Here is a 115,343-nt window from a genome sequence, read left to right on the forward strand (position 1 = left end):
GTTGATAGGTCAGAGGTGGAAGCGTGGTAACATGTGGAGCTGACTGATACTAATCGTTCGAGGACTTAACCAATTTTTAAAAGCGAACTCGTTTTACACACTTCTTCTGAAATTATCTAGTTTTGAGGGAATGAATTTTTTTCAAAAACCTCTTGAAAAATATCGAAAAAGACAATATAATAGATTTTGTCTTTGAGAAATTAGTCTGGCAATAATGGCGAGAAGGTCACACCCGTTCCCATACCGAACACGGAAGTTAAGCTTCTCAGCGCCGATGGTAGTTGGGACTTTGTCCCTGTGAGAGTAGGACGTTGCCAGGCTTATATATGGAGGATTAGCTCAGCTGGGAGAGCATCTGCCTTACAAGCAGAGGGTCGGCGGTTCGATCCCGTCATCCTCCACCATATATGCCGGTTTAGCTCAATTGGTAGAGCAACTGACTTGTAATCAGTAGGTTGGGGGTTCAAGTCCTCTAGCCGGCACCATGCTTTACTTCGTTGGTTCATATCAGCGGCAGCGTAAAAATAGTTATCATATAAGTGCCAATTATATGAGCCATTAGCTCAGTTGGTAGAGCATCTGACTTTTAATCAGAGGGTCGAAGGTTCGAGTCCTTCATGGCTCACCATTTTAAATGAATATGCGGGTGTGGCGGAATTGGCAGACGCACCAGACTTAGGATCTGGCGCCGCAAGGCGTGGGGGTTCGACTCCCTTCACCCGCACCATTTAGTTTAATATGCGGAAGTAGTTCAGTGGTAGAACACCACCTTGCCAAGGTGGGGGTCGCGGGTTCGAATCCCGTCTTCCGCTCCAAAGTTGCCGGGGTGGCGGAACTGGCAGACGCACAGGACTTAAAATCCTGCGGTAGGTGACTACCGTACCGGTTCGATTCCGGTCCTCGGCACCATTTTGCAAGCTTAATGTTATTACAATATTGCGCCCGTAGCTCAATTGGATAGAGTGTCTGACTACGGATCAGAAGGTTATGGGTTCGACTCCTTTCGGGCGCGCCATATATTACGGGAAGTAGCTCAGCTTGGTAGAGCACTTGGTTTGGGACCAAGGGGTCGCAGGTTCGAATCCTGTCTTCCCGACCATTCTTCTAATATAACAAAATGGGGCCTTAGCTCAGCTGGGAGAGCGCCTGCTTTGCACGCAGGAGGTCAGCGGTTCGATCCCGCTAGGCTCCACCATAACTTAATTCTATATTTGGCGGTGTAGCTCAGCTGGCTAGAGCGTACGGTTCATACCCGTAAGGTCGGGGGTTCGATCCCCTCCGCCGCTACCAAATAAATTAGTTATAGAACTTCAAATTGGACCTTTAGCTCAGCTGGTTAGAGCAGACGGCTCATAACCGTCCGGTCGTAGGTTCGAGTCCTACAAGGTCCACCAGTAATTTTATATAATATGGAGGAATACCCAAGTCCGGCTGAAGGGATCGGTCTTGAAAACCGACAGGCGGGTTAAACCGCGCGGGGGTTCGAATCCCTCTTCCTCCGCCATATTATTAATTCTTCAGCACAAGATTCATTTATATTGTCGCGGGGTGGAGCAGTCTGGTAGCTCGTCGGGCTCATAACCCGAAGGTCGCAGGTTCAAATCCTGTCCCCGCAATTTGGTCTGGTAGTTCAGTTGGTTAGAATGCCTGCCTGTCACGCAGGAGGTCGCGGGTTCGAGTCCCGTCCAGACCGCCATTTTTATTAAAACCTAATGGTTTTTATAGGAAGGCTTATTAGTGTGGCTCAGTAGCTCAGTCGGTAGAGCAAAGGACTGAAAATCCTTGTGTCGGCGGTTCGATTCCGTCCTGAGCCACCATTTATTTTTAGATGGTATCTATTATGATGGCGATTGTGGCGAAGTGGTTAACGCACCTGATTGTGGTTCAGGCATTCGTGGGTTCGATTCCCATCAGTCGCCCCATAGTTTAATTTATTATTTGCGGGTGTAGTTTAGTGGTAAAACCTCAGCCTTCCAAGCTGATGTTGTGAGTTCGATTCTCATCACCCGCTCCAATTTATGGGCCTATAGCTCAGCTGGTTAGAGCGCACGCCTGATAAGCGTGAGGTCGATGGTTCGAGTCCATTTAGGCCCACCAGAACTTTTTGCGACAGCAAAATAGGTAGAATTTTTTGCAACAGCAAAATATATTTCTATTGTTCCGCAGTAGCTCAGTGGTAGAGCTATCGGCTGTTAACCGATCGGTCGTAGGTTCGAGTCCTACCTGCGGAGCCATTTTTTATGGGGAAGTACTCAAGAGGCTGAAGAGGCGCCCCTGCTAAGGGTGTAGGTCGGGTAACCGGCGCGAGGGTTCAAATCCCTCCTTCTCCGCCATAAATTAAGGCCCCTTGGTCAAGTGGTTAAGACACCTCCCTTTCACGGAGGTAACACGGGTTCGAATCCCGTAGGGGTCATACAAAAAGGCTGATGATATTTTATCATCAGTTTTTTTGTGCTTATTTTTGTCAGTGAAAATGACAATACACCGATCGATATGTATAATTCCATAAGTTCAAAGTCTATAATGAACGTAAAATAGCAGCGGACGGAAATCAACCAATCATCAAAGCGCTCCAGTAATCCAATACCATCTTCTAAATCAAATTGAGTCTTCTCCTTTGACCGGGTAGAGTTGTGACGCCTTTTGATATGCTCAGTGGGTTTTTCCAGTTATCGTAGAGTGACCATGCCTTCTAAATCTCCCATTAAACAACAACCTTCATCCTAAAAAATCTCCCGAAAAATTTGTTGTTATATAAGAAAAACAAACATTCCAATACTCTATAATGTCCTTAGCTTGTCAAAGACATAAGAGCTCTTTTGTGAAAGTGAAATGATATATTGAAATAACATTCTTTTCGGCGTATTTTTGGCAAGAATATTGATAACGCTTACATCAAGTGAATATTTAGCACTTTTACATGTTAAAGTTTCTTATAATTTAAATAATATTTTTTACCCAAAATCGCAAAAAAACTTTATATATTTTTGTGTTTTTATGTAGGATTTATTGTTAAATTTTGTCGAAAGGTGCAGTTAAACCTCGCAATATGACAAACGATAAGTTTTATTGTCAGAAAAGATAAAAAAGTTTTACAAGAGATATTTCTAGTTTGCATTTATAATTAACCCTTGAAATACATTTTCACAAGGATGAGGTTAATAATGGCAGTGAACACTTTATATCCAACAGACTATCAGTTGCATTTATTTCATGAGGGGAACCTTTTTCAAAGTCACCAGCTGTTTGGAGCACACGTTTTTAAAGAAGCCGACAAAGTCTACACGCGATTTTGCGTATGGGCTCCAAACGCGAACAAAGTAAGGCTGGTTGGAAATTTCAATAACTGGAATGGAGAAGGTTACGATTTACATAGGGTAAACAATGAAGGTGTATGGATTATTGTCATTAATCAAGACCTAAATGGATGCCTCTATAAATATGAAATAATTACAGCACAAAACGAAAGACTTTTAAAATCAGATCCATATGCATTCTATTCTGAACTGCGGCCAAATACAGCATCCATCGTATATTCATTGAGAAACTACGATTGGCAGGATAATCATTGGATGCACCGAAAGCAAAAAAGAAACTTCTTATCTGAACCACAGATCATCTATGAGGTGCATTTTGGTTCATGGAAAAAGCATGAAAATGGTGATTTTTTAACATATAAGGAAATGGCTGAAGAACTCATACCTTATGTGCTTGAACATGGATTTACACATATTGAATTATTACCGCTTATCGAGCACCCCTTTGACGGATCTTGGGGATATCAGGGTACTGGATACTTTTCGGCAACGTCTCGCTACGGCACACCAAAGGACTTTATGTACTTTGTAGACCAGTGTCATCAGAATGGAATTGGCGTCATTCTTGATTGGGTTCCTGGTCATTTTTGTAAGGACTCTCATGGTTTATATCGTTTTGATGGTTCGCATATTTATTCCTACGAAACAGAGACTGACAGGGAAAATCAAGTATGGGGAACAGCAAACTTTGATCTCGGAAAAGGCGAAGTGCAAAGTTTCCTCATCTCAAATGCATTTTATTGGATTGATTATTTCCATATCGATGGCTTTAGAATGGATGCTGTTGCAAATATCATCTATTGGCCAAATTCAGCCGAGAATCAAGAAAATCCATTTGGCATTGATTTTCTAAAAAAATTAAATATACAAGTTCATGAATATGATCCAACCTTTGTCATGATTGGAGAGGATTCAACCGATTTCCCTAATGTTACTGCTCCTGTCCATTATGGTGGATTAGGGTTCGATTATAAATGGAACATGGGCTGGATGAATGACATTTTAAAATATATGGAAACTCCGCCATTTGCACGTGCAAGTGTTCATACGAAAGTAACTTTCTCACTCCTTTATGCCTTTTCAGAGAACTTTATGCTCCCGTTATCACATGATGAAGTGGTACATGGAAAAAAGTCGCTTTTAGACAAAATGCCAGGAGATTACTGGGAGAAATTCGCCCAACTACGTTTACTTCTAGGGTATATGTTTGCACATCCTGGTAAGAATCTATTATTTATGGGATTCGAGCTTGGTCAGTTTGCAGAATGGAAAGACAAGGAACAGTTAGATTGGAATCTATTAGAATTTGAAATGCACCAAAAAGTAAATCAATATGTTAAACAATTAACAAAGCTTTATAAACGTTCTAAGGCTATGTATGAACTTGACCACATGCATGATGGATTTGAATGGATTGACTGTGATAATTATAGCCAATCAGTCTTTTCATTCATTCGGAAAGGTAAAACAGAAAATGATTATTTAATAATCATTTGTAATTTTACAGGCGTGCATTATCCAGAATTTAAAATAGGCGTACCTGCTCAAGAAGAGTTTCGTGAAATATTTAATAGTGACGATACAGACTTTGGCGGCGCCGGTTTTATTAATAAGAAAACATTTATGGCTTTAGAGGAGCCATTTCATGGAAGACCATATTCCGTTAATGTGACGATACCGCCTTTTGGCTTTCAGATCATTCGACCGGTGAAAAAACGAAAGGAGAGAAAAGGTAATGGGAAAGAAAAAGTGCGTGGCAATGCTATTGGCAGGAGGGAAAGGAAGCAGACTTAATTCACTTACAAAGGATTTGGCAAAGCCTGCTGTTCCATTTGGAGGTAAGTACAGAATCATTGATTTTCCTTTAAGCAATTGTACGAATTCAGGTATAGATACAGTGGGAGTATTAACTCAGTATCAACCATTGCTATTAAATTCTTATATAGGTATTGGCAGTGCATGGGACCTTGACCGAAAAGATGGAGGGGTAACCGTTTTACCTCCGTATGCTGAAACTTCAGAGGTAAAGTGGTATACCGGTACCGCAAGTGCTATTTATCAAAACCTTAATTATTTGAAGCAATACCAGCCTGAATATGTACTTATTCTTTCTGGTGACCATATTTACAAAATGAATTATGAGAGTATGCTTGAATATCATATTGAGAAAAGAGCAGACGTAACCATTTCCTTAATTGAGGTTCCTTGGGCGGAAGCAAGCCGTTTTGGAATTATGAACACTAACGAGGAATTAAGAATAACAGAGTTTGAGGAAAAGCCAGCAGAACCGAAGAATAATTTAGCTTCGATGGGCATTTATATTTTCAGCTGGAATATACTGAAAGAATATCTAGAGATGGACGCTAGAAATACGAAATCCTCCCACGACTTCGGTAAAGATATTATTCCAACTCTGTTGGATGAAAATAAGAAGTTATATGCCTATCCTTTTAAAGGTTATTGGAAGGATGTTGGTACAGTTAAGAGTTTGTGGGAAGCAAATATGGATCTATTGAATGACGAATGTGATTTAGATCTATTTGATCATGATTGGAGAATTTATTCTGTCAATCCTAACCAGCCTCCACAATATATCTCTCCTGAAGCCATTGTTAAGGAATCTTTAATTAATGAGGGCTGCACGATTGAAGGAGAAATTGATAATTCTGTTTTATTTCAAGGGGTAACTGTTGGTAAAGGATCGATTATTAAGGAATCTGTCATCATGCCGGATGCGGTAATTGGTGAAAATGTTAAGATTGAAAAAGCAATTGTTCCTAGTGATGTAATTATTCCTGATGGAACCGTAATTCGTTCATTTGATGATGAAATTATTCTTGTTACTGAAGAAATGTTAAGTGGGTTATATCCTGCTTTTTAAAAAAGTGCTATCTAGCTGCGGGCACCATCGGCTCCAGTCATAACCCAATCACTTCGGAAGGCAAAGCCACGCCTTCTGTCAGTGCTTGTCTTATGTTTGTCGCCGATGAGCAGGCGCCCTACGCTTTAATATCGGGAGGGACTAGTATTGAAGAGAAAGCTATTAGGTGTTATTGACGCAACAACGTACCATGAAGATCTAGAGGACCTTTTAACACATCGGTCACTTGCGGCCCTGCCATTTGCGGGACGTTATCGTATTATTGATTTTGTACTTTCCAATATGGTGAACTCAGGAATTAGAAGTGTAGCAATCTTTCCTAAAATGACCTACCGTTCGTTAATGGACCACCTCGGTTCAGGAAAGAATTGGGATTTAAATCGCAAGCGTGATGGGCTTTTCTTTTTTCCAACTCCCGTTGTTGATTCTGATATCAATAAAATAGGAACATTTGAAAACTTTGCTGCAAATTTAGATTTCTTTTATCGCAGTTCTCAAGAGTATTCTATCATTACGAATTGTTATACGGTTTTCAATATGGACTTTAAACCATTGCTAGATTGGCATATCCATTCTGGGTGCGATATTACTGAAATTCATCATGAAGATGGCACTCCGATGGAAATGTATTTAGTGAAGACATCGTTACTTATTAAGTTAATTGAAACGAGAAATGAAACAGGATATACATGCATGAGGGATGCGGTCCTAGACCTTGAACATCAATATTCCGTTTGCAGTTATGTATATTCCGGTTATGCAGTCATGATCGATTCTATCCAAAACTATTTTTCTACTAGTCTCAATTTATTAAATTCAGATGTTTGGAAGCAATTATTTATTAAAGAGCAGCCTATCCTGACAAAGGTGAAAGATGAGCCGCCAACACGCTATTTAAAAGGTTCAGTTGTACAAAATGCCATGATAGCCAATGGCTGCTTAATCAATGGTACCGTTGAAAATAGTATCATTTCAAGGGGCGTTAAAATTGGAAAAGGCGCAGTTATTAAGAATTCTATTATCATGCAAAAATGCGTGATCGAAGATAATTGTTACCTTGATTCCGTTATTTTAGATAAAGATGTAAAGGTTGAGGCTAGTACAATCTTAACTGGTACAGCCAGGGACCCTTTTGTTGTTCGAAAAGGTACCAAACAAGGAGCGCTGATGAATTCGTGAAAGTATTATTTGCAGTATCGGAATGTGGTCCATTTGCAAAATCAGGAGGGCTTGCGGACGTGGCAGGCTCTCTGCCTAAAGAGCTGAAAAGTCTTGGTACAGACGTAAGGGTGATTCTGCCGAAGTATGGCACTATTGCCGATGACTTTAAAGCAGATATGAAAAAAATCAAAGAATTTACAGTACCTGTTGGCTGGAGAAATCAATATTGCGGTATTGAGGAGCTTTCCTATGAGGGAGTAACCTACTACTTTGTTGATAACGAGTACTACTTCAAACGCGAAGGATTTTATGGTTATTACGATGATGGTGAGAGGTTTGCTTATTTTAACCGAGCTGTATTGGAAGCTTTGGCACATCTAGATTTTTATCCAGATGTCCTGCATTGTCATGACTGGCATACAGCGATGATTCCATTTTTATTAAGAATGGAGTATTACAAGCGAAAAGGCTACGGACTTATTCGTACGGTTTTCACGATTCATAATCTGCAATTTCAGGGCATTTTCCCAAGAGAGGCACTTTCTGACCTGCTTGGATTGGATTGGGGAGCCTTCAACCCTGAACATTTAGAATTCTTCGGCTGTATTAATTTTATGAAGGGTGCTCTTGTAGCAGCTGACGAAATTACAACAGTGAGCCCAACCTATAAACAAGAAATCCAGACGCCTGTATATGGTGAAAAATTGGATGGTCTTTTAAAAACTAGAGAAGAAGATCTTGTAGGAATTTTAAATGGTATCGATGATAAATTCTATAATCCTGCCGACGATTCCCTAATCTATAAAACGTACACAGTTAACAGCCTTGAAAACAAGGCAATTAATAAAAGTGAGGTCCAAAAATTCTTTGGGCTGCCTCAAAAACCAAACACACCATTAATGGTGATGATTACGCGGCTGACAAAACAAAAGGGATTAGATCTCGTTAAGTGTGTTTTAAACGATATTCTCCATGAAGATATACAAATGGTGGTTCTAGGTACAGGAGACTATGCTTATGAAGAGTATTTGCGTCATGCAGCAAATTCCTATCCAGATAAATTAAAGGTTCATATCGGTTTTAGTGAGGGACTTGCTCACAAGCTTTATGCTGCGGCAGACCTGTTTCTCATGCCTTCCTTATTTGAGCCATGCGGTCTTGGCCAATTAATTGCAATGAAATACGGTGCGGTACCAATTGTACGTGAAACAGGCGGGCTAAATGATACGGTTCAATCTTGGAATGAAATAACCAAGGAAGGAACTGGATTTTCTTTCAAGAATTTTAATGCCCATGACATGCTATATACGATTAGAAGGGCATTACACTTTTATCATGACCCTGCTTGGAAAACCATCGTTCAAAAAGCGATGGAGAAGGATAATAGCTGGGCCCAGTCTGCATTTAAGTACAATCAGCTTTATGCAGAGCTGATCTCGAGGAGTGAAACCCATGTTTTCTAGTACAACAGAATTTAAAAATACTTTTTTAAAGAGGTTAAATATGGTATGCGGTAAGAGCTTCTCAGAAAGCTCTGAGCGTGACCATTACCAAACACTCGGTATTATGATTCGTGAATTTGTTAGTCATGATTGGATCAAAACAAATGAACGATACCTTGCTGCGAAAGAGAAACAAGTATATTATTTATCAATTGAATATTTATTAGGTAAATTGCTGCGCCAAAATTTAATAAATTTGGGAATCGAAGAAACAGTACAAGTTGGACTTAGTGAACTGGGTATTGATTTAAGTAACCTAGAGGAATTAGAAAGTGATGCAGGATTGGGAAATGGCGGCTTAGGTAGATTAGCCGCTTGTTTTCTTGATTCCCTAGCTTCTCTTAATCTTCCAGGTCACGGTCATGGTATTCGCTATAAGCACGGTTTATTCGAACAGAAAATTGTGGATGGATATCAGGTAGAACTGCCAGAGCAATGGCTCAGAAGCGGTAATGTATGGGAAGTTCGTAAAGCAGACTTAGCCGTTAAAATTCCCTTTTGGGGCAAGGTAGAGGGACGTACCGAGAACGGTCGACTTGTGTTCCAACATCTAAATGCAGAAACGGTGACAGCTGTTCCGCATGATATGCCGGTGATTGGCTATAATTCAGAAACAGTAAATACGTTAAGATTATGGAATGCAGAGCCATCTCAATTCCCCATTCATGAGGATATTTTGAAGTACAAACGTGAAACAGAGTCTGTATCAGAATTCCTCTATCCCGACGATACCCATGATGAAGGGAAAATACTCCGACTAAAGCAGCAATATTTTTTAGTTTCCGCAAGTATTCAATCTATTATCAAAACGTATCGAAAACAACACGGTAACTTGAAGGAACTTCACCAACACGTTTGCATTCACATTAATGATACCCACCCAGTTTTGGCTATTCCTGAACTAATGAGAGTCTTAATTGATGAGGAAAGATTTGATTGGGACTTAGCATGGAATATTACAAGGCAAACCATTTCCTACACAAATCATACGACCTTATCGGAAGCATTGGAAAAATGGCCAATTCGAATCTTTCAGCCGTTATTACCTCGAATTTATATGATTGTAGAAGAAATAAATGAACGCTTTTGCGGTGAATTATGGGATAAATACACAGGAGATTGGGATAGGATTGCAAAGCTAGCGATCATTGCCGATGGTTTTGTGAAAATGGCTCATTTAGCGATCGTCGGGAGTTTCAGTGTTAACGGAGTTGCTAAGCTCCATACAGAAATTCTCAAGACTCGTGAAATGAATCAATTTTATCAATTGTTTCCAGAGAAATTCAATAATAAAACGAATGGAATTGCCCATCGCCGCTGGCTGCTAAAAGGAAATCCAGATCTTTCAAACTTAATTACGGATTCCATTGGTTCTTCATGGACTCAATCACCTGCCGACTTAATTCAATTACTTAATTATCAACAAGATTCATCCTTCATGGAACAGCTCTTGAAAATAAAAAGAGAAAATAAAGAACGGCTTGCTGAAGTAATCCAGAGTAAGAATGGGATTGTTGTAGATTCCTCTGCTATCTTTGACGTCCAGGTTAAGCGCCTGCACGCCTATAAGAGACAGCTTCTGAAGGTATTACATATCATGTATCTTTATAATCGGATTAAAGAGGATTCTAGTTTTTCAATGGTACCAAGAGTATTTATTTTTGGGGCAAAGGCGTCCCCGGGTTATTATTATGCAAAGAAAATTATTAAGCTCATTAATACGGTAGCAGATAAGGTTAACAATGACCCATTTATTGGTGATAAAATGAAAGTGGTTTTTCTTGAAAATTATCGCGTTTCGCTGGCGGAAAAAGTCTTTCCGGCTGCCGATTTAAGTGAACAAATTTCAACCGCGAGTAAAGAGGCTTCTGGTACCGGTAACATGAAATTTATGATAAATGGAGCACTTACAGTAGGAACAATGGATGGGGCCAATATTGAGATTCATGAATTGGTCGGAGATGAGAACATCTTTACATTCGGACTTTCTGCAGATGAGGTACTTCACTATTACCAGCATGGAGGCTATCAATCGATTGAATATTATCACCATGACAGCCGTATCCGCCAGGCTGTTGATCAGCTCGTAAATGGGTTCTTCCCAGGTGTTTATAACGAATTTGAACCGATATTTGATTCATTATTAGAGGAAAACGACCAATACTTTGTATTAAAGGATTTTGCTTCCTATGCGGACACTCAAAAGACAATTGGTGAAACCTTTAGGGACCAGCAAGTCTGGCAAAAGAAGTGTCTGGTAAACATCGCCCACGCCGGTTATTTTTCAAGTGATCGGACAATCAAAGAGTATGCGGATAATATTTGGGGAATTAAGCCTCAATAATAAAAAGGCATCTGCTGAAATGCAGATGCCTTTTTGAATAGTTATGAAACAAAGTGTCCAAGAAAAATTCCAATGGCCAGTAAAAACCCAAAGATAGTATTGGTTTGTGCTGTTGCTTTCATGGCAGGTGCCATTTGAATTGGTGTCACACCTGATTTAAAACCTTTAATTGCTTTCATTGCCTTAGGAATACTGAGCAGAACGATTAGTGTCCAAATTGGAGCAGCACCAGTGATAATTAGACCTAATATCCATATAAATGAAAAAATAAACATATAACCCATTAACGTAACGGCCTTATTTTTTCCTAATAGAATCGCTAAAGTTTTTCGGCCATTTTCCTTATCGCCATCTAAATCCCTAATATTATTTGAAAAATTAATTGCACCAACCAGAACCAAAATAGGAACTGATACAAGGATGCTATATGTTGTTACTGTTCCAGTTTGGATAAAAAATGAAATTAAAATGATTAACATACCCATAAAGAACCCTGCGAATATCTCTCCGAACGGTGTATACGCAATTGGAAAAGGTCCCCCTGTATACAAATAGCCCACCGCCATACATACTAGCCCAAGCACGGCAAGCCACCAGCTAGTACTCATACAAATATATACACCAATCAATAAAGCAATTCCATAGAGGCCGAGGGCTAGCTGCATAACCGTTTTCGGCTTAATGCCGTCACGTACAATGGTACCGCCAATTCCTATTGAATTCTCATTGTCAAGTCCACGTTTATAATCATAATACTCATTAAACATATTAGTAGCCGCTTGGATTAATAAGCTAGCGATTAACATGGCAAAGAAAAGACCAAAATGTATCCTTCCATGTGATAGTGAAAGTGCCGTACCAAGCAAAACTGGAACGAATGAAGCAGTTAAAGTATGGGGACGGGTCATTTGCCACCAAACCTGAAAACCGCGATTCGATTCTACAGCAGGCTTTGTACTGTGCTGTAAATTTGGCTGCATAATCTTCTCTCCCTTTATAAAATTTTTTCTTATCTATAGTAATTTCCTTAATTTGCACTGTTGTCTGTAAAGCACTGTCCAAACCTTAGTTTAGGGAATTTGGCAACGACAGTCAATTATTTTTTATTAGTCAAATTAGTAGATAATTCCTTCTTGATTAGTAATGAGTTTTTGGAGGGAAAATGATAGTAAACGAATGTAAATCAAATACAACCCTGCTCGGAATGAATTAAGATATAATAAGGATTGGTGAGTATACTTAGTGACAAGTATTACTGACTTCATTACAATAAAGTAGTATCTTTAAATTAGGCATAAAAATGAATGGATAACAGTCACTTGACTGTTTTGGAGGGATTTTTTTTGGTTACCATTCAGGAAACAGAATTAAAGGATAAAGGTATCTTAGCAGTCAGAACTGCTCAAAAACTAGGTCGCCCTATTTTAATTAGCGAAGTCCATCAAATGGACAGTATCGATCCCTTATCCTTTTTCAATAGTGGAAGTGTGCGCTATTTTGGGGAACGTTTCTACTGGAAAGACCCATCAGAAGAAGTTGTGCTTATTGGCATTGGCATATCAAAACAAATTCAGTCGGATCAGGCTACTGACCGCTTTTTTCATGTTGAAGAAGAGTGGAGAAATTTCTTAAAGGATGGCCTAATCTTTAATCCATTTAATGAAAATGGCTTAGGACCTGTTATGTTTGGCGGATTTTCCTTCGATCCACTTAAGGAAAAGACAACTCTGTGGTCTAACTATGCTGATTCTCTATTTCATGTTCCTAAATATATGTTAACACTTGTTAAGGGACAAACGTTTTTAACGACGAATATTGTTTGTACCCCAAATGATGATTATTCACTTTTTGAAGAAGAAATGAACGAGCGAACTCAGTTGCTCTCATCTCTAAATTTAAAACAAGATACTGATATGAAACCAGCTAAGCTTCTTGAAATGAAAGAAATTTCACCGCAGCAATGGAAACAGACAGTTGATGATGTGGTAGAGGAGCTGAAAACTGGTTCATTGAAAAAAGTTGTTCTGGCACGCGAATTAAGATTATTGTTTGATAGTCACGTTAAGGCCGATGTTATTCTTGAAAATTTATACCATCAACAGCGAGACAGCTTTATCTTTGTTTTTGAATCCAATGGAGATTGTTTTATCGGTGCAACACCAGAAAGGCTTGTGAAGAAACAAGGAGAAAATGTATTCTCAACATGCCTTGCAGGTTCGATTAGACGTGGTAAAAATGAAGAAGAAGACAATATTTTAGGGCAAACATTATTAAATGATCAAAAAAACATTAGTGAGCACGCGTTTGTGGTGGAAATGATTAAAGAAGCATTAGAAGAATCATGTGAGGAAATTATCCTTCCAGAGAAGCCTCAATTAATGAAAATCCGGGATATTCAACATCTATATACGCCGGTTATCGGTAAATGTCAAAAGGATGCTTCTCTCCTTTTATTAGTTGAAAGACTTCACCCAACTCCTGCCCTAGGGGGTCTTCCTAAACAAGACGCTGTTGAAAAAATTAGACAAGTAGAGGAGCTGGATCGTGGTTTCTATGCTGCACCGCTTGGCTGGGTCGATTATCGAGGAAATGGCGAATTCTCGGTTTCTATTCGTTCTGGTCTTATTCAAGGAAAAGAGGCTTCATTATTCGCAGGATGTGGTGTAGTTGCAAATTCTGACTCAGAAAGTGAATACCTAGAAACGAGCCTAAAATTCACACCGATGCTTCGTGCTCTTGGAGGAAATTAATATGAATCATCAGATATCTTTAACAGCTTATTTAGCAGCATTTGTAGCAGAGTTGGTACAGACAGGAATAAAGGATGTCGTCGTCAGTCCAGGGTCAAGATCAACCCCAATGGCAATGGTAATGGCCGAACATCCAGAGATTAATATCCATATTCATGTGGATGAACGTGCTGCTGCTTTCTTTGCTTTGGGAATAGCAAAGGTTACGAATAAGCCAGTCGCGATTTTATGTACTTCGGGGACGGCAGCGGCAAACTATTTTCCTGCTATTATTGAGGCGCGCTATTCACGTGTACCGTTACTGGTCTTAACCGCTGACCGGCCACATGAGCTGAGAGAAGTAGGTGCACCACAGGCGATTGACCAAATACATTTATATGGACAACATGTAAAATGGTTTGCAGATATGGCGCTGCCTGAAAGTAGTACTGAAATCATCCGCTATGCCCGTACCGTTGGGGCACGGGCGGCAGCCATTGCAAACCAGTCGCCAGCAGGTCCAGTCCATTTGAACTTCCCCTTCAGGGAACCGCTCATACCTAAATTGGATGAAGATATCTTTCAATTGGAAGAGCGGCCAATGGGTTATGTAAAAGTTCGCAACGGAGAATTAACGATTCGTGAGGATGAATTAAAGGAAATTTCATTAAAACTGAATGGTTATAATAATGGAATCATTGTTTGCGGTAATATTGCTGATGACCGTTTTGCTCAGGCTGTAACAGACTTATCCAAAATGTTAAAGTTTCCAATCCTAGCAGATCCATTATCACAACTTAGAAGCGGACAACATCATTTGGAAAATATCGTGGAAACATATGATACATTCTTAAGAAATGAAGACGCCAAAGTTTATTTGAAACCCGATGTAATCCTGCGTTTTGGGGCAATGCCTTTATCCAAAGCACTTACAATTTTCTTGAAAGAAAACCACCAAGCTGAACAATTTGTCATAGATGGTGCTGGAGGCTGGCGTGACCCATCATCTTTATCAACGGAAATGATTTACTGCAATGAAAGCTTCTTTTGCGAGAAAGTTGTAGCTTTTAGTGAAACAAGAACTTCAGGAGAATTTTTAGAAAAGTGGCTGGCAGTTAATAATCTTACAAAAGCAAATATGGCGCTAATTAAGGATAGTCGGCAATTAAGTGAAGGGCGATTGTTCTATGAATTAGCGGATTTGCTTCCTGAGGGGGCCACATTATTTGTTGGAAATAGCATGCCTATCAGAGACTTAGATAGTTTCTTTCACAATAACAGTAAATCAATAAAAGTAATCGCTAATAGAGGAGCAAACGGTATTGATGGAACGGTTTCGACGGCAATAGGTGCGAGTTTATACTCACAACCTTTATATCTTGTCTTAGGAGATTTAACATTTTTCCATGATTTAAATGGGTTAATTGCCTCGAAGCTATATAATATTGATGTTAAGATTATTGTTGTTAACAATAATGGCGGCGGTATTTTCTCCTTCTTGCCGCAATCTGAGCATCCTAAGCATTTTGAACTTTTATTTGGGACACCGTTAAACTTAGACTTTGAGCATGCTGTTAAGATGTTTAATGGTAACTTTACTAGAATAAAGGATTGGGAACATTTACAGGAACTTATGAACCTTTCAACCGAGGTAAAGGGATTAAATGTATATGAAGTGGTCACAAACCGTGAGAGTAACTTAGTAGAACATCGCGATTTTTGGCGTATTGTTTCCGAGGAAATATCAAACTTTGTCAAAGGTGCCGATTAATGAGGTTAAAGGTTAACGATACTACCTACCATGTCGAAGTGTGCGGAGAAGGATTTCCATTCCTTTTATTACACGGTTTTACTGGGGATTCATCTACCTGGACACCTTTTTGTCCGGTTTGGGGCACCCATTCAAAATTAATTATCCCGGATATTATCGGCCATGGTAAAACAGACTCGCCAGAAGATACAAATTGTTATCAAATGGAATCGGCTGCTAAAGACCTAATTTTTCTATTAGATCAGCTAGATATTGAAAAAATCGATCTCCTCGGTTATTCAATGGGTGGCAGATTAGCGCTAACTCTTGCTATTCTATACCCCGAGAGAGTTAGAAAGTTAATTTTAGAGAGTGCTTCACCGGGACTGAAAACAAATGAAGAAAGAGTACTTCGCCGTATGAAAGACGAGGAACTAGCAAACTTTATTAACGACCGGGGGATCGTATCCTTTGTTGACTATTGGGAGACAATTCCTCTTTTTTCTACTATGAGCAGACTCCCTAATTCCATTAAACAATCCATTAGGGAGCAGCGGCTTTCCAATAAGACTAAGGGTCTTGCGAATAGCTTGATAGGAATGGGGACAGGTGCTCAAGTCTCATGGTGGGGAAAGTTGGACCTTCTTAGCTCTGAAGTGTTATTGTTAACAGGAGAAAAAGATGAAAAGTTCTGTAAGATAGCCGAAAATATGGTGGAGAATATGCAAAAAGCTTCATGGATTGTAATTAATGATTGTGGTCATGCAATTCATGTGGAACAAAAAGAAAAATTTGGTACAATAGTAAGTGACTTTTTGTCAAAGTAAAAACTAAGGAGGAAGATCATTTTGACAGTAGAATGGATTGCAGGACGTAAATATGAAGAAATTCTATATGAAACATATAACGGAATCGCAAAAATTACGATTAATCGCCCACATGTACATAATGCATTCACACCAAGAACCGTTGCGGAATTAATCGATGCTTTTGCCTATGCACGTGATGATTCAAGTGTAGGAGTAATCGTACTAACAGGTGCCGGAGACAAAGCGTTTTGTTCAGGTGGAGACCAAAAGGTACGTGGACATGGTGGCTATGTTGGGGAAGACCAAATTCCTCGCCTAAATGTTCTTGATCTTCAACGTTTAATCCGTGTGATTCCGAAACCAGTCATTGCAATGGTTAAGGGTTACGCTATTGGTGGCGGACACGTCCTTCACGTAGTTTGTGATTTAACGATTGCTGCAGATAATGCTGTTTTTGGTCAAACAGGTCCGAATGTAGGAAGCTTTGATGCTGGTTATGGATCAGGTTATCTTGCTAGAATTATCGGTCATAAAAAGGCTCGCGAAATTTGGTACCTATGCCGACAGTATAATGCACAGGAAGCACTTGATATGGGCTTAGTAAATACGGTCGTTCCACTTGAAAGAGTGGAAGAGGAAACAATCCAGTGGTGTAATGAAATTCTAGAGAAAAGCCCAACAGCGCTTCGTTTCTTAAAGGCTGCTATGAATGCAGACACAGATGGCTTAGCAGGTCTTCAGCAATTAGCTGGTGATGCAACACTTCTTTACTATACAACTGAAGAGGCCAAAGAAGGCCGTGACGCCTTTAAAGAAAAACGTAAGCCAGACTTTGGTCAATTCCCACGTTTCCCTTGATTTTAAATGTTGCAGCTTGATGGACTCCATCAGGCTGTTTTTATATAGAAAAGACGCAGCACCCAAGCACTAAAGCCAAAAATAGGGCAATTAACTAGAAGCAGGTGAAAATGAATGCAATACGAAACCATGCCTAACTTTCTAAAAAAAAGAGCCTTCCTCACACCTGAAAGAACGGCCGTTTATTTCAATGAACAGACACTATCTTTTAGAGAATTATATGAAAACTCTTATCAGGCTGCTGGACAGCTTCAAGGTTTAGGAGTTAAAAAAAATCAATATATTGGTGTATTACTTAAAAATCATCTTGATACCATTGTGATATTATTTGCTCTTCAGCTAATTGGAGTCAAGGCAGTTATCTTAAATAATCGATTGTCGAAAAAAGAAATTGTGTGGCAGATAAACGACTCAAAGGCAGCGGCGCTAATTCTTGAAAATGATTTTTACGAAATGATGCAGGATTTAGAAGTGCCAGTTATTACAAAAGACCGGTTGTTTGCTGCGGCTTTAGAAACTCCCGAAATACTAGAAGAAATTAATTTAATTGATGTCTGTACTGTCATGTATACATCAGGTACAACAGGAAATCCAAAAGGCGTTCTTCATACATTTGGAAACCATTGGTGGAGTGCGGTAGGTTCTGCATTAAATTTAGGGTATACCGATAGTGACCGCTGGCTGTGCAGCGTTCCGCTTTTTCATATAAGTGGTTATTCCATCTTAATGAAAAGTGTTATTTATGGTATGCCTATTATCCTCCATGAAAGCTTTGACGCTGACAGAGCGATAAATGATATTAAAAACAATCATGTTACGATTATGTCAGTGGTCGGAACGATGCTCTATAGGATTGTTGATGCCCTTAAAGATTCTAAACTGCCAAATCATTTCCGCTGTGCGCTCTTAGGAGGCGGTCCTGCACCGTTACCACTTCTAGAGGCGTGTAAGGCAAAAGAAGTTCCAGTTTTTCAGTCCTATGGGATGACGGAGACGGCTTCACAAATCGTTACATTAGCTCCAGAGTACAGTATCACAAAACTAGGTTCGGCTGGTAAGCCACTTTTTCCATCACAAATTAAAATTATTTTGGAGGATGGAAAAATGGCATCAACCAAACAAGCGGGTGAAATTATTGTAAAAGGTCCAAATGTGACAAAGGGGTATTTAAATCGTCCTGATGTCATAAAGGAAAAGTTTGACCAAGGCTGGTTACATACAGGAGACATTGGCTATTTGGATGAAGAAGGCTTTTTATACGTGCTTGATCGGCGTTCTGATCTCATTATCTCAGGAGGGGAAAACATTTATCCTGCCGAAATAGAATCAGTCTTATTAGCTCATTCAGATGTCGCAGATGCAGGTGTTACAGGAATCAATGATAAAACATGGGGTCAGGTTCCAGCAGCTTTTATTGTTCTCCGCAACAATGCACATGTGACCGAGGAAGAACTTAAACAATTTTGTTTAGAAAACTTGGCGAAATACAAGGTACCAAAATCATTTTATTTTACGGAAAAGCTCCCAAGGAACGCTGCTAAAAAGCTTCTTCGCAGAAAGCTATCTGATTTGCTTCAAGAGAGCTGGAATCATAAATGAAGATTGCGCAAATTAAACTCAAAGTCATAAGTATGCCATTGAAGTCCCCCTTTCACACCCACCTAGGTACCGTTTCAGAACGTGAGGGGATTATCGTAGAGGTAATCGATTCAGATGGCATTTCCGGATATGGAGAGGGTGTGGCCTTTTCCACACCGTGGTACACAGAAGAGACTGTCTCGACTAGTTTACATATTATGAGTGATGTATTGATTCCTTTACTCAAGAAGCGGCCAATTAAACATCCCAAAGACGCAGCGATTCTTTTCCAGTCTGTAAGGAGAAACCATATGGCTAAGGCAGGGTTAGAAATGGCCATTTGGGATCTATATGCAAAAAGAAATTCATTATCGCTTTCTAGAGCCATTGGGGGAACTAGAAGGGAAATTGCTTCTGGTGTGGTGGTGGCTGCAGATTCACTTACTAATTCTCTCAAACAAATTGAAAAATATTTGGGAGAGGGATACCAGAGATTTAAGATTAAGATTAATCCTAGTCAGGATTATTCTGTTCTAGAAGCAATTCGCCGCTATTATCCAGAACTTCCGTTAATGGCTGATGCAAATTCTGCTTATACCTTAAACGATACGGATAAATTAAAAGCACTAGATGATTTTAATCTTTTGATGATTGAACAACCGCTGGCTAGTGACGATATTATTGAACACTCACTACTTCAAAAAGAGATAAATACACCGATCTGTTTAGATGAAAGTATTGTCAGCTTTAATGACGCAAAAAATGCTATTGAACTTGGGAGCTGTAAGATTATTAATATTAAAGCAGGCAGAGTGGGAGGACTTTACGAAGCAAAAAGAATTCATGATTATTGCCTTGAGAAGGGAATTGAAGTTTGGTGCGGGGGAATGATCGAATTTGGAATATCCCGTGCCCATAACATTGCGCTTGCTTCACTGCCTGGATTTACAATTCCAGGTGATATATCTGCTTCAAATCGATTTTGGGAAGAGGATATCATTTTGCCTGAGGTATGTGTTAGGAATGGTTATGTGTGCGTCCCAGATACATCGGGTATAGGGTTTGGCATTAATAAAAAGAGGCTAAAGGAAACTACTCAAATAGAAAAGGTATTTAACTTCGAAAACAAATAAACCAGACAAAAAGTCTGGTTTAATTTATTATTTATAAATCTGAAGGTTCGAATGTTTTGCAATCAGTTTCTTGACTGTTATCAGCTGTTTTTCCTTTGTGGCTGACAACATATATGCTATCTGCACTGCATTTATTTCCTTTTGCCCAATAAGAACAGTTGTTAACTTCACATAATACATCTTGTGCCATTTGTATCACTCCTTTTAGTCTTTTGTAATACAAACATAGCTTTTGATTTTTTACTTTTTCTCATTCCTGTAAGTTAATGGGCAACGACCTATTCGTTTAAAGCTGTTTTTAGTGATTCTAAATTTTTCTCCATGAGAGAGAAATATGTTTCTTTATCCTTGATATTTTCTTTTGTTAAGATCCCTAAATTGTGAACTGGTAAAGCCTTAGCTCCAATTTCCTTTTGAACAATCTCCGCTAATTTTGATTGGACGTTTTGTTCAAAAAGAATGTAATGCAGTCCTTGTTTTTCCGCAAGTGAGATAATTTTTTCTAGTTCACGCTGGGTTGGTTCATTCGTTGTAGAAAGACCAGAAATACTGATTTGTTCAAGCCCATACCTTTGCTCCCAGTAGCTAAAGGCAGCATGCGTAACAAGAATCTCTTTATGTTTAGCATTTTGAATGGTGTTTTCAAATTCCGAATTTAATTGGTCTAACTCATCTGCAAGCTTCTGATAATTTTGATCAAACGTCTCTTTATTTTGAGGCATTTTTTCAATTAAAGAGTCCCTAATAACAGCTGCCATTTCCTTCGAATATACTGGGTCAAGCCATACATGTGGATTAAAATCTCCATGACCATCATCCTCGTGGTCATCATGTGCTTCAAGTTCTTCTGCCGGATCTAAAATCAGATCCTCAGCAGTTGGAATCAACGAGACGTTTTCATTTTTTAATGATTCCTTTGCACTCTCTACAAAGCCTTCTAACCCTAAGCCGATATAGAAAAATAAATCTGAATCAGCCAGTTTAATCATATCCTTTTGGGAAGGTTCAAATGTATGCTCATCTGCTCCTGGAGGATAGATTGTATTAACAGTAACGTATTTTCCACCGATACGCTCCGTAAAATATTGAAGAGGGAATACGGTGGAATATATGGTTAACTGATCTTTCTGTTTATTTGATTGTTCATTTTCAGCACTGCAAGCAGTGATTACTAAGCTAATTAGTAAAATAAAAGGTAAAAGAATAATTTTTTTCATTATATGCTCCTTTAAAAGTTTATAAACCGAAGTTATTACGATTTATATTCGAAAAATTTTTAGTATTAAGATTATAGAAAAATGTATAATACGGAACGATTCCGATTTCCTTATGTATCTTACAAAAAAAATGAGTTAAATGCAAGCATAATATTGTAGCATGCGGTAGTATTTATGTATGCTTAATATAAACAAAGTTAAGGTGGGATAACTGTGACATTATTAAATGAAATTCTAGACTATAACCAAAAATTTGTAGAAAGTCATGAATATGAGAAGTATGAAACAACAAAATTTCCAAATAAACGAGCAGTCATACTAACATGTATGGACACACGATTATTGGAATTGCTGCCAAAGGCAATGAACTTAAGCAACGGTGACATAAAGACGATTAAAAATGCCGGGGCATTGGTTTCTCATCCATTTGGAAGTATTATGAGAAGTATTCTTATCGCTGTATATCAGCTGCAAGCGGAGGAAGTGCTAGTCATTGCCCATCACGATTGTGGGATGAGCGGATTAAAGGCTGAACCGGTTATCGAAAGTATGATGAGCCGTGGAGTAACAGAAGAAACGTTTGATACTCTTACTTATTCAGGGATTGATATTAAAAAATGGCTGCATGGATTTGATAATGTTACAGAAAGCGTGGAGCATAGCGTGGATGTAATAAGAAACCATCCCTTAATGCCAGAGGGTGTTCCGGTGCACGGGTTAGTCATTGACCCTAAGACAGGAAAACTTGACCTTGTTGTCGATGGTTATCAAGATTAATTCTCCTTTTTCTCTGGCACAGGATCTATGCCGCCCGGATGAAAAGGATGGCATTTAAGAATTCTCTTTAATGTAAGCCAGCCGCCTTTTAAAGCTCCAAACCGTTGAACAGCCTCCAATCCATAATGTGAACAGGTGGGATAAAAACGGCAGCTTGGCGGTTTAATAGGAGAAATAACTACTTGATAAAATCGAATAACAGAAATAAAAATTCTTTTAAACATAGGGGAAACTCCCTTCAACAAATTACTTAAAAGATATCACAAATAGAAAAAAACGTCTAAATTGTTAATTATAACTAAGTAGATGAAAAAACTCGGAATTTATAGTATCATACTACTAGACGTATAAAAGGAGTGGGGATAATGCCTTCAGTAGAAAGTTTTGATTTAGATCATAATGCCGTTAAAGCACCTTACGTGAGACATTGTGGTGTCCATAAAGTAGGAACCGACGGTATAGTTAATAAATACGATATTCGTTTCTGCCAGCCAAATAAACAGGCGATGAAGCCAGATGTCATCCATACATTAGAACATTTGCTTGCATTCAATCTACGCGCACATGTAGAAAAATATGATCACTTTGATATTATCGATATTTCACCTATGGGCTGCCAAACAGGCTACTATTTGGTTGTGAGCGGTGAGCCAACTGTAGAAGAGATCATTGATCTTCTTGAAGATACGATGAAGACTGCAGTTGAAATAACTGAGATCCCAGCAGCAAACGAAAGACAATGCGGTCAAGCAAAACTTCACGATTTAGAGGGAGCAAAACGCCTAATGCGTTTTTGGCTTGAGCAAAGTAAAGAAGACTTAAAGCAAGTTTTTGCTTAAGAGTAAAAATTCCTATTCGTTTGAATAGGAATTTTTTTACTGCTTATTTTCGGTTTCAGGATGATTTTCGTTCTGTAAATAAGGATTATCGTCCAATGGGTCTACAGTATGTTTAAATTTATATGCTTTTGACGTAGTAATTACAGCAAGCAATAATACCACTATAATGATAATAATGCTTACTACAAGGATCATATACATTTTTTTACTCCTTCCTTTTCCACTTTTTTATTTTAGCATGGTTTGCTCCCTTTTTAACAAAAAAAAGGAACTGCATGATGCAGTTCCAAAAATTTTTGTGGTATGTAATTTAAATATTAGTGGATATTTCTTGGATAATAAGTATGGGTGCGCTGCTGGCCATATTCTTCCTGGGCGAATTTCCCTTTTAAGCTCTCGATTAAATAAAGCCCCATTAAATCGTATAATTCTTGTTTATCCATCTCTTTAATTAAGTGCAGCAGATCCTCATGTGACATCTCTTCTAAGAAGGCGAAAGCTAACATATCAATATCCTCTTCATCACCTGTCAGCTTATCTCGATACATCTGAAATAATTCATCTACTAACCTCATTCCGTTCACCTCCAAAGAATTTTTTAAAATTTTTTTCCTTACTTATTCAATTCCCTTAATGATGAAAAATATCCTCTATGGCAGAAGCGAAAGTTTGTAAAAATGGTGAAAATCCATTTTCTTAATATTATGACAATTATACATCATTCAGTTCTAAAAAATGAGTCGAAATTTGAAAAAGAATAAATTTTATTTGATTGTGGGAAATTCTAAATAATATTAATAAGGGGATGACAAAATGGATCAGCAAAAAAAGACCTATTATATAGATGTTGGGCACGGACAAATATCTCAAAGTGCAACAGCTTCTGCCTGGAGCTTTAAGATTCAGGCTAGTGATGAGGAAATTACCCAGCTCCGTGAGCTGTTTGACCAAAATTATTCAACAGAATGGCAAAACTTCTTCAGAGCGCATGTTCCATATGTTCAATATCATTATGACCGTGAAAATGACGCTTATGACAATACGATTGAACAAGTTTATGGGATGATTTATAAACTGGGGGATAATGAAGCTAGAAGTCATATTGAATCGATGAATATCTTACCAAAACAAGGGTAATAAAAGCGGAAAATCCTATATACAAGGATTTTCCGTTTTTTTCGATTATAATAAATAATCAAGAGGTACCTAGGGGTGAGGATTGGTGAAAAATTTTATAGATCGATTAGGGAACAAGGTAGAGCTATCATTCTCAAGCAATGCCTTTGGGCAGGAAGCAAAGCATGTACTTGTGATTTGTAAATATTTAGATGATTGGTTATTAACTATGCATAGCGTTCGAGGACTGGAATTTCCGGGAGGTAAAGTGGAACCTGGAGAGTCCCTAAAAGAAGCGGCTATTCGTGAGGTTTATGAGGAGACGGGAGCCGCCTTAGAGGACCTTACACAAATAGCTGAATATAGAGTTGCTGACGAAAAAAATACTTTTGTAAAGGCTGTATTTTGGGGGAAAATAAAATCATTACATAAAATGAATAGCTACTTCGAGACAAAAGGGCCGGTATTAATAAAAGGTGATTTGTTAGATTTGCGTTTTGGTGAAGAGTTCAGCTTTATTATGAAGGATGATGTGGTTGCAGAATGTATAAAGTATATCTATGAGGTGGTACACGAAAAAGAATAGCAACAAATTTAGATAAGCCGCTATTCCTTGATAAGTTTTTTTTCCAATAGTTCTACAAGCTGGTACATGATTGTTGCAACAACTGCAATAACCAGCAAGGACAAAAAGACCAGGGTAAAATTAAAGACTTGGAAGCCATAAATGATGAAGTAACCCAGTCCCCTGGATGAAACTAAAAATTCACCAACGATTACACCGACCCAGGATAATCCAACATTCACCTTTAAGGTTGAAATAATCGTTGGAAAACTAGCTGGAAGTATAGCTTCCTTAAAGCATTGAAGACGTGTCGCTCCGAATGTTTGCAGTACTTTTAAATAGTTAGGGTCGACTTCTTTAAAAGAAGTATAAACCACAATCGTGGTAATGATAACCGAGATGATGGCTCCCATTGCAATAATGGAGGGATATCCTGGTCCAAGGGCTACGATTAAAATGGGACCTAAGGCGACCTTTGGCATCGCATTTAGGATGACGAGATAAGGGTCAACAATTTTTGACAGCATCGGTGACCACCAAAGCAGTGCTGCAAGTACGGTTCCTAGTAACGTACCCAAAATGAATCCAAAAATCGTTTCAGTTAAGGTTACACCGAGATTGGCCATTAAAGAACCATCTTGTAATTTTTCAAGAAATAAATCCCAAATTTTCGATGGAGAGCTGAAGAGTAAAGGATCGATCCAACGTTTTTGACTCGAAATTTCCCAACTAGAAAAAAAGAGCAGGAAAATGACGATTTGATAAAAACGTACCCATCTTTTTTTAATTGTCAGAGAATGTAAATAATTTTTATGGAGGAGGCTCACGTTAGTTTTTCCCTGTTTCAAGTGAATCCAACTCCTTCCAAATTTTCTGAAAGATACTCGAAAATGCTTCATGGTTTCTTGCGTTAAAAGGAGATATGTTTCTTAGTTCCTCTGGCATTTCAAAAACTTTATGAATTTTGCCTGGACTTGGTGAAAAAAGCACAACCCGGTCACTCATCGCTATCGCTTCACCAATATCATGTGTGACAAGAATGGCTGTTTTTCCAAAGGAGTCGAGCGTGTTCGATACTAAATCTTCTAGCTTTAACTTCGTTTGATAATCTAACGCTGAAAATGGTTCATCCAGCATCAGAAGCTTTGGCTCCGTGGCAAGTGTTCTTACAAGCGCAGCACGCTGCCTCATGCCACCTGAAAGCTGCTTAGGGAGCTGTTTCTCGATACCCTTTAAACCCATTTGATTTAAAAGGTCTAATGCGGCACTTTTTGTTTGCTCGTTCAATTGTTTGGATAACTTTAGACCTATAAGGATATTTTCTTCAATTGTTTTCCACGGAAAAAGATAGTCTTGTTGGAGCATGTAGCCGATTTGGTTTTTTAGCCCCGTGATTGGTTTATTTTCAAGCAAAATGGTTCCTTGCGTTGGTTTTATAAGCCCAGCAATAATGGAAAGTAAGGTTGTTTTTCCACAGCCGCTAGGGCCGAGGAAGGAAATAAATTCCCCTTCCTCAACATGCAAACTTATTTCCGAGAGGGCCGTTGTTGCAGAGGCTTTTGTGAAATAAGTGTGATGGATATCTTTAATGGCTAAAAAACTCATTTGGACGGCCTCCCATATTTTTTATTCTTCTTTCACTTTTTCAGCTATTTTTGTGTTTACAAGTGTTGAATGATCAACCTCTTTTGGTAGTTCACCTGCTTCGTCCATAATGTTCTGAAGATTGTTCCACTCTTCCACATCAAGGATTGGATCAGTTGCGAACGAACCTTGCTCTTTATAACGGTCTACTACTGTGCTAATGAGTTTGACGTCTGTATCAGGGAAAAAGGTTTTAATTGCCTCAGCGATTTCGTCAGAACTATGTGTATCTACCCATTGCTGTGCCTTGTATACGGCTCTCGTGAATTTTTCTACAATATCCTTGTTATCTTTCATGTAACTGTCCTTTGCCATAAAGGTTGTATATGGAACATGACCAGATTCTGTTCCAAAGGAAGCAATAATATGTCCTTTTCCTTCTTGTTCAAAAATGCTCGCCTGTGGTTCAAATAATTGAACAAAGTCGCCTGTTCCTGAAGCAAAGGCACTTGGAATATTAGCAAAATCAATGTTTTGAATGAGATTTAAATCTTGATGAGGATCGATTCCATGTTTCTTAAGAACAAACTCCCCAACCATTTGCGGCATACCGCCAGTACGTTGGCCTAAAAATGTTGATCCTTTTAACATATCCCAGGAGAAATTATCTATTTTTTCTCTTGAGACTAGGAAAGTGCCATCGGTTTGTGTGAGTTGTGCAAAGTTAATAACCGGATCATTGGATCCTTGGGCGTAAACATAAATAGAAGTTTCAGATCCTACCAATGCAATATCTGCACCATTTGATAACAGTGTTGTCATGGTTTTATCACCGCCAAAGGCTGTGGACAGTTCAACATCTAAGCCCTCTTCTTCAAAAAAACCTTTTGCAATTGCCACATATTCAGGTGCATAGAAGATAGAACGAGTAACTTCTACCAATCTAACCTTTTCTATTTTCTCTGGATCCGTCTTATCGGTATTGTTACAAGCAGCAATTGTGAACATGATAATAAATATGAGAAGTGAAGAAAAGCTAATTTTTAGCGATTTTTTCATACCAAAACCTCCTTATTACAATAAAAATCTGGGCTGTTGACCTAACATATCGTATGAAAGAGAAATAAATGTGTGAATGCCTACTTACATAAATTTTTAAGGAATCATGGAAAGGTGAAATGTAGTGAACAAACTAAATGGAAAAATCATCGAAATTTTTCGTTTTCCTTCACCCAATCCCAATGTGGAATTAAGGGAGATTACGTATCTTTCAAATGGATTGAGAGTAAAAGGATTACTTGCGGAACCGAAAATAAACGGAAACTATGACGGCTTTTTATATTTGCGCGGCGGCATTAAAAATGTTGGAAAGGTAAGACCTGCAAGAATTGCTCAATTTGCGTCTGAAGGATTCATTGTGTTCGCTCCTTATTACCGAGGGAATCAAGGGGGAGAGGGGAATGAAGATTTTGCCGGAGAGGACAGGGAGGACGCTTTTGCAGGTTATGAGCTTTTAAGGTCACTTCCTAACGTAGGCTATATCCATGTCTTTGGCTTTTCGCGAGGTGGTGTCATGGCATTGATGACAGCACTTCAATACCCAGAGGCCGCCTCCATCGTTACTTGGGGAGGGGTTAGTGATATGACGTTAACCTATGAGGAAAGAAAAGATTTGCGGAAAATGATGAAAAGGGTGATTGGCGGGACACCTGGAAAATATCCTGAAAGATATGAAGAGCGGACTCCCCTTTATGAACTCGAAAAGCTTTTAGCTCCTATTTTAATCATACATGGAGTAAATGATCAGAATGTATCGGTGGAGCATGCCTACAGACTCGAAAGAAGACTTAGGATGTTAAATAAACAGGTGGAATCCTGGTACTTTGACGACTTTACGCACTACTTCCCTCCCGTAGTAAACAGAAAAATCGTCAAGGATTTATCGAATTGGATGAAATGTCAAATCAAAAGATGATAAAATAGAAGTAAGTCCAATTACAGAGGAGCGAGTACATATGGGTATGCCCCTTGAGTTAAATACGATGATCGTAACCAAAGGCAGAGAAAAGAGAATTGAAGAAAATCTATTCGTATTAGAAAAAGAAGGCTATCGACTTTATCCGATTGATATTCCCATTGACGTGAGAAAAACCATTGAAAGCGATACGAGCGGATCTGCGGTCATAAAAAAAGTAGAGTGGCAGGAAAGCCGCACTTGGTTAACTTACCAATTAATTTCATTGAATTCTACAAATTAGTAAAAAGCCCTTATCGACAGCGATAAGGGCTTTCTTTTTTAGGCTATTGGACCGCCTTTTACCTCAATGTCTGAATCCACTTTAGTGAATTTTTTATAGTTTTCACGGAATTTATTCGCTAACTCTTTTGCTTTCTTCTCATAGGATACTGGGTCTGCCCAAGTCTTACTTGGCTGAAGAACTTCATCAGGCACACCTGCAATGTGGAGAGGAATATTTAGTCCAAAAATAGCATCTTTTACGGTTTCCACGTTGTTGAGTTCCCCTTCAAGTGCTGCCTGAATCATCGCTCTTGTGTAGGATAACTTCATGCGGCTTCCCACTCCGTATTCTCCACCTGTCCAGCCAGTGTTTACAAGAAAAACATTTGCATTATGCTCAAGAATTTTTTCACCAAGCATTTCTGCATAACGTGTTGCAGGTAAAGGTAGGAATGGTGCACCAAAGCAAGTGGAGAAGGTGGCTTCTGGAGAAGTTACTCCGCGCTCCGTTCCTGCTAGCTTGGATGTATAACCACTCAAGAAATGATACATTGCCTGCTCTTTTGTTAATTTTGAAATTGGAGGCAATACCCCAAATGCGTCTGCGGTTAAAAAGACGATGGTATTCGGGTGGCCCGCAATGCTTGGCTGAACTATATTTTCAATGGCGTGCATCGGATAAGCAGCCCTTGTATTTTCAGTAAGAGTGGAATCGTCATAGTCTGCAATTCTTGTATCAGGATTAAGAACAACATTTTCTAATACGGAACCAAAATGGATGGCATCAAAAATTTGCGGCTCTTTTTCTCTGGAAAGATTAATGGTTTTTGCATAGCAGCCGCCTTCAATATTAAACACTCCATTCGATGACCAGCCGTGCTCATCATCACCAATTAAGCGGCGTTTTGGGTCTGCAGATAAAGTGGTTTTTCCTGTCCCAGAAAGACCGAAGAACAAAGCAACATCACCTTCAACACCAATATTAGCAGAGCAGTGCATAGAGAAAATATTATTCTCAGGCAGCAGGTAGTTCATAATTGAAAAGATTGATTTTTTCATTTCACCAGCATATTCCGTTCCGCCGATTAAGATCGTCCGTTTTTCGAAAGAGATAATGATAAAGGTTTCAGACTTTGTTCCGTCTATAACAGGATTCGCTTTAAAGTTAGGAGCGGAAATGACAGTGAAACCGGGTTTATGTGTCAGCAATTCTTCTTCACTAGGCCGAATAAACAATTGATGGGCGAATAAATTATGCCAAGCATATTCATTCACAATTTGAATCGGCAATTGGGTCTTTTTATCAGCACCTGCAAACCCTTTAAAGACGAATATTTCATTTTTTTCTTTTAAGTAATCTAAAACTTTTTGATAGAGATTATTAAATATTTCTTCTGAAATTGGCTGATTCAAATTGCCCCAATCAATTTTATCCTTAATGGATTCTTCCATTACAATAAATTTGTCTTGGGGAGATCTTCCGGTATATTTACCTGTTGATACACTTATCGCACCAGTTGAGGTTAGTTTTCCTTCATTCCTAGATAGGATTTTTTCCACTAATTGAGGAACAGACATTTGAATGTGCACATGGCTTTCTTCCAGCAATTGGCTTAATTCATTTGGGACATGTACTGAATTCATCAGAACGAACCTTCCTTTTCAAGTTTTTAATTGTCAATATATTCATAAAAAGTATAACACATTTAATTTAATAGTCTATACTAATTGGTAAATTTGGGTTGTATTATTAAGTATTAAATTAAAATGGAAAAATTTCATATATTTATCCTTAATTTGCTAGCAAATTCGTTGACAACGCTCGACAGGTTCAAGTATGATACTAATTTGAACGGATACTCTCTTATCCTGAGCTGGTGGAGGGACAGGCCCTATGAAACCCAGCAACCTGCTTTATGAGAAGACCAACCTATTTATTGGTCCTATTCTCAAGTGCGAAGGTGCTAATCTGACGCAAGGCTTTGACCTTGAACGATAAGAGTGAAAGGACCGGAACAACCTTTCCTCACAATGGTAAGGTTTTTTGTTTTGTATAGACCTTTTATCAATAGAGTTACTAATAAAAATCCTTTGTTTATTTCATACTAAGGGAATGAGTACCGTATCAATTTCAGTGGTTCTAGAAGTATTCCTGTCACCTTCAAATGGACCTTGATTTATCTCATAATATAGGAGGAAATCAGATGTCAACAAAACGTCGTCGTTTGTTCACTTCTGAATCAGTTACCGAAGGTCATCCAGATAAAATCTGTGACCAAATATCTGATTCGATTTTAGATGCCATTTTAGCAAAGGATGCAAATGCCCGGGTTGCTGCTGAAACATCCGTTACAACTGGATTAGTCTTAGTTGCAGGTGAAATCACTACATCTACTTACGTTGATATTCCAAAAATCGTTCGTGAAACAATTAAGGGTATTGGCTATAATCGTGCAAAATATGGCTTTGACTCCGAGACATGTGGTGTTATCACTTCTATTGGTGAGCAATCTCCTGACATTGCGATGGGGGTCGATCAGGCTCTTGAAGCACGTGAAGGGCAAATGTCTGATGAAGAAATCGAAGCTATTGGTGCAGGAGACCAAGGTTTAATGTTTGGTTTTGCTTGTAATGAAACCAAAGAATTAATGCCTCTTCCCATTTCCTTGGCACACAAGCTTGCACGTCGTTTAACAGAGGTTCGTAAAGAGGATATTCTTCCTTACTTGCGTCCAGACGGAAAGACGCAAGTAACAGTAGAATACGATGAGAATGATAAACCTGTACGTATTGATACCATTGTTATTTCAACACAGCATCATCCTGAAATTACGTTAGAGCAAATTCAACGTAACATAAAAGAGTATGTGATTAATCCCGTTGTTCCGAAAGAACTAATTGACGAAAATACAAAGTATTTCATTAATCCAACTGGCCGCTTCGTTATTGGCGGACCACAAGGGGATGCTGGTTTAACAGGGCGTAAAATAATTGTTGATACGTATGGCGGTTATGCACGTCACGGCGGTGGAGCCTTCTCTGGTAAAGATCCTACAAAAGTTGACCGTTCTGCAGCCTATGCTGCTCGTTATGTTGCGAAAAATATTGTAGCAGCAGGATTTGCAGATAAGGTTGAAGTGCAGCTTGCCTATGCAATTGGTGTAGCAAGACCTGTTTCCATTTCCATTGACACATTTGGAACTGGTAAAGTAAGCGAGGAGGTCTTAGTTGATCTAGTTAGTAAAAACTTTGATCTTCGCCCTGCTGGAATCATTAACATGTTAAATTTACGTCGCCCAATTTACAAGCAAACAGCTGCATATGGTCATTTTGGCCGTACTGATGTTGATCTTCCTTGGGAGCGTACTGATAAAGCTGATACATTACGTCAGCAAGCGAAAATTTAACCAGAAAAACAGGGGAGTTGCATTTTACATGTAACTCTTTTTTTCATATACTCGTCAAAGTTTAGGGCAATGTGTTTAGGTGAAAACTGTTTATACCTGAATTTTCCTACCTTTCACACTGACATTTTAAGATGAAAAGTGGTAGGATAAGAGAGTATGTTTTTTAAGTTTGGATATTTAGATTGGAGTAGGTGAAGTACATAATGTGTGGTTTTATTGGTTGTGTACACGACAAAGAACAACATTTTCGTGACGAGCAAAAACAACAATTCAAAAACATGAACGATATTATAACCCATCGTGGACCTGATGATGATGGTTTTTATTATGATGATCATATTCAATTCGGTTTTCGCCGTTTAAGTATTATTGATATTGAATGTGGGCATCAGCCATTAACGTATGAAGATGAGCGCTATTGGATTATTTTTAATGGCGAGGTTTATAACTACCTAGAACTTCGTGAAGAATTGCTCAAAGAAGGCTTACAGTTTGCAACAAACTCTGATACTGAAGTTATTATCGCTTTATATAGCCATTTGAAAGAGAAGGCTGTTGAAAAACTGAGAGGGATGTTTGCATTCACGATTTGGGATAAACAAGAACAAACGGTATTCGGTGCAAGGGATCCTTTCGGAATTAAACCATACTTCTACTTTGAGGATGGGGAAAGAACATTTTTTGCTTCTGAAAAGAAGAGTATCCTTCTTGCGCTAGAAAACGATGTTTTAGATTATGATTCCCTTCAGCACTATTTAACGTATCAGTTTGTCCCAGAACCAAACACGATGTCAAAAGGGATTTATAAGTTAGAGCCAGGGCACTATTTTACAAAGAAGATAGGCGCTCCAATGGAAATTAAAAGATATTGGAAAGCACATTTTAACCCGGTTCAAAAATCCGAATCAGAGTTTATCAAAGAAATACAAGATGTTTTAATTGATTCAGTTAAAATGCATATGAGAAGTGATGTACCTGTTGGGTCTTTCCTTTCCGGCGGTATTGACTCTTCGATTATTGCTTCGATTGCAAAACAATTTCATCCAGCCATTAAGACATTTTCAGTAGGTTTTGAGCAAAATGGTTTTAGTGAAATCGATGTTGCAAAAGAAACTGCGGATAAACTTGGGGTAGAAAATATAAGTTATGTGATTACACCGCAGGAATACATGAATGAACTGCCGAAAATCATTTGGCACATGGATGATCCACTTGCCGACCCTGCAGCGATCCCGTTGTACTTTGTCGCCCGTGAAGCAAGAAAGCATGTTACGGTTGTTCTTTCTGGTGAAGGTGCCGATGAATTATTTGGCGGTTATAATATTTATCGCGAACCACAGGATTTAGAAGTGTTTAATAAAATCCCAAGAGTAGGAAAAGTATTGTTAAAAGGGATTGCAAACATCATGCCTGAAGGAATGAAAGGGAAGAGCTTTATTGAGCGTGGAGTAACTCCTATGGAAGAACGTTATATTGGTAATGCTAAAATGTTCACAGAGGAAGAGAAAAGAGACCTGCTATCTGTTTACCGTGAAGGTTTAGATTACACTGATATCACCAAACCACTTTATGCTGAATCAAAGGGCTATGATCCAGTTGATCGTATGCAATTTATTGATATCCATACATGGATGCGCGGCGATATTTTATTAAAAGCGGATAAAATGACGATGGCTCATTCATTAGAGCTTCGGGTTCCATTCTTGGATAAAGTGGTTTTTGAAACAGCATCAAAAATTCCGACTAGCTTGAAAACAGCTAATGGTACAACAAAATATATTTTACGTAAAGCAGCAGAAGGAATTGTTCCTGAGCATGTATTGAATCGTAAGAAACTCGGATTCCCAGTGCCGATTCGCCATTGGCTGAAGAATGAAATGAATGAGTGGGCAAAAACGATTATTCGAGAAAGCAGCACAGATCATTTAATCAATAAACCTTACGTATTAAGACTTCTTGAAGACCATTGTCAAGGGAAGGCGGATAACAGCCGTAAAATATGGACCGTGCTCATCTTTATGGTATGGCACCAGGTTTATGTGGAGGGTAAATACTCCTTTTCAGGACAAAAAGAACTCTTGACTATGAAAAATTAAACCACGAAAGCACCCATAAGAAATTTTATGGGTGCTTTTTAAATGATATTATTTCTGTAGAGACTTATAATATTGAGCCTTCTCTGCATATTCTGTATAGATTCTGTCCATTTCTTTTTTGTCATGTTCATTTAATTCTCTAATAACTTTAGCGGGTCTGCCAAATGCTAATGTATTAGGAGGGATTTTTTTGCCTTGGGGTACAAGACTGCCTGCACCGATAAAAGCACCTTCCCCGATTTCGGCCTGGTCTAGAATGATAGAGCCCATGCCAACCAATGCCTTTTTTCGAATAATACAGCTATGGAGTGTCACCTGATGACCAACGGTTACTTCATCTTCTAAAATCAATGGATTATTTGGGCTTTGGTGCAGAACGCAGTTGTCCTGAATATTTACTCTACAACCGATGACTGTAGGCGCGACGTCTCCTCTTATGACAGAATTAAACCAAACGCTTGATTCTTCTCCTATTTCAACATCGCCAGTAATGGTAGTAAAATCTGCAAGGAATACAGATTCAGCAATTTTTGGGTTTTTACCTTTGTATGGATAAATCATTTGGGTCGCTCCTTTTTGACTGAAATACATATTCACTTTAATATTATACTAAATAGAATATTTTTCTAGGGGGAAAAACGATGTGGAAGTGGGAAGCAGAAGGGGAAGCGAAGGCCGTAATCGTGATGGTTCATGGTGCAATGGAACATCACAGACGATATGGCTGGCTCATTGAAATGTGGCGCGGGTCTGGTTTTCATGTCATTATGGGCGATCTTCCTGGGCAAGGCATGACAACAAGATCCCGCAGAGGCCATATAGATTCATTTGAAGAGTACATAAGTGAAGTGAAGGAATGGGTTAAAGCAGCCTTTCGTTATGAGATACCTGTGTTTATATTCGGCCATAGTATGGGCGGGTTAATTGCGATTCGTTTGCTTCAGGAAGAAAAATTTGACTTGGCAGGGGTCATTCTCTCATCACCATGTTTAGGCTTAGTCCATACTCCCCCAAAAATTTTAGATATACTATCATACGGGATAAATGTGATTTTTCCTTCATTCAAAATGAATTCAGGCATAACCGTTGATATGGCTACCAGAAATCAAGATGTTATTGAGGCAGATAAAGATGATACCCTCTATATCACAAAAGTTTCTGTTAGGTGGTACCGTGAGTTGGTCGAGGCTATGAAAGAGGCTTTCCTGTCAATCGAAGGCACAAAGGATGTTCCAATGCTTGTTATGCAAGCCGGTGATGATAAAATTGTTAATAAGATACCTGTAAAGGATTGGTTTAACCATGCACCCCTATCAGAAAAAAGATTTAAAGAATGGCCAAAGTTTTATCATGAAATTTTTAATGAACCTGAACGAGATGATATATTTGAGTACGCCAAGGATTTTGTTATCAGCCAATTAAAAGCAATAGGTTACATTGTTTAAGAAAGGGAAGATAGTCTCCATGATGCCAATTAGACTCATGTCGAAAGTATATCGTCGAATCATCCCAGCTGTTCATCAAGAGCTAAGGTTTTGGAGGTCCCGAGCAGAAAGTATTCCTAATGAGGAGCTTAGAACGCAGGCATTAGCGAGTATTGAACATAAAACCTTTCACTGTGAAGGTGGAGGGATTCTAGCGCTTACGGCGAATGATCAGTATAAACAGGCAGTAAAATTTATTGTTGCTTATCAAACCATTAGTGATTACTTAGATAACCTTTGCGACCGGAGTACTTCGCTTGACCCAAAGGACTTTGAAGCCCTCCATGAATCTATGCAGGATGCTCTTACACTTGAAAGTGAACCAAAAAATTATTACCGGTTTCGTGAGGATCAGAACGATGGTGGTTATTTAAATGATTTAGCAGAAACCTGCAGATCTGTTTTAGGAGAACTGAAGCATTATCATTTGATAAAAGAGTACCTGTTAGAGCTTTGCGAATATTACTGTGACTTGCAAATACACAAGCATGTAATTCAAGAAGAAAGAGTACCTCGATTAGAAAAATGGTTTGAAGTCCATCAAAATAAACTTCCTGAAATGGAGTGGTACGAATTTTCTGCTTGCTCGGGTTCAACCTTGGGGATATTTTGTCTTATTTCATATGCAATGAGAGAAGATTTTCAGGCAGAGGATGCAGATAATATACGTAAAGGATATTTCCCCTACATACAAGGGCTTCATATACTGTTAGATTATTTTATTGACCAAGAAGAAGACCGTGAAGGCGGCGACCTGAATTTTTGTTTTTACTATGAGAATCAGGAAACACTGTTTAACCGTTTAAATCATTTTGTCCATGAAGCAGACAGACATACTGAATTTCTGCCCCATAAAAAGTTTCACCAGCTCATTAACCGCGGGCTGTTAGGAATTTATTTATCGGATGGAAAGGTTCGCAAACAGAAAAAGGTTCGAAGACTAGCTAGAGGCCTCATAAAGACTGGCGGGATAGTCAGCTATTTCTTTTATATCAACGGACTGGTCTATCGTTCCGTACAAAAATGGATACCTTCATTTGTAACAAGGCTTATCTTAAAATAAATAAACCAGGCAGAGCCTGGTTTATCTTTTTTCAATTGCAACAATAAATGGGGGATTATTTTGTTGATTGATAAAGCGATATTGAAGGACATGCGCACACTTCTGATCAATATCCTGACAATATGCCAATAAAGCGTCCCGTTCAACTGCTCCCTCAGTATGACCATGGTAAATCACAAGGATAATTATTCCTTCTGGTACCATAATTTTAAGCAATTGCTCAATTGCAGAAATGGTAGTTTCAGGTCTAGTTACAACTGATTTATCACTGCCTGGTAAATAGCCTAAATTAAAAATCGCAGCTTTTACCTTACCATGATGTTCTTTAGGTATTAAATTGGAAAGCTCTTCATGACCGTTGTGGAAAATGGTGACCCGGTCTGCCAGCCCGTGTTGTTTCAATCTATCTATACTGGTTCGAATGGCATCCTCTTGCACATCAAAACTATAAACGGTGCCATTTTCACCTACGAGGTTAGCCATAAAAACAGTATCATGACCATTTCCTAGCGTTGCATCAACTACCACATCACCACTAGTTATAGTTTTTTCAAGTAATTTCTTTGCATAAGGGAGTATCCGGTCAAGCCTCACGGTTAATTCCTCACTATACTCTTTTGATAATATTTCCCTTGATAGCTATCTCTTCTTTTTAACTCAGCGTCGATGGCATTTAATACTTCCCACTTGTTTACACTCCACATAGGTCCCACCATTAAATCAATTGGTCCATCCCCAGTAATCCGATGAACAATCATTTCTGGCGGTAATATTTCTAATTGGTCACATACTAAATTTACATAATCCTCTTGAGCGAGAAATTTGAGCATGCCTTTTTCATACTGTTTCACCATTGGAGTGCCTTTTAGTAAGTGAAGCAAGTGAATCTTTATTCCTTGGACATCAAGCTTAGCCACTTCTCTTGCTGTTTCCATCATCATTTCATATGATTCAAGCGGCAATCCATTAATAATATGGGAACAAATTCGGATGCCATGTTTTCGAAGCTTATTAACACCTTCGACATAACATTGAAAATCATGGGCCCGATTGATTAATAATGCTGTACGTTCATGTACCGTTTGCAAGCCAAGCTCAACCCATAGATACGTTCTTTGGTTTAATTCGGCTAAATATTCAACCACATCATCTGGGAGACAGTCTGGACGAGTTGCAATCGATAAACCAACTACTCCTTCCTGTTTAAGAACCTTTTCAAATTTTTCGCGAAGGACTTCAACAGGTGCATGCGTATTGGTATAGGCTTGAAAGTAGGCCATATATTTGCCATCTTTCCATTTTGTATGCATTTTTTCCTTAATTTCAAGGAATTGGGTCTCTAAATCATCTGTTCGGTCACCTGCAAAATCTCCTGAACCCGCGGCACTGCAAAAAGTACAGCCGCCGTGTGCAACCGTACCGTCACGGTTTGGGCAATCGAAGCCGCCATCTAAAGCAACCTTAAAAACTTTATGGCCAAATTGCTGGCGTAAGTGATAGTTCCATGTATGGTAACGTTTATCGTCAGTAGCATATGGAAAAGGGTTGGTCTGAGTCAATTCAGAAACCTCCTTTGAGATTTTTATTGTGATAAAGCTAATTGTTTAGTTGCACCCTGTTGATTTGTGCGGAAGGTGCGAAGACTCCTCGAAAATGCTAACGCATTTTCTTCGTGCGTGGGCGGATTCGAGGAAGAAATTCAATGTCCTGCGGGAGGACGGGGCTGGGGAGACCCCACAGGCGCTTATGCGCCGAGGAGGCTCCCCGGACCGCCCGCGGAAAGCGAAGCATCTCCGGACAGGCAGAGAGCGCCTGTCCCTGCGATGATTCATCCAAGAAGCATTCCTTAGTGGAGCACATATCAACAGGCCAATTTAACAGCCATTTTTTTAAGCATAAAATCAATTTTATCACGAAAATATACGCTTATCCAACTGAATTGTTTACCAGTAATTATCACGTTATAGGAACAGGGAGAGAGAACAAAATAAGATATGAAGCACTTTGACTCATTGAGGGAAGTGTTTTACCAAAAAGAAGGGGGTCCTTAGATGGCTACTCGTGCTTCAATGGATGCTTTAATACAGCAATGTGAGGATGTTATTCGCTATGCACAGGATCAATTAAAAGAAAGCAGCCTTCAAGAACATTACAACAATGATGATTACACGAACGCCTTACAGCAGCTTGAACAAACCTATCAAGATATTGCAAAAATGGCACATAGTGCGAATGGGCAGCAGCGGGATCAACTCCATCGGATGAGACTTCAAATTCAGCAGCTTCAAAATAATATGATTTTAGAGGGTCAGGCATTTAGAGGAGGAGATCTTTCTTGAAAAAGCGATCTAAACAACAAAACCCTGAACAAAAAACCCGAAATGGGAATAACAATCAGGATCTTGAGCTTGGTCAGGATGTTGATCTTGTTAAACAATCAAAAAAGAAATATGAAAAAACTGGCGGCCAGCCGGTAAAGTCGAAGTTCCATCAAGAAAAGGATCAATCATCTTAATAATCGCCATCAGACCTTCAACGTCCTGTTGAAGGTCTTTTTGTGATAAAAAAACCATAAAAACACTGTGATAATAAGGTAATATTGCTGTTCACAAATTAGAAATAACTCATTATCTTTTTGTGATTTTGGTCACAGAATGGGTTTGGGTATCATGGGATAAATAAAGTAAGAATTATCGACCGTATGTGCGTTAGTAATGATGAATCTTGTGAATGCATTCACAAAAAATTCACAAGTGAAAGGAAGCAACTGCGATGAAAAAATTATGGCTGACCATAAATATACTCCTGTGCTTTTTGCTGCTATTAAATCCGGCAGTTACATCCGGTGAGTATCAAAACATCTTAAAAATGGAGGAACTTTCAATAAAAGTAATGCCGGAATTTGCTTACCATCCCAAGGATGGCAAGAAAGTTCATCCCCCGCTATTAATTGGCTATCAAGGAACCATGAGGAATCTTTCAGAACAGCCGCAAAAGGGCCAAGTTGAACTTCCACTGCCTATGGAAGAAAATAATTTTCGGATTGGCTATGTAGCTGATTATTCCAGTGATTTATCGAAGGTGTTTGAAATTGAGTACATAATCGACCAAGAAAAAGGAACTATTTCTTGGACAACAAGCGAAGAAATTCAACCAAATGATGTTTATAAATTTGTTGTTGAATTTTATACAGATACCATAAAGGTCGACAAAGAAAAGAAAACACTTTTATACCTGTTTAAAAGCTTTGCAGACATAGATTTATTCAATATTTCATTTATACAACCCCCTAATGCAAAAAAGGTAGTGCTTACTCCGGCACCTGAAGAGAAAAAGACTCACGCAGATGAGGAAGGAGTTTACTCCTATTTCTTTCAAGGTGTAAAAGCTGGAGAGGAGAAACGTTTCACACTTACGTATGAACGAAATGAAACGAAGCCTGCTATTGAGATGATGGACAAACAAGAACAACAACCAATTGATTCTTTCAAAAATAAGAAAAATCCTGCTTTCCTTTCTATTGCAGCTGTTAGTGGAGTAGGTTTACTAGCAGCAGGTCTTGCTTATTTTGTTAAAAGAAAACGCAGGAACAATTATTAACGTTGCAAGATCATTCCTTTTGGCAATAAAGTACAAAAGTACTTTGTTCAATAAATTAGAGAGAAATAGAGATCTATATTGTGGGAGGTGAAAGGATGTTAAAAAAATCGTTTAAAAAATTACTGGCAATTGATAAAAGAGTTTTACTTTTAGGTGCTCTTTTAGCCGGCGTACTCTTTTCTTTTGGAACTGTTAAAACTATGGCTTACCTAGATTCACCTGGTTTTTGTCAAAACTGTCATACCATGAAATCTGTGTATACGTCATTTGTGGATTCCACTCATGCAGAATTGCAGTGTAATGACTGCCATTTACCACATGAGAGTGAGGTGGGGAAATTATTTTTTAAGGGCCGCGCCGGGATGACACATATTTTTTATAACACCCTGGGTACTGAAGATATTCCGGACAGAATTTATGCGACAACACGGACATTGAGGGTTATTAATAAAAACTGTGCAGAGTGTCATAAGAGCACCGTTGATAATGTCTCACATGACGCGAAAGAAAACTGTATGTCATGTCACCAGACTGTACCTCATGGAAGCGACTTCAAAGATGATAGTTATGATCAGCCGCCTAAGTCCGGTGAACTATTAAAAAATAAGGGAGGATTTTAAGAATGAATAGGTTCCGTTATGGGGCATACCTCCTTCTACTAGTATTTGTACTCATCATTACTGGCTGCAGCAATTCCAGTGAGAACGCAGGTGAAAAAACGGCAAGTGCTAAGGAAGCGACGGGGAAAACAGGCCTTTCTAAGGATGAAATAAGCAATGAAGCTTTTAAGGAGTTATTTCCACTTCAATATAATAGCTATATGAAAAATGAGAAGATGGAAGATACTACTTACGGAGGTTCTATGAAACGTAGTAAGTATGATCCAGATAAAGAGCCTTTACTTCCGGTTCTTTTCAATGGTTATGGGTTTGCAACAGAGTATAATGAAGAACGAGGGCACGTTTATGCTCTTGAAGATATTCGCAATGTTAAGCGGATTACCGATAAATCTGTTGGTTCTTGTTATACGTGTAAATCCACAGCAGTCCCTAAAATGATTGAAGAAATGGGCGACGATTATTGGGGAGCCAATTTTAATCAAGAGATTTGGCCAAAAGGGGAAGCAATGGGACACTCACCAATTGGATGTTCTGACTGCCATGATCCCGAAACAATGGACTTACGCGTAACACGACCAAGCTTCTACAAAGCATTAGAGGCACAAGGAGTAGATGCCTCTAATCCAACTAAAAATGATATGCGAAGCTATGTTTGCGGCCAGTGTCATGTAGAGTATTATTTTGCAGCTGATAACAGTGAAGTTACTTTCCCATGGTCAGAGGGCTTTAAACCAGAAGAAATGTATGAATACTATAATACGGTTGCTAAAGATGAAGGGTTTGAGAAGGATTGGGTTCACAATATCTCTGGAGCACCAATGTTAAAATCTCAGCATCCTGAATATGAAACTCATACTTCCGGAACCCACGGTAAGGCGAATGTATCCTGTGCGGACTGTCATATGCCATATGAGCGTGTAGATGGAAAAAGAAAAATCACATCACATTATTGGACCTCACCTCTTAAGGCAATGGATACATCTTGTGGACAGTGTCATGGTGATCGTGATCTTGATAAATTAAAAGACCGTGTTCTCGAAATTCAAGAAGCTAACGTCAGTGCACTACATGAGGCACAGGATATTTCAACCACAGCACACTATTATATTAATAAGATGATTACTTCAGGAGTCAGCCAAGACAAGATTAAGCAGGCTCAAGAATTTGTACGTAAAGGTCAATGGTTCTGGGATATTATTGCGGCAGAAAACTCTTCAGGTTTCCACAATCCACAGGGTTCTATGGATTCGTTAAGAGAATCAGTTGTACAATCAAACAATGCAATTTCTCTTGCAACAGAAGAGTTAGTGAAAAAAGGTGTAAGCATAGAAGAAGTTAAGGCTGAAATTGAAAAAGTGAAAGCAGTCGTTCAAGCTGAAACGGTAAATGAGAAGAAAAAGGATCATGCCGTTAACAGCTACTTCCCTGCTCAGCAGCCAGTAGTGCCAGCAGTAAAAAAATAGACCCTTTTAACCCATTTTCCTAATCGTCCCGCTAAGAAGGATTAAGAGATGTTTGGAAAGAGTCCATAATTGATGTTGTAGAAAACACTGTTTCTATTTGAGGAACAGTGTTTTCTGTAGTTATTTTGAATAATTTACGTCTCGCTGTCAATAAAACTTATTTGGTATTGGTCTAAAATGGATGGAAATTAAATATTTTATAAGGAAAATCCATTATGAAATAGGTGAGGCTCATGTATGTTGTCCACTTTTTCGAAAACAAAGTAGAGATATTAAATCAGCTTCTTGGAAATGTTCCAGCTCTTGATGAACCGGTTACCATTAAAGGTCGTAAAGGGAAAGTCACTGGTGTTAATCAGGTTGATGACAAACATGTCCATGTACAGATTACGGTAGAAAAAGCAGCAGTTAAAAATAAACCTACAGCCGCCGACCTAGCAAAAAAGAAAAAGAGATAGATACCGAAGCCAAAGCCCTTTTTCATTGAAGGGCTTTTCTTTTTGGTGATAGCATTGTTATTTTAATAAACTAAATTTTCGCTTTATGTAATTTTATTCAATAATACAAGATTATTATTTAAACAGCTTAAAGAAAAAGATTGTCAGGATTCTTGAATGGGTCTAAAATATATTTTTGGAACTTGTTATTGTTATTGTAAAGGAGCGTTTTTCATGCCGCGTGCCTTATGGCTCTTAATTATTGGGATGGCAGTGAATGTAACAGGCAATTCTTTTTTATGGCCTTTAAATACCATCTATATTCACGATCATTTAGGGAAGTCGTTATCGATGGCTGGGGTTGTATTAATGTTAAACTCCGCAGCGAGTGTTATTGGAAATCTGTACGGCGGCAGTCTTTTTGATAAAATTGGCGGCTATAAATCTATACTTCTAGGAATATGTATCTCCCTTTCAGCCCTAATTGGGTTAACGTTCTGGCATGGCTGGCCGGAATATATTATTTTCCTTACTATTATTGGATTTGGCAGTGGAGTCACTTTCCCAGCCATGTATGCGATGGCTGGAATGGTTTGGAAGGAAGGCGGACGTAAAGCCTTTAACGCTGTATATATCGCTCAAAACGTTGGGGTAGCGGTCGGAGCCGCACTTGGCGGTATTCTTGCGGATTACTCATTTGAATTAATCTTCCTTGCTAACACAGTTATGTATATAATCTTTTTCCTAATCGCTGTTTTTGGCTATAAAGGGATTTCCACCGGATCGGCGAAACAAGCGAATAGCCTTCAGGACGGAGCCCTTGTAAAAGGCCGAAAAAATCTCTATGCATTATTGGTTTTATGTTCAGGTTATTTGCTATGCTGGGTTGGCTACGTTCAATGGATGACAACGATTGCTTCTTATACTCAGGAAATTAATATATCATTATCGCAATACAGCCTCCTATGGACGATAAACGGTGCATTAATTGTTCTTGGCCAGCCATTATTAAATGGCTTGCTTAAGCGTCTTGCTGCCACCCTAAAGGTACAAATCCTGATCGGGATTGCTATTTTTATTGTTTCATTCCTTATAGCAGGAAATGCAAGCGCATTTTCAGGATTTCTAGTAGCGATAATTATTTTAACCATTGGGGAAATGTTTATTTGGCCGGCAGTACCTACAATTGCATTTGACCTAGCGCCAAAAGGGCGTGAAGGATTTTATCAAGGAATTGTTAATAGTACTGCTACCGGGGGAAGAATGATTGGACCTTTACTTGGCGGAATGCTCGTCGATTTGTACAGTATGTCAGCACTATTCCTTGTCTTAATTGGCTTATTCTTTATCGCGATTGTAACAACCTTTTTGTATGATCGTATTTTAAAATCAAGAAAAAAATTATTAGATAAAAATCTGCCGGTCTCATGATGAGTCCGGTTTTTATTTGTTTAAAAATAATTACTATAGGACATACTGATTTGGGTGAATGTTTACTTGCATACTGACGGGAAATTTATTACAATAACCGTAATACTTTTTATAATGAATGACAGTGATTAGGAGTAGTAGTGAATTATACCTGTTTCTTAGAGAGTTGACGGATGGTGAAAGTCAATCGGGTACATCATGAACTCGCCTATGAGTTGCAAACATGAACATAGATAGTAATGTTTGCCGTATTCCGCGTTAAGGATGAATGAAGCGAGTGTTTTACAACACTAATGTGGGTGGTACCGCGGGAAGATACATAGACAATCCTCTCGTCCCTTTTTTGGGATGAGGGGTTTTTTTAATTTTTTGGCTGTGTTTTAAAGCTGAATGTTGTTATTTGCACCCTGTTGATTTGCGCGCGGAAGGCACGAAGACTCCTGCGGGAGGACGGGGCAGGGGGAGACCCCGCAGGCGCTTAAGCGCCGAGGAGGCTCCCTGGACCGCCCGCGGAAAGCGAAGTGCCTGGAGCGCAAATCAACAGGCCAATTAAACACATTGAATTTTTTAGAGAAGGAAGGAACTGACAATGAGTTTCGATCATCAGCATATCGAGAAAAAGTGGCAAAAGAAATGGGAAGAAGAAAAGACATTTAAAACAAGTGAAGAATTTGATAAACCAAAATTCTACGCATTAGATATGTTTCCATATCCATCGGGAGCAGGACTGCATGTTGGACACCCTGAAGGCTACACCGCTACAGATATTCTTGCACGCCTAAAGAGAATGCAAGGGTATAATGTTCTACATCCAATGGGCTGGGATGCATTCGGTTTACCTGCAGAGCAATATGCATTAGATACTGGAAACGACCCAGCAGAATTCACAGAAAAGAATATTAACACGTTCCGCAGACAAATTAAATCATTGGGTTTCTCATACGACTGGGATCGTGAAGTAAATACAACCGATCCGGAATACTATAAATGGACGCAATGGATTTTCTTGAAGCTTTGGGAAAAGGGACTTGCGTATATTGATGAAGTAGCGGTTAACTGGTGCCCAGCTCTTGGTACGGTATTGGCAAATGAAGAAGTCATTGATGGTAAGAGTGAGCGCGGTGGTCACCCAGTTGAACGAAGACCAATGAAGCAGTGGATACTAAAAATTACTGCTTACGGTGATCGTTTACTAGAGGACTTAGAAGAGCTTGACTGGCCAGAGAGTCTTAAAGAAATGCAGCGCAACTGGATTGGCCGTTCTGAGGGTGCTGAAGTAACCTTTGCTATTGATGGACATGATGAAACATTTACTGTGTTTACCACTCGTCCTGATACCCTTTTTGGTGCAACATATGCGGTGCTTGCTCCTGAACATTCCTTTGTTGATAAAATTACAACAGTAGAGCAGCGGGCAGCAGTTGATGCATATTTAGATAAAGTAAAGACGAAGAGTGATCTTGAGCGAACAGATCTTGCGAAAGAAAAAACAGGTGTTTTTACTGGTGCTTATGCTATCAATCCTGCAAATGGCGAAAAAATGCCAATCTGGATTGCTGATTATGTATTAGTAAGCTATGGTACTGGTGCAATAATGGCGGTACCGGCACATGATGAGCGCGACTACGAGTTTGCAAAACAATTTGACCTTCCGATCAAGCAAGTGGTAGCAGGAGGAAGTGTTGAAACTGAAGCTTATACAGGTGATGGCGGGCACATTAACTCTGAATTCTTAAATGGGTTAAATAAAGAAGAAGCAATCACTAAGATGATTACCTGGTTGGAAGAAAAGGGAATTGGTACGAAGAAGGTAACGTTCCGTTTACGTGATTGGCTGTTCAGCCGCCAGCGTTATTGGGGTGAGCCGATTCCAATTATCCATTGGGAAGATGGTACGATGACTGCCGTTCCTGAAGATCAGCTGCCGTTAACGTTACCGAAAACAACCAATATTAAGCCTTCTGGAACGGGAGAATCACCGCTTGCCGTGATCGAAGATTGGGTAAACGTCGTGGACCCAGAAACCGGTAAGAAGGGACGTCGCGAAACAAATACAATGCCGCAATGGGCAGGAAGCTGCTGGTATTATTTACGCTATATTGATCCAAAAAATGATCAAGCACTTGCTTCAAAAGAAAAATTAGAACACTGGCTTCCTGTTGATGTTTACATTGGCGGGGCAGAACACGCTGTTCTTCACTTATTGTACGCTCGTTTCTGGCACAAGGTCCTTTATGATATCGGCGTTGTATCAACAAAAGAACCATTCCAAAAACTGTTCAACCAAGGAATGATTCTTGGTGAAAACAATGAAAAGATGAGTAAATCAAAAGGTAATGTTGTAAATCCTGATGATATCGTTGACAGCCATGGTGCAGATACACTTCGTTTATATGAAATGTTTATGGGACCACTTGACGCTTCGATTGCGTGGTCTACAAATGGTCTTGATGGATCCCGACGTTTCCTTGATCGGATTTGGCGTTTGATGGTGGAGGAAAATGGAGAATTAAATCCAAAAATACTAGAGAATGAAGACGCCTCTAATTTAGAAAAGGTTTACCATCAAACAGTGAAAAAGGTAACCGAGGATTATGAAGGCTTAAGATTTAATACCGCGATTTCACAAATGATGGTATTTATTAACGAAGCATATAAAGCAACTGTTCTTCCAAAGCACTACATGGAAGGTTTTGTAAAAATGCTTGCCCCAGTAGCTCCTCATGTTGCTGAAGAACTTTGGGAGAAGCTAGGGTCTAGCGGTACCATTGCATATGAAACTTGGCCAGCATATGATGAAGCGAAATTAGTGGATGATGAAGTTGAAATTGTCATCCAAGTGAATGGGAAGGTAAAGACTAAATTACTTGTACCAACAGATGCCAGTAAAGAGGCATTAGAAGGAATCGCAATGGATGATGAACGAGTAAAAGAACAAATCGAAGGTAAAACGATTCGCAAAGTGATCACTGTTCCTGGTAAACTTGTTAATATTGTAGCTAATTAATTGGGAATCCCCCTGTACAACAGGGGGGAACCCTTAAATAGGGGTGGAATTATGGAAGAAATTCAGATTATTACGCCAGAAGAATTAAAGAAAAAGCTCGAAGAAGGGGAAAAACTTGAGCTTGTAGACGTCAGGGAAGATGAAGAGGTAGCACAAGGAATGATTCCTGGTGCCAAACATATCAAAATGGGCGAGATTCCTGCTAACCTCGACTTTTTTGACAAAGATAAAGAATATATCTTTATATGCCGTTCTAGCCATCGTAGTGGAAATGTATGCTACTACCTGCAGGAACAAGGCTATAAAGTTCGTAATATGATTGGCGGAATGCTTGCATGGCCAGGAGAGGTAGAATAAACGATTCCATTAGAGGAATCGTTTTTTTATGCATATAATTTTTAATTTTCAGAAAAAGTGGGAAGAATGTTAGAAGACCCAAAGGAGGGAGTCCAATGATTCAGGTTAAATTGTTCGACCGTGAGCATGAAAAAGATTTAGAGAAGGAAATGAACCGCTTTTTAAGGGGACTTGATGAAAAGAAATTGCTGGATATTAAATATAACGTAGCAGCATTACCAGAGGATGAAGAGGAAGATCAAATCTATTGTTTTTCAGCAATGATTATTTACAAGGCCTGATAACAATGATCAGGCCTGATATGATTTCTTTGCAGAAATAGCTGCATTGGTCCCGGCAAGCCGACCTGTAACCAATGCTGAGGTAATGTTGTATCCACCTGTATACCCATGGACATCAAGAATCTCACCGCAAAAGTAGAGACCACCCATCAATTTTGATCCCATTGTCTGCGGTTCAATTTCTTTAACGGAAACGCCGCCGCCGGTTACGAATGCCTTTTCCAACGGTAAGGTGCCATTTACTTTAATTAAGAATTGTTTACAGCTTTTCACAAAGGTGCGAATTTTCTCATTTGAAATTGTTGCGCCCTGTTCTGACGGATCAATTTCATTTTGCTCCAGCAGAAACAAAAGATACCGTTCCGGGACAAGCCCTTTTAATGTGTTTTTTATGCTTTTTTTCGGCTCGCTTTTTACGAGCTTCACAATTTCTTGAAAAAACTCTTCTTCTTTTTTATCTGGGATTACATCAAGACTCATGGTGGCCTCGTGTAACTTCCATTTTTTCATTGCCTTCACCACAAATTGACTGCAGCGAAGGACTGCTGGACCACTAAGTCCAAAATGGGTAAAAATCATATCCATCCTGTGGGTAATAATCGCTTTTCCTTTTGGATTCAGGACACTTAACTCAATATCCCGTAATGACAGACCCTGGAGTGATTTATTTTTAATAAAGGGTTCATTTGAGGTGACAGGCACCTCAGTAGGAAACAGTTCCGTAATGGTATGACCGGCTTTTTCAGCCCAAGCATAGCCGTCACCAGTAGAGCCAGTATGAGGAACTGATTTACCGCCGACTGCTATGACAACAGATTTTGCTTCAATTTCAGTGCCGTTTTTTAATTTGACAGAAGAAACATGACCATCTTTATAAACAACATCCGCAACTGGGCTATTGGTGTATACCTTCACCTTAAGCTTTTCTAATTGGTCCAAAAGGGCATCGACCACTGACTGGGCTTTATTCGAAACCGGGAACATCCTGCCATGGTCCTCTTCCTTTAAGGCAATCCCCAATCTTTCAAAGAACTTAATAATATCTTCATTACTAAATATTGAAAAAGCACTGTATAAAAATTTCCCGTTACCAGGCAAATGTTTAATGATTTCCTCAACAGGGAGACGATTCGTGACATTACAGCGGCCGCCTCCGGAAATCGCCAGCTTCCTTCCAAGCTTGTCTCCTTTATCAATTAATAGGACGTTTAACCCCTTTTCTCCAGCCGCAATCGCAGCCATTAGACCTGAGGGTCCACCGCCGATTACAACAACATCGTACTGCATACATCCACCAACTTCATGTAAATTCATTTCCTGCACATTCTACCATTATAAACATATTTTACGAAATTTAGCACGGCTGTGAGTGGCATCGAAGCAAAAAGAGTTGTAAACTACTAATAGTGTGCAAAATTGTGTTTTCCTAAAGATTGCTCATATACACACAAACTTTTTCTTCACTGGGAAGGGATCCTAATTTTATGTCGTCAAAGCTTATAAGAGGAACATTTATTTTAACATTGGGTACCATTATTTCCAAGGTACTTGGCTTATTATATGTCATACCCTTTTATCAAATTGTAGGCTCAGAAGGAACAGCACTGTACCAGTATTCTTACATACCCTACACGATCTTTATAAGTATAGCCACAGCGGGTGTACCGCTTGCTGTTTCAAAATTTATCTCAAAGTATAATGCACTAGAAGAATATGCTGTTGGGCGGAGATTGTTCAAATCTGGGCTAGTGATGATGCTTTTAACGGGAATCGTTTCATTTTTAATTTTGTATTTTTCAGCACCGTTAATAGCTGACATGATTATCTCCGAAAAAGATGATGTCGAATCAAGGGTAAACGATATCATCACGGTTATTCGTGCGGTAAGTTTTGCATTGATTGTTATCCCGTTTATGAGTTTAATAAGAGGATTTTTTCAAGGGCATCAATCAATGGGACCATCCGCTGTATCTCAAGTGGTGGAACAAATTGTTCGGATTACCTTCACACTTGCAGGAGCCTATATCGTCATAAATTTTTTAAATGGAAGTATTGTAACAGCCGTAAGTGTTGCGACCTTTGCTGCGTTTGTTGGGGCAATTGGCAGTTTGGTGGTTTTATTTTGGTACTGGTATAAACGAAAACCACATTTAGACGAGCTTCTCCAACACGATAAAGGAACTGCACAAGTATCGTTAATGGAAATTTATAAAGAAATTATTATCTATGCAGCACCGTTTGTATTTGTTGGGGTTGCCAATCCATTATTTCAAGCGATTGATCAAGTGACTTTTACCCGTGCAATGGAGGAGATTGGTAATAGTTATAAGGCAGCGGAGGCTGCATTCTCTATTCTAAATTTTGAATCCCATAAAATTGTGATTATCCCTGTATCTCTCGCGACAGGTTTCTCATTGGCTCTTGTTCCAAGTATCACGAAGGCATTTGTTGAAGGTGATCGGAAAGCGTTAAAACAGCAATTAAATCAAACCTTTCAAGTCTTATTGTTCTTAACACTGCCGGCAGCAATCGGACTTTCTATTTTAGCAGAGCCGATCTACACGATATTTTATGAGCATAAAGAACTTGGATTCGAAGTACTAAGAGCCTATGCCCCAGTTGGAATTCTATTTTCTTTATTTTTAGTAACGAGTTCCATTTTGCAGGGAATCAATGAACAACGATGGACAGTATTAAGTTTGTTAGTAGGTTTGCTTATTAAATTGTCGCTTAATATTTCGCTAATTACGATGTTTGAAACAAAAGGTGCTGTATACGCAACAGCTCTTGGATACATCGGAGCGATCGTGATTCAATTACTTGTTATTAAGAATTATGCAAAATATCCATTTTTATTTGTTTGGAGAAGGAGCTTGTTAATCGTTATTTTTGCTGGAATTATGTGGGCTGGGACCGAAATTGTTTATCAGCTCCTATTGTTCGTTCTAACTCCGGAGTCTAAGTTCCAATCACTAGTCATAATCATTGCTTGCGCAGGTGTAGGAGCTGTCATCTATTTTTACCTAGGATTAAAATCCGGACTTGTAAACAGACTATTCGGTGATAGGGTTGACCGAATTAAGCGGAAATTAAGATTGACCAATTAAACTCCTAAAAAAATGAAGGAGGATTACGATTTGAGAATCGATAAAATGCTCGCTAATTTAGGTTTTGGCAGCCGTAAAGAAGTAAAGCAGCTTTTAAAAAGCGGAGCTGTTAAAGTTGACGATGTGGTCGTAAAAGACCCAAAACAGCATGTAGATTCAAATAATCAAATTGTTACCTTAAACGGTGATGTAATTGAATATAAAGAATTTATCTATTTAATGATGAACAAACCACAAGGCGTATTGTCAGCAACAGAGGACAGCGCTCAGGAGACAGTTATTGATTTATTGGAACTAGAGGACCAAGTATATGAGCCGTTTCCAGTCGGAAGATTGGACAAGGATACCGAAGGCTTATTACTGATTACAAATGATGGTCAATTGGCTCATAAGCTGTTATCACCAAAAAAACATGTTCCGAAGACCTATTTTGCAGTGATAGACCAAGAGGTAACGGATGAAGACATAAAGGCTTTTGCAGAGGGAGTTACCCTTGATGATGGGTACGAAACAAAACCAGGTGAGCTCAAAATTTTGAAATCTGGTATGCGTTCAGACATCGAACTGACGATCACCGAAGGGAAGTTCCATCAAGTCAAAAGAATGTTTGAAGCCGTTGGAAAGAAAGTTGTTTACCTGAAACGGATTTCTATGGGACCATTACCTCTAGATGAAACACTTGAACTAGGGGAGTATAGAGAACTAACGGATGAAGAGATAGAATTACTGAGGGACTACCAGGTGAAATAAAGTAAACATAAGGAAAAGGACAAGGCATCGTGCCTTGTCCTTTTTATGCTTGTAGGAAGGATGTTAACATCCAATTGTGTTTACTTAGTTTTTCGATTAATTCTGTGAACATGTCACTTGTTACCACGTCATTGCTCTGTTCGGCAACCATCTTACCTTCCTTTAACTCAGAGATAAGCTGGGAGAAATCATGAACAACATTTTGTACCATTTCTTCTGCCGTCAGGTTCTCAGGAGTTTCTTCAATAGAGGCAAATTGGATGTACTCCTTTAAGGTTGAAATTGGCTTTCCACCTACAATTAATAATCGTTCAGCTAATTCATCGATCGTTCCTGCTGCCTCTTCATATAATTCCTCGAATTTCGCATGTAAAGTGAAAAAGTGTGGTCCTTTCACATACCAGTGGAAGCGATGAAGTTTTGTATATAATACATTCCAGTTTGCGAGTTGTTGATTCATTACTTGTTCTAGTGTTAATGTTTGTGTCATTGTTTCATACCTCCTAATTTCTTATCTGGTTTAATTATAACACATATTAATTAAAAGTAAATATTAAATTATAATAATTATAAATAAGGTCAGTTTGATAAATGTAAGTAACAATTTATTAAAATGGGTAATCTAAAAATATTTACTACAGAATCCCACGTTTTGAAAATATAAAAGGGGGAAGGTCACATGAAACTGACACCTAAAGAAACCATTGAATTACATGGTTTTAATAATTTGACCAAGTCATTAAGTTTTAATATGTACGATATTTGTTACACACGATCGAGAGAAGAGCGTGAGGCATATTTAAAGTATATTGATGAACAATATAGTGCAGAAAGATTACAAAAAATCCTAACGCATGTATCTGATATTATTGGAGCACATGTATTGAATGTAGCGAGCCAGGATTTTGAACCAGCTGGTGCGAGTGTAACACTGCTTGTCTCAGAGGGACCGGTTGAAAATGCGCCTTCAGAGCATTTTGAAGAGTCACCTGGACCGCTGCCAGAATCGGTGGTAATGCAGTTAGATAAAAGCCATATCACGGTTCATACATACCCTGAATATCATCCTGATGAAGGAATTAGTACCTTTAGGGCAGATATCGACGTTTCGACCTGTGGGGAGATTTCTCCGCTTAAAGCGTTGCATTATCTGATTCGTTCTTTCGAAACGGACGTCATGACAATAGATTATCGTGTCCGTGGTTTTACAAGAGATAAGGATGGATATAAGTTATTTATTGATCATGAGATCAGCTCGATTCAGAATTATATTCCTGAAGACGTTGGCGAACTATTCGACATGATTGACGTAAATGTGTATCAAGAAAATATTTTCCATACAAAATGTAAGCTTCGGGAATTTGATTTAAACAACTATTTATTTGGCTATAAAAAAGAAACATTACAACCAGATGAGTTAATTGAAATTACCGAGAGAATAAAGGTTGAGATGGATGAAATTTTTTATGGCAAGAACATCCAATAAATGACGATTTTACTGATCGCTTTTATATGTCGAATGGTGGCCAAAAGGAAAGTACGCAGCTTTACTAAAAAGTAAGGCTGTTTTTTGCGTTGATGGTGTAAAATGGAATTCATAAGATTTTAATAAGTAGGAGAATCGTATGTTCTTAAAAAAAGTGACATTATTAAAAGAAAAGATTCAAACCTTTAACCTCTATCCCTTTTCGATACCAGCAATTAAGAGCCTAGATGAGATTAAAATAGACAGGAACGTTACCTTTTTTGTAGGAGAAAACGGGTCGGGGAAATCAACTTTATTAGAGGCAATAGCAGACAAATGCTGCTTTAATACAGCTGGAGGCGGAAGAAATAATTCTTATGATGTGTATGAAACAGATTCTGAGCTTAGCCAATTCATAAGGCTTTCCTGGATGCCAAAGGTAACAAATGGTTTCTTTTTACGTGCAGAATCATTTTATCATTTTGCTACCCATATTGATGAGGTGGATGAGAATGGATTTAAAGATTACGGTGGAAAATCATTGTTACAACAATCCCATGGAGAATCCTTTTTGTCACTATTTTTAAATCGATTTAATGGGGAAGCCATTTATCTGTTAGATGAACCGGAGGCTGCATTATCTCCTGCAAGGCAATTAACCCTCTTGAAAATCATTCATGACCTCGAAACACAAGGTGATTCACAGTTTATCATTGCCACTCATTCTCCTATACTATTGGGGTATCCGGAAGCAGACATCTATAGCTTCGACAATGGTGAAATTTCAAAGATAAACTATGAAGATACAGACCATTACAGCATAACAAAATATTTTTTAGAAAACAGAAAGAGATTTCTTCATGAGCTTTTTAAAGAAGACGAATAGCTATAGAAAAAGAAGTGATACCCAAAGGAATGGATATCACTTCTTTTTTGCTATGAATGATAGAACTACCAGCATTCCCACTATGATAAGGGAGACGGTCGAACCAATTAAATTGTTTGGAGTTAAAATAAACCCAATAAAGATGAGACTTAACGCTACTGCGGCGATGATTGTTGTAAATGGAAACCATTTAACCTGAAAAGAAGGCTTAACCTTATACTGTGGTCTAAGCTTTAAATGGGCAGAACATATCCCAATCCAAACCAGCATAATGGTGAAACCAGGAATAGTCATTAGGTAACTAATAATATTACTAGGACTAATATAAGCTAGGAAAACACCAACTAAAAGACAAAGAGTGGTAATCATAAGCCCGATAATGGGAATCCCATTTTTAGAGGTTTTCATTAACCCTTCAGGAGCCACTCCGCTTTTGGCCATTGAAAATAGCGTTCTCGATGTTGCGTATATCCCAGAATTGGCCGCTGAAAGAACAGCTGTTAATAGAATAAAATTCATTACATGTGCTGCACCTGGCAGTCCCGTAATGTTAAAAACTTGAACGAATGGACTGTCTTGACCAGTAACAGAATTCCAAGGCATAATACCGCAAATAATTAAAATAGGGAAGATATAAAAAATAATAACCCGCCATACTGCACCTTTAATGATACTTGGCATGACACGCTCTGCATCTTTAGTCTCGGTGACCGCTACCCCAATTAACTCAGCTCCGCCGTATGAAAACATAACAACTAAAAATGCACTAAGCATTCCGCCAATACCATGAGGGAAAAACCCGCCATGCGCAGTGTAGTTTGCTAAAGGTTCCTCAATATCACTAGGCAGAATACCAAAAATAATGAAAGCACCTAATATGATAAAAGCCACTAAAGCGATTATTTTAATCCCTGCAAACCAAAACTCGAGCTCTCCATAATATTTTACAGGGAATAAGTTGATGGCAATAATTACGGCCGCACATATCAAACTAAGAAGCCATAACGGCGTAGATGGATACCAAAATTGCAGAAAACTTCCTGCAGCTAATAATTCAACGGTGATGACAATGGTCCAGTTAATCCAATATAACCAGCCCGTAATAAACGACAGCTTAAAACCAAATGCTCGATAAAGAAGTAGCTGTACATTGTGATTGGGGAAAGCAATCGCCATCTCTCCTAAAGCAGCCATCACGATAAATAATAAAAGCCCCCCAATTAGATAGGTAAAGATAACACTAGGTCCTGCAATATTTAACGTATCGGAACTACCCTTGAAAATTCCTGTACCAATCATGCCAGCTAATGCTATAAACTGAACATGTCTTGGCAATAATCCTTTTTTTAGTTCATGATGTTTATTTTCCATTTTGTCCTACCTTTATTTATAAAGTTATTACTATCTTGCTTAAACGCTTTTAAGTGCTAAAGTATTATATTAATATATCATAGTATAATAGATATTCAACCTTATTTTAAAAATAAAAGCAACCAAGCAAGCGAGAAAATCGCATGCCTGGTTGCTTTTTATTGTTTATTCATCTATTACGAAGACATTTTTACTTTTTTTTGTGTTGTCGTCCATTTTCCGCGGCTTGGGCTTATTACCAAGTCATTATAGGCTAAAACATTTAAATCTCGTTGTATGGTGCGAGGAGTGATACCAAATTCCTCTACAAGTTCTTGCGTCGTGACTGTGCCTTTGTTACGTATAAACATGTAGATGCATTTGATGCGGTTTAACATCCGGTTAGTCGAAGGTTTCAAAAAACCACTCCCTATCCTTTTTTCAAACCTATGGCTTAATCCCTCTACCGACAGCCTCTTTGATTAGTATGTAATTTTCTTCCCGCAGACAACTCCTTTTATCAATAGATAGTTGCAGTGGATACCCCGATGACTTACATTTATTGTACCCACAAAAACTGAAAATTTCCACCATTAGCGAAATATTTACATAAAAAACATCACTTCGTAACAATAATTGTTCGGTTTTTCTCCTCCCTTTCTTGATTCTTACTATAGTCTATGGGTGTAAATATTAAGTTTATGACAAATTAATAGAATTTTTAGTAAATTTACTGCTCCCCAATAGCGGAAATTATTTCGTTTTTTTGGTGAATATTGATAAAATATCTGCATGGATATAAATTACAGATACAGCTTGTTAGGAGGTCAATACAATTGACGAAGATTAATTGGAAGGATGAAGTAGAAAAGAGAAAAGATCTTCTAATAAAAGACACACAAAATTTATTACATATTAAGAGTCTGTTAGACGAAGAAAATACATATCCAGACGCACCGCTTGGGCAAGGTGTCAAAGAAGCATTAGATTTCATGCTGAATCTCGGTGAAGAGGATGGGTTTATTTCGAAGAATGTGGGGAATATAGCTGGACATCTAGAATTTGGAGAAGGCGAGGAGCTGCTAGGAATTCTAGTACATGTTGATGTGGTTCCAGAAGGTGAAGGCTGGACGAGTGACCCTTTTGCTGCTGAAATACATGATGGTAAAATATTTGCTCGTGGTGCCATTGATGACAAGGGACCAACCATGGCCGCTTACTACGCAATGAAAATAGTAAAGGATCTCGGGCTTCCTCTAAAGAAGCGTGTCAGGATGATTATTGGAACAGATGAAGAAAGTGACTGGAGATGTGTAGAGCATTACTTTGAACATGAAGAAATGCCAACTCTAGGTTTTGCGCCTGATGCTGACTTTCCTATTATAAATGCGGAAAAAGGTATTGCAGATATGGATATCGTTCAGAAAATACCAGTAGAAGAAGCAGAAAAAGTAAACATTGAGGTTATTAGCTTTACTTCAGGTAAACGGTACAACATGGTTCCCGACCATGCGACAGTAACATTAAACATTACTGGAAACCAAATGGATGTTGTTCAGAGGTTCGCCGATTTTATGAAACGACATCAATTGGAACACCATTCACATGTTAAAAACGGTGAATTAACTCTGGAAGTGAAAGGAGTATCCGCACATGGAATGGAACCCAAAAAGGGAATTAATGCAGGTCTATTTCTAGCAGAATTTCTTTCAAAGTTAGATCTAAATTCTACTGCTTCAACTTATTTCAAATTTGTTTCTCACTATTTTCATAATGACTCTAGAGGTGTAAACCTTGGTATAGCCTACTCTGATGATGTTTCAGGAGAATTAACCATTAATCCTGGGAAACTACAATACACCCGTCAATCCGGTGGAAGCATAGGGTTGACCTGTAGATATCCAGTCACCAACAAAATGGAAGAAACGAAAGAGAAGCTTGATCAGCTATTATTGGAAAAAGGCTTTTCAATTGAAAAGTTTAAAGATACTAAGCCGCATTATGTCGATGAAAATGAATTTTTAATTCAAACCTTGAAAAAAGTTTATGAAGAACATACGGGAGTAAATGCCTATTTAATAGCAATAGGCGGAGGGACATATGCACGTTCATTAAAAAGTGGAGTTGCGTTTGGTCCTTTATTTCCGGGGAGACCGGACATTGCCCACCAAAAAGATGAATATATTGAAATTAATGACTTAGTGAAAGCAACCGCTATTTACGCACAAGCAATTTATGAATTGGCTAAATAACAGGAAATTAAAAAGGGGAATACATGCATGGAATTTGCTTTATTAAATGGCTCCATTATTGAACGTTCAGAAGCCAAGGTGGATGTGGAGGACCGTGGTTATCAGTTTGGTGATGGTGTGTACGAAGTAATTCGTATCTATAATGGAAAAATGTTTACGGCAACAGATCATCTTAAAAGATTCTTTAAAAGTGCTGAAAGTATAGGGATTTCAATACCGTTTACGATTCTGCAGTTAAAAGAAATGTTACAGGAACTCCTTATTAAAAACAATCTAGAAACAGGTAACATCTATATGCAAGTAACGAGGGGAACTGCACCTCGAAATCATCTATTTCCAACTGAAAATGTAGTGCCAACGCTTGTAGCATATACGATAAAAGGCGTTAGACCTCTGGATAGTTTGAAATCGGGAGTAAAAGCAATCTTAACGGAAGATATTCGCTGGCTTCGCTGTGATATAAAAAGTTTAAATTTACTTGGTAATCTCTTAGCTAAACAAAAAGCGAGCGAGCAAGGCTGTTTTGAGGCCGTTCAGCACCGCGGTCAGGATGTAACAGAAGGCAGTTCCTCTAATATCTTTATTGTCAAAGATGGGACAGTCATTACCCATGAATCGAACCACTTAATATTAAAAGGAATCACAAGAGATGTTATTTTAGATCTCTGTACAAAAAATAATATTCCGGTGCAGGAACGGACATTTACATTGACTGAAATCGAAAGTGCAGAAGAGGCATTTTTATCAAGTACAACAGCCGAAGTAATGCCGGTAATAGAAATTGACGGCAAGAAAATTAACTCTGGAATTCCTGGACCTCTCACTCGAAAATTGCAGAATTTATTCAAATTAGAAATCGAAAAACAATGTGGAGTCCTTGTTGATAACTTTTTGTAAGCAAAAGAGCGTGCAACAGATAAAAATCTGGTGCACGTTTCTTTTTTGTATTACGCACTAAAATACATACATGTTGGAAAAAATAGTCTAAAATAAGAAAAGGAATGATAAATATGAACAAGCAAACACATTTTTTCTTTGCGATAAAAATACCCCAAGAAACAAAGCTGATCATGAAAGAGAATAATGAGAAGTTAAAAGAAATTCTCCCCTTTAGCCGATGGGTTCACCATGATGATTTGCATATTACATTGGCTTTTCTCGGAAATGCCCCTTCGGAAAAACTTACGAGTGCGATGGAAAAAGTTCACGGAACATTAAGCGGGTCAAAAGGATTTATATTAGAAATAAACAAGCTTGGAATCTTTGGAAAACTAGATTCTCCACGTATTTTTTGGGCAGATACAAAGGAGAGTAATGAATTACAGACGGTTAGGAAAAAAGTTTTCACGGCATGCTTAGATGCGGGTTTTCAACTTGAAACAAGACCCTTTAAACCTCACATCACCCTTGCGCGTAAATGGGCGGGGGACCAACCTTTTCAAAAAAATCTCCTTCAAATCTGGGATGAACTCCAGCCCGAGCCGCTCTTATTTAAAGTGAGCGAAGTAGTTTTATATCAAACACATCTTGATAAAACACCAAAATACGAGGAAAAAACCATTTACAAATTGGAATAATGGATAAATTTTACTGTAAAAGGTTGGTTGTATGAAACAAATCTACTTTATTATCAATCCAAAAGCGGGAAATGGCTACTGTTTAAATGTTTGGGGAAAAGTTGAGACAAAACTAATGGAGGATAAAATCCCTTACTTTGCTTTCTTTACAGAGTACCCTGGTCATGCAATCAAACTGGCGTCACAAATTGCTGCAAGTAATCATGAGCAAAAAGTCGTGATTGCCGTTGGCGGGGACGGAACCATGCACGAAGTTGTGAATGGGATTGTAGAATATAACAATATTACTCTTGGTTTTGTTCCTGGAGGCTCTGGAAATGACTTTTCTAGAGGCTTTCATATCCCCTCAGACCCAGAAGAAGCTTTATCGGTTATTCTTCGGCTGATAAAAAAGGAAGCAGCAATCATTGATATTGGAGAAGTCACAATGAAGGATGATTCTCAAGCGTATTTCATTAATAATATGGGTGCTGGGTTTGATGCATTAATTTCCTATGAGGTAAATCATTCTAAAGTCAAAGCTTGGCTAAATAAACTGTCTTTAGGCAGGCTGGTATACGTGTATTTTTTACTAAAAAAACTATTTTCTTATAATTGCACAACAATTGATTTATCAATTGACGGCAGAAGGCATATACTTGAAAAAACATGGTTTGTAACTGTTTCCAATCAACCCTATTATGGTGGAGGAATGATGATTGCACCTAAGGCGCACCCAGCTGATGGTCTCTTAGATATTACAGTAGTTCATAATTTATCAAAGTTGAAGCTATTATTGGTTTTTATTAGTGTATTCTGGGGTAAGCACATTCAGTTTAAAGAGGTAAAAACCTTTAAGGGACGAACGGTTTCTATTCAATCCTCTTCTTCCTTGTATGTCCATGCTGATGGCGAGAATCTAGGATACACTCCCTTAAATATTCATATTCAAACAAAAACACTAAAAGTTTTAACGAGGGTGGGAAGTATGCGAGAAACTGGTCTGAAAGAGAGGGACTCGAATGAACTCCAATGAACGTATTTTCCTAGCTTATTTAGATGAGATGGACATCATTACGATTCTTCTTCCACTTTCCTATCATCAAGGTTTGTCTTCCACTTTCTCGATCACTGACGAATCACAACGTGTTAGACCTTTGCAAATTATCAAGACGCAGCAAATTGAAAATCATAATAAATATATTTGTCGGCTTGCTGAGGAAATTTCTTTTGGGCATCCCCATTGGGTAATAGATGAGCATGGTGGAAGAACAGATCTTCAAATAGGCGCAGTGATTCGAACACCTGCATTTGATAATCGCTTTTTCTATGATGGAAACGACCTTGGCGTGAAATGCAGTGCTAATCAAACGCAATTTAAACTTTGGGCACCCACCGCCACACAAGTAAAACTAAAATTACGAAATCCAAACAATTCTTTTTCCGAAATTCTCAAGATGAAACGTGAAGCTAAAGGTGTTTGGTCAATCACGGTTAACGCTGATTTAGAACTTTATCAATATACCTTCCTAATCCTTGTAAACCAAGAGTGGAGAGAATCAGTAGATCCTTATGCTGTTGCTGTCACAGCGAATGGGGAACTCGGAGTTATTGTAAAGCTAGAGAAAACAAGGGTGGAAAAGGTCATGTTACCTCCCTTTGAAAATCCGGTCGATGCGATTATTTACGAAACACATATCAGGGATTTCACCATCCATCCAAATAGCGGTGTTAGACATAAAGGCCTCTATTTAGGAGCAAGTGAGCTAAATACAAAAGGGAAAGAAAGTGAGCCAACGGGGGTCTCCTATGTAAAAGATTTAGGAATTACTCATATTGAATTTCTGCCATTCAATGATTTTGCAGGGGTAGATGAATTGGAACCACATAAAGATTATAACTGGGGATATAACCCGATACACTTTAATGTTCCTGAGGGATCCTATTCCACAAATCCATCCAATCCTTATGCAAGAATTATTGAATTGAAGCAATTAATTGATGCGATTCATGAGCAGGGAATAAGAGTGATCATGGATGTAGTTTACAATCATGTCTACATTCGCGAAACTTCTTCCTTTGAGAAAGTCGTTCCAGGTTATTACTTTCGCCATAATGAGCTTGGCTTCCCATCGAATGGTACAGGAGTTGGAAATGATATTGCCTCAGAGAGGAAAATGGTGAGAAAGTTTATCGTTGATTCCATCCGTTTTTGGATGGAGGAATATCATATTGATGGGTTTCGTTTCGACCTAATGGGGATTTTGGATGTTGAAACCATGAAGGAAGTTAGGAAGACATGTGATAGCATTCAGGAGGGAACCCTGATAATCGGAGAAGGCTGGAACCTTAATACCCCGCTTCCTATTGATAAAAAAGCAATTATTCGCAATCAATCAAAGCTTCCTGACATCGGTCAATTTAATGATAAATTTCGCGATACGGTAAAGGGCAGTACTTTTAATTTGTATGATAAAGGGTACGTATTAGGTAATGAGCATTACTATGAGGGCGCTATTGATGTCATTACTGGAAGCATTGGATTCAATCAAGAAGATGGAGGTCTCTTAACTGAACCATATCAGTCGGTAAATTATGCTGAATGCCATGACAATCATACGATATGGGATAAACTTACTTCTTGCCTCCCAGATTCAGACCATGCTCTTCATATGAAATATCACCGGCTGGCAACAGGTCTTGTACTATTATCTCAAGGAATTCCTTTTCTGCACAGTGGTCAGGAATTCTTCCGGACAAAACGAGGCGATGGGAATAGTTATAAATCACCAGATCATATTAACCAGCTCGATTGGGATCGAAAACATCTTTTTAAGGACAATGTTGACTATATAAAGGGATTGATAAAAATCCGTAAAGAGTTACCTTGTTTTCGAATGAAAAGTGCTGATGAAATCCGAGCGAATACTCTTATTTTACCAATGCCGGCGCCTCTGATTGGAATTTCCTTTCAGATTCAGAGTAATGAGATCAATCAGGTGCTTTTACTCATCAACCCCTTAAGGAAGAAACAATCAATCGAAATTCCGGATGGAACCTGGACAGTAATTGCCAATGATAAAATAGCGGAAATTTATTCCAAACAGAAGGTTCAAGGAACAGAAATGGTACTAGAACCAGTTTGCTTAACCATTTTAGCAAAAAAATAGTTTCTTTAGATATACTTGACTATCAAAGCTAATTGGAGATAAAATTTAGTAAGATGGCTATTGTGTGTTATTGTCCAATAGCTTTTTTTATTTTTCTAAAATATATTTACTTAATTAAACTACTAAATGGAGTTTTGAGACCCATTTGAGAACGGCATAAATTGAAGGTGAACAATTTTGGAACATATATTAGGACAAGAATGGGAGATTGTCCCTGCGGGGGGCGCAACGGGAGAAGCCTTTTATGCTAGCTACGAAGACCAAAGGCTTTTTCTAAAACGCAATTCCTCTCCTTTTCTAGCAGTACTATCTGCAGAAGGAATCGTCCCAAAGCTTGTTTGGACAAAGCGATTGGAAAACGGAGATGTGATTACAGCACAGCAATGGCTGCCTGGACGAGAGCTAAAGCCGCATGATATGAATCATGAACGTGTGGCTAGAATGTTAAGGAAGATTCATCGCTCCGAACCAATGGTAGGGATGTTAAGCAGACTTGAAAAGCAGCCTTTACAGCCAGATGCAATTTTTCAATCTGTTGTCGTTGATTTGGATGAAGAAGTGTTATCATTACCGGTTGTGAAAAAAACGCTGAATTTTCTCTTAAATGAAGTAGCAAATGTCGTCAGTAATGAGAAGGTCGTTTGTCATGGTGATGTTAACCATAACAACTGGCTGCTTACGGAAGACAACCAGTTGTATTTAATTGACTGGGATGGTGCGATGATCGCAGACCCAGCGATTGATCTTGGGATGCTGCTTTATTGGTACATTCCGGAAGATAATTGGAATAGCTGGTTAGCAATGTATGGAAAACCGTTAACGGAAAACTTAAAACTTAGAATGAAATGGTATGTGGCACTTCAAACACTGTCTTCGATACAATTTTACAAAAACAAAGACCGTATTCAGGAAATGGATAAATGGATTGCTTTTTTAGATGAGCTTTTGTAATCAGGAATAACTGTCTATATTAGAAACCCATTGGGATAAGTTACCTTGATTAGAAAGAATATGCTCATCTAGGTCAGCGGTTTGAGCACCATACTGACTGTAATTATATACCTCCTGCAAAATGCTTTTAACATTTTGATCAATCTGTGTGTTCACCATTAGAGATTTTACTAATCGTTCCAATTGTTCACATTCAGAAACAGACCCACAGCAATCGGTTTGATGATTATTTAATATATCTTTTAGTAATGAAACTTGGTCCTGATGATTTAATGGCATGTTGGTACACCCTTTCAAGTGAAAATAAAAAAGAATTCACAGTTAGGTTGTGGATTCTTTTTTTGTTTATACATTAATGGGAACCCCCATTATTACCAATAATAAAAATATTATCTTTTATAGGAGTGGCATAATGAGACTTAGGAATAAACCTTGGGCGAAGGAAATGATTGAGAACCATCCACAATATATTGTTGCGAATCCCGAAAATTTTAAAGGAAAGTGGCATGAAGTTTTTCATAATAAACAGCCTCTTCATATAGAAGTTGGGACAGGTAAAGGCCGCTTTGTTACAGAAATGGCCAAAGCGCATCCTGATATTAATTATATAGGTATAGAACTTTACGATTCCGTTATTGTTGCTGCTTTAGATCGATTAATTGAAGCCGATTTACCAAATTTAAGGTTACTCAATGTCAATGCCAGTGAATTAAATAAATATTTTGAAAAAAATGATGTGGATAGAGTGTATCTTAATTTCTCCGACCCATGGCCAAAGACCCGCCATGAAAAAAGAAGGCTGACCTATAAGGACTTCTTAAAGCTTTACGAAAACATATTGGTTGATAAAGGAGAAATCCATTTTAAAACCGATAATCAAGGCTTATTTGAATATTCATTGAAAAGTTTTTCCGAGTATGGATTATTATTAACTTTCCTTAGCCTTGACCTTCATAAAAGTGATTATGAAGGAAATATCATGACAGAGTATGAACAAAAGTTCTCCGAAGCGGGGAATCGAATTTACCGTTGTGAAGTAAAATATCAAAACTAATCACCGGACAGTCTTATTCAAAAGACTGTCCTTTTTGAATATGGTAAAATATGAATAATCAATCAAAGGGGGCAGGGCATGGAGACTTTACTAATTGGCAGAGTTAAGCTTACGTGGTTAACAGGTGGTGTTACAAACCTAGATGGCGGCGCTATGTTTGGTGTTGTTCCTAAAGCTTTATGGTCGAAGAGGTATCCGCCAAATGACAAAAATCTGATTGAACTTCCTACCGATCCAATCTTAGTCCAAATGGATGGAAAGAATATTTTAGTAGAAGCAGGACTTGGAAAGGGAAAATTATCGGAAAAACAACTTCGGAATTTTGGTGTTACAGCTGAATCGGACGTACAGGGTTCATTACAGCAGTTAGGGTTAACTCCAGAGGATATTGATTATGTATTAATGACTCATATGCACAATGATCACGTTGGCGGACTGACAAAGTTGGAAGATGGGGGTTATAAATCAGTCTTTCCCAATGCTAAGATCATTACCACAACGATTGAATGGGATGAAATGAGAAACCCAAATATACGATCAAAAAGTACATACTGGAAAGAAAATTGGGAACCCATCCAAGCGCAAGTGATTCCATTTGATGAAAAATGGAGTTTAGGGGCTATTAGCATGTATCATACTGGCGGTCACAGTAATGGACATTCGATCCTTGTTATTGAGGATGAAGGCGAGATGGCTATCCACATGGCAGACTTAATGCCTACGCATGCTCATAAGAACCCATTATGGGTCATGGCCTATGACGATTATCCAATGGACTCTATCGCTGCGAAAGAGAAATGGAGTACCTATGCTGCCGATAAAGATGTATGGTTTACTTTTTACCATGATACCTTTTATCGTGCTGTAAAATGGGGAACTGATGGTCAAATCCTAAACAGTATAAAGAGGGTTAATTAAGGTGACGATATAAAAAGCCGTACCTCTTGGGATACGGCTTCTGTCTTTTTAAAGGGCAGGCTCTGTTGTGGACTTTACATCTAGAAGGGTTCCGGTCGAAGCGTCGGCAATGAATTCGAACTGTTCAATAACTCCATTTTGACTTTTAGAAATTCCGCCCTTATAAACTTGATAGGTAATTTGGTGCTTCTCAAAAGGCTCTGTTACCATATGTATCCAAGAGCCGCTAATCGGTCCATTTTGGTTAAATTGTTTTTTTACGTTTTCCAAAACTTTTTCAGGGGAAACATATGTTTTTTGTGAAATGATTTCCTTTACTGCATAGCCGCTGATTACTCCAACTGCTGCACCAAGGAAAAATGATTTCCAGTTCATAAGGCACCTCCAAAATTTCAATTTGCTTTATTTCCAGTATATCTCATTTATTAGCAAGAACATAATAAATCCTTGGTAAGAGGACATAAATTTCAGTAATATAAAAATATACATATTTAATTACATACTATTAAGGGGGAAAATACGTTGAATGAGCAAACATTAAATTTATTCAAAACTTTAACAGAACTCCCAGGAGCACCTGGAAATGAGCATTTGGTTAGAAACTTCATGAAAGAGCAATTATCTCAATATGCAGATGAAATAATACAGGACAGATTAGGCAGTATTTTCGGAGTCAAAAAAGGTAACCAAAATGGACCAAGAATTATGGTTGCCGGCCACATGGATGAAGTAGGATTCATGGTTACGCAGATCACAGATAATGGGATGCTTAGGTTTCAACCGCTAGGAGGCTGGTGGAGTCAGGTCCTATTGGCTCAGCGCGTTCAGGTCATGACCAATAATGGACCAGTTATTGGTGTCGTAGGATCAATTCCTCCTCATCTATTGGATGAGGCTAAACGAAACAAACCAATGGAAATGAAAAATATGCTAATCGATATTGGTGCAGATGATCGTGAGGACGCAGAACGAGTTGGAATTAGACCGGGCCAGGCAATCCTGCCGATTTGTCCATTTACACCAATGGCGAACGAAAAGAAAATACTTGCAAAGGCTTGGGATAACCGCTATGGCTGTGGGCTTGCGATCGAATTGCTTCAAGAGCTAAAAGATGAGACCCTGCCTAATACTCTCTATTCAGGTGCGACAGTGCAAGAGGAAGTAGGCCTGCGCGGCGCACAAACAGCAGCTAATATGATTAATCCAGATATCTTTTTTGCGTTAGATGCGAGCCCGGCGAACGATATGTCAGGAAGTAAATCAGAATTCGGTCAATTAGGAAAGGGAGCGCTCCTCCGGATTCTTGATAAATCAATGGTGACACACCTCGGAATGAGAGAGTTTATTCTTGATACCGCAGAAACAAATAAAATTCCTTATCAATATTTTGTTTCACAGGGCGGTACGGATGCAGGACGTGTTCACCAATCCAATGAAGGTGTCCCAAGCGGCGTAATCGGTATTTGTTCTCGCTATATTCATACACATGCTTCCATCATCCATATCGATGATTACGCAGCTGCCAAAGAACTAATCGTAAAACTAGTCAAGGCTTGTGATCAGACAATAGTAGACACCATCAAAGCTAAGAGCTAATCAGGAGGCATTTTTTGCCTTCTTTTTCTATGAAGAAGGAGTGTACGTAATGAAAATAGTAATTGGGTCGAATAACCCTGCAAAAATAGCCGCAGTAAAAAATGCTTTTCATTATCAACAAACGGAATTTCTTTCATTAGATATCCACTCAGGGGTCAGTGAACAGCCATACACAGACGAAGAGACGATCAAGGGTGCCATCAATCGTGCTGTTGGTGCTTTGGAACAGGGAAACGGAGATATTGGAATCGGACTGGAAGGCGGTGTCCAAGAGACTTCTTATGGTCTGCTGCTGTGTAATTGGGGAGCACTAGCCTCGAAAGATATGGAACCGATTATTGCTGGAGGTGCCCGTTTTTTACTTCCTCCGGAGATTGCAGAACGATTAAGAGCCGGCGAAGAACTTGGACCAATCATGGATGACTTTGCTAAAAAAGAAAATGTTCGAAAAAATGAAGGCGCAGTTGGTATTTTTACCAATGGATTAATCAACCGTTCAGAGATGTTTTCACATATAATGAATCTCCTAGTTGGTCAATATCACTATAAAAAAGCCGCTAGGTAGTAAAATTAGCTGCTACTAAGGATTTCTTTCTTTTTTCGACAACAAATATCGACAAAAGACTTGTCTTCTGAATATTATGGAAGGTATGATATAGATAGGACAATAGTCGTATTAGGAGGCGAAGAAAGATGAAATTCTTTAATGCCATTTTGATCATAATCTTATCTATGCTTATACTAAGTGCCTGTGGCAAATCAAATTTTAGATCCGAAAGTAAAGAAACCATTAGTGCAGTAAAAGAGGCTCTTAATGAAAAGGCGAAAAAAACAAACAAAAAAAGTGGAGATATTAACTTTTATTTACCCTTTGGATATGAAATTGAAGATGAATCTCCTAATAATATCATTTTAAAGAATGGGTCTAAACAATATATTCTTTTTAATAATCCGCAAGAAAATAAAATGAGCAATGTAGTTTATAAATCAACTGTTGCACAAAATAAAGACCTAGATATAAATGAACAGTTTAAGAAAAGTGGCCAGTTTGGCTACCTAATTATTAAAAAACTAGACGACGATATGAATGAAATGACGATTGGGATTGGCGGTACAAAGATTACAACATTGATAAAAACCAGCAGTATGAAAAATGAAGCTGCAGTAATGACACAAATGGTAAAATCAGTTTTAAATGACAAAAAATAAAGAAGGAGCGATACTGGTGAAAAATTTAGAGTCTATTGAGCAATTTGAACAACTCCGTGATGGAGGAAAAACAATATTTATGTTCTCAGCTAACTGGTGTCCAGATTGTCGGGTTATCGAACCTATACTTCCAGAAATTGAAGAAAAGTATAGTGAATTTACTTTTATTCATGTTGATCGAGATGAGTACATCGACTTATGCCAACAGTTGGACGTTTACGGTATTCCAAGTTTTCTTGCATTTGAAAAAGGGAAAGAGCTTGGCCGTTTTGTAAGTAAGGATCGCAAAACACAAGAGGAAATAGAAGCTTTTATTAACGGGCTAAAATAATACCGCCTTACTCCTCCATCTTTTTTGAGATGGGGGATTTTTTCATGTACAATTGGTGGGTAGGCTGGAGGGATAAAGATGAAGATGGATAGTATTAAAATGAAAAGAGAATTAGAAAAACGCTTAACTGCGGACAATCGGTTAATTACGTATGATCGTGAAAAGGATCAATTACGTATCGAAAATAAAGCCCTTGGAAAAGGAATCACTATCACGCTTGGGGGGATTGTTGCAAAGTGGCATTCTGAGAAGGAAAAGGCCATTGATGAAGTGGTTTATTATGTGGAAGAGGGACTAAGGGCCATGACGGACACAGTCCAGTTAACAGACCATGAGAAAAAGATTTTTCCGGTTATTCGCTCAACATCATTTCCTATCGAATCAGAAGAAGGTGTTGCTTTTTTAACGGAGGATCATACGGCTGAAACAAAAATCTATTATGCCTACGACATGGGGACTTCATACAGATTAATTGATTCACGAATCATGGAAAAAGAGGGATGGCAGTCTAGCCGCATTAAAGAAATTGCTTTATTTAATGTAAGGTCCCTAAAGACATCATTGAAAGAAGATCATGTTGCAGGCAATACCTTTTATTTTCTTAATTCAAACGATGGATATGACGCAAGCCGAATATTGAATAAAGGTTTCTTACATGATATGCGGAAAAAAATCACAGGGACAATGGTCCTTGCTGTACCACATCAGGATGTTTTAATCATTGCCGATATTCAAAATAATACGGGGTATGATGTTTTAGCACAAATGGCCATGAGCTTCTTTGCTAGCGGGCGTGTACCGATAACGGCGTTGTCATTTTTGTACGAGGATGGAGAATTAGAACCAATTTTTATCTTAGGTAAGACACGAAATGAAGACCGAAAAGGATCACGGTAAGTGGTCTTTTTTGCTTATTCTTAGATTTTTTGTCGAAAAATTAATAATACCTGTTAAAATAGAGTGATAGAAATAGTGGAAAGAGTGATAGTTTTGAGCTGGATCCAAAACTTTTTTCAAAAGTTTATAAAGGACAATCAGGATGAATATGCTGAATATGACATACATACTAAGCAGATGGAAAGGTCACTGCCTCAAAAAATAATCGAGGGCAGGTATCAACTTGATACAAAAATTTCCTATCAGTATCCTAAAGGAAAAAGACATATGTACGTGCAGCCAGAGGATCCGACTGTAAAATCAGAAAAAACGAATCGTCAAAAGAGAGTAGAGCTGCGTTCTGAAGTGCACAGTCCTGAAATAAGAAGAAGTTCTGACAGTAGAAGCACAGATACAAAGTCTAGGGAGGTAATTAACAAAAGTACACCTCCAATTAAGAAAAAACCGTTCCAGCTGACAGAAGTTCCTTCACCTGTTTATGGCTTTAGCAGACCTGCTAAACCTTCAGAAAACATTGTCGAGCATGAGTTAAGTCATTTCCTAGATGATGGTTCTGATAAACTATTGGTTTCAATTTTAGAAACAGAGAAAGAGCCTATGCCTGAAGTGGAAATAGCTGCCTCTGAGACAGCTGTTGCGATAGCTGAAATTGAGGTTATGGAAGAGCTTCCTGTAAATCAGCCAAAGGTTGAAGAGCAAGCAGCCCCGAGCAGCCTGGATGTACCACAGGATTCTAGAGAGGCACACACCCGAAAACGGTCCCATCTTCCTTTCAATGTGATGATGTTAAAACAGGATAAGTTAAAATGGGAAGAAAGAAAAAGCAGAAGAACTTTGCCTGAGCAGGAAGAAAAGGGTAAGGGAGAAACAACGGGAGTAAAGATAAAGCCAGAAAATATTGAATCAAAAGAGGAAATTCAGGTAGAACCCCCAAAAGTTGAAGTTTTCGCTAATAAACCGATATCGATTCAACCTGAGCTCAAAGTTGAAACCGTACCTGCTAGCAATATTTTAAAAGTGGAACCGATAGTAGAATCAGATTCAAGTTCATATGAATTTCCTCAGATGAACTTGTTAAACCCGCCTGTTATTGTAGAAGACGATACGGAATGGCTGTTGTATCAAGAAGAGCTATTAAATCAAACCTTGCAGAATTTTAATGTTGGTGCGAGTGTTGTTAATGTAACGCAAGGACCAGCTGTGACTCGTTTTGAAGTCCAACCCGAGCCAGGCGTGAAGGTAAACAAAATTACAAATTTAAGTGATGATATCAAACTTAGTCTTGCGGCAAGAGATATACGAATTGAAGCACCGATTCCAGGTAAACATACGATAGGTATTGAGGTACCAAACCAAAAATCACGTCCTGTGTTCATCAATGAAATTATTCAGAGTCCAGTATTTCGTGAATCAGCTTCTCCATTGACTGCGGTACTAGGTCTCGATATTTCAGGAAAACCAATTGTTACAGATTTAAAGAAAATGCCTCACGGGTTAATAGCTGGTGCGACAGGTTCTGGTAAGAGTGTGTGTATTAATACGATCCTAGTAAGTTTATTATTTAAAGCAAGTCCAGAAGATTTAAAGCTATTATTGATTGACCCTAAAATGGTAGAGCTTGCTCCCTATAATCGAATACCACATTTAGTTAGTCCAGTCATAACGGATGTAAAGGCGGCCACCGCTTCCTTGAAATGGGCAGTAGAGGAAATGGAGAGACGTTATGAGTTATTTGCGCATTCAGGAGTTCGCGACATAAACCGATTCAATGAGCTTGCCATCAAGCATAAACAATACTCGGATAAACTGCCGTTTATTGTGATTATTATTGATGAGTTAGCAGATTTAATGATGATGTCACCTGCAGATGTGGAAGAGGCGATCTGTAGGATTGCTCAAAAAGCAAGAGCATGTGGAATTCATTTAATTGTTGCTACGCAAAGACCGTCTGTGGATGTTATTACGGGATTAATTAAAGCCAACATTCCAACACGAATCGCCTTTTCCGTATCATCACAGGTGGATTCTCGTACCATTATTGATATAAGTGGTGCTGAAAAATTACTCGGTCGCGGAGATATGCTATTCTTAGAGAATGGTTCATCAAAGCCTGTACGTCTGCAAGGAACCTTTGTTTCAGATGAAGAAATTGATCTTGTGGTCGGGCACGTGAGAGAACAGCGTGAGCCTGATTACTTGTTTGAACAAGAGGAACTGTTAAAGAAGGCACAGGTAACAGAAGAAGAAGATGAACTCTTTTACGAAGCATGTGAATTTATTATCGAACAAGGGCTGGCGTCAACCTCTAGCTTACAGAGGAGATTTAAAATCGGTTATAACCGCGCAGCAAGATTAATGGATATGCTTGAATCTAATGGTTTTATTACCAGTGCTAATGGAAGTAAACCACGGGAAGTCTTGATTACGTTGGCAGACTTGGAGTCCTTGCAAGATACTGGTACAATGAACTAATCTTAGGTATTCTTTGTTAAGAAAAAACAAAAAATATACTGTTAATGAAGTATCAAATAGTTTTTATTGATGAACAATGATATAATACTTAAATGTGAATCACTCATTTATTTTCGTACATTAGCAAGTTAAAGCGCCAATGCGCTTTAGTATTAAAAATTAGCATTTCAAGATAGATGTCATATACTGTTTTACAGATAGACGTTGGTTGGAGGTTCTTTATATGACTATTTACCATTTTGTAGGTATTAAGGGGTCAGGAATGAGTGCACTAGCACAAGTTCTCCATGATATGAATTTCGATGTACAAGGCTCCGATGTCGAAAAGCGCTTTTTTACTCAACTGGCCCTTGAAAAATCAGGAATAAAGATTCTCCCCTTTCAAAAGGAAAACATTAAACCGGGGATGACTATTATTGCTGGAAATGCATTTCCTGATACTCATGAGGAAATTCAAGAGGCTATGAAGCTCGGGCTGCCGATTATTCGTTACCACCGCTTTTTAGGGGATTTTATGCAAAATTTCACCAGTGTAGCCGTAACTGGTGCACACGGTAAAACATCGACAACGGGTTTGCTGGCACATGTTATCAAGGGTGCAAAGCCGACTTCATTCTTAATTGGTGATGGTACAGGTAAAGGTGAAGAAGGCTCAAAATATTTTGTTTTTGAAGCGTGCGAATACAGAAGACACTTTTTGTCCTATTTTCCTGATTATGCGATCATGACAAATATAGATTTTGATCATCCAGATTATTTTGCCAATATAGATGATGTTTTTTCAGCATTCCAAGAAATGGCCGTTCAAGTTAAGAAGGGGATATTCGCTTACGGGGATGATGAACAACTTCAAAAAATTCAGGCAAAGGTCCCTGTTTTGTTTTATGGATTTGGTGAGGAAAATGACTACCAAGCCAAAAATCTTGTGAAAAGTACTAGTGGAACGACATTTGATGTATTTATTCGCAATACATTTTATGATACGTTTACAATTCCTACTTTCGGTGAGCATAGTGTATTAAATGCGCTTTCCGTTATTGGGGTATGCCACTATGAAGAAATCGATGTGTCAATTGTAAAAGAACAATTGGAATCCTTCCAGGGTGTGAAAAGAAGATTTTCGGAAAAAAGAATTGGATCACAAATTTTGATTGACGATTATGCCCATCACCCAACGGAAATTAAAGCTACCATCGATGCTGCTAATCAAAAATACCCAGATCGAGAAATTGTAGCCGTGTTTCAGCCTCATACGTTCTCGAGAACTCAGGCTTTTCTAGAGGATTTTGCGAAAAGCTTGAGACTTGCCGATAAAACGTATTTGTGTGAAATTTTTGGCTCTGCTAGAGAAAATCATGGGAAGTTGACGATAAAGGATCTTCAAACAAAAATTGAAGGGGCAGAAATTTTATCGGAAGAAAATACCTCCCTGCTTGAGAAACATAAAAATAGCGTCATAATCTTTATGGGTGCAGGAGATATCCAAAAATTCCAAGAATCCTATGAAAAGCAGTTAACTCTATAAAAAAGAAAGGATGCCAGTCCAACTGACATCCTTTCTTTTTTTAGAATTGTCTAGCTCCAGCGCCTGGACAAGGCGCTTCTGCTTTTCTACTTTAAATTCTCGGGGTTAAGACCTTCGAGTTCTGGTATAACGAAAAGACCATCTTTACGAATTAACACATCGTCAAAATAGATTTCTCCCCCGCCGTATTCCGGACGCTGGATGTTAACCATATCCCAGTGAATATCAGAATGATTTCCATTAAAGGCCTCATCATAGCATTGACCTGGTGTAAAGTGGAAGCTGCCTGCGATTTTTTCATCAAATAAAATATCCTGCATTGGGGTTAAGATGTATGGGTTAACGCCGATAGCAAATTCTCCTACATACCGTGCCCCTTCATCTGTATCAAATATTTTATTGATACGCTCAGTATCGTTAGCAACAGCCTCTACGATTTTACCATCTTTAAAAGTTAACTTTACATTTTCAAATGTAAACCCTTGATAAGGAGATGGGGTATTGTAGGTAATCACTCCATTTACTGAATCACGTACGGGTGCACTATATACCTCTCCATCAGGGATATTCGCGTGACCTGCACACTTTATAGCAGGGATATCTTTTATAGAGAAGGTAAGGTCTGTTCCAGGTCCTGTGAGACGAACTTTATCAGTCCGGTTCATCAATTCCACAAGGCTGTCCATGGCTTTATCCATTTTTCCATAATCCAGGTTACAAACATCGAAATAGAAGTCCTCAAATGCCTCTGTGCTCATTTTTGCAAGCTGTGCCATATTTGATGTTGGGTAGCGGAGGACAACCCACTTTGTTTTCGGAACGCGGAAATCGCGATGAACTTTTTTACCAATTGTACTGCCATGAATTTTAATCTTATCGTCTGGTACATCAGCCTGCTCGTTGATGTTATCACCCGAGCGCAGTCCTATGTATGCATCCATTTTGCTCATAACATTTGCTTCAAAATCAGCCATCATGTTGAATTGCTCTTCCTGGGCACCTAGTAATAACGCACGGTCTACTTGTTGGTCCTTTAAAAGTACAAATGGATATCCCCCAGCTAAATAAGCTTCCTTAACAAGTGCCGTAACAAGCTCGCGCTGCAGACCAAAGTTTTCAATTAATACCTTTTCACCTTTTTTCAATTCTACCGAGTAGTTGATCAGATTTTTTGCTAGTTTCTCAATACGTGGATCCTTCATGTTTAAACCTCCAACAAAAAAATGTAAATACATACTCTATTGTAACCGATTACGTCACAAAGTGAGAAATTATGAACTTAATACTAAAACGTATTGTAATCCTTAGCAGGAAAATGAGACAATCATCTTGAAGTAGTTTATGATACCTATTTACGTTTAACACTGCCTTAGATAGGTAATACATAAGGATATAAAAGCGGAGGTAAAAAACAAATGGAAATTATTTTATATTTAAGTGTCGCTTTAATTGCGATTGCATTCTTGGTGCTAGTAATCTACTTAGCAAAAACGCTTAACTCTCTCCAAGAGACTCTTTCAAGTGTTTCCACGACCTTAACTGGATTAGAAAAACAATTGGATGGAGTCACAAAAGAAACCACTGAACTCTTACACAAAACGAATGCTCTAGCGGATGATATTCAGGAGAAATCACAGAATTTAAATAGTGTTGTCTCTGCTGTAAAAAGTGTTGGGACGACAGTAAATAAATTCAATGGCACCTTAAAAACACTAACAGAATCTTTTGATATACAAGTTGAAGAAAATAAAGAAAAAATCTCCCAAATTGTGCAATGGGGTAATGTTTTTCTTGAACTAAAAGATAAATGGATGGCTAAGAAGCAGGAAAAAAGTGCAAACCATGTTGAGGAAATTAAGAGGGTTAGGTCACATTAAATTTTTATAAGGGAGGAATCCAGAATGAGTAGTAAGGATTATGAATTGCGAGGAGCAAACCAAAATAAAAGTCAAGATTCATCCAGCAGTTTTTTGTTAGGAGCACTGATTGGCGGACTAGTGGGGGCCGCTGCAGCTATTTTTTTAGCCCCAAAATCAGGCAGAGAGCTTCGTAGTAAACTTAACAGCCAAGCGGAAACATTAAAGGAAAAAACGGTCCACCTTATGAATAAAACAAAGACACCAGTGGATACCGAGGAAGACAATTATATTTCAATTGGCGGAATGCCAAAAGCAGCTAGTGAAAGTTCTGTGGATGAACTTTCGATAAGAAAGAAATTAGAAGAAGCAAAAAAAGCTTTTGAAGAGGAAGAATATAAAGTAACACATTAAGAGAATTTCGAAGGAAAATTCAATTATTTGTATCAAAAACGGTGAAGTGATAGAATGACTTCACCGTTTATTATTTGGAGGAAAGAATATGTTGAAAAAAATTGATACTTTAGACCAATTTGAAGATCTAATAAAGCAAGAGGACAAGTTTTTTCTTTTAAAACATAGCTTAACTTGTCCTATTAGTCATGCCGCTTATCAGGAGTATGAAAAATACGCAGGCGGGGATGAAAGTTTACCTACCTATTATTTAGCTGTTCAAGAAGCACGCCCATTATCAAATCAAGTTGCGGAGAAGTTTGAAATTAAACACGAATCCCCTCAGGCACTCTTGATTAAAAATGGAGAAGCTGTCTGGAATGCTTCTCATTGGAAGATTACGACCAAATCTTTAACAACTGCAACAAATGAAAATTTATAGTACTTTTCTTAAATTCCCAGCATATGATGACTTATTATTAGATGATTTGCTTTAGTGCTTAAAAGCGTTTAATCGTTAAAGAAAAATGCGTGACAAATAAGTTCTTATCAGATATAATAAAGCCTAATTATTGAATAATAAAAAAATTAATTTTTATGGGAGCTAGCTGACAGTATTTAGTCTTTCTGCAATCATTCTGTCAAGCTATTGAAAGGACGGGGACAATAAATGAGCAATAGTAATTTGGAACAATTAAGGACACGTGTCGATGATTTAAACTTAGAATTATTGAAACTAATTAATGAAAGAGCTCAACTTGTCCAAGAGATTGGGAAGGCTAAAGAAAGTCAAGGAGTTTACAAATACGATCCGGTTCGTGAAAGAAAAATGCTTGATCTGATTAAAGAACATAATGATGGACCATTTGATAATGCAACGATTGACCATTTATTTAAGGAAATCTTTAAGGCTGGCTTAGATTTGCAAAAAGATGATCATCAAAAAGCACTTCTTGTTTCTAGAAAGAAGAAACCGGAAAATACGATTGTCAACTTAAAAGGTGAAACGATCGGAGACGGAAAACAGCATTTTGTTTTTGGTCCATGTGCGGTTGAATCCTACGAACAAGTAGCGACTGTGGCCAAAGCAATGAAAGAAAAAGGGTTAAAGCTGCTGCGCGGCGGTGCCTATAAGCCTAGAACATCTCCATATGATTTCCAAGGCCTTGGGGTTGAAGGGTTGAAAATCTTAAAACGAGTGGCAGATGAGTATGATATGGCTGTCATTAGTGAGATTGTAAATCCAGCTGATATTGAGATGGCTATTGATTATATCGATGTGATCCAAATCGGTGCACGGAATATGCAAAACTTTGAATTGTTAAAAGCTGCAGGTGCAGTGAATAAGCCAGTTCTTTTAAAACGTGGTATTGCTGCAACGATTGAAGAATTTATTAATGCTGCGGAATATATTATGGCACAAGGAAATGGGCAAATTATTCTTTGTGAACGTGGTATTAGAACATACGAACGTGCTACCAGAAATACACTTGATATTTCTGCAGTACCGATTCTTAAGCAAGAAACACACCTACCAGTAATGGTCGATGTGACTCACTCAACTGGACGCAGAGATTTACTTCTTCCTTGTGCAAAAGCAGCACTTGCAATCGGGGCTGATGGCGTTATGGCTGAGGTTCATCCAGACCCTGCGGTAGCACTTTCAGACGCTCAGCAGCAAATGAACCTTGACCAGTTTAATACTTTTTATAATGAACTGCTTGCTTCTAATTTCGTTAGAATTTAATTTAGTCAATGAGACCCTCTGCAGTCCTTGCGGAAGGTCTTTTTTTAATTATGCTGTGTACAGGAGACTTTTGATTTTAGAACTTGTTGATTGGAGCGGAAGGCGCTTGATCCTCAAAAATGCTATCACATTTTCTTCGTGCGGTGAGTATTCGAGGAAGTAAATTCAATGTCCTGCGGGATGCACGAGCTGAGTGAGACCCCGCAGGTCGGAACGACTGAGGAGGCTCACGGGCGAGCCCGCGGAAAGCATAGCGCTTGGAGTGGAAATCAACAGCCCATTTTAACACAGCCTTTGATAAAATAATGAAAATATCGTGAAAATGAGAACAAATATCATTGCGACTTATTGGTTCTTATCGTATGATTATACATATTAAAAGTTTGTATATTATCTCACAATGACTAAATTAGTGAAAATGCTGTAAAATAAGAGAAAATACTTATCGTGTTTAAGGAGAGTGTTAAAACGTGAATATTACAATTTATGATGTTGCACGGGAAGCAAATGTTTCAATGGCAACCGTTTCACGTGTCGTCAATGGAAATCCAAATGTAAAGCCTGTTACTCGAAAAAAGGTACTAGAAGTCATCGATAGACTGGGTTACCGTCCTAATGCAGTTGCAAGAGGATTGGCTAGCAAGAAAACAACAACCGTTGGTGTCGTAATTCCAGATATCTCGAATATCTTTTTCGCAGAACTAGCACGTGGTATCGAGGATATCGCAACTATGTATAAGTACAATATTATCTTGAGCAATTCCGATCAAAACAAAGAGAAAGAATTACACTTATTAAATACCATGCTTGGTAAACAAGTGGATGGTATTGTCTTTATGAGTGGAAATATTACCCAAGAGCATGTCGAAGAATTTGGGAAATCACCAGTACCAATTGTCTTAGCCGGATCGATTGAAGAATCAGAACAGATTCCTTCCGTAAACATCGATTATGAACAAGCTGTTTATGATTCAGTGAAAGAATTTGTTGAAAAAGGTCATAAGCATATTGCATTTGTAGTTGGGCCATTACAGGAGCCTAGAAATATTCACAAAAAACTAAAAGGATATCAGCGCGCACTTGCAGATGCAGGTATAGATTTTAATGAGTCACTTATTGTCGAGGGCGATTACACCTATGACTCTGGCTTAGAAGCGTTCGATAAATTATTAGAAGCTCCTAATAGACCGACTGCAATACTAGTTGGCTCTGATGAGATGGCACTTGGTGTCGTCCATGGCGCCGAGGATAAAGGATATAAACTTCCTGAAGACTTTGAGGTTATTACATCAGATAATACAAGGCTTTCTTTAATGGTTCGTCCGCAGCTAACCACAATCGTTCAGCCTTTATACGATATTGGAGCTGTGGCTATGCGTTTACTTACCAAATTAATGAACAAAGAAGAGGTAGAGGAACAAACCGTTGTTCTTCCACACCGCATCGAGCACCGACAGTCGACTAAATAAGAAAAAAGGAAGCGCCATTGTTTATGTGCGCTTCCTTCTTTTTAGTCTTCCATCGTAGAGAGGTCACCTGTTGGCAGGTTAAGTTCCCATGCTTTTAAAACACGTCTCATGATCTTACCGCTTCTTGTTTTTGGAAGCTTATCTCGGAAATCAATTTCTCTTGGAGCTGCGTGTGCTGCAAGACCTTGTTTCACAAACAATCTGATTTCTTCTTTTAATTCATCTGATGCTGTATAGCCATCTCTAAGTGCGATAAAGGCTTTAATAATCTCGCCGCGCACAGGGTCTGGTTTACCGATTACCCCAGCTTCTGCAATTGCAGGGTGTTCGACAAGTTTACTTTCTACCTCAAATGGACCAACACGTTCACCAGAGGTCATGATCACATCATCTACTCGTCCCTGGAACCAGAAGTATCCGTCCTCATCCATATAGGCAGAATCACCAGAGAAATACCAGCCGCTTGGCATAAAATAGGAATCAAATTTTTCAGGGTTATTCCAAATGGTATACATCATGGAAGGCCAGCCTTTTTTAATGGCGAGATTTCCCATGCGGTAAGGTGGAAGTTCATTGCCTTGGTCATCCACAATCGCCGCAACAACACCCGGAATCGGTTTACCCATTGAGCCTGGTTTAATTTCCATACAAGGGTAATTACTAATAAGCTGTGCCCCTGTTTCCGTCATCCACCAGTTATCATGAATTCTTTTGTTAAAGACTTTCACGCCCCATTTTACTACCTCAGGGTTTAAAGGTTCCCCAACACTCAAGACATGGCGAAGGCTGCTTAAATTGTATTTCTTAACTATTTCATCTCCAGCCCCCATTAACATACGGAAAGCCGTAGGAGCACTATACCAAACGGTCACTCCAAAGTCCTCAATCATTTTATACCATGTGTCAGGGCTGAAACGACCGCCGACAATGACGTTGGAAGTTCCTGTTAGCCATGGTCCAAAAATACCGTAAGATGTCCCTGTAACCCATCCTGGGTCGGCTGTACACCAATACACATCATCTTCTTTTAAATCTAATACCCATTTAGCTGTTTGAAAATGCTGGATCATCGCATTATGTACATGCAGGACTCCCTTTGGTTTACCTGTAGAACCCGAAGTATAGTGAAGAATGAGCCCATCCGTACGGTCAACCCATTCAATTCGGAGCTGGTTGCTTGCAGCCTCGAATTTTTCTAAAAAGTTAATGTACCGCCCACTTTCTTCGATGTTTTGACCAACAAGAAAAATGTGCTTTAATGCTGGAAGCTCATCTACCGGTACACGATCCAATAATTCAGGAGTAGTTACCAAGACTTTGGCCTCACTATCTTGCAAACGATCGCGAACAGCACCCTCCATAAAAGCTTCAAATAATGGACCGACAATCGCTCCAAGCTTGATTGCACCCAGTACAGTAAAATATAGTTCAGGTGAACGTGGCATAAAAATGAATACACGGTCGCCTTTTTCAACGTCTCCGTAAGTTTTTAGCACATTACCAGCTTTGTTTGAAAGCTCTTTCATTTCTTTGAACGTAAACTTTTCATTCCTAGTGTTATCGCGGTAATAAAGGGCTACTTTATTTTTTCGAAATGTTTCTGCATGGCGGTCGATCGCTTCATACGCCAAATTCACAAGTCCAGTTTCATGCCAGGAGAATTCTCTTTCAGTCTCCTCCCAACTGAAGGTCTTATACTTTTCATCATAGTTTGATAAGTTATGCTCTCCCTGCATAACCGGCAGCTTTTCCACTTTCATTCCATTTCCCCCTTATGCTAGTATGAGATTATTATAGTACAAATAGAAACTATTCTCAATTTTTAAAATAATTTAATTGATTTCGAGAAATTGTCACATGCGTTTTCTAATTAAACAGAAAATTATGGATAGGGGCAAAAAATTGATAGAAATTATGTATAATAGAGATGATACGCGAATGATTTTTCAGGTGGTGTAGGGATGGAACACAAAAAAACGTATAATGCCAAAGAACTCAAAACTCCCCATGGAAGCTTAATTATTGAAGGTCCAATTTCCTCAGATAAACTTGCTGGATATGAATTTCACGAACATCTTACCGCTTTTCGTCCTCCTGAACAGCAGCATCAAGCGCTCGTTGGGATTGCACAACTGGAAGAGGGACGAATTATTATCGCAAGGCATCACCATACCATTGTTGGCTATGTAACATACCTTTTTCCAGATCCTCTTGAAAGATGGTCTGAAGACAAAATGGATAATTTAATTGAATTAGGTGCTATTGAGGTTATTCCTAAATTTAGGGGCTGTGCGGTCGGAAAAAATCTCCTCACCGTTTCCATGATGGATGATGCTATGGAGGATTATTTAATTATTACGACAGAATATTATTGGCATTGGGATTTAAAGGGAACAGGTTTAAATGTTTGGGAGTATCGCAAGATTATGGAGAAAATGATGAATGCAGGCGGTCTTGTGTGGTATGCAACGGATGATCCTGAGATTTGTTCACACCCTGCTAACTGTTTGATGGCGAGAATTGGAACAAGGGTGGATGTAGAGACAATCCAAAGGTTTGATCGACTTCGTTTTATGAATCGATTTATGTATTGATCCAAAATTTCAATTGAGGAGGCCATTCGGATGATAGTAGAAGAAATAATGAAAACGGAGGTTGTTACCGTTACTCCCGCCGTTTCAATTGCTGACACAATGAGATTAATGGAGTCAAAAAAAATCCGGCATATACCCGTTATCGATTCCAATCAACAGCTTGTTGGCATTGTAACCTTATCTGATATACGAGATGCAGCTCCATCTATTTTTCGCGCAAACGACCATTTAGAAGATCTTGAAAAACCCATTGACTCAATCATGAAAAAAGATGTTATCACTGGCCATCCTCTTGATTTTGTAGAGGAAATAGCAGCTCTGTTTTATGAGCATAAAATTGGCTGTCTCCCGATTACAAACAATCAAAAGCTTGTTGGGATTGTTACCGAAACGGATTTACTCCGAACGCTCGTAGAGTTGACCGGTGCCCATCAACCCGGGTCCCAAATTGAAATAAGGGTACCGAATCTTGCAGGGAAGCTTAGTGATATTACTAGTATAATAAAAAATCGGAAAGCTAATATATTGAGTGTACTTGTTTATCCTGATAAAAAAGATGATCAATTTAAAATTCTCGTGATAAGATTGCAAACTATGAATCCTACTGGACTGATCGAGGATCTAAAACAATCTGGCTATGACGTTCTTTGGCCAAATCTTCCAGGTGTTTCCCTATGACCGATTCCTGTTCATTTGTATTTTCAGAAGAATTGTTAAACTATAAATTCAGTAATAACCATCCTTTTAATCAGTTTCGACTGAAACTTACTGTCGATTTGTTACATAGATTAAATGCCTTAGACAATAGGCAGGTGGTTCCTCCAAGAATTGCGACAGACGAAGAACTTAGTCTCGTTCATGATCCAAGCTATATTGATGCTGTAAAAATGGCAGGGGAGGGAAAACTTCCACTACAAGTGGCTGAAAACTATGGGTTAGGAACGGAAGATACACCAATCTTTCCTAATATGCATGAAGCTAGCGCTCTGCTAGTTGGGGGGGCATTAACGGCAGTCGATCAAGTCATGACAGGACAGGCAGTCCATGCCCTTCACTTAGGGGGAGGATTGCACCATGGTTTTCGCGGAAAAGCTTCAGGTTTCTGCATTTATAATGATAGTTCAGTTGCTATTAAATATCTGCAAAAAAAATATAATGCAAGGGTTCTTTATGTGGATACGGACGCCCATCATGGTGATGGAGTTCAGTGGTCCTTTTACGATGATCCCAATGTCTGCACACTTTCCATACATGAAACCGGAAGATACCTATTTCCGGGTACCGGTAATGTGAACGAAAGAGGGCAAGGTAAGGGGTATGGTTATTCTTTTAATATTCCAGTAGATGCATTCACTGAGGATGAATCATGGCTTCATGTCTATACTCAATCAATAAAGGAAGTGGCAGCTTTTTTTAAACCGGATGTTATTCTGACCCAAAATGGTGCAGACTCTCATTATTATGATCCTTTAACTCATTTATCCGCATCAATGAAAATCTATCGTGAAATCCCAAAGCTGGCTCATGAGATTGCCCATCAATATTGCGGTGGTAAATGGATTGCAGTTGGCGGTGGGGGTTATGATATTTGGCGTGTGGTTCCTAGAGCTTGGGCACTTATTTGGATGGAAATGACTGAAAACTCAAACTGTTATGGAAGTTTACCCCGGGATTGGATCGATTATTGGCAAGATAAGGCACCAGTCAGCCTTCCAAAGAATTGGGACGATCCAGATGATATGTATAAGCCAATTCCGAGAAAATCCGAGATAACTGAAAAAAACTTACTCACGCTCGAAAAGGCGTTGTATCCAATTAGAAATAATCAAAAAAGTGAATCTAAACAATAAAGGAGCTTGGATTTCCAAGCTCCTTTATTGTTATTTATTGAGGTGCAGGTACAGGTGCAAGAGTAACGCCAACATCCACTTTGTTAGATGGTCCGGATTCATTTCCTGCAATATCTACCGCTGTTACATAATATGAACCGTTAGATGCTGTAAAGGAAAGACTAGAACCACTGGTGATACTACCAACCTTTGATCCGTTATGATAGACTCGGTAGCCAACAATATCATTATCTGCTGGTGGTGACCAAATGAGATTATTACCAGATAGTGAAAGGGTCACCCCGTCTGGCCGTTTTCCGTTATCGACGATTTTATCAGTAGGAACTAGGAGTTTACTCCAACGATCCATTTTCGGTATTAGCTGACTGTAATTATTAAAATTATTTCCAACCATTTGTTTAATGAAGTCAGGATTTAAGATAACTCCTTGCTTAGAAAACTCTGCTGGTGTTGAATCTAAAGCTAGATACTTTTTATCACCAATTTGCACATAATTTCCTGCAATCAAGCTGTCATCCTGCTTAGTCGGTACATTCTCCGCATTAAAATAATCACTTACAACTAAACCAGCCTGAGAACAGGCAGCTGAAGGTAATAAGCCTGAAACTGCGCAAAACGAGCGCTTCACGATTCCAGTTGGTACTGGAAATGATTCAGCAGGACTAATTAACTCGGGTTTAATATCATAAGCGGCATTCATCAATTCAGCCCATAGATTATTCGTTCTTTGTGAGTAAGACATTCCGCCATTATTTAATGATTTTGGCGTGTCATAGCCCGTCCAAATTCCAAATGTTACACTTGGATTGGTGGCTACAAACCAAGCGTCATGGAAATCATGACCCGTACCTGTTTTACCTGCCCAATCAGCTCTGAACTTTAATTTACTATTTATACCCTGAGCCGTACCACTTTTGATGACATCTCGCATCATATCGAGGGTTAAAAATGCCGTTTGTGGTTTAAATACATCGACAGGCTTCACTTCATGTTGATAAATAGTTTTACCGTTTTTATCGACAATCTTTTCAATCATGTATGCATCAATAAATTTACCCTCATTCGCGAAGGTACCAAAGGCGTTGGTGTTTTCTTCGACTGTTACGCCATTTTTCAATGAACCTATAGAGGTTGAGAGATTGGTATAATCGTCACCTTTTAGAGATGTAAAGCCCATTTTTTCAAGATATTTTGCAGGCTGCTGGTCTAATATATCTTTATATAGCTTAACAGCAGGAACGTTATAAGATTTTTTTAGTGCATATCTTGCTGAGGTGATACCACTGTACCTCTTGTCATAGTTGTTCGGCCAAGGTCTTGAAATGGAAGGTTCGAGCCTTAAAGCTACATCCGGTAATGGTGTCCCTGGTGAGGCTTTCCCCAATTCAATTGCTGGTGCATAAACGAGAAGAGGCTTCATTGTAGAACCATTTTGTCGAACAGCGCTAGTAGCATGATTAAGTTCCTGCTTATTGTGGTCTCGTCCACCGACAAAACTGATGATTTTCCCTGTTTTATTCTCGATAAGCATAGCACCGACTTCAACCGGTTCCATGACAGTAATCATTTCCCCAGTTTCGGGATCCTGTTTCTGTTCTGGCTTATCAGGTCCGTAGTTTGGGTAGTTATTCTTTACAACCTGGAAGGCATCATATATATCTTTGTTGATCGTTGTATGAATTTCGTATCCATTTTGTCTTAAATTTTGCTTGGCTAATGTTTTGTATTTATAAAAAAGATTCTCATCTTCTTTTAAATCATTTTCCTCATAGCCGTCGTTTTTCGCCAATGCATTGGTTAGGACTTCGATAGCCCGCTTTTCAATTTCAAATGATAAGTAGGGATATTTTTCTAGCGGGTTGTCCCCTGCAGGAATAAAATCCTTGGTAATATCATAGGATGAGGCTTCTGCATACTGTGTTTCAGTGATGTGACCGCCATCATACATTCTTTTTAAAACCGTTTTCATTCGAGTAAGCCCCGGTTCTAGATTGTTTTTCACTGTACCCTCTCTTGTAAAAGGTGTGTAGCCAAAGGGACTTTGTGGCAAGCCTGCAATAAAGGCTGCTTGAGGGAGGGTCAATTCACTTGCATTTTTCCCAAAGATTCCTTTTGCTGCGGCTTGGACACCGCCGATATTTTTACCAGATGAATTTCTTCCAAATGTTGAAACGTTTAAGTAAGCCTCTAGAATTTCCTTTTTGCTAAAAAACTTCTCTAGACGCAGAGCAAGCAAGATTTCATTTGCTTTTCTTTCAAATGAGACTTCATTTGTTAAAATTTGGTTTTTAATTAATTGCTGTGTCAATGTACTTCCGCCTGATTGAGTGGCAGAGTTTGTTACCTCTTGGAAAAGTGCCCGAAAAACTGCTTTTGGGACAACACCTTTGTGTTGATAAAAATACTCATCCTCTGTTGCAATTACTGCTTTTACCAGGTAATCCGAAACTTGATCAATTTTTACTTCTTCACGTTCAAGTTCTGTACGGAGCTTGCCAAGATAGACGTTGTCAGAAAAGTATAAGTCCGATGTTTCCGTATAATTATAAATATCTTTTTTCATGCTGTCGTAAGAACGGACAGGTTCGTCCTTAACAAGCGAGGCGAAATATCCCGCGCCCACACCACCTGCAAATGCTCCCCCAAGGATAACAACTGTTAGTACAAGCAGTAAAAGGTTCCAAAAGACCTGGTACGTTATTCGTGCACTTTTTACAGTTTTTTTATGGGTAAACAAGTTGGTCATCGACTTGATTTTCTCTATCCACGCTTGAAATTTATCATTCATAGAATCACCTCTTTTAAAATCACATATATTATAGCATAATGATGATTGCAAAAATGACAAACTTCTACATTTTTCTGATATTACCAATTCTTGTTTGACAGTGGGAATAATTTATGGTAAAAATTCTATAAGTTATCAATTTAATAATTAAGCTACGAAGGGAATCTACTGTAGGTCTTCTATCCCTGTTTTTTAGAGAGTCAGCGGCTGGTGAAAGCTGATACAAATAGAAGAGTGAATTACGTCCTGGAGCTTTCTCTGTGAAATAGAAGTAGCAGAGAACGGACTAAACCGTTAATTTTTCGAGTTGGAGTGTTTTTTGCTCAAGCCGGGTGGTACCGCGCGTTATGCGTCCCTGCATTTTTGCAGGGGCGCTTTTTGTGTTAATTAAGCTCTTTTCTAAGAAAAGAGCTTGCAAACTTAATTTCAGGCACCAAAGGAGTTTGTTCCGCGTTAAAATCGGCTTTTGGATTTTAACAACAATAATTAGGAAACAGCCTTATTATTAGAATTTGGAGGAAAATACAATGGATTTATTACAAGATTTAGCATGGCGTGGGCTCATCTACCAGCAAACAGATGAAGAGAGCCTTAAGGATTTGATTAGTAAGGAGAGTATCTCTCTATACTGTGGTGCAGACCCAACAGCAGACAGCTTGCATATCGGTCACTTAGTACCGTTTTTAACGCTGAGAAGATTTCAGCAGCATGGTCACCGTCCCATTGTCCTAGTTGGCGGTGCAACAGGGCTTATTGGGGATCCAAGTGGAAAAAGTGAAGAGCGAAACCTGCAAACACTTGAAGCAGTCCAAAAAAATGTCGAGGGGATTCAGAAGCAGTTAGCAGCTATTTTTGACTTTGATGGTCAAAATGGAGCCGTAATGGTGAATAACTATGACTGGGCAGGATCGATGGATATTGTTACATTTTTACGTGACATCGGTAAACACATTGGCGTCAATTACATGCTAGCAAAGGACACAATTGCTTCACGCCTTGAATCGGGGATCTCATTTACTGAGTTCACGTATACGATTCTTCAAGCAATGGATTTCAATCACCTTTACGAGAACTTCAATTGTAAATTACAAGTGGGGGGAAGTGACCAATGGGGTAATATCACTTCCGGATTAGAACTAATTCGTAAAATGCAGCCAGAAGGTGCTAAGGCATTTGGATTGACGATCCCTCTTGTTACAAAAGCGGATGGAACAAAATTCGGCAAAACTGAAGGTGGAGCTGTTTGGCTTGATGCTAAGAAAACAACACCTTATGAATTCTACCAATTCTGGATTAACGCAGCGGATGCAGATGTTGTTAAATACTTAAAGTACTTTACGTTCTTGTCTCACGAAGAAATCGAAGGACTTGAAAAGTCTGTTCAGGAAGAACCTCATTTACGCCTTGCACAAAAGGCATTAGCTGAGGAAATGACTCGTCTGATACATGGGGAAGACTCACTGCAGCAGGCAATAAAAATTACGGAAGCGTTATTTAGCGGGGATGTTCGCAGCCTGTCTGCTTCTGAAATCCAGCAAGGATTTAAGGATGTTCCTTCCTTTAATGCCTCTGAAACAGATGGCAACTTGGTTGATTTATTAGTGGCTGCCAAAATCTCTCCTTCGAAGCGCCAGGCTAGAGAAGATATCACAAATGGTGCAGTTACAGTGAACGGCGAACGAATCACAGATACTGCTTATGTATTACAAGATTCGGATCGAATCGAAGGACAGTTTACGATAATTAGAAGAGGGAAGAAGAAATATACATTAATTCAATATTAATCACTAATTGTACCAGCCGCATGAAAACTTTATGAGGCTGGTTTTATTGTATACTAGAGAGTTAGTTTAAGTTGTATATTGTGGTGGGAAAAGTGAAGGAAACCATTCATGAGAACCATTTTCCAGGATAATCGGATTTTTGGGCTTCATGAACGCTTCATGAGACCTGTTTCCCTGGGGTGAACTGTTTTTTGGGCTTCATGAAAGCTTCATGAGGCCGTTTTTCTGGAATGATCTGTTTTTTTGGCTTCATGAACCCTTCAAGAGTAAATGTTCGGTCATAATCAATCAAAGATTGTAACAATAACCGAAAGGACAACGTCTTATTGGGTAGAGAGTTCATTTCGGGGGTGATTTTCATGAAATTTCTAGTTCATACTTTTTTTATCATTCTCATTTTACTTGTTACTTTCTTCGGGCTAGGTCCAGTTCTATATGCTGATGGCGTAATCCAAGAGCGAATTTGGACAGCAGCAATGGTCATCTTACTATACGCAATACTTGTGTTCTTATATTCAAGAACAATTAAGTGGATAAAAAAGAAATAAAAAAACCGTGCCATTGCTGGCACGGTTTTTGAAAAATTAACGTGGTAAATCCTCAACGGTAACAAAAACCCTAGTATTAATGGGGTTTAGAAGTGGTATTTTCATAACCTTCCCCAAAACTTCCCCCAATTTAGAAATTTAGTCCCTCTCAAATGCAACCACTGATTCTTCTTCCAATGCTTTAAAGTTATGGCCATATAAATCCAAAATCATCTGTGGCGTGTTTCCTAATCGCTCAGCAATCACTTTAACTGGGATTCTTTGCGGTCTTAAAGAAAAACTAAAAATATTTTTGATTGTTGCCTATAGCGAAACTAGCTGATTGTTCGTGGGCCATAACCACTTTATTATAACTTTAGAAAATATATTTCAGAAAGGGAGGAGAATTAGCATAACCGTAAGAAAATTTCTATTCATTTTTGTATGCGTTTACGGATTATTATAATTAAGTTTGGAGCTGATAATTATGCGTACAGTAAACCCTTCTGAGGTTGTTGCTGCAAGTAAATTTAACCGCTTTCATCTTCTTGTTTATCTTTGGTGCTTTTATGCCATTATGTTTGATGGGTTTGATATTACAATGTTTGGAGTCAGTTTGCCTTGGCTGATGGAGGAATGGAATTTATCACCGGTTCAGGCAGGGGCGGTAGGAAGTTATTCGCTGGTGGGCATGATGGTGGGTGCGTTTATTTTTGGACCTTTGGCTGATAAAATCGGCAAGAAAAAGGTTTTAGGTATTTGTATGATTCTATTCAGTGTCTTCACTCTTGGGGCAGGGCTGGCACCTAATACAACATTCTTTACGGTCATGCGTTTTATTGCTTCTCTTGGAATGGGCGGTTTAATGCCAATGGTTATTTCCACGATGACAGAGTATTCACCCAAGAAAAACAGACCATTAATCGTGGCTACAATGTATTGTGGATACTCTCTTGGAGGAATCCTGGCAAACCTTATCGGAATGTATCTGGTCCCATCTACTGATTGGAGAGTCATCTACTGGATTGGGGTGATTCCATTTTTTACCTTACCATTCTTTTTTAAGTATTTTCCTGAATCCCTTTCATTTAATGTTATCAAGAAAAAAACAGACGAGCTTGCATCCGTCCTAAATCGGGTTGACCCTGGTGGTAATTATAAAAATTCGGATTCCTATCAATTTTCAAATGGTCAAGAGGCTTACAAAGGATCAACGGTTAAAAAGATATTTGAAAATAATCGTACCGTAAGCACTATTGCGATTTGGTTTGCCGTCTTCAGCTGCCTGCTGATGGTTTATGGTCTAAATACTTGGCTGCCTAAGATCATGCAGCAGTCAGGTTATGGTATGACTTCAAGCTTATCTTTTAATCTTGTGTTATGCTGCGGTCAAGTGCTTGGTTCCTTATTTGGCGGATATTTAGCCGAGAAAATTGGACATAAGCGCATTCTCATCAGTCTTTATATATTAGGTGCAGTGTGCTTTGTATCCTTAAGTCTCACTTCTAACCTATTTCTTCTATATATCTTGATTATGATTGGCGGGGCATGTACAGTCGGTAATATGAATCTGGCGAACCCATACATTGCGGAGTATTATCCCCCAGAAGCCCGCGCAACGGGTATGGGCTGGGCCCTTGGATTTGGCCGGATTGGTGCCATTTTAGCACCAACATTGATTGCCTATATTCTCGCCATTGGGATTGCACCGCAAAACGCGTTTATTGCCTTTGCCATCCCAAGTATTGTCGGAGCTATCTCTCTATTAATTGTTAATGAAAAGTATGGCAGCTTTGATAAATTAACTGAAGAAAAGGCTGCGATGAAGATGAAAGCACCAGTTAATGCTTAATTAGAAAGGTCCTTTGTAATAAATAAAAAAACGCCTTCCGGTTTGCTTTATTCCGGAAGGCAAACTGCGTATTTTTTATACATAGGCTGTGTTAATGATTATTGTTGATTTTGTCCAATGTTGATTGGAGCGGAAAGCGAAACGCCTGGAGCGCAAATCAACAAGCAAGTTTAACACAGCCTATACATAAAAAGGAGGACGATTACATGATCAAGAAAACATTGAATGAAAAGGCTTTTCATTTGTTAAAAGAAAAGATGGAACAAGGTCTATTGCCTCAATGGGTCATTACCGATCCAGATATTTATGATTTGGAAATTGAAAAGATTTATGGACATACATGGCAATTCCTCGGCCATGAAACAGAAATTAAGGAGCCTGGCAGCTATGTAACACGCTGGATGGTGAATGATCCTGTTCTTCTTGTCAGGACACGTCAAGGGGAGGTCAAAGCATTTCTAAATTCCTGTACCCACCGCGGGACACAGCTGTGCACGGCTGACCGCGGGAATAAAAAAACCTTTACGTGCCCGTACCATGGATGGAGCTACAATCTTGAAGGTGAACTAGTCGGTATCGTTGCAGGAAATAAGGTTTATGGAGAGGAAATGGACAAGTCAGAGTGGGGGCTTCGTCCGATTCCGCAAGTGGCAAGCTATCAGGGAATGATCTTTGGGAATCTGGACCCGAACGCTGAATCTTTAGAAGATTATCTTGGCGAGATGAAATGGTATTTTGATATTCTACTAGGCAGAAGCGGCGGCATGGAGGTAAGGGGACTGCCGCAGCGATGGGTCGCAAAAGCCAATTGGAAAGCGACAGCCGAAAACTTTGCTGCGGACCCGTATCATGTACAGACGACTCACCGTTCCACGGTTGAAATGGGAATCAGCCCTGAAGATCCTCTTTATGCAGGATATGGGCATCAAGTTGTCATGAAAAATGCCCATGGAATCAATGTCATTACCTCAAAAACGGGAAAAGCAAGAGTTCCTTTCCAAGGTACTCCCGAGTCAATGTGGCCCTTGTTTGAAAAACATTTGACTCCTGAGCAGCTCGACATACAGTCAAAGGTGACGGTTTTTGTAGGCGGTGTTTATCCTAATCTTTCATTTGTCAGCCCGATTCACGGAACAGAAGGGCATTTACATAATTACTTAAACTTCCGAATGTGGAGGCCGATTGCACCTGACCGGGTGGAGGTTTGGTGCTGGTTTTTAATCGATAAAGCTGCTCCAGAAGAATATAAGGAAGACTCCTATCGTGGTTATCTTGGTTCGTTTGGTCCGAGCGGAACGTTGGAACAGGATGATACAGAAACATGGGCACGGATTGTGGAAGTAAGTAAAGGGTTGATGATGCGGGATAAAGAACTGAATTATAACAGTGTCAGCAACTATTTGATGGGATATTCCCATGTGAAACCAGATGAGAATTTCCCTGGACCGGGAACAGCGTATCCAACCACCTATATTGATGCCTTATCACGAAAAATGCATGAGCATTGGCTTGAACTAATATCAAAAGACATGTTTGAGAAGGAGGTAAGCCGATGAGCTTGAACGTCCAAAACAAAGTAACAGCTGATATTCATTTGGAAATAACCAACATTCTTAACATGGAAGCTTATTATTTGGATAACCGAAAATATAAAGAGTGGCTTGAGCTTTTAGCAGATACCATTACCTACAGAATGCCGCTGCGTGAAACCGTGGAAGGTGTTGGTGTTTCCAATATTGCCGAGGATTCTTCCTTTTTCGAGGAAACGAAGACTTCGTTGAGAACAAGGGTCAATCGATTATATACGAAATCCGCCTGGGTCGAAAACCCATCAACTAGACAGCGTCATTTTATTACCAACATTTATGTTGAAGCGACTGCTGATCCGGATGAATACAAAGTACGGAGTTATTTCCTTTTCATGCGCAGCAGAGCATCTACTTCAGATATTGAGCAAATGTTTGGAGAACGCCATGACATCATTAGAAAAATCGATAATGAATGGAAAATTTGTTCGCGAACCATCTATCCTGATCAATCCGTTATTACCACGATGAACATGAGTATGTTTTTATAAAAATGCTTTGTTCATTTTTAATTGTCACTAGGACGGGGGTATGCGTATTTGAAGCTTTAAAATTAAATCCCTTATTGTAATCTAGATTATCTTGACATTTCCTTATTGCGGGTGGTGACAGTTTCGCTGGTACTACCTCAATATATAAGCTAGAGTTTAAGAAGATATGCTGTTTAGAGCGCATTTTTTCACTATCTAATGGGGGACACTTTGGGGACAAATTTGGGCAAACTGTTCCCAATATCAAAGACTGAATCATAAAGAGACTTAATAAAAACCTTGTTATATCAATACTTTCATAATTAAACTGTTATAATCATAAAGTATATCTATCATTGACAGAGTGAGCTCACATAAAGCCCTGATATTAACCAGGGCTTTTCTTTTTATTTTGAATATGGTACATGTTATTTGGATTTTAAAGAAGCTGAATACGTCTGTCCACTGAATTAATTTTGTTGGAAATCCTCCCCAAACAGCCCCCAAAACCTCCCCCAAATAGTTAGGGGAGAATACATGATTATACAAAGTAGAAATAAAAGAAAAAACCCTAGAAGCGTTGATATAACGCGGTTTCTAGGGTTTTTGTGAATGCTCTTTACAGAGCATTTCAATTAACGTGAGTAGAACTCGACGATAAGAGTTTCGTTAATTTCAGCTGGTAATTCAGAACGCTCTGGTAAGCGAGTGAATGTACCTTCAAGCTTGTCTGCATCAAATGTTAAGTAGTCAGGTACGAAGTTATTAACTTCAACTGCTTCTTTAACAGCAACAAGATTACGTGATTTTTCACGAAGAGAGATAGTTTGACCAGCAGCTAAACGGTATGATGGGATATCTACACGTGATCCATCAACTAAGATGTGGCCGTGGTTTACTAATTGACGAGCTGCACGACGAGTACGAGCTAAACCTAAACGGTAAACTACGTTGTCAAGACGTGATTCAAGTAGGATCATGAAGTTTTCACCGTGAACCCCACCTAATTTACCAGCTTTATCAAATAGGTTACGGAATTGGCGCTCAGTTACTCCGTACATGTGACGAAGTTTTTGCTTTTCTTGCAATTGCAATCCGTATTCAGAAAGCTTCTTACGTTGGTTTGGACCATGTTGTCCAGGAGCGTAAGGACGCTTTTCTAATTCTTTACCTGTGCCGCTTAGAGAGATTCCAAGACGACGAGAAATTTTCCAGCTTGAGCCAGTATAACGAGCCATGAATGACTCCTCCTTAGTGTTTTTATTTTTTGGTAAAATAAAAACCGTTATGAAACATCAATGATAGCCATTTTGTTTTCATGCACCTTCGCCCTAGCAGCAGAGGGTTACAAGATACACCATCAAATGAGTTCAATGACTCATGAGGAACAAAATGAATCCATTCACGTGTTCACATAGGCTGCAGTTATTTTACACAAAGGATATTATATAATTTTATTCATCAATATGTCAAGTTAATTTCAGGAAATGAATAGTATATAGAAATGAAGAGGAATGACAGCGTTTTCAATTAGGAGGAGTCACATTGGGTAATGAAAATTTTCGCTTTGAAACGGAAGCTGTTCACTCTGGGTATAGTTCCGACGAACACCAAGGAAGTTTAGTTCCTCCCTTGTACCAAACTTCCACCTTCACCTTTTCAAGTGCAGAACAAGGGGAAAGAAGATTTGCAGGACAAGAGGAGGGATTTATATACTCCCGTCTGGGAAATCCCACAGTAAAAATTCTTGAAGACCGAATGGCAAAGCTGGAACAGGGTGAAGCCGCTTTGGCATTCTCATCAGGGATGGCAGCGGTTTCTGCAGTGTTAACCGCATTAACTAAAACAGGTGACCATATCCTGTGTTCACAGGGTGTATATGGTTGTACGTTTGGATTATTGCAATTGTTAAAAGAAAAATATAACGTTACCCATGATTTTTCGTTAATGGCATCAAAAGAAATGCTCGAAGAAGAGATTCTCCCAAATACTGCCTGTATTTATATAGAAACCCCGATTAATCCTACCATGAAACTAGTTGAAATAGAATTAGTTTCAAAGCTCGCCAAACAACATGGTATTCCTGTTGTAGTGGATAATACATTTTGCTCCCCGTATTTGCAAACACCTATTAGCCTAGGTTGTGATATTGTTATTCATAGTGCAACAAAATATATTTGTGGTCACGGTGATGTGATTGCAGGAATTGTTGTTGGCAGCCGTGATTTCATCAAACAGGTGTCTAGAACCACACAAAAAGATATTGGCGACACCATCTCACCGTTTGATGCCTGGCTATTATTAAGGGGGTTAAAAACGCTCCCTGTCAGGATGGACCGTCATTGTGACAATGCCAATCTGCTTGTTGAATTTTTACGGAATCATCCAAAAGTAGAAAGGCTCTATTTTCCTGGCAATAGTGATTTTATAGAAGACAATAAGATTATGCATAAACAAATGAAAAAACCAGGCGGAGTAATTTCGTTTTCAGTAAAAGGAACAAAAGAAACAGCACAATATTTTATGAATCAATTACAATTGGTGAAAATTGCTGTTAGTTTAGGGGATGCAGAAACGTTAATCCAGCACCCTGCAACCATGACACATGCTGTCATTCCAGAAGAAGAACGAAGCAAAATGGGTATTGATGATACATTACTCCGCCTGTCAGTCGGTCTTGAAGCATGGGAGGATATACAAGAAGACTTAGAACAAGCACTTGAAAAAATATAAAAAACTCGCCGCGCGGCGAGTTTTTTTACAAATGATTAACGAGAATGGCAGTAAATTCTTCCAATTGCTCTTGGTCCAGCTTATCAAAGCGACTTTTCTCAGGTGAGTCAATGTCTAAGACACCGAGTAATTTACCATCTTTGATTAGCGGTATAACAATTTCGGAATTTGAAGCTGCATCACAGGCAATGTGTCCAGGAAATTGATGAACGTCTTCTACTCGGACGGTTTCCATTTTCTTTGCAGCTGTTCCACATACACCTTTTCCTAGCGGGATACGAACACATGCCGGAAGTCCTTGGAAAGGTCCCAATACTAATTCGTTGTTCTCATCCATTAAATAGAAACCAACCCAGTTTATACGATCAAGAAACTGATTTAATAAAGCTGACGTATTGCTAAGATTAGCGATTTGATTAGTCTCGCCATGGAGAAGAGCCTGTAATTGTTTTTTTACCAATTCATAATTTTCTTGTCGGCTCCCTTTGTACATTTCGACATTAAACATGTTTTTTCACCCATCCATCATTAAATTTCTTATATATTTTATCAAATTGACAAGAAAAAGAGCATACTTTGTCGATAATTTCATGAAGGAATCAACCGTCCAAGCAAGAATTGTTATAGAAAGATAAAAAAACTCGTGTATACGGAGGTGTACGATGAAAAAGGACTCTAAAGAAGAAATAGTGAAAGCAGCGATAACGCTTTTTAATTCAAATGGATATGCTGGAACATCGATACGAGATATTGCAACCTTGGCAAAAGTAAACTCTGCAACCATCGCTTACCATTTTGAGAATAAGCTTGGTTTATTAGAATATTGCTTTACTTACTTTTTTGAGCAATATCTTAGTATTATTGAAGAAAAATTTTCTTTAATGGATACAGGTGTTAAGGATTGTTTAAAACGAATTACAGCTGACTTGCTTCACTATCAATGTGAAAATATTGAGCTTACAAGCTTCGTATACCGAGAGATGTCAATGGATTCTCAGGTGGTCAGAGAAATTATGTCTACCTATGCATTAAAGGAGAAATATTATTTTCAAAAGATCTTTGAAAAAGGGTTTGAACGAAAGGAATTCCGTCCACATTCTATTGCATATTTAATTATTCAATACAAAGGCTTACTTATGATGCCGTTTATTAATGCACATTATTTACGAGAGGTATTATATATTTTTCCAAATGAAAGATTCTTTGAACAGAAGTATCTAAAGGAAATTAATAGTTGGATTGAAAACACGCTGGGAACTAAGATAATAGAAAAGAAAGAGGCTATCCTGTAATTGAACCAACGATTTAACTATTAAATTTAAATGGTAAGCACTAGCTGAAACCTAATTTCCTTCAGCAAGTGCTTTTTAATTTGCATTTTAACGAAATATTATCTTTTCACAAGGTTTTTGCCATAAAATAGTAAATTAAAATTTCTTTTACAAAAAAATTGAAAATACTAGTCAAAAAATGTCGTTTACATGGTATCATAGATGCATTGAACTTTACCGTAGTTAATGGTTTTTAATAGATTAGGATATAGTACTTAGAAGATTTAAATGAAGTGTTTGAAACAGGGGGCTTGAACGTGACATATTTTATTGGATTTATTATCCTGCTACTAGCCTTATTCGTATTGGGGTATTTTATAAAGAAAAAGTATTTTAAAGAAATGGATAGGTTAGAAGCCTGGAAAATTGATTTGTTTAACCGGCCGATTTTGGATGAAATGTCAAAGGTAAAACAATTAAATATGACCGGACAAACCGAGGAGTTATTCGAGGGCTGGCGAAATCAGTGGGACGATATCATAACGGTTAAATTGCCAGATTTGGAAGAGATGTTATTTGACGCTGAAGAATTTATCGATAAATACCGCTTTGCCAAAGCCAAAGCTGTTCAACAAGAAATTAACGATAAATTACAGTCAACTGAAAATGAGATTAATAAAATAGTTGAAGAACTACATGAACTTGTTGGAAGTGAAGAAAAGAACAGGACTGAAATTGAGCAGTTAAAAGAATTGTACCGGGAAACGAAGAAAACGCTGCTTGCTCATCGACATAGTTTTGGAAAGTCCGAAAAATACTTAGAAGCTCAACTGGATGACGTTACGAAAAAGTTCCATGAATTTGACGAGAAGACTGATCATGGTAACTATCTTGAGGCACGCGAGCTTGTATTAGGTATTCTCGATCAATTAATGAAGGTTAAAAACAATATGAATACCATTCCTCAGCTGTTAATAGAGTGTCAATCACTTATTCCAGCTCAATTGTCAGATATTCTCGAAGGATATCGTGAAATGACCGAGAAGGGGTATTACTTAAGCCATATTCAATTAGAAAATGAAATTGAAAGTCTTCAAGAAAAATTGGCTGCGTATTTAGCACTGATTGAAGAGACGAAAATCGAAGAGGCGCTAGAAGGAATAGGTGAAGTTAAAGAGCGAATTGATATTCTGTTTGATTTATTGGAAAAAGAAGTGAATGCCAAACATTTTATCCTTCAAAATGAAAAAGGGATGAGTGGACTTTTATCCTCGGTCCTTGAGGAACATGATCATCTTTCTAATGAGGTAAAGCATGTGCAAGAAAGCTATCACTTGACGGAAAGTGACTTTGAAATCCAACGCCACTTAGAAAAACAGCTTGCTACTGTTACAAAGCACTATGAAATTTTGATGGAAAAAATGAATATCAATGAAACGGCTTTAACGATTCTTTGTGAAGAACTAAAAGAAATAAAAATGCATATAGAAATGATTCAGGAAGAGCAGGAAAATTTCGCTCTTAAGTTACAAGCCCTAAGAAAAGATGAGTTTGAAGCGCGTGAAACACTAAGGGAATTAACCAAAAAAGTGGGCGAAACCATTCGTTTAATATCAAAAAGTAATATTCCGGGATTACCAGAAGACTACAAATATTTATTGGAAGATACAAATGAAAGCATACAAAACGTAAAGCTTCAGCTTCAAGAAAAGCCGCTTAACGTATCAGCTCTAAATCAATATTTAGAGATTGCAGTCTTAACCGTCGAAAAATTATCAACTACAACAGTTGAACTGATTGAAAATGTTTTGCTTGCTGAAAAGGCGATTCAATACGGAAACCGATACAGAAGTCTGTATCCTTCTGTTGCCAAGGGACTTAGTGATGCAGAAAATGCATTTAGACATTTTGAGTATCAGGAAGCTTTAGAGCAAGCTGCTGCTTCTCTTGAATCTATTGACCCAGGAGTCTTGAAGAAAATCAAGGCAACAGTTGTAAAGCAATAAGTACTAACCTTAAACCGATTCTGCTAAAAAATGGCAAATCGGTTTTTGTTTGTCTATATCACAAAACTTTTTCAATTGATTAAGTTTGTGGTAAGATTTAGTCCTGCAAAGGTGAGGTGTTAAAAAGATGATTTATTTTGATAATAGTGCAACGACAAGACCATATAATGAGGTTTTAGACTCATTTGTGAAGGTCTCAAGTGAATTTTTTGGCAATCCTTCATCCCTGCATGGACTAGGACTGCAAGCTGAAAAACTTCTCACACAGGCACGGACACAAGTGGCTAACCTCTTATCTGTAAAACCAACAGAGATTTATTTTACTTCTGGGGGTACCGAAAGTAATAATTTGGCCATTAAAGGGACAGCAATGATGCATAAGAACAAAGGGAAACACTTAATTTTATCCAGTGTTGAACATCCTTCTGTCCGTGGAGCAATGGAACAGTTACAAAAGTTAGGTTTTGACATTACCTATTTGCCGGTTGATCAATATGGAAGAGTAATGGTAGAGGATGTCAAAGCTTCTATAAGAAAAGATACAATACTTGTTTCAGTTATGCATGTAAATAATGAGGTAGGAACAATTCAGCCAATTGCAGAAATTGGCAAGCTCTTGAGGCAATATCCAACCATTCTCTTTCATGTAGACGCTGTACAAGCTGTCGGAAAGGTTCATTTAAACTTAACGGAAGATGGAGTGGATTTATGCTCATTTTCGGCGCATAAGTTTCATGGATTAAAGGGGACTGGTGCGCTCTTTATAAGAGAAGGTACTAGATTGGGTCCACTGCTCTCAGGCGGAAATCAAGAATGGAAAGTCAGAAGTGGAACGGAAAATGTGGCAGGAGCTGTCGCAATGGCTAAGGCTCTAAGAATGACGATGGTGAAAGGCGAATTAGGAATTGAAAAAATGAAACGGGTGAAATCCCTTTTGCGAGAAGGGTTAGCCAGGATAGATGACCTTACCATCAATACGCCTTTGGAAAATACTGCCCCACATATTCTCAATTTTTCTATCAAGGGAGTAAAAGCAGAGGTTTTAATCCACACTCTAGAGCAAACAGGAATCTATCTGTCGACAACAAGTGCCTGTTCTTCTAAGAAACAATTACCAAGTCAGACACTTTTAGCAATGGGTGTACCTGATGATTTGGCTGACAGTGCATTTAGAATAAGCTTGTCCTACGATAATACGGAGGATGAGGCACGAATGGTAATTAAGGCAATCGAAAAAGGCGCAAAACAACTAAGAAAGGTTATGAAATTACATGAATTATGATCGAATATTGATTCGCTATGGTGAAATCTCTACCAAAGGCAGAAATAGAAAGAAATTTGTAGACAAGTTAAGAAAGAGTGTTCGAATTGCATTGGCTTCCTTTCCGAAGATAAAAATCCGGGCTGAGCGTGACAGGATGTACGTGCTCGTAAATGGTGAAAACGTTGATGAAATCATCAAGTCATTGAAAAATATTTTTGGTATCCAATCCCTTAGTCCAGCGATAAGGGTTGAAAAAGATCTTGACCAGATGAAGGAGGCTGCTCTTTCTTTAGTAAAAAGCCTGTACAAAGAAGGACAAACCTTTAAAATCTCTCCCAAACGTTCTGATAAAACATTTGAATTAGATACAAGTGGCATCAATCATACATTTGGCGGGTATATTCTTGAAAATATTCCAGGCATTAAGGTAGATGTGAAAAATCCTGATATTAACTTGAAAATTGAGGTTCTTAGCGAGGCTATCTACATGTCTTGTGAGAACATCCTAGGAGCTGGGGGACTGCCGGTTGGCTCAAGTGGTAAGGCGATGTTGATGCTGTCTGGAGGAATCGATAGTCCGGTGGCCGGGTATTTGACAATGAAACGCGGAGTGGAAATTGAGGCTGTACATTTTTTCAGTCCACCGTATACAAGTGAAAGATCAAAGGAAAAAGTAATTGACCTGGCAAAGAAACTAGCTGAAATATTTGGTTCGATGAAACTTCATATCGTTCCGTTTACGGCTATTCAACAATCGATAAAAGAACAAATTCCTGAAAATTACTCTATGACAACGACAAGAAGATTTATGCTTCGAATAACGGATGAGATTAGAAGAAAACAGGAAGGTCTTGCGATTATTACGGGAGATAATCTTGGTCAGGTGGCAAGTCAAACATTAGAGAGTATGTATGCGATTAATGATGTTACCAATACTCCAATTCTGAGGCCTTTGCTCACTATGGATAAAAATGATATTATAAAAATCGCCAAAGATATTGATACCTATGATATCTCAATAAGACCTTTCGAGGACTGCTGCACTATATTCGTTCCATCATCACCAAAAACAAAACCAAAAAAAGAAAAAGTACAGCACTACGAAAGCTTCTTCGACTACGAACCACTAATCCAAGAAGCAGTAGAAAACACAGAAATGCTCACAATCAGACCAGACAGCAAAGAACAACCTTCTGAATTTGATGATTTATTTTAAGGCTGTATAATCATACTTGTTGATTGGTGTGGAAGGCACGAAGACTCCTGCAGGAGTACGGAGCAGGTGAGACCCCACAGGCGCTTTAGCGCCGAGGAGGCTCACCGCAACGCCTGCGGAAAGCGAAGTGCCTGAAGCGGAAATCATTAGCAGACTACGTACACAGCCTTTAACATGAAATTTGTGAAATATTTGTGAACAATTACCAATTCTAAAAAAGTATATAGCCATGTGATTCTACACATTCTATACTCACAAGGAGGTGATATCACATGGCTAATAACAACAACTCAAATCAATTACTTGTACCTGGTGTAGAGCAAGCTCTTCAACAAATGAAATATGAAATTGCTCAAGAATTTGGTGTAAACCTTGGTGCAGACACTACTTCACGTGCTAACGGATCTGTTGGTGGTGAAATCACTAAGCGTTTAGTATCAATGGCTGAGTCTCAATTAAGCGGATTTTCACGATAACAAATGAATACGATGGCTACAGAGAGTGGGATTTTTCCCACTCTCTTTTTCTTTACTTTTTTTCAGTATAATAATTTTAAATTTTTGAATAATTTAGTATAATAAGTCTTGTGATGATGTATATATCTGGAATGAGGGGGAGAAACATGAACCGCGAAGAATTAATTGCACCAGAAAAGTATAATCTTGTATCGGAAGTAGAACGATTTGCAAAAGATCCCAACAGATTAGCATTAAAATGGGAAAATGAAGCAGGGGAAACAAAACAGGTTACATATGAAGAATTAATAAAAAAAGTTAATCAAGCGGGAAATGTTTTCATACAAAATGGTTTAAAAAAAGGCGATGTAGTCTTAGTAATAATACCAAGACTTATTGAAGCTTATGTTGTATATTTAGCTGCATTAAAAGCCGGTCTAGTTGTTATTCCAAGTTCAGAAATGCTGCGAGAGAAGGATCTTCAATATAGAATTTCACATGGTGATGTTAAAGCTATAATCAGCTATTTTCCTTATGTGGATCAATTTGAAAATATTACTAGTCCACAACCACTGTTAAAGTTTTCAGTCGGCGAAAAGCAAGAAGGCTGGATTTTTTTAGAAGAAGAAATGAAGGCGGCATCGCAGGAATTTGAATTTGCTGAAACCCTTCGCGATGATATGGCTTTTTTATCCTATACCTCAGGAACAACCGGTAATCCGAAAGGTGTTGTACATACACATGGATGGGCATTTGCTCATTTAAAAACTGCAGCACCAAAGTGGCTTTGTATAGAAGACGGTGATACAGTATGGGCAACTGCGGCTCCTGGCTGGCAAAAGTGGATCTGGAGTCCATTTTTATCTGTACTTGGTTCAGGCGGAACGGGATTAGTATATAATGGTAAGTTTGAACCACAAAAATACTTGAGCCTCTTAGAAAAATATTCTGTAAATGTTCTATGTTGTACACCCACCGAATATCGGTTAATGGCGAAGGTAGAAAACCTTGATGATTTTAAATTACCTAGCCTTCATAGTGCTGTTTCCGCCGGGGAGCCGCTTAATCGAGAGGTTATCGATACTTTCAAAAGACATTTTAATGTTGATGTCCGTGACGGCTATGGACAAACTGAAAATACCTTGTTGGTTGGCGTAACAAAAGGAATGGAGTTGAAATCTGGTTCAATGGGCAAACCAACTCCGGGCAATCGAGTGGAAATTATAAATGAGGAAGGCCAAGTCTGTCCTGTCGGTGAAGTTGGGGATATTGCCGTACATGTTGAAACGCCGGCATTGTTTAAAAATTATTATAAGGACCCGGAAAGAACCGCTATGCAATTCCGTGGTGATTACTATATTACCGGGGATAAAGCAAAAAGGGATGAAGATGGATACTTTTGGTTTGAAGGCCGCAGTGATGATATCATTATCAGCTCAGGCTATACAATTGGACCTTTTGAAGTAGAGGATGCACTGGTAAAACATCCATTTGTTAAAGAATGTGCGGTAGTGGCAAGCCCTGATGAAATTCGCGGTTTTATTGTAAAGGCTTTTGTTGTCTTAAAAGACGATGTCGATGCAAATGACCCAGAATTAACAAAGACACTTCAAGAGCATGTTAAAACACTTACAGCTCCATATAAATATCCAAGGAAAATCGAATATTTATCTGAACTGCCAAAAACCACTTCAGGGAAAATTCGACGAATTGAACTCCGCCAGCAAGAACTGCAATCTATCAAACAATAGTGCTGAAAAAAGGCTGTCCATTTTAGACAGCCTTTTTGTTATTAGCTGTGTTAAAGCAAAATTTAATAGTTGCACCCTGTTGATTTGCGCGGAAGGCACGAAGACTCCTCGAAAATGCTATCGCATTTTCTTCGTGCGTGGGCAAATTCGAGGAAGAAATTCAATGTCCTGCAGGAGTACGGAGCAGGTGAGACCCCGCAGGCGCATGCGCCGAGGAGGCTCACCGCAACGCCTGCGGAAAGCGAAGTACCTCGGGAACAGGCAAAGACCGCCTGTCCCTGCGATGCTAATTCCAAGAAGCATTCCTTAGTGGAGCGCAAATCAACAGGCCACTTTTAACACAGCTTAGCTATTATAGAAAAGTTCTTTTAACCTTTTCCCAAAAGGAATTATCTTTTAGCTTTAGAGTTTTAATTTTCTTATCACTGAGTCTAATTTGAATTTTATCCACATGACGAATGCTTAATGCCTCATTGTCTAAGCCCATTGTAGGGTGCTCATTGCCTTCCGAAATAATTTTAAGAGTTAGAGAGCGTTTGCCGCCTATCACAAAGGGAGCTCCTAATGTACGATACTTATTGTTATTAATGGAAGCAACCTCGCTGACCTGCATGCAGGGGATTAAGGGGTCAACGACCGCACCATTAACAGATTTATTGTAAGCCGTACTTCCTGTTGGTGTAGCAACAATCAATCCATCTCCACGGAAGGTTTCAAAATGTAATTCATCAATAAAAACATCTAATTCTAGCGTTCTAATGATGGAAGAGCGAATACTAAACTCATTGAGGCATGGAAATATCCCTTGTCCATCGACCATGACTTCAATAATCGGATAACGCCGTACCTTTAAATCTTCATTCGTAACAGCCTCAACCTTAGAAACGGCTTCAACCATTTTAGAGGAATCATTAATTTTGAAATCACAATACATACTTAAACTATCCTTTGTTGTGATCCCACAATAAAGGACATCATCACGAAAACCTGTTTTCCTTACTGCTTGAAGGAAAGTACCATCATCACCGATGCTCGCAATAATATTGGCATCACGGTGATCATTTACAATTGTTAAACCATATTGCTTTGCGGAATCATCTAAATTCCCTATCCTCTTCAGCATGTCTTTTTCTAAATGATGATAAAAGTAGATATTACGTCTATCTCCCATATTGCCCTCCAAATTTTAATTATTAATTTTGAGAAAAATTCCCATGGAACTTTTTATTTTTGTTAAACTTAGGAAGTCTGCTTTAATTTTAGCATTATTTTGAAACAATATTAAATTATGTAAGGGAAAATTCATAAGAATTAAAGGAGGAGTCTAACGCATGAATGGGAAACGATGGGCAGCCCTTGGTATTGCTGCGGCATTATTTTTTGTATCTGTCGGGATTAACTTTTTATCTGCCTTTGCTTTTAAAGGGGTAGAAACCGATTTAAGTGAGCTCTTAGCTACGACAGAGCTGCCTTTCACCGAGGAAGTTGTCCAGGAAGGAAATGAAATGAAAAAGATTGCCGTACTCGACGTTGATGGCGTTATACAAGATACAAACAGTGCTGAATCTTTTTTTCAATCCGCTGGATATAATCACCAAGGATTTATGAAAAAATTAGAGTACATAAAAGAAGATGATACCGTAAAGGGGATTATACTTAAGGTTAACTCTCCCGGTGGCGGTGTAGTGGAAAGTGCTGAAATTCATGATAAATTAGTTGAAATTCAAAAGGAAACAAAGAAGCCGCTCTATGTTTCAATGGGCTCGATGGCTGCTTCTGGAGGCTATTATATTTCAGCTGCAGCCAAAAAGATTTTTGCAAGTGAAGAAACGATGACAGGTTCTCTTGGAGTCATCATGCAAGGAATTAATTATGAAGGATTGGCTGAGAAGTATGGCGTAGATTTTGTGACGATCAAAAGCGGCCAATATAAAGACATCATGAGCCCAACTCGCCAAATGACAGAAGACGAACGGCAAATTCTCCAACGTATGATTGACAATTCCTACGAAGGGTTCGTGAAGGTGATTTCAGAGGGAAGGAAGATGACCACGGACCAAGTAAAACAGATTGCAGATGGAAGAATTTACGATGGAAGACAAGCCAAAGAGTTAAATTTGATAGATGGCTTTGGATATCTAGATGATGTAATACAACAAATGAAGAATGACGAAAAGCTTAAAGACGCTAAGGTTGTCCGTTACACGGAGGCATTAGGTTTCGGTTCTCTATTGAATTTAAAGGTTCAGAAATTAATCGGTACCGAAAATGATATGACCGGAATTATGGAAATATTATCAAGGCCTAATTCTCCACGTCTAATGTACTTATATGCAGAGTAGGGGGGTAACTAGATGGAAATTGAAAATCAAGAGGAATTTGCTAATTCAATGACAATTAAGGAACCCAATACTTCCTCCATTCGTTTTGCTGGTTTTTGGATGCGATTTTGGGCATACCTGCTCGATTTGATTGTTATAGGGAGCATAGAGAGATTAATCATTAATCCTCTATTTCGAATCTTGGAGATTCCATTAGTAGAATTTAATATGTTTGCTCCTATTTCAATCGCTTCAGCAATCATATTTTATTTATATTTTGTGTTAATGACAAAGTACTTTCATCAGACTCTTGGAAAAATGGTATTCGGATTAAGAGTGGTTGATTTGACAAGTGAAAAATTATCCTGGGGAACAATCCTTTTTCGTGAATGGATTGGTCGATTTATCTCGGCAACAATCGTTGTAGGCTATATTGTCGTTGCTTTTTTACCAAAGAAACAAGGTCTTCATGACCTATTTACAGACACTTCCGTTATCCATGTAGAACGATAATTTTTGACCCGCCAACGCTTGTTGGCGGGTTTATTTTTTTCTCTTAAGGTGATACTAATAGGCTGAAAGGGTGTGAAAAAATGAATTGGCTGGTTATAGCACTCATTATTATCATTTTATTCATTCTACTAATCATTTTTTCGAAACTAACGATTCGCCTTAATTATTTTCATCATAATGATAACGATGAATTGAAAATACAGTTTAGAATCTGGTTTGGCTTAATTCGATACACAATGAATGTACCCCTTGTCAAAATTGATGATGACTCCCCAAGCATTGTCGTGAAGGGCAATACAAAAATGGGGGATTCAAGTGAAAAACAGTCCCCGACAAAGGAAGCGCAAATCACAAAAGATGGTATCATATCAAATTTTACTAACGCAAAAGAAATCTTCCAGCATGTGGTTAATGTCAATATCATCGTAAAGAAATTTATGAAAAAAATAGTAATCAAACATTTTGAATGGCATTCGTTAGTGGGGGTAGGTGATGCTGCACATACAGCGATCATAACGGGTGCACTTTGGACACTTAAGGGAAGTATTATGGGGATGCTCAGTCACTTTTTGAGGCTGAAGGAAATGCCGGTACTATCAATCACACCCCATTTTCAATTGGCTATTATCCAAACCCATATCACATGTATTTTTCAGTTTCGTATCGGGTATGCTATTTTAGCAGGATTAAAACTAATTAAATTTTGGAAGGGCGGACGCCCAAATCTCAAAATGGAAACTGCCTGTTCAAAGGAAAAAACTAAACCCGTGTAAAAGAGGAGGAAACAGCTATGTCTGAACATCCAATTCAAGGTTTAATGACGACTGCGATGGAAAGTTTAAAAGAAATGATTGACGTTAATACGATTATTGGTGATCCTGTTGAAACTCCTGACGGAAGTGTTATTCTTACCGTCTCCAAAGTGGGCTTTGGATTTGCCGCTGGTGGAAGTGAATTTAAACTAGACGGGTCACAATCAAAAGGACAAGAAGAAGGTAAAGGTTCTCCTTCAAAGCTTCCATTTGGCGGAGGTAGCGGTGGCGGAGTCTCGATAACTCCAATTGCTTTCCTAATTGTAAACTCAAAAGGTGTAAAAATGCTTCATCTTGATGAAAGTACCCACCTATATGAGAAGATTTTAGAATTGGCACCTCAGGCGGTGGATAAGATACAACAAATGTTCTCGAAGAAAAATGAGCAGCAGGGCTCTCAACAAAGCTCTCAGCAAGGTTCGCAGCAATACAAGCAAAACGAATCCCAAAAGCAAGAATTTGATATATAGGATAAAAAGTTAACTTCCACATAAACAAGGAGGTTAACTTTTTTCGTGAAAGTAAGAGCTTAAATCATTGCAAAAAGAATTCTGAAAAGATATATTTACACTGTACATAATTGTAATGAAGGCAAAATGGATTTGCTTTTGTTCGTACGAAAAAGGAGGATGTTAAAATGGCAAACGTAACTTTTAAGGGGAACCCAGTAACATTACTAGGTAACGAAGTAAAGGTAGGAGACAAAGCTCCTAATTTCAGTGTATTGGCGAACGATTTATCACCTGTAACCTTAGAAAATACAAAAGGTCAGGTACGTCTAATTAGCGCAGTTCCTTCTTTAGATACTGGCGTGTGTGATGCAGAAACTCGTCGTTTTAATGAAGAAGCTAATAGCTTAGGTGATGTAAAAATCCTAACTGTCAGTGTTGACCTGCCATTTGCACAAAAACGCTGGTGCGGAGCAAACGGAATTGAAAATGTTCAAACATTATCAGACCACCGCGACCTTTCCTTCGGTGAAGCATACGGTGTTGCAATTCAAGAGTTAAGATTATTAACTCGTGCAGTCTTTGTTGTAGATTCTACAGACACTGTTACGTATGTGGAATATGTAAGTGAGGCAACCAATCACCCAAACTATGAAGCAGCACTTGAAGCAGCTAGAAACGCAAAGTAATTTTTAATGGCGATTACGGCCTCGTCTATTGGATGAGGTCTTTTCTTTATTTGGAGGTGTTAGCATGAAAATCGCTCCAGTGGAACAGCTTTTCACACTATTTAATGAAACAGCTCTTGTTTTACAGGAAGAACTATCATGTACATATTTAGAGGCATTAGCCGAAACAGGTGAGAATTTATTTCACGGCTCAATCCTTCAGGAGGAAGTAAGTGAAATAACGGAAAAGAGACTCAATAAACAATACAAAGAAATCAATTTAGACAATTTTACAAAAGAAGAGATTCGTAAAGCGTATCAGCTGGTAATCTTAAAGGGAATGAAAGAAAATGTTCAGCCTAACCATCAGATGACACCTGATAGTGTGGGAATGCTGATTAGTTATCTAGTGGATAAGTTTATGGCCCAATCTTCCTTCCGATTATTAGATCCTGCCATCGGAACAGGTAATTTAGTAACAACGGTACTAAATCAATTGCAAAAAAATGTACAATCCATTGGTATTGATATTGATGACTTGTTAATTAAACTCGCCTATGTGAATGCAAATTTACAGGAACATCCGATTGAGCTTTTTAATCAGGATAGTCTCGAACCATTATTTATTGACCCCGTCGACGCGGTGATTGCTGATTTACCTGTTGGGTATTATCCAAATGATGTTCGCGCGTTAGATTACAAATTAAAAGCGGAAAAAGGTCATTCCTATGCTCACCATTTATTTATGGAGCAAAGTGTCCGCCACACCAAATCGGGAGGATATTTATTTTTTATCATTCCAAATGGCCTCTTTGAAAGTGATCAAGCACACCAGCTTCGTGATTTCTTTAAAGAAGAAGTCATTATTCAAGGGGTACTTCAACTGCCAATCAGTATGTTTAAGAATAAAAATGCAGCGAAAAGTATCTTAATCCTGCAGAAGAAGGGCGAAGGAATAGCTGCACCGAAACAAGCCTTACTTGCCAATCTTCCAAGCTTATCAAGTGCAGTAGAGATGGACAATATCTTGAAAAAAATTGATAAATGGTTTCAAGATAATAAGCGATAAAACCGGTATTTGTAACGGTTTTATCGCTTTTTTATTGGTTAAGAACAATTAGAATAATGTGAATAAATTTTCATTTTAAAGGTAACCGTTTCCATCCAATTTCCTCCTTGAAATGTAATATATACAGTGATTAAATGAGGTGAAGAAGCAATAAACGATGTCGGTTTCGCGCAAAATAACCTTGTACGGAGTATTGCCTTCCCGAACCGATGTTGTTTTATAAAAGGAGCGGTAAACGAAATGTCTAAAATTATTGCGATTAATGCAGGAAGTTCTTCCTTGAAATTTCAATTATTTGAAATGCCAAGTGAAGATGTTATTACGAAAGGGATTATTGAGAGAATCGGATTAAATGATTCAATCTTTACTATTTCTGTTAACGGTGAAAAAATTACCGAAACCATTGATATTCCTGACCATGAAGTTGGGGTAAAAATGCTGCTTGATAAGCTTACTACTTTAGGTATTATTCAATCATTAAATGAGATTGATGGAATTGGCCACCGTGTAGTGCATGGCGGAGAAGAGTTTAATGATTCCGCTCTAATTACAGAAGAAGTTCTTAAGAAAATTGAAGATTTATCAGAATTAGCTCCATTGCATAATCCTGCAAACGTTACAGGAATTAGAGCGTTTCAAGCTGTACTTCCTAACGTTCCAGCTGTTGCTGTTTTCGATACAGCTTTCCATCAAACTATGCCTGAAAGTTCTTATCTCTACAGCCTTCCATATGAATACTATGAGAAATACGGTATTCGTAAATATGGCTTCCATGGGACAAGTCACAAATATGTTTCCCAGCGTGCTGCTGAACTTCTAGGGCGTCCAGTGGAACAACTTAGACTCCTTTCTTGTCATTTGGGAAATGGTGCCAGTATTGCTGCTATTGAAGGTGGAAAATCAATCGATACCTCAATGGGCTTTACACCATTGGCTGGCGTAACTATGGGTACACGTTCAGGTAACATTGACCCTGCACTCATTCCTTTTATTATGGAAAAAACGAATAAGACTGCAGAAGAAGTTCTCGATGTATTAAATAAAAAGAGTGGAATGTTAGGTGTTTCTGGATTTTCTAGTGATTTAAGAGATATTGAAATTGAATCACGTAAAGGTAATGAACGGGCTCAGTTGGCGTTAGACGTTTTTGCTAATCGTATCCATAAATATATTGGTTCATATGCTTCACGTATGTTTGGTGTAGATGCGATCATCTTTACTGCTGGTATCGGTGAAAACAGTGATGTCGTACGTGAAAAGGTCTTAAAGGGTCTAGAATTTATGGGCGTTTATTGGGATCCAGCTTTAAATAAAATTAGAGGTGAGGAAAGATTTATAAACTATCCTCATTCACCTGTAAAAGTAATCGTTATTCCTACAAATGAAGAAGTAATGATTGCACGTGATGTTGTCCGTTTAGCACAATAATTGTTTAATAAAGGCAAACTGTCGTAAAGACGGTTTGTCTTTTCACATTTTTTAAGTATATTTCTTTGTGATATACTGGAAAGAAATAAGGAAGTTAGGGGGATTGCCTATGCCATTAACTGACCGGGAAACAGAGGTATTAAATGCAATTAAAGAGTGGGAGATGCAATTATTAAATTACGAGGCCAATGACCTGCAGCTTACGTATGAAAAATATTTAGAGCGTTCTTTCTCTTTATTACCTGAAAAGGTTCAAAATCAATTTTTTTCAGTTATTGATACCTGGTTGTTCCATTTGCACGGTATGATTCAGGGCTCCCAAATACAGATGGATGCAAAGGAAAGAATCCTATCTTCAGGTCGTGTGTTTCGTAAAGAATTGCACCAAATTGAAGATTTGAAAAAATTAGATATTGATCAGTTACAATACATAGCCATGCAGCAAATTGCAAGGCACCGATTATACTCGTTTGCACAGGGGGGCTTAGCGGGGACAGGTGGACCGCTTCTTTTGGGTACAGACATACCAGCGATGGCCGTTATAAATTTGAGGGCGGTACAATTAATTGCCATGACATATGGTTTTGAGGTGAATACACCCTATGAGATGATGAGTTCTTTAAAGGTTTTTCATACCGCTACATTACCTCCCCGTCTTCAAAAACAGGGGTGGGTGGTGTTGATGGACGAAATGAAAACAAGCCGTGATCATTACTTTTATGAAGGAAATGAAGAAATTACAGATGTAACTTGGCTGGAACAGCCCATTCAACAATTACTTAAAGCGATGGTCATTACGGTGTTCCGAAAAAAGCTGATTCAAGGTATTCCGCTAGTTAGTATGGCCATTGGGGCAGGGACTAATTATCAGTTAACAAGAAAAGTTACAGAATTCGCCCATAACTATTACCAATTGCGCTATCTTAATCAGAAAGAGGAAATCTAACATGAGTACAACGGAACATAAAGAAGGAGCTCCAAAAATTGTAAATTGTAAAGTCATTACCGTGAGTGATACAAGAAACAAGGACACAGATAAAAGTGGTAAGCTGATGATAGAATTGCTAGAACAGGCGGGGCATGCCATTGTTGACTATGTAATTGTAAGAGATGAAGCAGCTCCTATAAAAGAGGCCATTTTACAAGGATGTGAGCACGGTGATATTGATGTCATCCTAACTAATGGAGGGACAGGAATAGCAAAGCGCGATGTCACGATTGAAACTGTTCAAAGTTTATTAGATAAAGAAATAGTTGGATTTGGAGAATTATTCAGGATGTTGAGTTATCAGGAGGATATTGGCTCAGCAGCTATACTTTCACGTGCCATTGCCGGTGTAGTAAAGAATAAAGGTGTCTTTTCTACTCCAGGCTCTACAGGGGCAGTTAAGCTTGCAATGAATAAGTTAATCATTCCTGAGATTGGTCATGTAGTAAGAGAAATAAAAAAAGATTTATAGAATAAAATGAGCTCCCTACAGCGGGGAGCCCCTACTCAATTATGCATTTTTTCTGATACTGTTTGATTTGCTCGATACCAGAGCCATAAATCATTAATGATGGAAGCCAGTTCAGCTATCTCACTGTTTAATTCGCATGATTTTTTAAAATTACTTTCATTCGAAAGTTGTGCTTGCTTTTGATTAATCGTACTTTCAAGTTCTGCAATCCGATCCGGAATGGAACCTCGAATTTTTTCCCAATGAAATAGGATTTCCTGCTGTGTTTCCTCGCTATATTGTGCCCATTCCAATGTTAGATTGGGAATTGAAATACCGAGCCGTTGATCATATGAAAAATGTTCTTTCATGTGTTAGCCTCCAAGACAAGTTATTCCTTTTATTCTACAACACATCGAGAAAGCATTCACGATTTAATTTAGTCTATTTCAAGAGCTTTTTGTGTACGGACAATGAGGACATCACATGGGGAGTAACGGGTAATATGTTCTGAAACACTGCCAATCAAGAATCTTTCAACTGCATTCATACCAGTTGCTCCGCAAACAATTAAATCAATATCATGTTTTTTAGCGATTTCCTTTGGAATCTTCACTTTCGGAGATCCGTATTCGATTTCATAGTGGACATGGGTGACTCCTGCATCCAAGGCTTGGGTTTGATACTTTTCCAGCATATCAATGGCAAGTTTGTTCGCGCGTTCGGCAATATCTGGATCATATGAATCAATTAACAGAAATGACCTTGTGTCGATAACATGTGCTAATAACAATTTTGCTTCGTTTCTTTTAGCAATTTCAACCGATTTCTCTAGCGCCCACTCAGATTCTTTTGAACCGTCGATGGCAACTAAAATATGTTCATATCTTCCTCCCATGTTAATCCCTCCTCACCTAAATTATACAATATTTTCTAGGAGTAAGATGTTTCAATTTTTCGAAAAATAATAGTGGTAAAAATACATCGAAGGGAGAATGAATAATGCCTAAACGAGATCCAGGTAAGTCCTTTACATTTGAATTTAATGAGCAAGGAGCCAATGAGGTAAGTGAACAAATCTTAGACTCATACAATAGTGGCTTTATTGGACAAGATTTTGAAGTGACTAACGAGAATACGGCACAGAACACAGTGGAATAGGTATTTATAGAGCTCGCCACAGGCGAGTTTTCCTATGTAAATGTCTATTAATTTTCATATAGCGGGGCATTTACCCAAGAATCTCATTTTAAGCCTGCATATTCTTTTAATGTGTAAGGAATAAAAATGAGGAGGAACTAAAATGCAAGAAATGACTAATTATATAGGGGCAATTGATCCTAACGATCAAAGGTTTGGTTTTGGATTCGGCAGACCAGGATTTGGTTTTGGTGGCTTTGGCCGTCGCCGATTTGGTTTTGGATTTGGTTTACCATTCTTAGGGGGATTAGCACTAGGTGCAGCATTAAGTCCAAGACCATACTATTATCCGTACCCATACCCATACCCATACCCTTATCCATATCCATATTACGGGTATCCATACTACCCTTGGTATTAAGTATTGCTAATGAAAAGAGCTTTGCGACCGCAGAGCTCTTAATAATGATTTTAAGAAAAATGCAATTTATAAAAGGTTTGGGATTTCTACAATTTTTTGGTAAAATTAAAGTGTTTTCAAAGTAAAGTATTTATTGGGGGTAAATAGATGCAAATCGGTATACCTAAAGAAATAAAAAATAATGAAAATCGTGTTGCGATGACACCAGCTGGAGTTTTTAATATACTTAAATTTGGACACGAAGTTTATATTGAAAAAGGAGCAGGGCAAGGTTCCGGATTCACAGATGAAGATTACGTGTCTGCCGGTGCAAAAATAGTAGATACTGCTTCTGAAGCATGGTCAATGGAAATGGTGATGAAGGTTAAAGAACCTCTGCCAGATGAATACCAATATTTCCGTGAAGGATTAATTTTATTTACATACTTACACTTAGCTCCTGAGCCTGAATTAACAAAGGCTTTAATTGATAATAAGGTAGTTGGTATCGCATATGAGACAGTACAACTGCAAAATAGATCCTTACCTTTATTAACGCCAATGAGTGAAGTGGCTGGGAGAATGGCTGCACAAATTGGAGCACAATTTCTAGAAAAAGTTCATGGCGGAAAAGGAATTTTACTTTCTGGAGTACCTGGAGTGCAAAGAGGGTCTGTTACAATTATCGGCGGTGGTGTAGCAGGAACTAATGCTGCGAAAATGGCAATTGGACTTGGTGCAAAAGTTACGATTATTGACCTAAATCCAGAACGCCTCCGGCAGTTAGATGATATCTTTGGCTCGGATGTTACAACCTTGATATCCAACCCTTATAATATCGCTGAAGCTGTAAAGGGTTCTGACGTTGTTATCGGTGCAGTACTAATTCCAGGAGCTAAAGCGCCAAAACTAGTAACAGAAGAAATGATTCAATCGATGAACCCTGGAAGTGTAGTAGTTGATATTGCAATTGACCAAGGCGGGATTTTTGAAACAACTGACCGGATAACTACACACGATAACCCAACATACATTAAACATGGGGTTGTTCATTACGCGGTTGCGAATATGCCTGGAGCGGTACCAAGAACATCCACCATCGCTTTAACAAACGTGACAGTACCTTACGCCATCCAAATAGCCAATAAAGGTTTTAGACAGGCCTGCCTAGAGAATGAAGCATTGCTTAAGGGGATTAATACACTTGGCGGCTTTGTAACTTATGAAGCAGTCGCAGAAGCTCACGGTCTGCATTACTCGGATACAAGAACTTTACTTGGACAAATGTAATATAAGTAGAAAAGGAAGAGATTGATCTCTTCCTTTTCATATGCACAAAAATAAAGCCAGCTTCAAATCGAAGCTGGCAGTTGAATTTCATAGATTATAGAGCCGCATTTGCCGTACCTCATATAAGAAAGTTTTAAACCACCACTCCTCAAAGTGGGTGTTCGCAGAAGCCTTCCTGCTTGTCCTCCATGTCGTATAGACAGAGGCTTGTCATTATAGCTCCGATAGTAAAACTCCCTTTTACAGCTTAAAGGTTAAAACTTTATTATCACTACGAGCAACGCAGCTTGTATAAGAATAATACTTCAATTTCCTCAATAGTGCAATGGTAAAAGTAACTAAATTATCTACCTAATGATTTGTAATTCCTTAGGGAATTTGGTCAAAACCTTAGCTCCATCCGTGGTAATGAACACATCGTCCTCAATACGTACTCCTGCTACCCCAGGTACATAAATGCCTGGTTCGATGGTATAAACCATTCCTTCTTCAATAATCAATTGATTTGTTTCTGTCATCGAAGGATACTCGTGTACACTGATTCCAAGTCCATGACCGAGACGATGCGGGAAGTATTCCCCGTAGCCTGCTTCTGATATAATTCTTCGCGCTGTTAAGTCAATCACAGCAGCAGTTACCCCTGGTTTACTAGCCTCTATAGCAGCAAGTTGTCCTTTTAGGACGGTATCATATATTTCTTTTTGTTTATCATTTATATCACCATACGCAACGGTTCTTGTAATATCTGAACAATAACGGTCTACTACTACACCTAAATCGAATAAGACTAAATCACCCTTTTGGATTTTTGTGGTTCCTGGGTTTCCATGAGGGGACGCAGCGTTTGCTCCTGTCAGGACCATGGTTGAAAATGACATTTCTGTTACGCCTTTTTTCTTTAGCGCATATTCAACTGCGTTTAGAACATCTAATTCTGTTCGACCTTCTTTAATTTCACTGCAGCCAACTTCGATAGCAAAATCAGCCAATGCACACGCTTCCTCAATAATTTTTAATTCCTTTGCATCTTTAATCATCCGCAGTTTTCTCATTTTTTCCTCAGCGGAA

At 38.6% G+C, this 115,343-nt stretch carries 110 protein-coding genes, 21 tRNA genes, 1 rRNA gene, 1 other RNA gene, 1 pseudogene, 1 riboswitch and 2 other annotated features (1 of these 137 running past the window's edge); of the genes and pseudogenes, 104 read left to right on the forward strand and 30 right to left on the reverse strand.

The window, feature by feature from the left end:
* Nucleotides 1-204 precede the first annotated feature (204 nt).
* From rrf to F4694_RS21210, 27 genes are all read left to right on the forward strand, one after another.
* Nucleotides 205-320 (forward strand): 5S ribosomal RNA (rrf, locus tag F4694_RS21080).
* Between the two features lie 8 nt (nucleotides 321-328).
* Nucleotides 329-404: transfer RNA gene (locus F4694_RS21085), tRNA-Val, on the forward strand.
* 5 nt (nucleotides 405-409) lie between these two features.
* A tRNA-Thr gene (locus F4694_RS21090) sits at nucleotides 410-485 on the forward strand.
* A 67-nt stretch (nucleotides 486-552) separates the two neighbouring features.
* Nucleotides 553-628, forward strand: a tRNA-Lys gene (locus F4694_RS21095).
* 14 nt (nucleotides 629-642) lie between these two features.
* Nucleotides 643-727: transfer RNA gene (locus F4694_RS21100), tRNA-Leu, on the forward strand.
* Nucleotides 728-740: 13 nt separating this feature from the next.
* Nucleotides 741-815 (forward strand) — tRNA-Gly (locus F4694_RS21105).
* 5 nt (nucleotides 816-820) lie between these two features.
* Nucleotides 821-909, forward strand: a tRNA-Leu gene (locus F4694_RS21110).
* 29 nt (nucleotides 910-938) lie between these two features.
* A tRNA-Arg gene (locus tag F4694_RS21115) sits at nucleotides 939-1,015 on the forward strand.
* 7 nt (nucleotides 1,016-1,022) lie between these two features.
* Nucleotides 1,023-1,099, forward strand: a tRNA-Pro gene (locus F4694_RS21120).
* Between the two features lie 20 nt (nucleotides 1,100-1,119).
* Nucleotides 1,120-1,195, forward strand: a tRNA-Ala gene (locus F4694_RS21125).
* Between the two features lie 18 nt (nucleotides 1,196-1,213).
* Nucleotides 1,214-1,290: transfer RNA gene (locus F4694_RS21130), tRNA-Met, on the forward strand.
* 27 nt (nucleotides 1,291-1,317) lie between these two features.
* Nucleotides 1,318-1,394: transfer RNA gene (locus F4694_RS21135), tRNA-Ile, on the forward strand.
* A gap of 17 nt (nucleotides 1,395-1,411) precedes the next feature.
* Nucleotides 1,412-1,504: transfer RNA gene (locus tag F4694_RS21140), tRNA-Ser, on the forward strand.
* 38 nt (nucleotides 1,505-1,542) lie between these two features.
* Nucleotides 1,543-1,616 (forward strand) — tRNA-Met (locus F4694_RS21145).
* A 3-nt stretch (nucleotides 1,617-1,619) separates the two neighbouring features.
* A tRNA-Asp gene (locus tag F4694_RS21150) sits at nucleotides 1,620-1,696 on the forward strand.
* A gap of 45 nt (nucleotides 1,697-1,741) precedes the next feature.
* A tRNA-Phe gene (locus F4694_RS21155) sits at nucleotides 1,742-1,817 on the forward strand.
* Between the two features lie 29 nt (nucleotides 1,818-1,846).
* A tRNA-His gene (locus tag F4694_RS21160) sits at nucleotides 1,847-1,922 on the forward strand.
* Between the two features lie 18 nt (nucleotides 1,923-1,940).
* Nucleotides 1,941-2,014: transfer RNA gene (locus F4694_RS21165), tRNA-Gly, on the forward strand.
* A 6-nt stretch (nucleotides 2,015-2,020) separates the two neighbouring features.
* Nucleotides 2,021-2,097, forward strand: a tRNA-Ile gene (locus F4694_RS21170).
* Nucleotides 2,098-2,159: 62 nt separating this feature from the next.
* Nucleotides 2,160-2,234 (forward strand) — tRNA-Asn (locus tag F4694_RS21175).
* 8 nt (nucleotides 2,235-2,242) lie between these two features.
* Nucleotides 2,243-2,333 (forward strand) — tRNA-Ser (locus tag F4694_RS21180).
* A gap of 8 nt (nucleotides 2,334-2,341) precedes the next feature.
* A tRNA-Glu gene (locus F4694_RS21185) sits at nucleotides 2,342-2,413 on the forward strand.
* 751 nt (nucleotides 2,414-3,164) lie between these two features.
* Nucleotides 3,165-5,111 (forward strand): 1,4-alpha-glucan branching protein GlgB, encoded by a 1,947-nt coding sequence (gene glgB, locus F4694_RS21190; RefSeq protein WP_179601615.1) that lies wholly within the window; start codon nucleotides 3,165-3,167, stop codon nucleotides 5,109-5,111.
* Nucleotides 5,053-6,198 (forward strand): glucose-1-phosphate adenylyltransferase, encoded by a 1,146-nt coding sequence (locus F4694_RS21195; RefSeq protein ID WP_179601617.1) that lies wholly within the window; start codon nucleotides 5,053-5,055, stop codon nucleotides 6,196-6,198. Before glgB ends, F4694_RS21195 begins: the two co-directional genes overlap by 59 nt.
* A gap of 147 nt (nucleotides 6,199-6,345) precedes the next feature.
* The gene (locus F4694_RS21200) at nucleotides 6,346-7,377 is read left to right on the forward strand and encodes a GlgC family sugar phosphate nucleotidyltransferase (protein WP_179601619.1); all 1,032 of its coding nucleotides are present in this window, start codon (nucleotides 6,346-6,348) and stop codon (nucleotides 7,375-7,377) included.
* A complete protein-coding gene (gene glgA, locus F4694_RS21205) occupies nucleotides 7,374-8,822 on the forward strand; it encodes a glycogen synthase GlgA (RefSeq protein WP_179601621.1) in 1,449 nt (482 codons plus the stop codon). The genes F4694_RS21200 and glgA overlap by 4 nt, the downstream gene beginning before the upstream one ends.
* Entirely contained in the window at nucleotides 8,812-11,205 is a 2,394-nt protein-coding gene (locus F4694_RS21210) for a glycogen/starch/alpha-glucan phosphorylase (RefSeq protein ID WP_179601624.1), read from the forward strand. The genes glgA and F4694_RS21210 overlap by 11 nt, the downstream gene beginning before the upstream one ends.
* Nucleotides 11,206-11,246: 41 nt before the next feature.
* On the opposite strand, the gene F4694_RS21215 is transcribed toward F4694_RS21210, so the two are convergent.
* Nucleotides 11,247-12,185: a 1,4-dihydroxy-2-naphthoate polyprenyltransferase gene (locus F4694_RS21215; protein WP_179601625.1), complete on the reverse strand. Its 939-nt coding sequence runs from the start codon at nucleotides 12,183-12,185 to the stop codon at nucleotides 11,247-11,249.
* A 363-nt stretch (nucleotides 12,186-12,548) separates the two neighbouring features.
* On the opposite strand from F4694_RS21215, the gene F4694_RS21220 reads away from it, so the two are divergent.
* The 6 genes from F4694_RS21220 (at nucleotide 12,549) to menC (ending at nucleotide 20,062) form a co-directional block, all read left to right on the forward strand.
* Nucleotides 12,549-13,955 carry an isochorismate synthase gene (locus F4694_RS21220; RefSeq protein ID WP_179601627.1) on the forward strand — a complete coding sequence of 469 codons (1,407 nt, stop codon included), beginning with the start codon at nucleotides 12,549-12,551 and terminating at the stop codon, nucleotides 13,953-13,955.
* A gap of 1 nt (nucleotide 13,956) precedes the next feature.
* Nucleotides 13,957-15,705, forward strand: coding sequence for a 2-succinyl-5-enolpyruvyl-6-hydroxy-3-cyclohexene-1-carboxylic-acid synthase (gene menD / locus F4694_RS21225; RefSeq protein WP_179601630.1), 1,749 nt, complete (start codon nucleotides 13,957-13,959; stop codon nucleotides 15,703-15,705).
* A complete protein-coding gene (menH, locus tag F4694_RS21230) occupies nucleotides 15,705-16,511 on the forward strand; it encodes a 2-succinyl-6-hydroxy-2,4-cyclohexadiene-1-carboxylate synthase (protein ID WP_179601632.1) in 807 nt (268 codons plus the stop codon). Before menD ends, menH begins: the two co-directional genes overlap by 1 nt.
* Before the next feature lie 21 nt (nucleotides 16,512-16,532).
* Nucleotides 16,533-17,351: a 1,4-dihydroxy-2-naphthoyl-CoA synthase gene (menB, locus tag F4694_RS21235; protein ID WP_179601634.1), complete on the forward strand. Its 819-nt coding sequence runs from the start codon at nucleotides 16,533-16,535 to the stop codon at nucleotides 17,349-17,351.
* Between the two features lie 114 nt (nucleotides 17,352-17,465).
* Nucleotides 17,466-18,950, forward strand: a complete 1,485-nt coding sequence (locus F4694_RS21240) for an o-succinylbenzoate--CoA ligase (protein WP_179601636.1) — start codon at nucleotides 17,466-17,468, stop codon at nucleotides 18,948-18,950.
* Nucleotides 18,947-20,062: an o-succinylbenzoate synthase gene (gene menC / locus F4694_RS21245; protein WP_179601638.1), complete on the forward strand. Its 1,116-nt coding sequence runs from the start codon at nucleotides 18,947-18,949 to the stop codon at nucleotides 20,060-20,062. Before F4694_RS21240 ends, menC begins: the two co-directional genes overlap by 4 nt.
* Before the next feature lie 31 nt (nucleotides 20,063-20,093).
* Here menC and F4694_RS21250 read toward each other — a convergent pair whose 3' ends face one another.
* The gene (locus F4694_RS21250; RefSeq protein ID WP_179601640.1) at nucleotides 20,094-20,252 is read right to left on the reverse strand and encodes a DUF1540 domain-containing protein; all 159 of its coding nucleotides are present in this window, start codon (nucleotides 20,250-20,252) and stop codon (nucleotides 20,094-20,096) included.
* An 88-nt stretch (nucleotides 20,253-20,340) separates the two neighbouring features.
* The gene (locus F4694_RS21255; RefSeq protein ID WP_179601642.1) at nucleotides 20,341-21,279 is read right to left on the reverse strand and encodes a metal ABC transporter solute-binding protein, Zn/Mn family; all 939 of its coding nucleotides are present in this window, start codon (nucleotides 21,277-21,279) and stop codon (nucleotides 20,341-20,343) included.
* 213 nt (nucleotides 21,280-21,492) lie between these two features.
* Here F4694_RS21255 and F4694_RS21260 point away from each other — a divergent pair, with 213 nt between their 5' ends.
* Complete coding sequence (locus F4694_RS21260) at nucleotides 21,493-22,056, forward strand: beta-class carbonic anhydrase (RefSeq protein WP_179601645.1); 564 nt, start codon at nucleotides 21,493-21,495, stop codon at nucleotides 22,054-22,056.
* Here F4694_RS21260 and yidD read toward each other — a convergent pair.
* Nucleotides 22,053-22,280 (reverse strand): membrane protein insertion efficiency factor YidD, encoded by a 228-nt coding sequence (gene yidD, locus F4694_RS21265; RefSeq protein ID WP_179601647.1) that lies wholly within the window; start codon nucleotides 22,278-22,280, stop codon nucleotides 22,053-22,055. The two genes, F4694_RS21260 and yidD, sit on opposite strands and share 4 nt — an antisense overlap.
* A 141-nt stretch (nucleotides 22,281-22,421) precedes the next feature.
* Here yidD and F4694_RS21270 point away from each other — a divergent pair, with 141 nt between their 5' ends.
* Nucleotides 22,422-22,895, forward strand: a complete 474-nt coding sequence (locus tag F4694_RS21270; RefSeq protein ID WP_179601649.1) for an S-ribosylhomocysteine lyase — start codon at nucleotides 22,422-22,424, stop codon at nucleotides 22,893-22,895.
* A 36-nt stretch (nucleotides 22,896-22,931) separates the two neighbouring features.
* On the opposite strand, the gene ytzI is transcribed toward F4694_RS21270, so the two are convergent.
* Entirely contained in the window at nucleotides 22,932-23,096 is a 165-nt protein-coding gene (ytzI, locus tag F4694_RS21275; RefSeq protein WP_179601651.1) for a YtzI protein, read from the reverse strand.
* A 116-nt stretch (nucleotides 23,097-23,212) separates the two neighbouring features.
* Entirely contained in the window at nucleotides 23,213-23,470 is a 258-nt protein-coding gene (locus F4694_RS21280) for a DUF6154 family protein (protein ID WP_179160128.1), read from the reverse strand.
* Nucleotides 23,471-23,708: 238 nt separating this feature from the next.
* Between F4694_RS21280 and F4694_RS21285 the strand changes: the two genes are divergently transcribed.
* Complete coding sequence (locus F4694_RS21285) at nucleotides 23,709-24,032, forward strand: hydrolase (protein WP_179601653.1); 324 nt, start codon at nucleotides 23,709-23,711, stop codon at nucleotides 24,030-24,032.
* Nucleotides 24,033-24,117: 85 nt separating this feature from the next.
* Nucleotides 24,118-24,597, forward strand: coding sequence for an RNA deprotection pyrophosphohydrolase (ytkD, locus tag F4694_RS21290; RefSeq protein WP_179601655.1), 480 nt, complete (start codon nucleotides 24,118-24,120; stop codon nucleotides 24,595-24,597).
* A gap of 20 nt (nucleotides 24,598-24,617) precedes the next feature.
* Here ytkD and F4694_RS21295 read toward each other — a convergent pair whose 3' ends face one another.
* Genes F4694_RS21295 through F4694_RS21305 form a run of 3 tightly spaced genes read right to left on the reverse strand, consistent with a single transcriptional unit; the run spans nucleotide 24,618 to nucleotide 27,219 of the window.
* Nucleotides 24,618-25,424, reverse strand: a complete 807-nt coding sequence (locus F4694_RS21295; protein ID WP_257029344.1) for an ABC transporter permease — start codon at nucleotides 25,422-25,424, stop codon at nucleotides 24,618-24,620.
* Nucleotides 25,405-26,181 (reverse strand): ABC transporter ATP-binding protein, encoded by a 777-nt coding sequence (locus F4694_RS21300; protein WP_179601659.1) that lies wholly within the window; start codon nucleotides 26,179-26,181, stop codon nucleotides 25,405-25,407. The genes F4694_RS21295 and F4694_RS21300 overlap by 20 nt, the downstream gene beginning before the upstream one ends.
* Before the next feature lie 21 nt (nucleotides 26,182-26,202).
* Complete coding sequence (locus F4694_RS21305; protein WP_179601661.1) at nucleotides 26,203-27,219, reverse strand: ABC transporter substrate-binding protein; 1,017 nt, start codon at nucleotides 27,217-27,219, stop codon at nucleotides 26,203-26,205.
* A 124-nt stretch (nucleotides 27,220-27,343) separates the two neighbouring features.
* On the opposite strand from F4694_RS21305, the gene F4694_RS21310 reads away from it, so the two are divergent.
* Together F4694_RS21310 and F4694_RS21315 are read left to right on the forward strand one after the other, a co-directional pair.
* Nucleotides 27,344-28,135, forward strand: a complete 792-nt coding sequence (locus F4694_RS21310; protein WP_179601663.1) for an alpha/beta hydrolase family protein — start codon at nucleotides 27,344-27,346, stop codon at nucleotides 28,133-28,135.
* Between the two features lie 40 nt (nucleotides 28,136-28,175).
* Nucleotides 28,176-28,418: a DUF2584 domain-containing protein gene (locus F4694_RS21315; RefSeq protein WP_179601665.1), complete on the forward strand. Its 243-nt coding sequence runs from the start codon at nucleotides 28,176-28,178 to the stop codon at nucleotides 28,416-28,418.
* Nucleotides 28,419-28,456: 38 nt separating this feature from the next.
* Here F4694_RS21315 and pckA read toward each other — a convergent pair whose 3' ends face one another.
* Nucleotides 28,457-30,043, reverse strand: a complete 1,587-nt coding sequence (gene pckA, locus F4694_RS21320; RefSeq protein ID WP_179601667.1) for a phosphoenolpyruvate carboxykinase (ATP) — start codon at nucleotides 30,041-30,043, stop codon at nucleotides 28,457-28,459.
* Nucleotides 30,044-30,260: 217 nt separating this feature from the next.
* Nucleotides 30,261-30,401: riboswitch (SAM riboswitch) on the forward strand.
* Nucleotides 30,402-30,603: 202 nt separating this feature from the next.
* Between pckA and metK the strand changes: the two genes are divergently transcribed.
* Both metK and asnB read left to right on the forward strand, forming a co-directional pair.
* Complete coding sequence (metK, locus tag F4694_RS21325) at nucleotides 30,604-31,806, forward strand: methionine adenosyltransferase (protein ID WP_179601669.1); 1,203 nt, start codon at nucleotides 30,604-30,606, stop codon at nucleotides 31,804-31,806.
* A 203-nt stretch (nucleotides 31,807-32,009) separates the two neighbouring features.
* Nucleotides 32,010-33,902: an asparagine synthase (glutamine-hydrolyzing) gene (gene asnB, locus F4694_RS21330; RefSeq protein WP_179601671.1), complete on the forward strand. Its 1,893-nt coding sequence runs from the start codon at nucleotides 32,010-32,012 to the stop codon at nucleotides 33,900-33,902.
* Nucleotides 33,903-33,950: 48 nt separating this feature from the next.
* On the opposite strand, the gene F4694_RS21335 is transcribed toward asnB, so the two are convergent.
* Entirely contained in the window at nucleotides 33,951-34,463 is a 513-nt protein-coding gene (locus tag F4694_RS21335) for a gamma carbonic anhydrase (protein ID WP_179601673.1), read from the reverse strand.
* An 80-nt stretch (nucleotides 34,464-34,543) separates the two neighbouring features.
* Between F4694_RS21335 and F4694_RS21340 the strand changes: the two genes are divergently transcribed.
* The gene (locus F4694_RS21340) at nucleotides 34,544-35,347 is read left to right on the forward strand and encodes an alpha/beta hydrolase (protein ID WP_179601675.1); all 804 of its coding nucleotides are present in this window, start codon (nucleotides 34,544-34,546) and stop codon (nucleotides 35,345-35,347) included.
* 37 nt (nucleotides 35,348-35,384) lie between these two features.
* Complete coding sequence (locus F4694_RS21345; RefSeq protein WP_306458509.1) at nucleotides 35,385-36,449, forward strand: tetraprenyl-beta-curcumene synthase family protein; 1,065 nt, start codon at nucleotides 35,385-35,387, stop codon at nucleotides 36,447-36,449.
* A gap of 21 nt (nucleotides 36,450-36,470) precedes the next feature.
* On the opposite strand, the gene F4694_RS21350 is transcribed toward F4694_RS21345, so the two are convergent.
* Together F4694_RS21350 and F4694_RS21355 are read right to left on the reverse strand one after the other, a co-directional pair.
* Nucleotides 36,471-37,043 carry a tRNA (mnm(5)s(2)U34)-methyltransferase gene (locus F4694_RS21350; RefSeq protein WP_179601679.1) on the reverse strand — a complete coding sequence of 191 codons (573 nt, stop codon included), beginning with the start codon at nucleotides 37,041-37,043 and terminating at the stop codon, nucleotides 36,471-36,473.
* Between the two features lie 2 nt (nucleotides 37,044-37,045).
* Nucleotides 37,046-38,008 (reverse strand): TIGR01212 family radical SAM protein, encoded by a 963-nt coding sequence (locus F4694_RS21355; RefSeq protein ID WP_179601681.1) that lies wholly within the window; start codon nucleotides 38,006-38,008, stop codon nucleotides 37,046-37,048.
* A 492-nt stretch (nucleotides 38,009-38,500) separates the two neighbouring features.
* Here F4694_RS21355 and F4694_RS21360 point away from each other — a divergent pair, with 492 nt between their 5' ends.
* From F4694_RS21360 to F4694_RS21405, 10 genes are all read left to right on the forward strand, one after another.
* Nucleotides 38,501-38,788 carry a YtzC family protein gene (locus F4694_RS21360; RefSeq protein WP_179601683.1) on the forward strand — a complete coding sequence of 96 codons (288 nt, stop codon included), beginning with the start codon at nucleotides 38,501-38,503 and terminating at the stop codon, nucleotides 38,786-38,788.
* Nucleotides 38,785-38,964, forward strand: a complete 180-nt coding sequence (locus F4694_RS21365) for a glycogen biosynthesis protein GlgD (protein WP_179601685.1) — start codon at nucleotides 38,785-38,787, stop codon at nucleotides 38,962-38,964. The genes F4694_RS21360 and F4694_RS21365 overlap by 4 nt, the downstream gene beginning before the upstream one ends.
* Before the next feature lie 257 nt (nucleotides 38,965-39,221).
* Nucleotides 39,222-40,049 (forward strand): hypothetical protein, encoded by an 828-nt coding sequence (locus F4694_RS21370; RefSeq protein ID WP_179601687.1) that lies wholly within the window; start codon nucleotides 39,222-39,224, stop codon nucleotides 40,047-40,049.
* A gap of 95 nt (nucleotides 40,050-40,144) precedes the next feature.
* A complete protein-coding gene (locus F4694_RS21375; RefSeq protein WP_179601689.1) occupies nucleotides 40,145-40,669 on the forward strand; it encodes a NapC/NirT family cytochrome c in 525 nt (174 codons plus the stop codon).
* A 2-nt stretch (nucleotides 40,670-40,671) separates the two neighbouring features.
* Complete coding sequence (locus tag F4694_RS21380; protein ID WP_179601691.1) at nucleotides 40,672-42,132, forward strand: ammonia-forming cytochrome c nitrite reductase subunit c552; 1,461 nt, start codon at nucleotides 40,672-40,674, stop codon at nucleotides 42,130-42,132.
* Nucleotides 42,133-42,365: 233 nt separating this feature from the next.
* A complete protein-coding gene (locus F4694_RS21385) occupies nucleotides 42,366-42,590 on the forward strand; it encodes a hypothetical protein (RefSeq protein WP_179601693.1) in 225 nt (74 codons plus the stop codon).
* A gap of 213 nt (nucleotides 42,591-42,803) precedes the next feature.
* Entirely contained in the window at nucleotides 42,804-44,000 is a 1,197-nt protein-coding gene (locus F4694_RS21390) for an MDR family MFS transporter (RefSeq protein WP_179601695.1), read from the forward strand.
* A gap of 115 nt (nucleotides 44,001-44,115) precedes the next feature.
* Nucleotides 44,116-44,343: a binding site (T-box leader), on the forward strand.
* 246 nt (nucleotides 44,344-44,589) lie between these two features.
* A complete protein-coding gene (gene leuS / locus F4694_RS21395) occupies nucleotides 44,590-47,007 on the forward strand; it encodes a leucine--tRNA ligase (protein WP_179601697.1) in 2,418 nt (805 codons plus the stop codon).
* 51 nt (nucleotides 47,008-47,058) lie between these two features.
* A complete protein-coding gene (locus F4694_RS21400) occupies nucleotides 47,059-47,364 on the forward strand; it encodes a rhodanese-like domain-containing protein (protein ID WP_179601699.1) in 306 nt (101 codons plus the stop codon).
* 95 nt (nucleotides 47,365-47,459) lie between these two features.
* On the forward strand, nucleotides 47,460-47,645 hold the full coding sequence (locus tag F4694_RS21405) for a sporulation protein Cse60 (protein ID WP_179601701.1): 186 nt from the start codon (nucleotides 47,460-47,462) through the stop codon (nucleotides 47,643-47,645).
* 9 nt (nucleotides 47,646-47,654) lie between these two features.
* Here F4694_RS21405 and F4694_RS21410 read toward each other — a convergent pair whose 3' ends face one another.
* Nucleotides 47,655-48,932, reverse strand: coding sequence for a BaiN/RdsA family NAD(P)/FAD-dependent oxidoreductase (locus tag F4694_RS21410; RefSeq protein ID WP_179602039.1), 1,278 nt, complete (start codon nucleotides 48,930-48,932; stop codon nucleotides 47,655-47,657).
* Nucleotides 48,933-49,129: 197 nt separating this feature from the next.
* On the opposite strand from F4694_RS21410, the gene F4694_RS21415 reads away from it, so the two are divergent.
* Nucleotides 49,130-50,752 (forward strand): putative polysaccharide biosynthesis protein, encoded by a 1,623-nt coding sequence (locus tag F4694_RS21415; RefSeq protein ID WP_179601703.1) that lies wholly within the window; start codon nucleotides 49,130-49,132, stop codon nucleotides 50,750-50,752.
* A gap of 30 nt (nucleotides 50,753-50,782) precedes the next feature.
* Nucleotides 50,783-51,502 (forward strand): 16S rRNA pseudouridine(516) synthase, encoded by a 720-nt coding sequence (locus F4694_RS21420; RefSeq protein ID WP_179601705.1) that lies wholly within the window; start codon nucleotides 50,783-50,785, stop codon nucleotides 51,500-51,502.
* Between the two features lie 43 nt (nucleotides 51,503-51,545).
* Here F4694_RS21420 and F4694_RS21425 read toward each other — a convergent pair whose 3' ends face one another.
* Nucleotides 51,546-51,992: a Dps family protein gene (locus F4694_RS21425; protein ID WP_179601707.1), complete on the reverse strand. Its 447-nt coding sequence runs from the start codon at nucleotides 51,990-51,992 to the stop codon at nucleotides 51,546-51,548.
* A gap of 189 nt (nucleotides 51,993-52,181) precedes the next feature.
* Here F4694_RS21425 and speD point away from each other — a divergent pair, with 189 nt between their 5' ends.
* Together speD and F4694_RS21435 are read left to right on the forward strand one after the other, a co-directional pair.
* Entirely contained in the window at nucleotides 52,182-52,988 is an 807-nt protein-coding gene (gene speD / locus F4694_RS21430) for an adenosylmethionine decarboxylase (RefSeq protein WP_179601709.1), read from the forward strand.
* A gap of 139 nt (nucleotides 52,989-53,127) precedes the next feature.
* Entirely contained in the window at nucleotides 53,128-53,853 is a 726-nt protein-coding gene (locus tag F4694_RS21435; protein ID WP_179601711.1) for an AAA family ATPase, read from the forward strand.
* Nucleotides 53,854-53,889: 36 nt separating this feature from the next.
* On the opposite strand, the gene F4694_RS21440 is transcribed toward F4694_RS21435, so the two are convergent.
* A complete protein-coding gene (locus tag F4694_RS21440; protein WP_179601713.1) occupies nucleotides 53,890-55,224 on the reverse strand; it encodes an amino acid permease in 1,335 nt (444 codons plus the stop codon).
* A 176-nt stretch (nucleotides 55,225-55,400) separates the two neighbouring features.
* Nucleotides 55,401-55,622 carry a DeoR family transcriptional regulator gene (locus F4694_RS21445; RefSeq protein ID WP_063252171.1) on the reverse strand — a complete coding sequence of 74 codons (222 nt, stop codon included), beginning with the start codon at nucleotides 55,620-55,622 and terminating at the stop codon, nucleotides 55,401-55,403.
* A 417-nt stretch (nucleotides 55,623-56,039) separates the two neighbouring features.
* On the opposite strand from F4694_RS21445, the gene pepV reads away from it, so the two are divergent.
* From pepV to F4694_RS21475, 6 genes are all read left to right on the forward strand, one after another.
* The gene (gene pepV, locus F4694_RS21450; RefSeq protein WP_179601715.1) at nucleotides 56,040-57,455 is read left to right on the forward strand and encodes a dipeptidase PepV; all 1,416 of its coding nucleotides are present in this window, start codon (nucleotides 56,040-56,042) and stop codon (nucleotides 57,453-57,455) included.
* Nucleotides 57,456-57,482: 27 nt separating this feature from the next.
* Nucleotides 57,483-58,352 (forward strand): D-amino-acid transaminase, encoded by an 870-nt coding sequence (dat, locus tag F4694_RS21455; RefSeq protein ID WP_179601717.1) that lies wholly within the window; start codon nucleotides 57,483-57,485, stop codon nucleotides 58,350-58,352.
* Between the two features lie 113 nt (nucleotides 58,353-58,465).
* Nucleotides 58,466-59,032: an RNA 2',3'-cyclic phosphodiesterase gene (thpR, locus tag F4694_RS21460; RefSeq protein ID WP_179601719.1), complete on the forward strand. Its 567-nt coding sequence runs from the start codon at nucleotides 58,466-58,468 to the stop codon at nucleotides 59,030-59,032.
* 31 nt (nucleotides 59,033-59,063) lie between these two features.
* The gene (locus F4694_RS21465; RefSeq protein WP_179601721.1) at nucleotides 59,064-60,047 is read left to right on the forward strand and encodes a diacylglycerol/lipid kinase family protein; all 984 of its coding nucleotides are present in this window, start codon (nucleotides 59,064-59,066) and stop codon (nucleotides 60,045-60,047) included.
* The gene (gene pulA, locus F4694_RS21470; protein WP_179601723.1) at nucleotides 60,034-62,181 is read left to right on the forward strand and encodes a type I pullulanase; all 2,148 of its coding nucleotides are present in this window, start codon (nucleotides 60,034-60,036) and stop codon (nucleotides 62,179-62,181) included. Before F4694_RS21465 ends, pulA begins: the two co-directional genes overlap by 14 nt.
* A 177-nt stretch (nucleotides 62,182-62,358) precedes the next feature.
* On the forward strand, nucleotides 62,359-63,132 hold the full coding sequence (locus F4694_RS21475) for a phosphotransferase family protein (protein WP_179601725.1): 774 nt from the start codon (nucleotides 62,359-62,361) through the stop codon (nucleotides 63,130-63,132).
* Here F4694_RS21475 and F4694_RS21480 read toward each other — a convergent pair whose 3' ends face one another.
* Nucleotides 63,133-63,411, reverse strand: coding sequence for a YtzH-like family protein (locus tag F4694_RS21480; protein ID WP_179601727.1), 279 nt, complete (start codon nucleotides 63,409-63,411; stop codon nucleotides 63,133-63,135).
* A gap of 133 nt (nucleotides 63,412-63,544) precedes the next feature.
* Between F4694_RS21480 and trmB the strand changes: the two genes are divergently transcribed.
* Entirely contained in the window at nucleotides 63,545-64,186 is a 642-nt protein-coding gene (gene trmB / locus F4694_RS21485) for a tRNA (guanosine(46)-N7)-methyltransferase TrmB (RefSeq protein ID WP_179601729.1), read from the forward strand.
* A 78-nt stretch (nucleotides 64,187-64,264) separates the two neighbouring features.
* Nucleotides 64,265-65,104, forward strand: coding sequence for a YtnP family quorum-quenching lactonase (locus tag F4694_RS21490; RefSeq protein WP_179601731.1), 840 nt, complete (start codon nucleotides 64,265-64,267; stop codon nucleotides 65,102-65,104).
* A gap of 48 nt (nucleotides 65,105-65,152) precedes the next feature.
* Here F4694_RS21490 and F4694_RS21495 read toward each other — a convergent pair whose 3' ends face one another.
* Nucleotides 65,153-65,479 (reverse strand): PepSY domain-containing protein, encoded by a 327-nt coding sequence (locus tag F4694_RS21495; protein WP_179601733.1) that lies wholly within the window; start codon nucleotides 65,477-65,479, stop codon nucleotides 65,153-65,155.
* 147 nt (nucleotides 65,480-65,626) lie between these two features.
* Here F4694_RS21495 and F4694_RS21500 point away from each other — a divergent pair, with 147 nt between their 5' ends.
* From F4694_RS21500 to murC, 7 genes are all read left to right on the forward strand, one after another.
* Nucleotides 65,627-66,700 carry a M42 family metallopeptidase gene (locus F4694_RS21500; protein WP_179601735.1) on the forward strand — a complete coding sequence of 358 codons (1,074 nt, stop codon included), beginning with the start codon at nucleotides 65,627-65,629 and terminating at the stop codon, nucleotides 66,698-66,700.
* Between the two features lie 49 nt (nucleotides 66,701-66,749).
* The gene (locus F4694_RS21505; protein WP_179601736.1) at nucleotides 66,750-67,265 is read left to right on the forward strand and encodes a DUF84 family protein; all 516 of its coding nucleotides are present in this window, start codon (nucleotides 66,750-66,752) and stop codon (nucleotides 67,263-67,265) included.
* A gap of 128 nt (nucleotides 67,266-67,393) precedes the next feature.
* Nucleotides 67,394-67,909, forward strand: coding sequence for a hypothetical protein (locus tag F4694_RS21510; RefSeq protein ID WP_179601738.1), 516 nt, complete (start codon nucleotides 67,394-67,396; stop codon nucleotides 67,907-67,909).
* Between the two features lie 16 nt (nucleotides 67,910-67,925).
* Entirely contained in the window at nucleotides 67,926-68,240 is a 315-nt protein-coding gene (locus F4694_RS21515; RefSeq protein ID WP_179601740.1) for a thioredoxin family protein, read from the forward strand.
* A gap of 84 nt (nucleotides 68,241-68,324) precedes the next feature.
* Nucleotides 68,325-69,137 (forward strand): DUF1444 domain-containing protein, encoded by an 813-nt coding sequence (locus tag F4694_RS21520; RefSeq protein WP_179602041.1) that lies wholly within the window; start codon nucleotides 68,325-68,327, stop codon nucleotides 69,135-69,137.
* 177 nt (nucleotides 69,138-69,314) lie between these two features.
* Nucleotides 69,315-71,609 carry a DNA translocase FtsK gene (locus tag F4694_RS21525; protein ID WP_407074921.1) on the forward strand — a complete coding sequence of 765 codons (2,295 nt, stop codon included), beginning with the start codon at nucleotides 69,315-69,317 and terminating at the stop codon, nucleotides 71,607-71,609.
* 223 nt (nucleotides 71,610-71,832) lie between these two features.
* On the forward strand, nucleotides 71,833-73,134 hold the full coding sequence (gene murC, locus F4694_RS21530; RefSeq protein WP_179601744.1) for a UDP-N-acetylmuramate--L-alanine ligase: 1,302 nt from the start codon (nucleotides 71,833-71,835) through the stop codon (nucleotides 73,132-73,134).
* Between the two features lie 86 nt (nucleotides 73,135-73,220).
* Here the strand turns inward: murC and F4694_RS21535 are convergent, their stop codons facing one another.
* On the reverse strand, nucleotides 73,221-74,336 hold the full coding sequence (locus F4694_RS21535; protein WP_179601746.1) for an aminopeptidase: 1,116 nt from the start codon (nucleotides 74,334-74,336) through the stop codon (nucleotides 73,221-73,223).
* 213 nt (nucleotides 74,337-74,549) lie between these two features.
* Between F4694_RS21535 and F4694_RS21540 the strand changes: the two genes are divergently transcribed.
* The 5 genes from F4694_RS21540 to ccpA all read left to right on the forward strand — a co-directional run bounded on the left by F4694_RS21540 (nucleotide 74,550) and on the right by ccpA (nucleotide 78,599).
* A complete protein-coding gene (locus F4694_RS21540; RefSeq protein WP_179601748.1) occupies nucleotides 74,550-75,011 on the forward strand; it encodes a DUF948 domain-containing protein in 462 nt (153 codons plus the stop codon).
* Nucleotides 75,012-75,035: 24 nt separating this feature from the next.
* On the forward strand, nucleotides 75,036-75,404 hold the full coding sequence (locus F4694_RS21545) for a YtxH domain-containing protein (RefSeq protein WP_179601750.1): 369 nt from the start codon (nucleotides 75,036-75,038) through the stop codon (nucleotides 75,402-75,404).
* Between the two features lie 88 nt (nucleotides 75,405-75,492).
* The gene (gene ytxJ, locus F4694_RS21550) at nucleotides 75,493-75,825 is read left to right on the forward strand and encodes a bacillithiol system redox-active protein YtxJ (RefSeq protein ID WP_179601752.1); all 333 of its coding nucleotides are present in this window, start codon (nucleotides 75,493-75,495) and stop codon (nucleotides 75,823-75,825) included.
* A gap of 228 nt (nucleotides 75,826-76,053) precedes the next feature.
* The gene (locus tag F4694_RS21555) at nucleotides 76,054-77,130 is read left to right on the forward strand and encodes a bifunctional 3-deoxy-7-phosphoheptulonate synthase/chorismate mutase (RefSeq protein ID WP_179601754.1); all 1,077 of its coding nucleotides are present in this window, start codon (nucleotides 76,054-76,056) and stop codon (nucleotides 77,128-77,130) included.
* Between the two features lie 470 nt (nucleotides 77,131-77,600).
* On the forward strand, nucleotides 77,601-78,599 hold the full coding sequence (ccpA, locus tag F4694_RS21560; protein WP_179601756.1) for a catabolite control protein A: 999 nt from the start codon (nucleotides 77,601-77,603) through the stop codon (nucleotides 78,597-78,599).
* 41 nt (nucleotides 78,600-78,640) lie between these two features.
* On the opposite strand, the gene acsA is transcribed toward ccpA, so the two are convergent.
* Nucleotides 78,641-80,359 carry an acetate--CoA ligase gene (acsA, locus tag F4694_RS21565; RefSeq protein WP_179601758.1) on the reverse strand — a complete coding sequence of 573 codons (1,719 nt, stop codon included), beginning with the start codon at nucleotides 80,357-80,359 and terminating at the stop codon, nucleotides 78,641-78,643.
* A gap of 201 nt (nucleotides 80,360-80,560) precedes the next feature.
* On the opposite strand from acsA, the gene F4694_RS21570 reads away from it, so the two are divergent.
* Genes F4694_RS21570 through F4694_RS21580 form a run of 3 tightly spaced genes read left to right on the forward strand, consistent with a single transcriptional unit; the run spans nucleotide 80,561 to nucleotide 83,043 of the window.
* Nucleotides 80,561-81,193: a GNAT family N-acetyltransferase gene (locus F4694_RS21570; RefSeq protein WP_179601760.1), complete on the forward strand. Its 633-nt coding sequence runs from the start codon at nucleotides 80,561-80,563 to the stop codon at nucleotides 81,191-81,193.
* A gap of 30 nt (nucleotides 81,194-81,223) precedes the next feature.
* The gene (locus F4694_RS21575) at nucleotides 81,224-81,871 is read left to right on the forward strand and encodes an acetoin utilization AcuB family protein (protein WP_179601762.1); all 648 of its coding nucleotides are present in this window, start codon (nucleotides 81,224-81,226) and stop codon (nucleotides 81,869-81,871) included.
* Nucleotides 81,868-83,043 (forward strand): acetoin utilization protein AcuC, encoded by a 1,176-nt coding sequence (locus tag F4694_RS21580; protein WP_179601764.1) that lies wholly within the window; start codon nucleotides 81,868-81,870, stop codon nucleotides 83,041-83,043. The genes F4694_RS21575 and F4694_RS21580 overlap by 4 nt, the downstream gene beginning before the upstream one ends.
* 34 nt (nucleotides 83,044-83,077) lie before the next feature.
* Here the strand turns inward: F4694_RS21580 and F4694_RS21585 are convergent, their stop codons facing one another.
* Nucleotides 83,078-85,831, reverse strand: a complete 2,754-nt coding sequence (locus tag F4694_RS21585) for a transglycosylase domain-containing protein (RefSeq protein WP_179601766.1) — start codon at nucleotides 85,829-85,831, stop codon at nucleotides 83,078-83,080.
* A 145-nt stretch (nucleotides 85,832-85,976) separates the two neighbouring features.
* Nucleotides 85,977-86,191, forward strand: a binding site (T-box leader).
* 167 nt (nucleotides 86,192-86,358) lie between these two features.
* Between F4694_RS21585 and tyrS the strand changes: the two genes are divergently transcribed.
* Nucleotides 86,359-87,615, forward strand: a complete 1,257-nt coding sequence (tyrS, locus tag F4694_RS21590; protein WP_179601768.1) for a tyrosine--tRNA ligase — start codon at nucleotides 86,359-86,361, stop codon at nucleotides 87,613-87,615.
* A gap of 359 nt (nucleotides 87,616-87,974) precedes the next feature.
* Nucleotides 87,975-88,163: a DUF6954 family protein gene (locus F4694_RS21595; RefSeq protein ID WP_179601770.1), complete on the forward strand. Its 189-nt coding sequence runs from the start codon at nucleotides 87,975-87,977 to the stop codon at nucleotides 88,161-88,163.
* 138 nt (nucleotides 88,164-88,301) lie between these two features.
* On the opposite strand, the pseudogene F4694_RS32405 reads toward F4694_RS21595, so the two are convergent.
* Nucleotides 88,302-88,427, reverse strand: a pseudogene (locus F4694_RS32405) (site-specific integrase); the annotation flags it as partial.
* Between the two features lie 202 nt (nucleotides 88,428-88,629).
* On the opposite strand from F4694_RS32405, the gene F4694_RS21600 reads away from it, so the two are divergent.
* From F4694_RS21600 to F4694_RS21610, 3 genes are all read left to right on the forward strand, one after another.
* Nucleotides 88,630-89,994: an MFS transporter gene (locus F4694_RS21600; protein ID WP_218895781.1), complete on the forward strand. Its 1,365-nt coding sequence runs from the start codon at nucleotides 88,630-88,632 to the stop codon at nucleotides 89,992-89,994.
* A gap of 206 nt (nucleotides 89,995-90,200) precedes the next feature.
* Entirely contained in the window at nucleotides 90,201-91,550 is a 1,350-nt protein-coding gene (locus tag F4694_RS21605) for an aromatic ring-hydroxylating oxygenase subunit alpha (RefSeq protein WP_179601772.1), read from the forward strand.
* Nucleotides 91,547-92,071, forward strand: a complete 525-nt coding sequence (locus F4694_RS21610) for an aromatic-ring-hydroxylating dioxygenase subunit beta (protein ID WP_179601774.1) — start codon at nucleotides 91,547-91,549, stop codon at nucleotides 92,069-92,071. Before F4694_RS21605 ends, F4694_RS21610 begins: the two co-directional genes overlap by 4 nt.
* A gap of 614 nt (nucleotides 92,072-92,685) precedes the next feature.
* Here F4694_RS21610 and rpsD read toward each other — a convergent pair.
* Nucleotides 92,686-93,288, reverse strand: a complete 603-nt coding sequence (gene rpsD, locus F4694_RS21615) for a 30S ribosomal protein S4 (RefSeq protein WP_179601776.1) — start codon at nucleotides 93,286-93,288, stop codon at nucleotides 92,686-92,688.
* 307 nt (nucleotides 93,289-93,595) lie between these two features.
* Here rpsD and megL point away from each other — a divergent pair, with 307 nt between their 5' ends.
* Nucleotides 93,596-94,783, forward strand: a complete 1,188-nt coding sequence (gene megL, locus F4694_RS21620) for a methionine gamma-lyase (RefSeq protein WP_179601778.1) — start codon at nucleotides 93,596-93,598, stop codon at nucleotides 94,781-94,783.
* A 25-nt stretch (nucleotides 94,784-94,808) separates the two neighbouring features.
* Here the strand turns inward: megL and F4694_RS21625 are convergent, their stop codons facing one another.
* The gene (locus F4694_RS21625) at nucleotides 94,809-95,291 is read right to left on the reverse strand and encodes a GAF domain-containing protein (protein WP_179601780.1); all 483 of its coding nucleotides are present in this window, start codon (nucleotides 95,289-95,291) and stop codon (nucleotides 94,809-94,811) included.
* 154 nt (nucleotides 95,292-95,445) lie between these two features.
* Here F4694_RS21625 and refZ point away from each other — a divergent pair, with 154 nt between their 5' ends.
* From refZ to mbcS, 6 genes are all read left to right on the forward strand, one after another.
* The gene (refZ, locus tag F4694_RS21630) at nucleotides 95,446-96,075 is read left to right on the forward strand and encodes a forespore capture DNA-binding protein RefZ (RefSeq protein WP_179601781.1); all 630 of its coding nucleotides are present in this window, start codon (nucleotides 95,446-95,448) and stop codon (nucleotides 96,073-96,075) included.
* Between the two features lie 296 nt (nucleotides 96,076-96,371).
* On the forward strand, nucleotides 96,372-98,060 hold the full coding sequence (gene ezrA / locus F4694_RS21635) for a septation ring formation regulator EzrA (protein ID WP_179601783.1): 1,689 nt from the start codon (nucleotides 96,372-96,374) through the stop codon (nucleotides 98,058-98,060).
* 127 nt (nucleotides 98,061-98,187) lie between these two features.
* The gene (locus tag F4694_RS21640) at nucleotides 98,188-99,342 is read left to right on the forward strand and encodes a cysteine desulfurase family protein (protein ID WP_179601785.1); all 1,155 of its coding nucleotides are present in this window, start codon (nucleotides 98,188-98,190) and stop codon (nucleotides 99,340-99,342) included.
* Nucleotides 99,332-100,540 carry a tRNA uracil 4-sulfurtransferase ThiI gene (gene thiI, locus F4694_RS21645; RefSeq protein ID WP_179601787.1) on the forward strand — a complete coding sequence of 403 codons (1,209 nt, stop codon included), beginning with the start codon at nucleotides 99,332-99,334 and terminating at the stop codon, nucleotides 100,538-100,540. The genes F4694_RS21640 and thiI overlap by 11 nt, the downstream gene beginning before the upstream one ends.
* Before the next feature lie 272 nt (nucleotides 100,541-100,812).
* Entirely contained in the window at nucleotides 100,813-101,016 is a 204-nt protein-coding gene (locus F4694_RS21650) for an alpha/beta-type small acid-soluble spore protein (protein ID WP_179601789.1), read from the forward strand.
* A gap of 146 nt (nucleotides 101,017-101,162) precedes the next feature.
* Complete coding sequence (gene mbcS, locus F4694_RS21655; protein ID WP_179601791.1) at nucleotides 101,163-102,746, forward strand: acyl-CoA synthetase MbcS; 1,584 nt, start codon at nucleotides 101,163-101,165, stop codon at nucleotides 102,744-102,746.
* Between the two features lie 352 nt (nucleotides 102,747-103,098).
* On the opposite strand, the gene F4694_RS21660 is transcribed toward mbcS, so the two are convergent.
* The gene (locus F4694_RS21660) at nucleotides 103,099-103,917 is read right to left on the reverse strand and encodes an NAD kinase (protein ID WP_179601793.1); all 819 of its coding nucleotides are present in this window, start codon (nucleotides 103,915-103,917) and stop codon (nucleotides 103,099-103,101) included.
* Between the two features lie 160 nt (nucleotides 103,918-104,077).
* Here F4694_RS21660 and sppA point away from each other — a divergent pair, with 160 nt between their 5' ends.
* The 9 genes from sppA to F4694_RS21705 all read left to right on the forward strand — a co-directional run bounded on the left by sppA (nucleotide 104,078) and on the right by F4694_RS21705 (nucleotide 111,466).
* Nucleotides 104,078-105,088 (forward strand): signal peptide peptidase SppA, encoded by a 1,011-nt coding sequence (sppA, locus tag F4694_RS21665; protein WP_179601795.1) that lies wholly within the window; start codon nucleotides 104,078-104,080, stop codon nucleotides 105,086-105,088.
* A 48-nt stretch (nucleotides 105,089-105,136) separates the two neighbouring features.
* Complete coding sequence (locus F4694_RS21670; protein ID WP_257029347.1) at nucleotides 105,137-105,580, forward strand: RDD family protein; 444 nt, start codon at nucleotides 105,137-105,139, stop codon at nucleotides 105,578-105,580.
* An 80-nt stretch (nucleotides 105,581-105,660) separates the two neighbouring features.
* On the forward strand, nucleotides 105,661-106,353 hold the full coding sequence (locus F4694_RS21675) for a DUF2953 domain-containing protein (RefSeq protein WP_179601799.1): 693 nt from the start codon (nucleotides 105,661-105,663) through the stop codon (nucleotides 106,351-106,353).
* 17 nt (nucleotides 106,354-106,370) lie between these two features.
* Nucleotides 106,371-106,862, forward strand: coding sequence for a GerW family sporulation protein (gene ytfJ, locus F4694_RS21680; protein WP_179601801.1), 492 nt, complete (start codon nucleotides 106,371-106,373; stop codon nucleotides 106,860-106,862).
* A 167-nt stretch (nucleotides 106,863-107,029) separates the two neighbouring features.
* Nucleotides 107,030-107,530: a thiol peroxidase gene (tpx, locus tag F4694_RS21685; RefSeq protein ID WP_179601803.1), complete on the forward strand. Its 501-nt coding sequence runs from the start codon at nucleotides 107,030-107,032 to the stop codon at nucleotides 107,528-107,530.
* Nucleotides 107,531-107,594: 64 nt separating this feature from the next.
* Nucleotides 107,595-108,578 (forward strand): class I SAM-dependent methyltransferase, encoded by a 984-nt coding sequence (locus F4694_RS21690; RefSeq protein WP_179601804.1) that lies wholly within the window; start codon nucleotides 107,595-107,597, stop codon nucleotides 108,576-108,578.
* 240 nt (nucleotides 108,579-108,818) lie between these two features.
* The gene (locus F4694_RS21695; protein WP_179601806.1) at nucleotides 108,819-110,006 is read left to right on the forward strand and encodes an acetate kinase; all 1,188 of its coding nucleotides are present in this window, start codon (nucleotides 108,819-108,821) and stop codon (nucleotides 110,004-110,006) included.
* 109 nt (nucleotides 110,007-110,115) lie between these two features.
* Nucleotides 110,116-110,952, forward strand: coding sequence for an EcsC family protein (locus F4694_RS21700; RefSeq protein WP_179601808.1), 837 nt, complete (start codon nucleotides 110,116-110,118; stop codon nucleotides 110,950-110,952).
* Between the two features lies 1 nt (nucleotide 110,953).
* Entirely contained in the window at nucleotides 110,954-111,466 is a 513-nt protein-coding gene (locus F4694_RS21705; protein WP_179601810.1) for a MogA/MoaB family molybdenum cofactor biosynthesis protein, read from the forward strand.
* 35 nt (nucleotides 111,467-111,501) lie between these two features.
* Here F4694_RS21705 and F4694_RS21710 read toward each other — a convergent pair whose 3' ends face one another.
* Together F4694_RS21710 and F4694_RS21715 are read right to left on the reverse strand one after the other, a co-directional pair.
* Complete coding sequence (locus tag F4694_RS21710; protein ID WP_179601812.1) at nucleotides 111,502-111,816, reverse strand: hypothetical protein; 315 nt, start codon at nucleotides 111,814-111,816, stop codon at nucleotides 111,502-111,504.
* A 68-nt stretch (nucleotides 111,817-111,884) separates the two neighbouring features.
* The gene (locus F4694_RS21715; RefSeq protein ID WP_179601814.1) at nucleotides 111,885-112,343 is read right to left on the reverse strand and encodes a universal stress protein; all 459 of its coding nucleotides are present in this window, start codon (nucleotides 112,341-112,343) and stop codon (nucleotides 111,885-111,887) included.
* A 104-nt stretch (nucleotides 112,344-112,447) separates the two neighbouring features.
* On the opposite strand from F4694_RS21715, the gene F4694_RS21720 reads away from it, so the two are divergent.
* The 3 genes from F4694_RS21720 to ald all read left to right on the forward strand — a co-directional run bounded on the left by F4694_RS21720 (nucleotide 112,448) and on the right by ald (nucleotide 114,275).
* Nucleotides 112,448-112,606 carry a hypothetical protein gene (locus F4694_RS21720; RefSeq protein ID WP_179601816.1) on the forward strand — a complete coding sequence of 53 codons (159 nt, stop codon included), beginning with the start codon at nucleotides 112,448-112,450 and terminating at the stop codon, nucleotides 112,604-112,606.
* 142 nt (nucleotides 112,607-112,748) lie between these two features.
* Nucleotides 112,749-113,006 (forward strand): hypothetical protein, encoded by a 258-nt coding sequence (locus tag F4694_RS21725; RefSeq protein ID WP_179601818.1) that lies wholly within the window; start codon nucleotides 112,749-112,751, stop codon nucleotides 113,004-113,006.
* Nucleotides 113,007-113,153: 147 nt separating this feature from the next.
* The gene (gene ald / locus F4694_RS21730; protein ID WP_179601820.1) at nucleotides 113,154-114,275 is read left to right on the forward strand and encodes an alanine dehydrogenase; all 1,122 of its coding nucleotides are present in this window, start codon (nucleotides 113,154-113,156) and stop codon (nucleotides 114,273-114,275) included.
* A gap of 95 nt (nucleotides 114,276-114,370) precedes the next feature.
* On the opposite strand, the gene ssrS is transcribed toward ald, so the two are convergent.
* Both ssrS and F4694_RS21740 read right to left on the reverse strand, forming a co-directional pair.
* Nucleotides 114,371-114,567: non-coding RNA, 6S RNA (ssrS, locus tag F4694_RS21735), on the reverse strand.
* A 55-nt stretch (nucleotides 114,568-114,622) separates the two neighbouring features.
* Nucleotides 114,623-115,343, reverse strand: partial view of a M24 family metallopeptidase gene (locus F4694_RS21740; protein WP_179601822.1) — the 3' portion only. 377 nt of this gene lie beyond the right edge of the window; only the last 721 of its 1,098 coding nucleotides appear in the window; its start codon lies beyond the right edge, outside the window — the gene reads right to left on this strand; it ends in the stop codon at nucleotides 114,623-114,625.

The sequence above is a fragment of the Neobacillus driksii genome (genome assembly GCF_013409995.1).
GTDB classification, from domain to species: domain Bacteria; phylum Bacillota; class Bacilli; order Bacillales; family Cytobacillaceae; genus Neobacillus; species Neobacillus driksii.

Coding starts and splice junctions, on each gene's coding strand:
- glgB (WP_179601615.1), top strand. CDS start 3,165: ATGGCAGTGAACACTTTATATCCAACAGACTATCAGTTGCATTTATTT.
- F4694_RS21195 (WP_179601617.1), top strand. CDS start 5,053: ATGGGAAAGAAAAAGTGCGTGGCAATGCTATTGGCAGGAGGGAAAGGA.
- F4694_RS21210 (WP_179601624.1), top strand. CDS start 8,812: ATGTTTTCTAGTACAACAGAATTTAAAAATACTTTTTTAAAGAGGTTA.
- F4694_RS21215 (WP_179601625.1), bottom strand. CDS start 12,185: ATGCAGCCAAATTTACAGCACAGTACAAAGCCTGCTGTAGAATCGAAT.
- menD (WP_179601630.1), top strand. CDS start 13,957: ATGAATCATCAGATATCTTTAACAGCTTATTTAGCAGCATTTGTAGCA.
- menH (WP_179601632.1), top strand. CDS start 15,705: ATGAGGTTAAAGGTTAACGATACTACCTACCATGTCGAAGTGTGCGGA.
- F4694_RS21240 (WP_179601636.1), top strand. CDS start 17,466: ATGCAATACGAAACCATGCCTAACTTTCTAAAAAAAAGAGCCTTCCTC.
- menC (WP_179601638.1), top strand. CDS start 18,947: ATGAAGATTGCGCAAATTAAACTCAAAGTCATAAGTATGCCATTGAAG.
- F4694_RS21250 (WP_179601640.1), bottom strand. CDS start 20,252: ATGGCACAAGATGTATTATGTGAAGTTAACAACTGTTCTTATTGGGCA.
- F4694_RS21255 (WP_179601642.1), bottom strand. CDS start 21,279: ATGAAAAAAATTATTCTTTTACCTTTTATTTTACTAATTAGCTTAGTA.
- yidD (WP_179601647.1), bottom strand. CDS start 22,280: ATGTTTAAAAGAATTTTTATTTCTGTTATTCGATTTTATCAAGTAGTT.
- F4694_RS21270 (WP_179601649.1), top strand. CDS start 22,422: ATGCCTTCAGTAGAAAGTTTTGATTTAGATCATAATGCCGTTAAAGCA.
- ytzI (WP_179601651.1), bottom strand. CDS start 23,096: ATGTATATGATCCTTGTAGTAAGCATTATTATCATTATAGTGGTATTA.
- F4694_RS21280 (WP_179160128.1), bottom strand. CDS start 23,470: ATGAGGTTAGTAGATGAATTATTTCAGATGTATCGAGATAAGCTGACA.
- F4694_RS21285 (WP_179601653.1), top strand. CDS start 23,709: ATGGATCAGCAAAAAAAGACCTATTATATAGATGTTGGGCACGGACAA.
- F4694_RS21300 (WP_179601659.1), bottom strand. CDS start 26,181: ATGAGTTTTTTAGCCATTAAAGATATCCATCACACTTATTTCACAAAA.
- F4694_RS21305 (WP_179601661.1), bottom strand. CDS start 27,219: ATGAAAAAATCGCTAAAAATTAGCTTTTCTTCACTTCTCATATTTATT.
- F4694_RS21315 (WP_179601665.1), top strand. CDS start 28,176: ATGGGTATGCCCCTTGAGTTAAATACGATGATCGTAACCAAAGGCAGA.
- pckA (WP_179601667.1), bottom strand. CDS start 30,043: ATGAATTCAGTACATGTCCCAAATGAATTAAGCCAATTGCTGGAAGAA.
- metK (WP_179601669.1), top strand. CDS start 30,604: ATGTCAACAAAACGTCGTCGTTTGTTCACTTCTGAATCAGTTACCGAA.
- asnB (WP_179601671.1), top strand. CDS start 32,010: ATGTGTGGTTTTATTGGTTGTGTACACGACAAAGAACAACATTTTCGT.
- F4694_RS21335 (WP_179601673.1), bottom strand. CDS start 34,463: ATGATTTATCCATACAAAGGTAAAAACCCAAAAATTGCTGAATCTGTA.
- F4694_RS21340 (WP_179601675.1), top strand. CDS start 34,544: ATGTGGAAGTGGGAAGCAGAAGGGGAAGCGAAGGCCGTAATCGTGATG.
- F4694_RS21345 (WP_306458509.1), top strand. CDS start 35,385: ATGTCGAAAGTATATCGTCGAATCATCCCAGCTGTTCATCAAGAGCTA.
- F4694_RS21360 (WP_179601683.1), top strand. CDS start 38,501: ATGGCTACTCGTGCTTCAATGGATGCTTTAATACAGCAATGTGAGGAT.
- F4694_RS21370 (WP_179601687.1), top strand. CDS start 39,222: ATGAAAAAATTATGGCTGACCATAAATATACTCCTGTGCTTTTTGCTG.
- F4694_RS21375 (WP_179601689.1), top strand. CDS start 40,145: ATGTTAAAAAAATCGTTTAAAAAATTACTGGCAATTGATAAAAGAGTT.
- F4694_RS21380 (WP_179601691.1), top strand. CDS start 40,672: ATGAATAGGTTCCGTTATGGGGCATACCTCCTTCTACTAGTATTTGTA.
- F4694_RS21385 (WP_179601693.1), top strand. CDS start 42,366: ATGTATGTTGTCCACTTTTTCGAAAACAAAGTAGAGATATTAAATCAG.
- F4694_RS21390 (WP_179601695.1), top strand. CDS start 42,804: ATGCCGCGTGCCTTATGGCTCTTAATTATTGGGATGGCAGTGAATGTA.
- leuS (WP_179601697.1), top strand. CDS start 44,590: ATGAGTTTCGATCATCAGCATATCGAGAAAAAGTGGCAAAAGAAATGG.
- F4694_RS21400 (WP_179601699.1), top strand. CDS start 47,059: ATGGAAGAAATTCAGATTATTACGCCAGAAGAATTAAAGAAAAAGCTC.
- F4694_RS21405 (WP_179601701.1), top strand. CDS start 47,460: ATGATTCAGGTTAAATTGTTCGACCGTGAGCATGAAAAAGATTTAGAG.
- F4694_RS21410 (WP_179602039.1), bottom strand. CDS start 48,932: ATGCAGTACGATGTTGTTGTAATCGGCGGTGGACCCTCAGGTCTAATG.
- F4694_RS21415 (WP_179601703.1), top strand. CDS start 49,130: ATGTCGTCAAAGCTTATAAGAGGAACATTTATTTTAACATTGGGTACC.
- F4694_RS21425 (WP_179601707.1), bottom strand. CDS start 51,992: ATGACACAAACATTAACACTAGAACAAGTAATGAATCAACAACTCGCA.
- speD (WP_179601709.1), top strand. CDS start 52,182: ATGAAACTGACACCTAAAGAAACCATTGAATTACATGGTTTTAATAAT.
- F4694_RS21435 (WP_179601711.1), top strand. CDS start 53,128: ATGTTCTTAAAAAAAGTGACATTATTAAAAGAAAAGATTCAAACCTTT.
- F4694_RS21440 (WP_179601713.1), bottom strand. CDS start 55,224: ATGGAAAATAAACATCATGAACTAAAAAAAGGATTATTGCCAAGACAT.
- dat (WP_179601717.1), top strand. CDS start 57,483: ATGGAATTTGCTTTATTAAATGGCTCCATTATTGAACGTTCAGAAGCC.
- thpR (WP_179601719.1), top strand. CDS start 58,466: ATGAACAAGCAAACACATTTTTTCTTTGCGATAAAAATACCCCAAGAA.
- F4694_RS21465 (WP_179601721.1), top strand. CDS start 59,064: ATGAAACAAATCTACTTTATTATCAATCCAAAAGCGGGAAATGGCTAC.
- pulA (WP_179601723.1), top strand. CDS start 60,034: ATGAACTCCAATGAACGTATTTTCCTAGCTTATTTAGATGAGATGGAC.
- F4694_RS21480 (WP_179601727.1), bottom strand. CDS start 63,411: ATGCCATTAAATCATCAGGACCAAGTTTCATTACTAAAAGATATATTA.
- trmB (WP_179601729.1), top strand. CDS start 63,545: ATGAGACTTAGGAATAAACCTTGGGCGAAGGAAATGATTGAGAACCAT.
- F4694_RS21490 (WP_179601731.1), top strand. CDS start 64,265: ATGGAGACTTTACTAATTGGCAGAGTTAAGCTTACGTGGTTAACAGGT.
- F4694_RS21495 (WP_179601733.1), bottom strand. CDS start 65,479: ATGAACTGGAAATCATTTTTCCTTGGTGCAGCAGTTGGAGTAATCAGC.
- F4694_RS21505 (WP_179601736.1), top strand. CDS start 66,750: ATGAAAATAGTAATTGGGTCGAATAACCCTGCAAAAATAGCCGCAGTA.
- F4694_RS21510 (WP_179601738.1), top strand. CDS start 67,394: ATGAAATTCTTTAATGCCATTTTGATCATAATCTTATCTATGCTTATA.
- F4694_RS21520 (WP_179602041.1), top strand. CDS start 68,325: ATGGATAGTATTAAAATGAAAAGAGAATTAGAAAAACGCTTAACTGCG.
- F4694_RS21525 (WP_407074921.1), top strand. CDS start 69,315: ATGGAAAGGTCACTGCCTCAAAAAATAATCGAGGGCAGGTATCAACTT.
- murC (WP_179601744.1), top strand. CDS start 71,833: ATGACTATTTACCATTTTGTAGGTATTAAGGGGTCAGGAATGAGTGCA.
- F4694_RS21535 (WP_179601746.1), bottom strand. CDS start 74,336: ATGAAGGATCCACGTATTGAGAAACTAGCAAAAAATCTGATCAACTAC.
- F4694_RS21540 (WP_179601748.1), top strand. CDS start 74,550: ATGGAAATTATTTTATATTTAAGTGTCGCTTTAATTGCGATTGCATTC.
- F4694_RS21545 (WP_179601750.1), top strand. CDS start 75,036: ATGAGTAGTAAGGATTATGAATTGCGAGGAGCAAACCAAAATAAAAGT.
- ytxJ (WP_179601752.1), top strand. CDS start 75,493: ATGTTGAAAAAAATTGATACTTTAGACCAATTTGAAGATCTAATAAAG.
- F4694_RS21555 (WP_179601754.1), top strand. CDS start 76,054: ATGAGCAATAGTAATTTGGAACAATTAAGGACACGTGTCGATGATTTA.
- acsA (WP_179601758.1), bottom strand. CDS start 80,359: ATGAAAGTGGAAAAGCTGCCGGTTATGCAGGGAGAGCATAACTTATCA.
- F4694_RS21570 (WP_179601760.1), top strand. CDS start 80,561: ATGGAACACAAAAAAACGTATAATGCCAAAGAACTCAAAACTCCCCAT.
- F4694_RS21575 (WP_179601762.1), top strand. CDS start 81,224: ATGATAGTAGAAGAAATAATGAAAACGGAGGTTGTTACCGTTACTCCC.
- F4694_RS21580 (WP_179601764.1), top strand. CDS start 81,868: ATGACCGATTCCTGTTCATTTGTATTTTCAGAAGAATTGTTAAACTAT.
- F4694_RS21585 (WP_179601766.1), bottom strand. CDS start 85,831: ATGAATGATAAATTTCAAGCGTGGATAGAGAAAATCAAGTCGATGACC.
- tyrS (WP_179601768.1), top strand. CDS start 86,359: ATGGATTTATTACAAGATTTAGCATGGCGTGGGCTCATCTACCAGCAA.
- F4694_RS21595 (WP_179601770.1), top strand. CDS start 87,975: ATGAAATTTCTAGTTCATACTTTTTTTATCATTCTCATTTTACTTGTT.
- F4694_RS21600 (WP_218895781.1), top strand. CDS start 88,630: ATGCGTACAGTAAACCCTTCTGAGGTTGTTGCTGCAAGTAAATTTAAC.
- F4694_RS21605 (WP_179601772.1), top strand. CDS start 90,201: ATGATCAAGAAAACATTGAATGAAAAGGCTTTTCATTTGTTAAAAGAA.
- F4694_RS21610 (WP_179601774.1), top strand. CDS start 91,547: ATGAGCTTGAACGTCCAAAACAAAGTAACAGCTGATATTCATTTGGAA.
- rpsD (WP_179601776.1), bottom strand. CDS start 93,288: ATGGCTCGTTATACTGGCTCAAGCTGGAAAATTTCTCGTCGTCTTGGA.
- F4694_RS21625 (WP_179601780.1), bottom strand. CDS start 95,291: ATGTTTAATGTCGAAATGTACAAAGGGAGCCGACAAGAAAATTATGAA.
- refZ (WP_179601781.1), top strand. CDS start 95,446: ATGAAAAAGGACTCTAAAGAAGAAATAGTGAAAGCAGCGATAACGCTT.
- F4694_RS21640 (WP_179601785.1), top strand. CDS start 98,188: ATGATTTATTTTGATAATAGTGCAACGACAAGACCATATAATGAGGTT.
- thiI (WP_179601787.1), top strand. CDS start 99,332: ATGAATTATGATCGAATATTGATTCGCTATGGTGAAATCTCTACCAAA.
- F4694_RS21650 (WP_179601789.1), top strand. CDS start 100,813: ATGGCTAATAACAACAACTCAAATCAATTACTTGTACCTGGTGTAGAG.
- mbcS (WP_179601791.1), top strand. CDS start 101,163: ATGAACCGCGAAGAATTAATTGCACCAGAAAAGTATAATCTTGTATCG.
- F4694_RS21660 (WP_179601793.1), bottom strand. CDS start 103,917: ATGGGAGATAGACGTAATATCTACTTTTATCATCATTTAGAAAAAGAC.
- sppA (WP_179601795.1), top strand. CDS start 104,078: ATGAATGGGAAACGATGGGCAGCCCTTGGTATTGCTGCGGCATTATTT.
- F4694_RS21670 (WP_257029347.1), top strand. CDS start 105,137: ATGACAATTAAGGAACCCAATACTTCCTCCATTCGTTTTGCTGGTTTT.
- F4694_RS21675 (WP_179601799.1), top strand. CDS start 105,661: ATGAATTGGCTGGTTATAGCACTCATTATTATCATTTTATTCATTCTA.
- ytfJ (WP_179601801.1), top strand. CDS start 106,371: ATGTCTGAACATCCAATTCAAGGTTTAATGACGACTGCGATGGAAAGT.
- tpx (WP_179601803.1), top strand. CDS start 107,030: ATGGCAAACGTAACTTTTAAGGGGAACCCAGTAACATTACTAGGTAAC.
- F4694_RS21690 (WP_179601804.1), top strand. CDS start 107,595: ATGAAAATCGCTCCAGTGGAACAGCTTTTCACACTATTTAATGAAACA.
- F4694_RS21695 (WP_179601806.1), top strand. CDS start 108,819: ATGTCTAAAATTATTGCGATTAATGCAGGAAGTTCTTCCTTGAAATTT.
- F4694_RS21700 (WP_179601808.1), top strand. CDS start 110,116: ATGCCATTAACTGACCGGGAAACAGAGGTATTAAATGCAATTAAAGAG.
- F4694_RS21705 (WP_179601810.1), top strand. CDS start 110,954: ATGAGTACAACGGAACATAAAGAAGGAGCTCCAAAAATTGTAAATTGT.
- F4694_RS21710 (WP_179601812.1), bottom strand. CDS start 111,816: ATGAAAGAACATTTTTCATATGATCAACGGCTCGGTATTTCAATTCCC.
- F4694_RS21715 (WP_179601814.1), bottom strand. CDS start 112,343: ATGGGAGGAAGATATGAACATATTTTAGTTGCCATCGACGGTTCAAAA.
- F4694_RS21720 (WP_179601816.1), top strand. CDS start 112,448: ATGCCTAAACGAGATCCAGGTAAGTCCTTTACATTTGAATTTAATGAG.
- F4694_RS21725 (WP_179601818.1), top strand. CDS start 112,749: ATGCAAGAAATGACTAATTATATAGGGGCAATTGATCCTAACGATCAA.
- ald (WP_179601820.1), top strand. CDS start 113,154: ATGCAAATCGGTATACCTAAAGAAATAAAAAATAATGAAAATCGTGTT.